The organism is Priestia filamentosa (genome assembly GCF_900177535.1).
GTDB classification, from domain to species: Bacteria; Bacillota; Bacilli; order Bacillales; family Bacillaceae_H; genus Bacillus_I; species Bacillus_I filamentosa.
In genome coordinates this window covers 168,249-283,591 of sequence record NZ_FXAJ01000005.1, presented here as the reverse complement: position 1 = coordinate 283,591, position 115,343 = coordinate 168,249, and the positions used below count along the sequence as shown (strand labels likewise).

109 protein-coding genes, 1 pseudogene and 1 riboswitch (2 of these 111 cut by a window edge) are annotated in these 115,343 nt (G+C 36.3%); of the genes and pseudogenes, 89 read left to right on the top strand and 21 right to left on the bottom strand.

Going from position 1 to position 115,343, the window contains the following annotated elements:
- The 23 genes from B9N79_RS19150 to B9N79_RS19040 all read left to right on the top strand — a co-directional run.
- Positions 1-1,041, top strand: partial view of a S8 family serine peptidase gene (locus B9N79_RS19150; RefSeq protein ID WP_040060325.1) — the 3' end only. It extends 1,173 nt beyond the left edge of the window; 1,041 of the gene's 2,214 nt are visible here — the last part of the coding sequence; its start codon lies beyond the left edge, outside the window; it ends in the stop codon at positions 1,039-1,041.
- Between the two features lie 364 nt (positions 1,042-1,405).
- Positions 1,406-1,627: an AtpZ/AtpI family protein gene (locus B9N79_RS19145; RefSeq protein ID WP_026009747.1), complete on the top strand. Its 222-nt coding sequence runs from the start codon at positions 1,406-1,408 to the stop codon at positions 1,625-1,627.
- Between the two features lie 5 nt (positions 1,628-1,632).
- Positions 1,633-2,004, top strand: coding sequence for an ATP synthase subunit I (locus tag B9N79_RS19140; protein WP_046218039.1), 372 nt, complete (start codon positions 1,633-1,635; stop codon positions 2,002-2,004).
- A gap of 21 nt (positions 2,005-2,025) precedes the next feature.
- A complete protein-coding gene (gene atpB / locus B9N79_RS19135) occupies positions 2,026-2,736 on the top strand; it encodes a F0F1 ATP synthase subunit A (RefSeq protein WP_040060323.1) in 711 nt (236 codons plus the stop codon).
- 52 nt (positions 2,737-2,788) lie between these two features.
- Positions 2,789-3,004: a F0F1 ATP synthase subunit C gene (gene atpE, locus B9N79_RS19130; protein WP_019394803.1), complete on the top strand. Its 216-nt coding sequence runs from the start codon at positions 2,789-2,791 to the stop codon at positions 3,002-3,004.
- 136 nt (positions 3,005-3,140) lie between these two features.
- Positions 3,141-3,668, top strand: a complete 528-nt coding sequence (gene atpF / locus B9N79_RS19125) for a F0F1 ATP synthase subunit B (protein WP_019394804.1) — start codon at positions 3,141-3,143, stop codon at positions 3,666-3,668.
- Entirely contained in the window at positions 3,668-4,210 is a 543-nt protein-coding gene (locus B9N79_RS19120) for a F0F1 ATP synthase subunit delta (protein WP_040060321.1), read from the top strand. Before atpF ends, B9N79_RS19120 begins: the two co-directional genes overlap by 1 nt.
- A gap of 15 nt (positions 4,211-4,225) precedes the next feature.
- On the top strand, positions 4,226-5,737 hold the full coding sequence (gene atpA, locus B9N79_RS19115; protein WP_019394806.1) for a F0F1 ATP synthase subunit alpha: 1,512 nt from the start codon (positions 4,226-4,228) through the stop codon (positions 5,735-5,737).
- Positions 5,738-5,807: 70 nt separating this feature from the next.
- Positions 5,808-6,674 (top strand): F0F1 ATP synthase subunit gamma, encoded by an 867-nt coding sequence (locus B9N79_RS19110; protein WP_019394807.1) that lies wholly within the window; start codon positions 5,808-5,810, stop codon positions 6,672-6,674.
- 77 nt (positions 6,675-6,751) lie between these two features.
- Positions 6,752-8,170, top strand: a complete 1,419-nt coding sequence (gene atpD, locus B9N79_RS19105; protein WP_019394808.1) for a F0F1 ATP synthase subunit beta — start codon at positions 6,752-6,754, stop codon at positions 8,168-8,170.
- Positions 8,171-8,195: 25 nt separating this feature from the next.
- The gene (locus tag B9N79_RS19100) at positions 8,196-8,600 is read left to right on the top strand and encodes a F0F1 ATP synthase subunit epsilon (protein ID WP_019394809.1); all 405 of its coding nucleotides are present in this window, start codon (positions 8,196-8,198) and stop codon (positions 8,598-8,600) included.
- A 110-nt stretch (positions 8,601-8,710) separates the two neighbouring features.
- Positions 8,711-8,947 (top strand): DUF1146 family protein, encoded by a 237-nt coding sequence (locus B9N79_RS19095; protein WP_019394810.1) that lies wholly within the window; start codon positions 8,711-8,713, stop codon positions 8,945-8,947.
- Positions 8,948-9,086: 139 nt separating this feature from the next.
- The gene (locus B9N79_RS19090; RefSeq protein ID WP_019394811.1) at positions 9,087-9,839 is read left to right on the top strand and encodes a YwmB family TATA-box binding protein; all 753 of its coding nucleotides are present in this window, start codon (positions 9,087-9,089) and stop codon (positions 9,837-9,839) included.
- A gap of 31 nt (positions 9,840-9,870) precedes the next feature.
- Positions 9,871-11,175, top strand: a complete 1,305-nt coding sequence (gene murA / locus B9N79_RS19085; RefSeq protein ID WP_019394812.1) for a UDP-N-acetylglucosamine 1-carboxyvinyltransferase — start codon at positions 9,871-9,873, stop codon at positions 11,173-11,175.
- Between the two features lie 127 nt (positions 11,176-11,302).
- Positions 11,303-12,337 carry a stage II sporulation protein D gene (gene spoIID, locus B9N79_RS19080; protein WP_040060316.1) on the top strand — a complete coding sequence of 345 codons (1,035 nt, stop codon included), beginning with the start codon at positions 11,303-11,305 and terminating at the stop codon, positions 12,335-12,337.
- A 142-nt stretch (positions 12,338-12,479) separates the two neighbouring features.
- Entirely contained in the window at positions 12,480-13,295 is an 816-nt protein-coding gene (gene spoIIQ, locus B9N79_RS19075; protein ID WP_019394814.1) for a stage II sporulation protein SpoIIQ, read from the top strand.
- Between the two features lie 362 nt (positions 13,296-13,657).
- Positions 13,658-13,927 carry a sporulation transcriptional regulator SpoIIID gene (gene spoIIID / locus B9N79_RS19070; protein WP_019394815.1) on the top strand — a complete coding sequence of 90 codons (270 nt, stop codon included), beginning with the start codon at positions 13,658-13,660 and terminating at the stop codon, positions 13,925-13,927.
- Positions 13,928-14,212: 285 nt separating this feature from the next.
- Complete coding sequence (gene mreB / locus B9N79_RS19065) at positions 14,213-15,214, top strand: rod shape-determining protein (protein WP_026009748.1); 1,002 nt, start codon at positions 14,213-14,215, stop codon at positions 15,212-15,214.
- Positions 15,215-15,304: 90 nt separating this feature from the next.
- Positions 15,305-16,126, top strand: a complete 822-nt coding sequence (locus B9N79_RS19060; RefSeq protein WP_046218037.1) for a flagellar hook-basal body protein — start codon at positions 15,305-15,307, stop codon at positions 16,124-16,126.
- Positions 16,127-16,141: 15 nt separating this feature from the next.
- Positions 16,142-16,966: a flagellar hook-basal body protein gene (locus tag B9N79_RS19055; RefSeq protein WP_046218036.1), complete on the top strand. Its 825-nt coding sequence runs from the start codon at positions 16,142-16,144 to the stop codon at positions 16,964-16,966.
- Between the two features lie 31 nt (positions 16,967-16,997).
- A complete protein-coding gene (locus B9N79_RS19050; RefSeq protein ID WP_019394819.1) occupies positions 16,998-17,267 on the top strand; it encodes a DNA-directed RNA polymerase subunit beta in 270 nt (89 codons plus the stop codon).
- A 14-nt stretch (positions 17,268-17,281) separates the two neighbouring features.
- Positions 17,282-17,719 (top strand): 3-hydroxyacyl-ACP dehydratase FabZ, encoded by a 438-nt coding sequence (gene fabZ, locus B9N79_RS19045; protein ID WP_019394820.1) that lies wholly within the window; start codon positions 17,282-17,284, stop codon positions 17,717-17,719.
- Between the two features lie 120 nt (positions 17,720-17,839).
- A complete protein-coding gene (locus B9N79_RS19040) occupies positions 17,840-18,217 on the top strand; it encodes a hypothetical protein (RefSeq protein WP_040060308.1) in 378 nt (125 codons plus the stop codon).
- 50 nt (positions 18,218-18,267) lie between these two features.
- On the opposite strand, the gene B9N79_RS19035 is transcribed toward B9N79_RS19040, so the two are convergent.
- Positions 18,268-18,669, bottom strand: a complete 402-nt coding sequence (locus tag B9N79_RS19035) for a helix-turn-helix domain-containing protein (RefSeq protein ID WP_019394822.1) — start codon at positions 18,667-18,669, stop codon at positions 18,268-18,270.
- A 496-nt stretch (positions 18,670-19,165) separates the two neighbouring features.
- The gene (locus tag B9N79_RS19030) at positions 19,166-19,582 is read right to left on the bottom strand and encodes a YwpF family protein (protein ID WP_019394824.1); all 417 of its coding nucleotides are present in this window, start codon (positions 19,580-19,582) and stop codon (positions 19,166-19,168) included.
- A 115-nt stretch (positions 19,583-19,697) separates the two neighbouring features.
- Here B9N79_RS19030 and ssb point away from each other — a divergent pair, with 115 nt between their 5' ends.
- On the top strand, positions 19,698-20,033 hold the full coding sequence (ssb, locus tag B9N79_RS19025) for a single-stranded DNA-binding protein (RefSeq protein ID WP_019394825.1): 336 nt from the start codon (positions 19,698-19,700) through the stop codon (positions 20,031-20,033).
- Between the two features lie 140 nt (positions 20,034-20,173).
- Here ssb and B9N79_RS19020 read toward each other — a convergent pair whose 3' ends face one another.
- A complete protein-coding gene (locus tag B9N79_RS19020; protein ID WP_040060307.1) occupies positions 20,174-21,214 on the bottom strand; it encodes a C40 family peptidase in 1,041 nt (346 codons plus the stop codon).
- 292 nt (positions 21,215-21,506) lie between these two features.
- On the opposite strand from B9N79_RS19020, the gene galU reads away from it, so the two are divergent.
- The 6 genes from galU (at position 21,507) to B9N79_RS18990 (ending at position 28,952) form a co-directional block, all read left to right on the top strand.
- Complete coding sequence (gene galU, locus B9N79_RS19015; RefSeq protein ID WP_040060306.1) at positions 21,507-22,388, top strand: UTP--glucose-1-phosphate uridylyltransferase GalU; 882 nt, start codon at positions 21,507-21,509, stop codon at positions 22,386-22,388.
- 122 nt (positions 22,389-22,510) lie between these two features.
- The gene (locus tag B9N79_RS19010) at positions 22,511-23,854 is read left to right on the top strand and encodes a UDP-glucose dehydrogenase family protein (protein ID WP_046218079.1); all 1,344 of its coding nucleotides are present in this window, start codon (positions 22,511-22,513) and stop codon (positions 23,852-23,854) included.
- Between the two features lie 138 nt (positions 23,855-23,992).
- The gene (locus B9N79_RS19005; RefSeq protein ID WP_019394829.1) at positions 23,993-25,276 is read left to right on the top strand and encodes a nucleotide sugar dehydrogenase; all 1,284 of its coding nucleotides are present in this window, start codon (positions 23,993-23,995) and stop codon (positions 25,274-25,276) included.
- An 88-nt stretch (positions 25,277-25,364) separates the two neighbouring features.
- Complete coding sequence (locus tag B9N79_RS19000) at positions 25,365-26,072, top strand: WecB/TagA/CpsF family glycosyltransferase (protein WP_040060305.1); 708 nt, start codon at positions 25,365-25,367, stop codon at positions 26,070-26,072.
- 10 nt (positions 26,073-26,082) lie between these two features.
- Entirely contained in the window at positions 26,083-27,612 is a 1,530-nt protein-coding gene (murJ, locus tag B9N79_RS18995; protein WP_046218035.1) for a murein biosynthesis integral membrane protein MurJ, read from the top strand.
- A gap of 32 nt (positions 27,613-27,644) precedes the next feature.
- Positions 27,645-28,952, top strand: a complete 1,308-nt coding sequence (locus B9N79_RS18990) for an oligosaccharide repeat unit polymerase (RefSeq protein WP_046218034.1) — start codon at positions 27,645-27,647, stop codon at positions 28,950-28,952.
- 243 nt (positions 28,953-29,195) lie between these two features.
- Here the strand turns inward: B9N79_RS18990 and B9N79_RS18985 are convergent, their stop codons facing one another.
- The 4 genes from B9N79_RS18985 to B9N79_RS18970 form a co-directional block, all read right to left on the bottom strand.
- A complete protein-coding gene (locus B9N79_RS18985) occupies positions 29,196-30,422 on the bottom strand; it encodes an S-layer homology domain-containing protein (protein ID WP_052264470.1) in 1,227 nt (408 codons plus the stop codon).
- A gap of 253 nt (positions 30,423-30,675) precedes the next feature.
- Positions 30,676-31,563, bottom strand: coding sequence for an accessory Sec system S-layer assembly protein (locus B9N79_RS18980; protein ID WP_046218033.1), 888 nt, complete (start codon positions 31,561-31,563; stop codon positions 30,676-30,678).
- Positions 31,564-31,628: 65 nt separating this feature from the next.
- Positions 31,629-33,989: an accessory Sec system translocase SecA2 gene (gene secA2 / locus B9N79_RS18975; protein ID WP_085118811.1), complete on the bottom strand. Its 2,361-nt coding sequence runs from the start codon at positions 33,987-33,989 to the stop codon at positions 31,629-31,631.
- Between the two features lie 148 nt (positions 33,990-34,137).
- Positions 34,138-35,388 (bottom strand): polysaccharide deacetylase family protein, encoded by a 1,251-nt coding sequence (locus B9N79_RS18970; protein ID WP_048896891.1) that lies wholly within the window; start codon positions 35,386-35,388, stop codon positions 34,138-34,140.
- A gap of 306 nt (positions 35,389-35,694) precedes the next feature.
- Here B9N79_RS18970 and B9N79_RS18965 point away from each other — a divergent pair, with 306 nt between their 5' ends.
- The 3 genes from B9N79_RS18965 (at position 35,695) to B9N79_RS18955 (ending at position 42,745) form a co-directional block, all read left to right on the top strand.
- A complete protein-coding gene (locus tag B9N79_RS18965; RefSeq protein WP_048896890.1) occupies positions 35,695-36,540 on the top strand; it encodes a polysaccharide deacetylase family protein in 846 nt (281 codons plus the stop codon).
- Positions 36,541-36,700: 160 nt separating this feature from the next.
- A complete protein-coding gene (locus B9N79_RS18960) occupies positions 36,701-40,219 on the top strand; it encodes a S8 family peptidase (RefSeq protein WP_085118803.1) in 3,519 nt (1,172 codons plus the stop codon).
- Between the two features lie 129 nt (positions 40,220-40,348).
- A complete protein-coding gene (locus B9N79_RS18955) occupies positions 40,349-42,745 on the top strand; it encodes an S-layer homology domain-containing protein (protein ID WP_167555136.1) in 2,397 nt (798 codons plus the stop codon).
- 49 nt (positions 42,746-42,794) lie between these two features.
- On the opposite strand, the gene B9N79_RS18950 is transcribed toward B9N79_RS18955, so the two are convergent.
- The gene (locus tag B9N79_RS18950) at positions 42,795-43,793 is read right to left on the bottom strand and encodes a C40 family peptidase (RefSeq protein WP_019394840.1); all 999 of its coding nucleotides are present in this window, start codon (positions 43,791-43,793) and stop codon (positions 42,795-42,797) included.
- Positions 43,794-44,482: 689 nt separating this feature from the next.
- Between B9N79_RS18950 and B9N79_RS18945 the strand changes: the two genes are divergently transcribed.
- The 6 genes from B9N79_RS18945 to B9N79_RS18920 all read left to right on the top strand — a co-directional run bounded on the left by B9N79_RS18945 (position 44,483) and on the right by B9N79_RS18920 (position 52,098).
- Positions 44,483-46,690 (top strand): S-layer homology domain-containing protein, encoded by a 2,208-nt coding sequence (locus B9N79_RS18945; protein ID WP_085118799.1) that lies wholly within the window; start codon positions 44,483-44,485, stop codon positions 46,688-46,690.
- 93 nt (positions 46,691-46,783) lie between these two features.
- The gene (locus tag B9N79_RS18940; protein ID WP_085118796.1) at positions 46,784-47,176 is read left to right on the top strand and encodes an Ig-like domain-containing protein; all 393 of its coding nucleotides are present in this window, start codon (positions 46,784-46,786) and stop codon (positions 47,174-47,176) included.
- A gap of 158 nt (positions 47,177-47,334) precedes the next feature.
- Positions 47,335-48,810 carry an ArnT family glycosyltransferase gene (locus tag B9N79_RS18935; protein ID WP_231573185.1) on the top strand — a complete coding sequence of 492 codons (1,476 nt, stop codon included), beginning with the start codon at positions 47,335-47,337 and terminating at the stop codon, positions 48,808-48,810.
- 177 nt (positions 48,811-48,987) lie between these two features.
- A complete protein-coding gene (locus B9N79_RS18930) occupies positions 48,988-49,965 on the top strand; it encodes a glycosyltransferase family 2 protein (protein WP_019394842.1) in 978 nt (325 codons plus the stop codon).
- Positions 49,966-49,967: 2 nt separating this feature from the next.
- Complete coding sequence (locus B9N79_RS18925; RefSeq protein WP_085118793.1) at positions 49,968-50,381, top strand: GtrA family protein; 414 nt, start codon at positions 49,968-49,970, stop codon at positions 50,379-50,381.
- Positions 50,382-50,604: 223 nt separating this feature from the next.
- Complete coding sequence (locus B9N79_RS18920; protein ID WP_040060295.1) at positions 50,605-52,098, top strand: ArnT family glycosyltransferase; 1,494 nt, start codon at positions 50,605-50,607, stop codon at positions 52,096-52,098.
- Positions 52,099-52,119: 21 nt separating this feature from the next.
- On the opposite strand, the gene B9N79_RS18915 is transcribed toward B9N79_RS18920, so the two are convergent.
- The 5 genes from B9N79_RS18915 to B9N79_RS18895 form a co-directional block, all read right to left on the bottom strand.
- Positions 52,120-53,415 (bottom strand): ArnT family glycosyltransferase, encoded by a 1,296-nt coding sequence (locus tag B9N79_RS18915; protein ID WP_040060293.1) that lies wholly within the window; start codon positions 53,413-53,415, stop codon positions 52,120-52,122.
- A 34-nt stretch (positions 53,416-53,449) separates the two neighbouring features.
- On the bottom strand, positions 53,450-53,791 hold the full coding sequence (locus B9N79_RS18910; protein WP_019394846.1) for an EamA family transporter: 342 nt from the start codon (positions 53,789-53,791) through the stop codon (positions 53,450-53,452).
- Positions 53,788-54,138, bottom strand: coding sequence for a DUF2304 domain-containing protein (locus B9N79_RS18905; protein ID WP_019394847.1), 351 nt, complete (start codon positions 54,136-54,138; stop codon positions 53,788-53,790). The genes B9N79_RS18910 and B9N79_RS18905 overlap by 4 nt, the downstream gene beginning before the upstream one ends.
- A gap of 4 nt (positions 54,139-54,142) precedes the next feature.
- Entirely contained in the window at positions 54,143-54,850 is a 708-nt protein-coding gene (locus B9N79_RS18900; RefSeq protein ID WP_085118790.1) for a glycosyltransferase family 2 protein, read from the bottom strand.
- A gap of 195 nt (positions 54,851-55,045) precedes the next feature.
- Entirely contained in the window at positions 55,046-57,265 is a 2,220-nt protein-coding gene (locus B9N79_RS18895; protein WP_040060291.1) for a S8 family peptidase, read from the bottom strand.
- Positions 57,266-57,903: 638 nt separating this feature from the next.
- Here B9N79_RS18895 and B9N79_RS18890 point away from each other — a divergent pair.
- From B9N79_RS18890 to B9N79_RS18830, 13 genes are all read left to right on the top strand, one after another.
- A complete protein-coding gene (locus tag B9N79_RS18890) occupies positions 57,904-59,079 on the top strand; it encodes a CAP domain-containing protein (protein ID WP_040060290.1) in 1,176 nt (391 codons plus the stop codon).
- A 142-nt stretch (positions 59,080-59,221) separates the two neighbouring features.
- Positions 59,222-60,115 (top strand): S-layer homology domain-containing protein, encoded by an 894-nt coding sequence (locus tag B9N79_RS18885; RefSeq protein WP_158512829.1) that lies wholly within the window; start codon positions 59,222-59,224, stop codon positions 60,113-60,115.
- Positions 60,116-60,286: 171 nt separating this feature from the next.
- Positions 60,287-60,568: a hypothetical protein gene (locus tag B9N79_RS18880; protein ID WP_040060286.1), complete on the top strand. Its 282-nt coding sequence runs from the start codon at positions 60,287-60,289 to the stop codon at positions 60,566-60,568.
- Between the two features lie 106 nt (positions 60,569-60,674).
- Positions 60,675-61,016, top strand: coding sequence for a YflT domain-containing protein (locus B9N79_RS18875; RefSeq protein WP_019394853.1), 342 nt, complete (start codon positions 60,675-60,677; stop codon positions 61,014-61,016).
- Between the two features lie 112 nt (positions 61,017-61,128).
- A complete protein-coding gene (locus B9N79_RS18870; RefSeq protein WP_019394854.1) occupies positions 61,129-61,707 on the top strand; it encodes a DedA family protein in 579 nt (192 codons plus the stop codon).
- 162 nt (positions 61,708-61,869) lie between these two features.
- Complete coding sequence (locus B9N79_RS18865; RefSeq protein WP_019394855.1) at positions 61,870-62,148, top strand: hypothetical protein; 279 nt, start codon at positions 61,870-61,872, stop codon at positions 62,146-62,148.
- Positions 62,149-62,727: 579 nt separating this feature from the next.
- Positions 62,728-64,194, top strand: coding sequence for an N-acetylmuramoyl-L-alanine amidase (locus B9N79_RS18860; RefSeq protein ID WP_052264467.1), 1,467 nt, complete (start codon positions 62,728-62,730; stop codon positions 64,192-64,194).
- A gap of 201 nt (positions 64,195-64,395) precedes the next feature.
- A complete protein-coding gene (locus B9N79_RS18855) occupies positions 64,396-65,526 on the top strand; it encodes a polysaccharide pyruvyl transferase family protein (protein WP_040060284.1) in 1,131 nt (376 codons plus the stop codon).
- 20 nt (positions 65,527-65,546) lie between these two features.
- Positions 65,547-66,641, top strand: a complete 1,095-nt coding sequence (locus B9N79_RS18850; RefSeq protein WP_193399795.1) for a glycosyltransferase — start codon at positions 65,547-65,549, stop codon at positions 66,639-66,641.
- 3 nt (positions 66,642-66,644) lie between these two features.
- The gene (pssD, locus tag B9N79_RS18845; RefSeq protein ID WP_019394859.1) at positions 66,645-67,130 is read left to right on the top strand and encodes a PssD/Cps14F family polysaccharide biosynthesis glycosyltransferase; all 486 of its coding nucleotides are present in this window, start codon (positions 66,645-66,647) and stop codon (positions 67,128-67,130) included.
- Positions 67,127-67,621, top strand: a complete 495-nt coding sequence (gene pssE / locus B9N79_RS18840; protein WP_019394860.1) for a PssE/Cps14G family polysaccharide biosynthesis glycosyltransferase — start codon at positions 67,127-67,129, stop codon at positions 67,619-67,621. The genes pssD and pssE overlap by 4 nt, the downstream gene beginning before the upstream one ends.
- 4 nt (positions 67,622-67,625) lie before the next feature.
- Entirely contained in the window at positions 67,626-69,149 is a 1,524-nt protein-coding gene (murJ, locus tag B9N79_RS18835; RefSeq protein WP_040060282.1) for a murein biosynthesis integral membrane protein MurJ, read from the top strand.
- A gap of 486 nt (positions 69,150-69,635) precedes the next feature.
- The gene (locus B9N79_RS18830) at positions 69,636-70,685 is read left to right on the top strand and encodes a glycosyltransferase family 4 protein (RefSeq protein WP_019394862.1); all 1,050 of its coding nucleotides are present in this window, start codon (positions 69,636-69,638) and stop codon (positions 70,683-70,685) included.
- Positions 70,686-70,758: 73 nt separating this feature from the next.
- On the opposite strand, the gene B9N79_RS18825 is transcribed toward B9N79_RS18830, so the two are convergent.
- Both B9N79_RS18825 and B9N79_RS18820 read right to left on the bottom strand, forming a co-directional pair.
- Positions 70,759-71,751 (bottom strand): LCP family protein, encoded by a 993-nt coding sequence (locus B9N79_RS18825; protein ID WP_019394863.1) that lies wholly within the window; start codon positions 71,749-71,751, stop codon positions 70,759-70,761.
- 170 nt (positions 71,752-71,921) lie between these two features.
- Positions 71,922-72,557, bottom strand: a complete 636-nt coding sequence (locus B9N79_RS18820; protein WP_046218028.1) for a YigZ family protein — start codon at positions 72,555-72,557, stop codon at positions 71,922-71,924.
- Positions 72,558-73,025: 468 nt separating this feature from the next.
- On the opposite strand from B9N79_RS18820, the gene B9N79_RS18815 reads away from it, so the two are divergent.
- The 15 genes from B9N79_RS18815 to tenA all read left to right on the top strand — a co-directional run bounded on the left by B9N79_RS18815 (position 73,026) and on the right by tenA (position 85,185).
- Positions 73,026-74,183 carry a sensor histidine kinase gene (locus tag B9N79_RS18815; protein WP_019394865.1) on the top strand — a complete coding sequence of 386 codons (1,158 nt, stop codon included), beginning with the start codon at positions 73,026-73,028 and terminating at the stop codon, positions 74,181-74,183.
- A gap of 35 nt (positions 74,184-74,218) precedes the next feature.
- Positions 74,219-74,905 (top strand): response regulator, encoded by a 687-nt coding sequence (locus tag B9N79_RS18810; RefSeq protein WP_019394866.1) that lies wholly within the window; start codon positions 74,219-74,221, stop codon positions 74,903-74,905.
- A gap of 130 nt (positions 74,906-75,035) precedes the next feature.
- Positions 75,036-75,878 (top strand): DegV family protein, encoded by an 843-nt coding sequence (locus B9N79_RS18805; RefSeq protein WP_085118787.1) that lies wholly within the window; start codon positions 75,036-75,038, stop codon positions 75,876-75,878.
- Between the two features lie 101 nt (positions 75,879-75,979).
- Positions 75,980-77,452, top strand: coding sequence for an ATP-dependent helicase ComFA (locus tag B9N79_RS18800; RefSeq protein ID WP_046218025.1), 1,473 nt, complete (start codon positions 75,980-75,982; stop codon positions 77,450-77,452).
- Entirely contained in the window at positions 77,449-78,150 is a 702-nt protein-coding gene (locus B9N79_RS18795; protein WP_046218024.1) for a ComF family protein, read from the top strand. The genes B9N79_RS18800 and B9N79_RS18795 overlap by 4 nt, the downstream gene beginning before the upstream one ends.
- A 94-nt stretch (positions 78,151-78,244) precedes the next feature.
- Positions 78,245-78,613: a hypothetical protein gene (locus tag B9N79_RS18790; RefSeq protein ID WP_040060276.1), complete on the top strand. Its 369-nt coding sequence runs from the start codon at positions 78,245-78,247 to the stop codon at positions 78,611-78,613.
- Between the two features lie 173 nt (positions 78,614-78,786).
- Positions 78,787-79,065: a flagellar biosynthesis anti-sigma factor FlgM gene (gene flgM, locus B9N79_RS18785; protein WP_040060274.1), complete on the top strand. Its 279-nt coding sequence runs from the start codon at positions 78,787-78,789 to the stop codon at positions 79,063-79,065.
- A 3-nt stretch (positions 79,066-79,068) separates the two neighbouring features.
- Positions 79,069-79,542: a flagellar export chaperone FlgN gene (flgN, locus tag B9N79_RS18780; RefSeq protein WP_019394873.1), complete on the top strand. Its 474-nt coding sequence runs from the start codon at positions 79,069-79,071 to the stop codon at positions 79,540-79,542.
- 20 nt (positions 79,543-79,562) lie between these two features.
- Complete coding sequence (gene flgK, locus B9N79_RS18775; protein WP_085118786.1) at positions 79,563-80,996, top strand: flagellar hook-associated protein FlgK; 1,434 nt, start codon at positions 79,563-79,565, stop codon at positions 80,994-80,996.
- A gap of 13 nt (positions 80,997-81,009) precedes the next feature.
- The gene (flgL, locus tag B9N79_RS18770) at positions 81,010-81,891 is read left to right on the top strand and encodes a flagellar hook-associated protein FlgL (RefSeq protein ID WP_040060272.1); all 882 of its coding nucleotides are present in this window, start codon (positions 81,010-81,012) and stop codon (positions 81,889-81,891) included.
- An 80-nt stretch (positions 81,892-81,971) separates the two neighbouring features.
- Positions 81,972-82,430, top strand: coding sequence for a flagellar assembly protein FliW (gene fliW, locus B9N79_RS18765; RefSeq protein ID WP_040060271.1), 459 nt, complete (start codon positions 81,972-81,974; stop codon positions 82,428-82,430).
- Positions 82,418-82,645: a carbon storage regulator CsrA gene (gene csrA / locus B9N79_RS18760; protein ID WP_019394877.1), complete on the top strand. Its 228-nt coding sequence runs from the start codon at positions 82,418-82,420 to the stop codon at positions 82,643-82,645. Before fliW ends, csrA begins: the two co-directional genes overlap by 13 nt.
- A gap of 97 nt (positions 82,646-82,742) precedes the next feature.
- Positions 82,743-83,000: a hypothetical protein gene (locus B9N79_RS18755; RefSeq protein ID WP_019394878.1), complete on the top strand. Its 258-nt coding sequence runs from the start codon at positions 82,743-82,745 to the stop codon at positions 82,998-83,000.
- 41 nt (positions 83,001-83,041) lie between these two features.
- Positions 83,042-83,143: riboswitch (TPP riboswitch) on the top strand.
- A gap of 85 nt (positions 83,144-83,228) precedes the next feature.
- Positions 83,229-84,521: an acetylornithine deacetylase gene (locus tag B9N79_RS18750; RefSeq protein WP_040060270.1), complete on the top strand. Its 1,293-nt coding sequence runs from the start codon at positions 83,229-83,231 to the stop codon at positions 84,519-84,521.
- Positions 84,508-85,185: a thiaminase II gene (tenA, locus tag B9N79_RS18745; protein WP_040060269.1), complete on the top strand. Its 678-nt coding sequence runs from the start codon at positions 84,508-84,510 to the stop codon at positions 85,183-85,185. The genes B9N79_RS18750 and tenA overlap by 14 nt, the downstream gene beginning before the upstream one ends.
- Positions 85,186-85,381: 196 nt before the next feature.
- Here tenA and B9N79_RS26235 read toward each other — a convergent pair whose 3' ends face one another.
- The gene (locus B9N79_RS26235; protein WP_019394881.1) at positions 85,382-85,549 is read right to left on the bottom strand and encodes a hypothetical protein; all 168 of its coding nucleotides are present in this window, start codon (positions 85,547-85,549) and stop codon (positions 85,382-85,384) included.
- A 353-nt stretch (positions 85,550-85,902) separates the two neighbouring features.
- On the opposite strand from B9N79_RS26235, the gene B9N79_RS18740 reads away from it, so the two are divergent.
- On the top strand, positions 85,903-86,157 hold the full coding sequence (locus B9N79_RS18740) for a GlsB/YeaQ/YmgE family stress response membrane protein (protein WP_019394882.1): 255 nt from the start codon (positions 85,903-85,905) through the stop codon (positions 86,155-86,157).
- 38 nt (positions 86,158-86,195) lie between these two features.
- On the opposite strand, the gene B9N79_RS18735 is transcribed toward B9N79_RS18740, so the two are convergent.
- On the bottom strand, positions 86,196-87,002 hold the full coding sequence (locus B9N79_RS18735; protein ID WP_040060268.1) for an MBL fold metallo-hydrolase: 807 nt from the start codon (positions 87,000-87,002) through the stop codon (positions 86,196-86,198).
- A gap of 627 nt (positions 87,003-87,629) precedes the next feature.
- On the opposite strand from B9N79_RS18735, the gene brnQ reads away from it, so the two are divergent.
- The 6 genes from brnQ to hpf all read left to right on the top strand — a co-directional run bounded on the left by brnQ (position 87,630) and on the right by hpf (position 94,373).
- Complete coding sequence (gene brnQ / locus B9N79_RS18730; protein ID WP_040060267.1) at positions 87,630-88,985, top strand: branched-chain amino acid transport system II carrier protein; 1,356 nt, start codon at positions 87,630-87,632, stop codon at positions 88,983-88,985.
- 409 nt (positions 88,986-89,394) lie between these two features.
- The gene (locus B9N79_RS18725) at positions 89,395-91,248 is read left to right on the top strand and encodes an acyltransferase family protein (RefSeq protein WP_085118783.1); all 1,854 of its coding nucleotides are present in this window, start codon (positions 89,395-89,397) and stop codon (positions 91,246-91,248) included.
- Positions 91,249-91,378: 130 nt separating this feature from the next.
- Positions 91,379-92,866 carry a flagellar hook-associated protein 2 gene (locus B9N79_RS18720; RefSeq protein WP_231573182.1) on the top strand — a complete coding sequence of 496 codons (1,488 nt, stop codon included), beginning with the start codon at positions 91,379-91,381 and terminating at the stop codon, positions 92,864-92,866.
- Positions 92,867-92,873: 7 nt separating this feature from the next.
- Positions 92,874-93,269: a flagellar export chaperone FliS gene (fliS, locus tag B9N79_RS18715; RefSeq protein ID WP_040060482.1), complete on the top strand. Its 396-nt coding sequence runs from the start codon at positions 92,874-92,876 to the stop codon at positions 93,267-93,269.
- On the top strand, positions 93,266-93,610 hold the full coding sequence (gene fliT, locus B9N79_RS18710) for a flagellar protein FliT (protein WP_040060264.1): 345 nt from the start codon (positions 93,266-93,268) through the stop codon (positions 93,608-93,610). The genes fliS and fliT overlap by 4 nt, the downstream gene beginning before the upstream one ends.
- Positions 93,611-93,809: 199 nt before the next feature.
- A complete protein-coding gene (gene hpf, locus B9N79_RS18705) occupies positions 93,810-94,373 on the top strand; it encodes a ribosome hibernation-promoting factor, HPF/YfiA family (RefSeq protein WP_019394889.1) in 564 nt (187 codons plus the stop codon).
- A 43-nt stretch (positions 94,374-94,416) separates the two neighbouring features.
- Here hpf and B9N79_RS18700 read toward each other — a convergent pair whose 3' ends face one another.
- Positions 94,417-95,286: a LysR family transcriptional regulator gene (locus B9N79_RS18700; protein ID WP_019394890.1), complete on the bottom strand. Its 870-nt coding sequence runs from the start codon at positions 95,284-95,286 to the stop codon at positions 94,417-94,419.
- A gap of 168 nt (positions 95,287-95,454) precedes the next feature.
- Here B9N79_RS18700 and B9N79_RS18695 point away from each other — a divergent pair, with 168 nt between their 5' ends.
- Positions 95,455-96,588, top strand: a complete 1,134-nt coding sequence (locus B9N79_RS18695; protein ID WP_040060262.1) for an AbrB family transcriptional regulator — start codon at positions 95,455-95,457, stop codon at positions 96,586-96,588.
- 31 nt (positions 96,589-96,619) lie between these two features.
- Here the strand turns inward: B9N79_RS18695 and B9N79_RS18690 are convergent, their stop codons facing one another.
- Positions 96,620-96,838, bottom strand: a complete 219-nt coding sequence (locus B9N79_RS18690) for a hypothetical protein (protein ID WP_040060260.1) — start codon at positions 96,836-96,838, stop codon at positions 96,620-96,622.
- A gap of 244 nt (positions 96,839-97,082) precedes the next feature.
- Between B9N79_RS18690 and B9N79_RS18685 the strand changes: the two genes are divergently transcribed.
- The 10 genes from B9N79_RS18685 (at position 97,083) to B9N79_RS18640 (ending at position 108,888) form a co-directional block, all read left to right on the top strand.
- Positions 97,083-97,649: a chromate transporter gene (locus B9N79_RS18685; RefSeq protein ID WP_040060258.1), complete on the top strand. Its 567-nt coding sequence runs from the start codon at positions 97,083-97,085 to the stop codon at positions 97,647-97,649.
- Positions 97,646-98,176 carry a chromate transporter gene (locus B9N79_RS18680; protein WP_040060257.1) on the top strand — a complete coding sequence of 177 codons (531 nt, stop codon included), beginning with the start codon at positions 97,646-97,648 and terminating at the stop codon, positions 98,174-98,176. The genes B9N79_RS18685 and B9N79_RS18680 overlap by 4 nt, the downstream gene beginning before the upstream one ends.
- Positions 98,177-98,374: 198 nt before the next feature.
- A complete protein-coding gene (gene secA / locus B9N79_RS18675) occupies positions 98,375-100,891 on the top strand; it encodes a preprotein translocase subunit SecA (RefSeq protein ID WP_046218021.1) in 2,517 nt (838 codons plus the stop codon).
- 71 nt (positions 100,892-100,962) lie between these two features.
- A protein-coding gene (prfB, locus tag B9N79_RS18670; protein WP_108745557.1) for a peptide chain release factor 2 occupies positions 100,963-102,064 on the top strand; the annotation gives its coding sequence in 2 pieces (ribosomal slippage) (positions 100,963-101,034 and positions 101,036-102,064; 1,101 coding nt in all).
- A gap of 272 nt (positions 102,065-102,336) precedes the next feature.
- Complete coding sequence (cccB, locus tag B9N79_RS18665) at positions 102,337-102,666, top strand: cytochrome c551 (RefSeq protein ID WP_040060254.1); 330 nt, start codon at positions 102,337-102,339, stop codon at positions 102,664-102,666.
- Positions 102,667-102,973: 307 nt separating this feature from the next.
- Entirely contained in the window at positions 102,974-103,660 is a 687-nt protein-coding gene (gene ftsE / locus B9N79_RS18660) for a cell division ATP-binding protein FtsE (protein WP_019394898.1), read from the top strand.
- On the top strand, positions 103,650-104,549 hold the full coding sequence (gene ftsX / locus B9N79_RS18655; protein ID WP_019394899.1) for a permease-like cell division protein FtsX: 900 nt from the start codon (positions 103,650-103,652) through the stop codon (positions 104,547-104,549). Before ftsE ends, ftsX begins: the two co-directional genes overlap by 11 nt.
- Before the next feature lie 136 nt (positions 104,550-104,685).
- Positions 104,686-105,957 (top strand): murein hydrolase activator EnvC family protein, encoded by a 1,272-nt coding sequence (locus B9N79_RS18650; protein WP_040060252.1) that lies wholly within the window; start codon positions 104,686-104,688, stop codon positions 105,955-105,957.
- Between the two features lie 188 nt (positions 105,958-106,145).
- Positions 106,146-107,564: a S41 family peptidase gene (locus B9N79_RS18645; RefSeq protein WP_040060481.1), complete on the top strand. Its 1,419-nt coding sequence runs from the start codon at positions 106,146-106,148 to the stop codon at positions 107,562-107,564.
- A gap of 148 nt (positions 107,565-107,712) precedes the next feature.
- Positions 107,713-108,888, top strand: coding sequence for a PDZ domain-containing protein (locus tag B9N79_RS18640; protein ID WP_040060251.1), 1,176 nt, complete (start codon positions 107,713-107,715; stop codon positions 108,886-108,888).
- Positions 108,889-108,919: 31 nt separating this feature from the next.
- Here B9N79_RS18640 and B9N79_RS18635 read toward each other — a convergent pair whose 3' ends face one another.
- Positions 108,920-109,798 carry a TetR/AcrR family transcriptional regulator gene (locus B9N79_RS18635; RefSeq protein WP_019394903.1) on the bottom strand — a complete coding sequence of 293 codons (879 nt, stop codon included), beginning with the start codon at positions 109,796-109,798 and terminating at the stop codon, positions 108,920-108,922.
- 257 nt (positions 109,799-110,055) lie between these two features.
- Between B9N79_RS18635 and B9N79_RS18630 the strand changes: the two genes are divergently transcribed.
- The 3 genes and pseudogenes from B9N79_RS18630 to B9N79_RS26910 all read left to right on the top strand — a co-directional run.
- Positions 110,056-113,130, top strand: coding sequence for an efflux RND transporter permease subunit (locus tag B9N79_RS18630; RefSeq protein ID WP_040060250.1), 3,075 nt, complete (start codon positions 110,056-110,058; stop codon positions 113,128-113,130).
- 151 nt (positions 113,131-113,281) lie between these two features.
- Positions 113,282-114,580: an MFS transporter gene (locus B9N79_RS18625; RefSeq protein ID WP_019394905.1), complete on the top strand. Its 1,299-nt coding sequence runs from the start codon at positions 113,282-113,284 to the stop codon at positions 114,578-114,580.
- A 103-nt stretch (positions 114,581-114,683) separates the two neighbouring features.
- Positions 114,684-114,878: pseudogene (locus tag B9N79_RS26910) on the top strand (four-helix bundle copper-binding protein); the annotation flags it as partial.
- 34 nt (positions 114,879-114,912) lie between these two features.
- Here B9N79_RS26910 and B9N79_RS18615 read toward each other — a convergent pair.
- Positions 114,913-115,098 carry a PspC domain-containing protein gene (locus B9N79_RS18615; RefSeq protein WP_019394906.1) on the bottom strand — a complete coding sequence of 62 codons (186 nt, stop codon included), beginning with the start codon at positions 115,096-115,098 and terminating at the stop codon, positions 114,913-114,915.
- A 225-nt stretch (positions 115,099-115,323) separates the two neighbouring features.
- Here B9N79_RS18615 and B9N79_RS18610 point away from each other — a divergent pair, with 225 nt between their 5' ends.
- A protein-coding gene (locus B9N79_RS18610) for a sensor histidine kinase (protein ID WP_040060249.1) crosses the window boundary here: on the top strand, positions 115,324-115,343 show its beginning. Its footprint extends 1,579 nt past the window's final position; 20 of the gene's 1,599 nt are visible here — the first part of the coding sequence; its start codon is at positions 115,324-115,326; its stop codon lies beyond the right edge, outside the window.

Genomic DNA, 115,343 nt, shown 5'->3' with positions numbered 1-115,343 from the left:
TCTGAGCTTAGAATACCCATCGCAGCAATTAGTTATAATGATGGAAAAGAGCTTCTTTCAAAGAAGAAAGATAACCGCCTTTATGGAGTAACTCAATATGAAGAGATTCAAGATAAGATAGCTCCATTTAGCTCTAGAGGACCTGTTACAACAACGTGGGAAATTAAGCCAGATGTATTAGCTCCAGGGATGGAGATTAATAGCACAGCATTGAAAGACTATATGTCTCTTCATGGTACAAGTATGGCTGCACCACATGTAGCGGGAGCGTGTGCTCTCATTTTACAAGCTCATCCAACCTGGTCTCCAAACCAAGTGAAAGCGGCTCTTATGAATACAGCAATATCTCTTCAAGATGATAAAAAAAGAAACTTACCTGCTTATGTTCAAGGAGCAGGGCGCATTGACTTAAAAAGAGCTATTGAACAAACATTGTTTGTTACTCCATCTTTATCACTTGGAATTGTTCATGAAACCAAAAAGGGTGAAATAACGAAAAAGGCTACTCTAACAGTTGAGAATATAAGTGAAGAACCTAAGAGACTTAGCTTACAGTTTCCAAAATATGAAGGAATTCGTTGGGAGGCACCTTTATTTATAGATGTTCTTCCGCATGAAAAAAAAGAAGTTATAGTAAAGGCTATTATTGAGAACGCAAGGCTTAAAAAAGGGCTTCATGATGGATTAGTTTCCATAAAAGACTCTACTCGTGAAGTTCATCTTCCATATCTCTTTATTGTAGGAGAACCTAATTATCCTAAAGTTATGGGATTTCAATTTTCACGAGTTAAAAGTGACGATCTCTATCAATATGAGCTTTTTTTACCTGAAGGAGCAGATAAGTTAGGGATAGCTCTTTATGAAAAAGATACATTAAGATTTGTTCAATATGTTGATGTTCGTGAAAATATTGGAAGAGGACGATTTACATCTGTTGTTGAACGTTCATTACTTCCTGTGAAAGGGGAGTATAAAGCAGTCATTTTTGTGTATAAAAATGCAAAACAACAAACTTTTGAAGGTGAAATAAAAATAGAATGAATAGTAAACAAACCTAAATGTTAAGCACGTTAACATCTAGGTTTGTTTGTGAGAAAATATGACGAAAATGTGTACAAAAGCGAAGTTTTGGATGAATAAAGATGATTTTCACTTTAAACACATTGACATGAATATAGTCGTATTGTATGCTAACAGGGGATATGAATGGTAAGGTTTTCACACCCTAAAAAAAGTTGTAGTATCAATGTTTTTCCTCATAAAATCAACCAATTTATAAAGCCTTGTTTTTTTACAATTAGTAACAAATTTTTCCTCTCACACCCAACTCTTAAACATCAAAATTTCAAGAAATTATTAAAAGAATTTTAAAAATATTAAAAAAATGGGGGAGGGAAACTAGGTGATGAAAGATGGACCTCATCAGTTGCTTAAAGCAATGTCTTTGATGACAACCATTGTTTCACAACTAGCAGGTTTTCCATTGATTGGTATGTTTGTTGGAGGCTTTCTTGATCGAAAGTTTGGGACAGATCCCCTTTGGCTTATAGTAGGTATACTACTTGGAATTGCCCTTGGGATTTATGTGATGCTTTACTCAATTAAGTACTTTTTCTCAGGAGACTAATGCCTATGTCAGACATTCAAAATCTATTTATAAGGTTAAGAGGGTACATGTTTTCCATTCTAGCTCTGTTTGCCATTGGCTGGGGAGTTACACCTTATAAAACTATCTTTCTCAGTTTGATTATGGGTGCAGCTTTTAGCTTTTATATGCTTTGGACAATGGTTAGAAGTCAGCAAAAGTTAGCTAAGGCGCTGAAAGAAGGAAAAAAGCTTAGATCACTTGGTACCTTTACGCGCTTTGCGATAGCATTACTTGCTGTCATTATCGCATTAGAGTATCCGGAGCTATTTGATCCCATTGTAGTATTGCTTGGCTTAATGACAGTTTATATTGTCATTGTCATAGATTATCTTATTCAAATTTTACGTAATAAATAATGGGAAGAGAGGTGAGCAAAATTGGATCATAAAGCGCCTATACATGAATTCTTTGGACTTTCTTTCAATTTGAGTAATATCTTAATGATTACAGTAGCTTCGATCATTGTATTCATCATTGCAGTTCTTGGTGCAAGAACATTGGCTATGAAACCTACAGGAATGCAGAACTTTGTAGAATGGATCATAGACTTTGTAAAAGGAATCATTGGCAGTAATATGGACTGGAAGACAGGAGGACGTTTTCTATTCCTAGGTGTGACCTTATTAATGTATATCTTTGTTTCTAATATGCTAGGATTACCGTTTGCTGTAGTTATAGATCATACTCTTTGGTGGAAATCACCAACAGCAGATCCAGGAGTTACCTTAACGTTAGCAGCAATGGTTGTTGTACTAACTCATTACTATGGCATCAAAATGAAGGGAGTAGCAGAGTACGGACGCGATTATATTCGTCCATTGCCATTCTTGTTACCATTAAAAATCATTGAAGAATTTGCCAATACGTTAACGTTAGGTCTTCGTCTTTACGGAAACATTTTTGCCGGGGAGATACTATTATCACTTTTAGTTGGTCTTACTGCACATGGATTCGTCGGAATTCTTGGCGGAGCAATTCCAATGCTTTTATGGCAAGGGTTTAGCTTATTCATTGGAACAATTCAAGCATTTATTTTCACTATGTTAACAATGGTTTACATGGCTCATAAAGTCACGAAAGACCATTAAAAGTTATATAAATTAACTACATTAATACATAAATTAAAGGAGGAGCTTTTAAATGAATTTAATAGCAGCTGCAATTGCAATTGGCTTAGGTGCACTTGGTGCAGGGATTGGTAACGGATTAATCGTTTCACGTACAGTAGAAGGTGTTGCTCGTCAACCAGAAGCACAAGGTAAACTACAAACAATCATGTTTATCGGGGTTGCCCTTGTTGAAGCATTACCGATTATCGCTGTAGTAATGGCATTCATTTTCCAAGGTCAAGGTTAATAACAAGAATCTTAACAAGGATGAACATGGCGAAGATCATTCTCTACGAACCTTCGCCTTTCCTTTATTCACAAACTATTTTTTCCTTATAATACATTAAAAAAACGGTAACCCTCTGAAAGGAGTGAGCATCGCGATGTCTGTTCTAAATCCAGATTCACTTATGTTAGGAGCGGCTGGTGGAGGCTTTCAAGTTGGGGATATGCTTTACCAACTTGTAATCTTTATTATTCTACTAGTGCTTTTAAAGATATTTGCATGGAAGCCTATTATGGGTATTATGAAAAAGCGTGAGCAATATATTGCGGATGAAATTGATCAAGCAGAACAAAGCAATGCTGAGGCTAGAAAACTAGCTGAAGAGCAACGCGAAATTCTAAAAAATTCTCGTCAAGAGATTCAAACAATGATGGAAGAAGCGCGTAAAACAGCAGATGAGAAAAAAGAAGAAATCATCGCTGCTGCAAGAAATGAAGCACAGCGTTTGAAAGAATCTGCGAAAAGAGAAATTGAGCTTGAAAAAGAGCAAGCAATGGATTCTGTACGCGAGCAAGTTGCCTCTCTATCTGTTTTAATTGCCTCTAAAGTTATTGAAAAAGAGCTTTCTGAAGATGATCAGGAGCAATTAATCAAACAATATATTAATGAAGTAGGGCGAGCGTAATGAGTAACGGAGTAGTTGCAAGACGTTACGGAGTGGCCTTGTTTCAATTAGCAAAAGAACAACATATTTTAGATGAGGCAAGCAAACAGCTTGAAATCATTAAAAATGTGTTTAATGAAAATCCGCAATTTCTTGAAATTTTAACACATCCTAAGATTAATAAGCAAAAAAAGAAGGCGTTGATGGAAGAAACGTTTTCTACATGTCTTCCACCAGTTCAACACGCACTTTTATTACTTTTAGATCGTCACCGGATTGTTATTGTGACTGAAGTGATTGATCATTTCCTTGCGCTATATGATGAGGAAAAGAGCGTGGCAAAAGCGCTGGTTTATTCTGCAAAAGCGCTAAGCGAAGATGAGAAATCATCGCTTTCCAATACTTTTTCTAAGAAAGTAAACAAGAAGTCTTTACATATTGAAAACATTGTTGACCCAAGTCTTATTGGTGGTGTAAAGCTTCGAATTGGCAATCGTATATATGATGGCAGTGTGAAAGGACGCCTAGACCGTGTCCGTAGCACGCTTACAAAGAGATCGTAGATAGGGGTGAAACACATGAGCATTAAAGCTGAAGAAATTAGTGCACTGATAAAAAAGCAAATTGAAAACTATCAGTCAGATGTTCAAGTTCATGACGTGGGAACAGTAATCCAGGTCGGAGATGGTATTGCTCGTGTTCATGGCTTAGATGGTGTTATGGCTGGAGAGCTTGTGGAATTCTCAAACGGTGTTATGGGATTAGCACAAAACTTAGAAACAAATAACGTAGGTATTGTTATTTTAGGACCTTATACAGACATCCGTGAAGGTGATGAAGTTCGCCGTACAGGAAGAATTATGGAAGTACCAGTTGGTGAAGAGCTAATTGGTCGTGTTGTAAACCCGCTTGGGCAACCAGTTGATGGAGCTGGTCCAATTGGAGCAACGAAAACTCGTCCAATTGAAAGCCAAGCACCAGGTGTTATGGATCGTAAATCAGTTCATGAACCATTGCAAACTGGAATTAAAGCAATCGATGCTCTTGTTCCAATCGGTCGTGGTCAGCGTGAGTTAATCATTGGTGACCGTCAAACAGGTAAAACATCTGTTGCAATTGATACAATCTTAAACCAGAAAGACGAAGATATGATTTGTATCTACGTTGCTATTGGACAGAAAGAATCTACAGTACGTAATGTAGTAGAAACTCTTCGTAAAAAAGGAGCTCTTGACTACACAATTGTTGTGACAGCATCTGCTTCACAGCCTGCGCCATTGCTGTTCTTAGCACCATATGCAGGCGTAACAATGGGTGAAGAGTTTATGTACAATGGAAAACACGTTCTAGTTGTATATGATGACTTAACAAAACAAGCATCAGCATATCGTGAACTTTCATTATTATTACGTCGTCCTCCAGGTCGTGAGGCATATCCTGGTGATGTATTCTACTTACACTCTCGTTTACTTGAGCGTGCAGCAAAGCTTTCAGATGCAAAAGGAGCAGGTTCTCTAACAGCTCTTCCATTCATCGAAACACAAGCTGGTGATGTGTCAGCATACATTCCAACAAACGTAATTTCGATTACAGATGGACAGATTTTCTTACAATCAGACTTGTTCTTCTCAGGCGTACGTCCAGCAATCAATGCGGGTCTTTCTGTATCTCGTGTTGGAGGATCTGCTCAAATTAAGGCGATGAAAAAGGTAGCCGGAACGCTTCGTCTTGACTTAGCTTCTTTCCGTGAACTAGAGTCATTTGCACAGTTTGGTTCAGACCTTGATAAAGCAACACAAGCAAAACTTAACCGTGGACAGCGAACTGTTGAAGTGTTGAAACAAGGATTAAATAAACCTTTAACAGTTGATAAGCAAGTTGCGATTCTTTATGCGTTAACTCGTGGTTTCCTTGATGATATTCCTGTAGGTGATATTCAACGCTTTGAAGAAGAATATCTTACATGGTTAGAAAAGAACAAGAGCGATATGATGAACGCTATCCGTTCGACAGGAAACTTACCTGAAGACGAAGAGTTCAAAGGTGCAATCGCAGAATTTAAAACGAAGTTCGTTGTATCAGAAGAATAAAAAGGGAAGTTTAAAGAGCTTTCCTCTTTAAACTTCAACGTGACTTTTTGAAAAAAAGGTGGTGAGACCTTTGGCATCTTTACGTGATATTCAGTCTCGAATCAATTCGACGAAGAAAACAAGCCAAATTACGAAAGCAATGGAGATGGTTTCAGCCTCCAAGCTAAATCGAGCTGAGACAAATGCAAAGTCTTTTAACCCGTATATGGATAAAATCCAAGATGTTGTTGCAAGTATTGCGAGCGGAAGCCGTAACGCTACACATCCTATGTTAAAGTCTCGTGAAGTTAAACGTACAGGCTACGTTGTCATTACATCTGATCGTGGTTTAGCAGGTGCTTATAACAGCAGCATTCTTCGTACGGTTTATAATAAAATTAAGCAAAATCATCAGTCTCCAAACGAATATGGTGTTATTGTCGTGGGACGCGTTGGTCGAGACTTTTTCAAAAAGCGTGAAGTTCCAATCATGCTTGAAGTTATTGGTCTATCTGATCAACCGAGTTTTTCAGATATTAAAGACCTTGCATCTCAGACAGTAAACATGTTTGGTGACGAGACATTTGATGAAATTCATTTATTCTATAACCATTTTGTAAGTGCTATTCAGCAAGAAGTAACAGAGAAGCAGCTTCTTCCTCTAACAGATATTGGAGCAGAGAGTAAGTCTCTTAACCTTACATCTTATGAGTTTGAACCTTCTCAAGAAGAAATTTTAGAAGTGTTACTTCCTCAATATGCAGAAAGCCTTATTTATGGAGCTTTATTAGATGGAAAAGCAAGTGAACATGCTGCACGTATGACAGCAATGAAAAATGCGACAGATAATGCAAAAGATCTTATTAGCTCGCTTACACTTGTTTATAACCGTGCTCGACAAGCAGCAATTACACAAGAAATTACTGAAATTGTCGGTGGAGCAGCGGCACTTGAATAGAAATTTACATTGAACAAAGGAATTTTACATACTATTCCTTGTTTTAGACTGATAAATGTACGTTAGGAGGGAACATGATGACAAAAGGACGCGTTACTCAAGTTCTGGGTCCAGTTGTAGACGTGAAATTTGAAAGTGGACACCTTCCAGAAATCTATAACGCGCTTCACATTGTTCGTGAAGCAAATAATGAAAATAATGTGAGTATTGATCTTACACTAGAAGTTGCTCTTCACTTAGGGGACGACACAGTTCGCGCTGTAGCAATGTCATCAACAGATGGTATTGTTCGTGGTATGGAAGTGGAAGATAAAGGAGCTCCAATCTCTGTTCCAGTAGGGGATGTTACATTAGGACGCGTATTTAACGTTCTAGGAGAGAAAATTGACCTTGATCCAGATCTTCCTGCAGATATTCAGCGTGATCCAATTCACCGTCAAGCACCAACATTTGAGAATTTATCAACTGAAGTTGAAATTCTTGAAACAGGTATTAAAGTTATCGACTTATTAGCACCGTACATTAAAGGTGGAAAAATTGGTTTGTTCGGAGGAGCGGGTGTTGGTAAAACCGTTCTAATTCAGGAGCTTATCAATAACATTGCTCAAGAGCACGGCGGTATCTCAGTATTCGCAGGTGTTGGAGAGCGTACACGTGAAGGTAATGACCTTTATTATGAAATGAAAGACTCTGGAGTTATCAATAAGACAGCTATGGTATTCGGTCAAATGAACGAACCACCTGGTGCTCGTCAACGTGTAGCACTAACAGGTCTTACAATGGCGGAGCATTTCCGTGATGAGCAAGGTCAAGACGTACTTCTTTTCATTGATAACATTTTCCGCTTTACACAAGCAGGTGGTGAGGTATCTGCCCTTCTAGGACGTATGCCTTCAGCCGTAGGTTATCAGCCGACTCTTGCAACAGAGATGGGTCAATTACAAGAGCGTATTACATCAACAAACGTTGGTTCTGTTACGTCAATCCAAGCAATCTACGTTCCTGCCGATGACTATACAGATCCGGCACCAGCAACAACATTTGCTCACTTAGATGCAACAACAAACCTTGAGCGTAAGTTATCAGAGATGGGTATCTATCCAGCGGTAGATCCGCTTGCTTCAACTTCTCGTGCACTTTCACCTGAATATGTAGGTGAAGAACATTACAATATTGCACGTCAAGTTCAGCAAACTCTACAGCGTTACAAAGAGCTTCAAGATATCATTGCAATCTTAGGAATGGATGAGCTTTCAGAAGAAGATAAATTAACAGTACACCGTGCACGTCGCATTCAATTCTTCTTGTCTCAAAACTTCCACGTTGCTGAACAGTTTACAGGTCAAAAAGGTTCATATGTTCCTGTAAAAGAAACTGTTAAAGGGTTTGGAGAACTTCTTGCTGGTAAGTATGATGATCTTCCGGAAGATGCTTTCCGTCTAGTTGGACGCATTGAAGAAGTAGTTGAAAAAGCAAAAGAAATGCAACAAGCATAATGATAGGGACCTAGGAGGGTGTTAGATGAAGACGATGAATGTCAGTGTGGTAACTCCTGATGGCCCGGTATATAGTGAAGATGTAGAAATGGTCATTGCCAAAACACAGGGCGGTGAGCTAGGTGTTTTGCCAGGTCATATTCCGATGGTCTCACCGTTGAAAATCGGAGCTGTAAAACTTAACACACCAAGTGGAACAGACTTTATCGCAGTAAGCGGCGGTTTTCTAGAAGTAAGATCGGATCAGGTGACAATTTTAGCACAGGCAGCAGAGACAGCAGGTGCCATCGATATCAAACGTGCGGAAGAGGCTAAGCAGCGTGCGGAAGAGCGGCTAGCTAACAAGCAAGCTGACCTTGATATTCAGCGTGCTGAACTTGCTCTAAGACGTGCTTTAAACCGTATTAAAGTAGGTAGCCGTAACGTTTAACATAAAAAACCTCTAGGGAACGAACGTAGAAGCCCTAGAGGTTTTTTTAGCTATATTTATTAACAATTCAAGCATGCAAAAACAATAGGATTTAAAAGGAATGATAAAATATGTTACAAGCAATTGGTCAACAAGCATTAGTTGGGATGTTTTCACATCTTATCTTTCTTGTTGTAACATGGTGGGCTCTTCAAGCTCTTTCCATTGATAAGATGATTAGAGCTAATCGTGTTGTGCAAGCGCGACTTTTATTAATGCTTCTTACAATTGCCATCGGCACAAGCGTTAGTAACTTTTTTCTGGACTTTTTGTCATGGTCCCAGTCGTTACCATCACTTTTCTTCTAATATTGTGCTGACAGAATGTTCCTTCTGTTTATAGTGACATATAGTTAGACAATCTCCTCTGAATTCTGTCGATTTTTTTCACGTATGAGACATTATCATTTGGAAAAAATGAGAGATAAGGAGAAGGGGGAGAAATTGGATGTTAAAATTTAAAAATAGTGTCTTTTTAGCTATTTTCATTCTAGCTATATTCCTATATCATGGTAATTACGTGAGTTTTGCTTTAGGGGAAAAATACCCAATTGAAGAGCTTGCTCACGGGGTGCATAAATCAGAAGGAACGGTTACAGAATGGTCAATTTATAATCGAGAGAAAATTGATGTAACAACAAAAGCGGCTTTTGAGAGCAAAGCGGCTTTATTAAAGAAGAAGTATGCCCATTTTCAGTGGTCGATTCAAAAGGATAAAGAGGTTTGGAAAGCTGTTGGGGTGGGGAAAGAGAAAAAGTATGGAATTAATGAAAAAATTCAGCTACTAATGACCCTCAAAAAAGAACATCATCAATCGTATATTATATATGATGTCAAAGGGAAGCAATGGAGTCAGGAAGTCTGGTCTTATTTTAATCCATATTTAACAAAGAGAAACAAAGAATTATTTACAGGGAATTTCGAAAGTTTTGCTTGTATTAGAGGGCACTTTAATGATAATATTAAAGGTGTTTTGTCTTTAGGCTCTCAGAAACTATTGAAATCATTTAAAGCAGATTCTGTCGAAGAGCTTAGTGAAGAAGCATTTGTTTCAGTAACAGCATATACTGAAATGTGGGAAGACGTTCTTCTGACACAAGATCAACAAAGAATGAACTTACAAATAGCAATAAGAAATCAAGGAATGGGCGAAAAGACGACCTTTGTCGTTGGCACACCCATTATTACGTCTGAATATTAATATATAGAAAATGGACGCGGAGGGGAATACCTTGGAAAAAATCATCGTCCGCGGCGGAAAACAGTTGAACGGCACAGTAAAAGTTGAAGGTGCAAAAAATGCTGTGTTGCCTGTTATCGCTGCAACTTTATTAGCTAGTGATGGAAAAACTATTCTGAATGATGTACCTGCTCTCTCCGATGTATTTACAATTAGCGAAGTTTTACGCTACTTGAACGCAAAAGTAGAGATTAACGGTAATGAAGTAGTTGTAGATGCATCACAAGAACTTAAAACAGATGCGCCTTTTGAATATGTACGTAAGATGCGTGCTTCTGTGCTTGTTATGGGTCCTTTATTGGCTCGTAATGGAAAAGCAAGTGTAGCTTTACCGGGAGGCTGTGCGATTGGTTCAAGACCAATTGATCAGCATCTTAAAGGCTTTGAAGCAATGGGTGCAAAAGTACAGGTAGGAAATGGCTTCATTGAAGCTCATGTTGACGGAAGACTAAAGGGAGCTAAAATTTATTTAGACTTCCCAAGCGTAGGTGCTACTGAAAATATTATGATGGCTGCAGCTCTTGCAGACGGTACAACAACGCTTGAAAATTGTGCTAAAGAACCTGAAATTGTTGACTTAGCTAACTTTATTAATGCTATGGGAGGCAAAATCAGAGGAGCTGGCACTGGTACAATGCGTATTGAGGGCGTTCCTACATTATATGGTGCTCAACATACGATTATTCCTGACCGTATTGAAGCAGGTACATTTATGGTAGCTGCAGCAATTACAGGAGGAAACGTCCTTGTAAGAGGAGCTGTTATGGAGCATTTAAGCTCTCTAGTAGCGAAGATGGAAGAAATGGGTGTAACCATTACTGAAGAAGGCGATGGCTTACGCATTATTGGTCCAGAAAAACTAACTCCAGTTGACATCAAGACAATGCCACATCCGGGCTTCCCAACGGATATGCAATCCCAAATGATGTCATTGCTTCTTCAAGCATCTGGCACAGGTATGATTACAGAAACAGTTTTTGAAAATCGTTTCATGCATGTGGAAGAGTTCCGTCGCATGAATGCTGATATTAAAATTGAGGGGCGTTCAGTTATTATTAACGGGCCTTCTAAATTGCAAGGAGCAGAAGTCGCTGCAACAGATTTACGTGCAGCAGCAGCTCTAATCCTTGCTGGTCTTGTAGCAGAAGGCTATACGCGTGTTACAGAGCTTAAGCATCTTGATCGTGGTTATGTGAATTTCCATGGCAAATTACTTGCCCTTGGAGCAGACATTGAGCGCGTGAACGATGAAGCTGTAAAACCAGAAGTTTCTAAAGTAACAGATATGAACGTTTAATTTATAAAAAGGTGGCTTTTAAAAGCCACCTTTTTTTTATGGTTTCTTCAGTCATAAAAGGTTGTCCACTTCCATAAAAATGAACATAGATGATTAAATTTTAAGAGAGTGGAGGCTATACGCGTTCATGAAACGTTATAAACCCCTTTTTATCACAGCAGCAGTTCTATTTACGGTCGTCTTAATCATTCCTGCTCTTCTAGTTGTTCCGTTTGGAGAAAAAGCTAGTGAAGAGAGTATGGAAAGTGTCCAACCTCCCAAAAAGGAAACAGAAAGTGCTAGTGCAAAAAAGAAACAGAACGCAACAGCTGTTGAAGTGGCGGTATACAGAACAGAAACTAAAGAAATCGAGAAGCTTCCGCTTGAAGAGTACGTAGTTGGTGTTGTTGCTGCAGAAATGCCTGCAGAATTTGAAGAAGAAGCTTTGAAAGCTCAAGCTCTGGCAGCTCGTACTTATATTGTAAAACATTTAACATCAGGCTCTTCTAACCTTCCAGGTAAAGCAAATGTTACGGATACTGTTCAAGATCAGGTTTATCACAATAGAAAAGAACTAAAGAAACTCTGGAAAGGTAGCTACGAAGAAAAAATTCAGAAGATTGAAGAAGCTGTTGAAGAGACAACAGGAGAAATCTTAACGTATAATGGTGATCCAATTGAGGCAACTTTCTTTTCAACAAGCAATGGTTATACGGATAATTCAGAAGAATATTGGACGAATTCAATTCCATACTTGAAAAGTGTTGAGAGCCCTTGGGATAAGAAATCACCGAAGTTTACGGCAAAGAAAGTCATATCAGTGGAGCAATTTGAAAAAAGTTTAGATGTTACTCTTGGTGATGGGGAACAGATAGGACAAATTATATCAACTACTCCTGGTAAACGAGTAGAAAAGGTGAAATTTGATAACAAAACACTATCTGGTAAAGACGTACGTACAAAATTAGAATTAGCTTCAACCGATTTCTCATTTGAAAGGCATGGGAACGAGATTACCATTAACACAAAAGGGAACGGTCACGGCATTGGAATGAGCCAATACGGAGCAAATGGAATGGCAGAGGAAGGAAAAGATTATCAAGATATTGTCCATCACTATTATCAAGATGTCTCTATTTCCTCATATGATCAAGAGTTGAATAGTTTAATGGCTAAGAAATAAAAGCTTAGAAAAGCATACTTTCTAAGCTTTTTTCTTATTTTCTGCATAATTTAACGGTTTTAACAAAAAATAAGTAGAAAAAATTCTTTTTGTGTATATAATGCCTTGTTTTTGTTCAGAATGGTTGCTGAGGTGATAACATATGAGAGACGAAGAAAAAAATCGCGTTTCACAACCATCAAAATTCAAGAAGTTTTTTAGAAAACGTTGGGTATATCCGGCTGTTTACTTATTTAGTGCAGCAATCATTCTTACAGCAGTTCTTTGGTTCCAAGGAAACAGCAATGATCAAGCTAATGACAAAAATAATGACCAAACTGTATATGACGGAAGTCAAGATGCTGTAGAAGTAAATTCAAGTGTTGAGGAAATTGCAAAACCTTTTGCAAATGAAGACAAAATGGTTGTAAAGACAGAGTTTTATGACCACAGTGCAAAACCAGAAGAACAAGAAGAAGCAATTGTTTTCTACAACAATCAGTACCATCAGAATACAGGTGTTGATTATGCACGTGAAGATGGAAAAAGTTTTAAAGTAACAGCAGCAGCAAGTGGTACGGTAACAAGAGCAGAGAAAGATCCTCTTTTAGGCTATGTTGTTGAAGTTGAGCATGCTGATGGGGTTGTAACACATTATCAATCACTACAAGATGTGAAAGTGGAAGCTGGAGACACTGTAAAGCAAGGACAGGCACTTGCAAAAGCAGGACAAAGTCTATTTAATAAAGAAGCTGAAACACATGTACATTTTGAAGTGCGCAAAGATAATAACGTTGTAAATCCAAATGAGTATTTTGGAAAAACAGTTGGTTCAGTAAAAGCAAGTGAAGAAGCTCCTGTAGAAGAAGAGCAAGCTGATGATCAGAAAGAAGATGAGAAGCAAGAAAACTCTTCAGATGAGCAAGACAATCAGGAAGAATCTTCTTCAGATCAAGCAAGTGCAAAATTAAATGCGTAACAAGTGAAAGAAAGGGCTAGACTTCTAGCTCTTTCTTTTTTTATGACAAAATTCTCGAATAATGAAAATTGACTCAATTTCTGTTGGAAAGTCCCTGACTCTGTCAAAAAGCTCATTCCCCAAAATAAAAAGTAGAAAAATATTCATAAATTGTTGTCCCTATTGCCTTTTTGTTGCATATATCTTCATCCAAGCTAATACACTGTTACAAACCTAACAAAGAGAATGTTTGAGGTGAGAAACTATATATCCTACCTTATCCTCTATTATCTTCTTTTTAAATCATGAACAAGCTGAAACAGAACTTTGTATACAAATCTCATCTTACGCTTCTCACATCCAATTTGGGGAGGGCGAGTGGTGTGCACGATTACATCAAAGAGCGAACAATCAAGATTGGCAAGTATATTGTGGAAACAAAGAAAACAGTTAGAGTGATTGCAAGAGAATTTGGAGTTTCCAAAAGTACAGTCCATAAAGATTTAACTGAGCGACTTCCAGAGATCAATCCTGATTTAGCTAACGAAGTGAAGGAGATTTTGGATTATCATAAATCAATTCGTCACTTACGAGGTGGAGAAGCCACTAAGTTAAAATACAGGAAAGAAGAACTTCAAGAACCTGTTAAATAATTTGTAGAGATGGTTGTTTTGTTAGGTCTAAGAAGATAAAAAACAGGCGATTACTCTAAGTTTTAAAAGGGTATCGTCTGTTTTTTAGAGCGCTTGCTTCTTAAGTTCTAAATCCCTACTTATAAGGATTTAGAAGTTCTAAAGTAGTAAAAAAATAACTCATATTGGTATATGGGGAAAATATTAAAATTAATCATACATATATCCTCTTTTGTGATAAAATACTATATTAGGACAAAAGAACGTGTTTTTAAGAGGAAGATTTTGAAGGAGGAAAAAGCAGTAATGTTAGCAAAAGATATTGGGATAGATTTAGGTACGGCAAATGTTTTGATTCATGTAAGAGGACGAGGAATTGTTTTGAATGAACCCTCTGTTGTAGCTATTGATAAAAATATAGGAAAAGTCCTTGCGGTCGGAGAGGAAGCTCGCCAAATGGTCGGAAGAACTCCATCAAATATCATTGCTATTCGCCCATTAAAAGACGGCGTTATTGCAGACTTTGATATAACAGAGGCTATGTTGAAATACTTTATGGATAAATTAAATGTAAAAGGTGTGTTATCAAAACCGCGTATCCTAATCTGTTGCCCAACGGACATTACGCTTGTTGAGAAGAAAGCAATTAGAGAAGCGGCTGAAAAAAGTGGCGGAAAGAAAGTGTATTTAGAAGAGGAACCGAAAGTAGCAGCTTTAGGAGCAGGAATGGAAATCTTCCAACCGAGCGGAAACATGGTCGTTGATATTGGCGGTGGAACAACAGATGTAGCCGTTTTATCAATGGGAGATATCGTAACTTCTGCATCCATTAAAATGGCTGGAGACAAGTTCGATCAGGAAATCCTTAACTACATTAAACGTCGCTATAAACTGCTTATCGGAGAGAGAACAGCAGAAGAGATTAAAATCAATATCGGAACGGTCTTTAATCAATATCGTCAAGAAGAAATGGACATTAGAGGACGAGATATGGTAAGTGGTTTACCGCGTGTTATTACTATTAAGTCTGAAGAGATTGAAGGAGCATTACGAGAATCTGTATCTGTTATTGTGCAAGCTTCGAAAAGCGTTCTAGAGCAAACACCCCCAGAGCTTTCTGCCGATATAATTGATAGAGGGATTATTTTAACTGGCGGTGGAGCACTTTTACACGGAATGGATCAACTATTAGCAGAGGAACTAAAAGTTCCTGTTTTCGTAGCTGAGAACCCAATGGACTGTGTGGCTATTGGAACGGGTATTATGCTTGAGAATATGGATAAACTGCCACGTCGTCAATTTATTTAAAAGAACTCTACTCTATATTGTTTCTATCATAAGGAAGGGAAGTTTCGGTAACATAGAAATTTCCCTTTATTTAGTAATGGAGGTCTATATATGTTCAAAGGCTTTTACTCAGCGGCAAGCGGTATGATGACGCAGCAGCGCAATGTTGAACGGCTGACAAACAATATGGCAAACGTTAATACAGTTGGATTTAAACAGGATGAGGCTTCGATTCGATCTTTTCCTGAGATCCTGCTTGATAGGGTGCAGCATGAAAAGGGAATCGATAATCATCAAATTCCGGTTCGTAAGAGAATAGGTTCACTGAACACAGGAGCTTATATGCAAGAATTAATCCCTAGTTTCACTCAAGGTGGACTTCAGAGTACAGACCGCTCTACAGATGTAGCCCTTGTTGATGGAAAGGTTCCAGAAGGTAAAGCAGGACAAAAAGGCTCGTTCTTTTTTATAGTAGAGCAAGGTGATGAGGTACGTTATACAAGGAACGGGAACTTTGCACTAAGCAATGATGGCTACTTAACAACAAACGACGGCTACTATGTTTTAGGGCAAAATGGGACAAGAATTTCGTTAACTGATAACAATTTTGAGATTAGTGAACAAGGTGTAGTCACTCAAAACGAAGAAGTGATCGGTACCATTGATATTGCTTTTTCAAATAATGTTGAAGATTTGAATCAAGAAGGAAACGGTCTTTATTCCGTTGAAACTCCTCTTCCCAGTGCTATTGGAAATGCAGCGGTTTCTTATAAGATAAATCAAGGTATGCTGGAAAATTCAAATGTTGATAGCTCACAAACAATGACAGAGATGATGTCTGCCTATCGTTCATTTGAAGCAAACCAGAAAGTTATGCAGGCTTATGATAAAAGTATGGAAAAAGCAGCAAATGAAGTAGGACGGATTAGCTAAGAGGGGGGATTTATTATGAACCGTTCGATGATCAATGCAGCAAATACGATGAATGGATTACAACAGCAGCTTGATCTTATCTCGCACAATGTTTCAAACAGCTCTACTGTAGGATATAAAAGGCAGGAAGTGAATTTTAACTCTCTTTTATATCAACAATTTGCTACCCCTGTTGATGATACTAGAGGGAACGAAGGCAGAAAAACTCCAAGCGGTATTAGAGAAGGAGTAGGAGCAATGCTTGTCCACACGAGTACAAATAATGAATTAGGTTCTCTTACAACTACTAAGCGAGATTTAGATGTGGCCCTCTCTAAAAAAGGTTATTTCTTTACTATTGCTACAAAAGATGGAATAAAGTATACAAGAGACGGAGCATTCAATCTTTCCCAGGTAGATGAAAACTCTGTTGTGCTTGTAACAGGAGAGGGTAATCCAGTTCTTGATGAAAATGGGGAAACCATTGTTATTCCTTCAAACTATCAAAAAATCTCCTTTACATCGCAAGGAGAACTGGCTGTTTATGGAGAAGATGAAACAGTACCTTTAAATGTATATGATCTTGGGATTGCTTATGCACAGAAACCTGCGCTTCTAATGAGGGATGGAGACAAACTCTTTTCTGCCCCAGCAGAACAAGGATTAGAGAACCCCATGCTTAACATTAGAGGGCAAGAGAGATCTCAAATTGGATTAGAACAAGGCGCGCTAGAACAATCAAACGTTAATATAGGTGATGAATTAACAAATATGTTGAATGCTCAGCGAGCTTATCAGTTCAATGCTAAGTCTATTACCCTTTCAGACCAAATGCTTGGTTTAATTAATACAATGAGATAAAACTATAAAAGAACGGGGGATGAGGAAGACAATGACAGCTCCAACAAGTGAGGTAAGACACCAGCATAAGAAAAAAGAAGGATTTCTAAAAGCGGCATGGAATGATTTACAGCAGGCAAGAAAAAATCGTGTTAAATTGTTTCCCCTTTGGTTACGTGTTATGATTGTCAGTGTTCTAATGACGGTTAGTGCTCTTATTGGGGTTGTCGTTGGCTATGCCTTTATTGGGGACGGCTCTGTTTTCGATGCTTTAAAACCGTCTACATGGAATCACATTATGGAATTTATTGTGAAAGAGTAAGGAGTGCAGAAAGTATGCTTGATATTGAACAAATTAAAGAAATTATTCCACATCGCTATCCATTTTTACTTGTTGATCGCGTTTTGGAAGTTGAAGAAGGAAAGAAAGCAATTGGTATTAAAAATGTATCTGCAAATGAAGATTTCTTCAACGGCCACTTTCCTACATACCCTGTAATGCCAGGAGTTTTAATTGTGGAAGCACTTGCACAAGTAGGAGCAGTAGCGATGCTAATGAAAGAAGAAAATCGTGGCCGTTTGGCTTTCTTTGCTGGCATTGATAACTGTCGCTTTAAACGTCAAGTTCGTCCTGGTGATCAGCTTCGTTTAGAAGTAGAAATGGTGCGTTTCCGCGGTGCTGTTGGTAAAGGAAAAGCGGTAGCAACTGTTGACGGAGAACTTGTATGTGAGACAGATATTATGTTCGCACTTGGGGACAAGCAAGAAGGATAAAAGCCGTTGCAGTAGCACGGCTTTTTTTCTTTGGGTATAATAGGGTAATATGCTAGAAGTTAACTGATTGTGTTATAATGAGTTAAAAGAAAGTTTACAGTTTGGAGGTACTTTCGTTAAATGTTAAAGGATTTGCCACAAGGAGTAAAAGTCAGTATTACGCATTCTATTACAAAAGCTTTTGAAGACTATATGAGTGAAATTAAGTGGAATGAAAGTCAATATAGTTCTAATGCATTTATCGATCAATGGAAGACCTATATTAGAAATAATGCTTCTTGGTTTAAAAAAATTGACGAGGCGATGAAAGAGAGTCCTGAATTTCATCAAGAACTCGCTGTTAAGATTAACGAGACAATTCAAAAAGTGGTGACAGAGCCGCCGACGGAAGAACAAGTGGCACAGTTAGAGCGCTTAACGAAAGAGCAAGGAAATATTAACGTAGATTACTCTTGCAAAGCTGAAGCAAGATTCTGGATTCGTAAATTCGTTAACTAATAAACTAAAATAAAAGACTGTTGATATAAAATCAACAGTCTTTTATTTTATTATTCTTCAATAATTGTTTTAAGGACCTTTGTAAGGAAATGAACACGACTTCTAGATCCATTATCATTTTTAAAAATAAAAGTATAGAGGTTCTCTTGAAGCTTAGGGTATTTTTTTAAGACTTTAACAAGCTGCTCAATTTCATTAGAATAATGGTTTTTATAGGTGTGCTGAAACTCTTTGAGGAAAGGTGTATTTTGTTCTGCTTTTCCATATAGCTTGCCCATGGAAACTTGGTAGACTTCACAGAGTTTAACGAAGTCTTGAAGGGAAGGGAAGAGCTGAGCGTTTTCCCATTTAGCAACGGTAGAACGTGAGATATCCATTTCTCCAGCAAGATCTGCTTGTGTCCAACCTCTTTGTTTACGATAGTGACGAATGTTCATACAGAGAGAATCCATAAATAAGCTCCTTTTAAATAGAATAATAAAACATAGTGCTATTTGAGAACATAGCCCTGTCGGTTCTTAAATAGATCATAAAAAGTAGAAAAGTTTTTGAAAAATTTTAATTGTATAAAGACCCAAATCTTTGAATAAGAAAAACTAGAAATCTTCTACTAAAAAGTATGTCTACTCTTGTTGTATAAAATATGTATAATTATGTCAACTTATCGAAGGGTTTTCCTTACATTTACAGTGAAAACCTTCTAAAAAAAGAAAGGAGGAGTAGATTAATAAGAAAAGGAGGTTGCAAAGGAGCGAGAATATATTATGATGACGATAGAAATGCGAAAGGAGGTATGAAAGAGATGAGAAAGTTCTATTTAAGTAAATCAAAATGGTGTAGTAGCATAGAGCGGGAGGAAAGAAGGCCGATAGTACTTGGGAAAGCCTATAAAAACAATTTTCTATCTCCTATATATGAAAATGATGTTATGGCATTTCCCGAAAAGCACTATCGTTGATATGATTTATTAACTTTTGTTTTGAATTCTTTCAACAGGGCTTCACCTTCAAGCCCCTCTTGCAGTAGTTGCGCAAGAATTCCTTCTGCGATATTTGGACGTGTGTTTTTCAAATAGCCGTTCATAAGCACGCTAAAATAGTTCTTCATCTCTGTTGTAGCAATTACTTTTGTTTGAAAAGTAGCTGGTAAATTATTTTTTTTAGAAATAGTTGCTTTTACAGTTAGCTTCTCTTCTGATCTGCAAAGCTCTTGGAAGTAGTCTAATTCAGTTTTGGGAAGCAATGCTTCAATTGTCCAAAGGTTTTGCTCATCTTCTTTATTAATGATTAATCCGTCCTTTAGTAAGAGATCCTTCCGTTTGTCCGGACTTACAATATCTAAGTGGACAAGTTTAAACGTTTTCAAGATAACATCCCTCCATCACAAAATTAGAAATTATTATTTAGTATAGCATACTTAAACCTTTTATAGCCTTAACTACTCTAATCCTCCCTAATAATGAGAAAGGAGGTTACACTAATTGTTTAATCAAGTTACGTTAGTTGGTCGTCTTGCAAGAGTACCGGACCTTCGTTACACAACAGACGGAGTTGCTTATACTCATTTAGTATTAGCGGTTCAGCGCTCTTTTCGCAACCAAAACGGAGAGTTTGACGCTGACTTTGTTTCTGTTACTGTATGGAGAAAAAATGCAGAAAATACAGTTCAGTACTGTGAAAAAGGAACTTTAATTGGAATCACAGGTCGAGTACAAACCCGTCAGTATGAACGTGATGGCGGTAAAAAGGTATTTTTAACGGAAATCATAGCTGACCGGATTCGCTTTTTGCAACGTAAAATAGGAGCACCATCTTAGATAGATCACAACCTGAAAGGGGGTGGTAAGTCGTTTTACATTACCTCATTTGTTATACATTCTAAAAAGACAATATAAACTTATCCTCTATTACCTCTCCAAAAATAAACCAGCTACAATATGTAGCTGGTCTTTTTTCATTAAAGAGCTCGAGCTCCTAAATAACGTTGATTCCAATATGAATTTGTAAGTGATGAAACGGTTACTCCATTTGAGGAACTAGCATGTACGAATTGATTGTTTCCCAAATAAATACCCATATGAGAAGGACCAGAACGGTATGTAGTGAAGAAAACTAAGTCTCCAGGCTGTGGAGAAGAGACCTTTGTTGTTGTGCTCCAATATCCTGCCGTTGTTAAGCGTTGTCCACCTGTTTGATCTTTTAATAAATAATAAATAAATCCGCTGCAATCAAATCCGCTTGTTGTTGTGCCTCCCCATTTATAAGGGATACCTTGAAGAGATAGGGCATCATTAATAAATTTTTGTTTATTAATCGAACCATTTGGTGTAGGTGTTTCAGGTGGTGCTGGTTTTGAGGTGTTATTGTCTGTTTTAGGAGAACCAGTTATTTTCAATACTTGATTTTCATATATTGTATTGGTTGTTAATCCATTTAGGCTCTGTAGTTGAGAAACGCTTATACCGTATTGAGAGGCAATTTTCCATAAGGAGTCCCCGCGTTTAACCGTATAAGAACCAGTGCTTTGTTCGTTTGGTCCCCCTGTTGGTGAAGAGCCAGTAGCTGGTGATGATGTACTTTCACCTGAAACTTTTAGCGTTTGGCCAACGTAAATTAAGGTGGAGCTAAGATTATTTAACGCTCTGAGCTCTGCTACAGATGTCCCTGTTTGGGATGAAATTTTGTAAAGAGTGTCCCCACTTTTCACTTGATATGTTGATGTATGATTACTTGTTGAAGTAGGTGGTTGGGCTTGTGAGCTTTGTTCATTTGCAGATTGTCCATTTGGTAATTGAAGAACTTGTCCAATACGTAAAAGGTCGCTGCTTAAGTTATTGACCTTCTTCAAATCAGAGACACTTGTATTAAATTGTTTTGAAAGTTTAAAAAGGGTATCGCCTTTCTTTACTTCGACACTTGCTGCATCTGCGGACGTTTGAAAAAGATAAGCACTGCCTAGAACTGCTAACGATGTTAAAAATGGTACTCGTTTCCTCACATATATTCCTCCTATATGTTATTTTTTAACAATCATACTTGTACTTATTATACTATGGTTTTTGAAACTTGAGCTAACATTTATCGTCTATTAGTATAAAAACACGTAATATGTCTCATATCGGATTAAGATGTAAAACTTTAACCTTTAATGAAAAAATTGGCGACATTTTTTTCGTTTTGGTATTATATGAATGTGATAAATTAAGGCTACTATATATTGGCAACAGTCTTTTGTTATTCTAAAACATAAATGAGCGATAAAAGCTACTTTCAAAGGGGTTGTGAAGAGTATGGGGAAAATTCGCAAAGCCATTATTCCAGCAGCAGGGCTTGGAACCCGCTTTTTACCTGCAACGAAAGCGCAGCCGAAAGAAATGCTTCCAATTGTAGATAAACCAACGATTCAATATATTGTGGAAGAAGCAGTAGCTTCAGGAATTGAAGATATTCTGATTGTTAGCGGTCGAGGGAAGCGAGCAATTGAAGATCATTTTGATAAATCGTATGAGCTTGAAGAAACGTTAGCAAAGCGGCAAAAATGGGATCCATTAGAAGAGATTCAACAAATTTCACGCCTTGCAAACATCCACTATATTCGTCAAAAGGAGCCAAGGGGACTGGGGGATGCTGTAAACTGTGCCCGTACCTTCATTGGAAATGAGCCTTTTGCCGTCATGCTTGGAGATGATCTTGTTCAATCTAAAGTACCTTGCCTACTGCAACTTATAAAAGCGTATGAAAAAGAAAATCATACAGTCATTGGCGTTCAAGAAGTAGAATGGAAAAATGTTTCAAAGTACGGGATTGTTGAACTTGGAGAGACACTAACAGAAGACTACTTTAGGGTAAAGTCTCTTGTAGAGAAACCAAGAAGAGAAGAAGCGCCTTCAAATTATGCGATTATGGGACGATATATATTAACACCTGAAATTTTTCACATTTTAGAGAGTTTGCCAGCAGGAGCTGGAAATGAAATTCAGCTTACAGATGCAATTAGTAGACTTAGCGCTTTTCAAAGCATAGGAGCGTACCATTTTGAAGGCTGTCGTTACGATGTGGGGGATAAGCTAGGATTTGTAAAAGCAACAATTGATTTCGCATTAGAGCGTCAAGCGCTAAAGCCTGCTCTTTTAGATTATATGAAAAAGAAGCTAAATGAACTTCAGCAATAAAAATCTGCGAAGAATAGCCTCTTAGCTTTATAGGAGGATATTCTTCCTCTTTTTATGTGAAAGACATCTTAGCAATTCAGAAATTATTTTACTATACAAGTAAAGATGGTGGAGGGAAGATTGTGAATATTTCCATTGCTGGAACAGGATATGTAGGATTAGTGACAGGTGTTTGTTTAGCTGAAGTGGGTTATAAAGTAACATGTTTTGATATTGATGAGAATAAAGTACAGCTTATGAAAGATGGATTCTCTCCTATTTATGAACCTGGTTTAAGTGAACTTATGAAAAAAAACAGCAAACAAAACCGCCTCTTTTTCACTCACGAGCCACAAGAAGCATATAAAGATGCAGACATCATTTTTATTGCAGTTGGGACTCCTGAGCAAAAAGATGGTTCAGCAAATCTTCAATATGTAGAAAGCGTTGCAAAAGCAATTGCTGAAAATGTTGTAAAAGATACAATCGTTGTCACAAAAAGTACAGTTCCTGTTGGGACAAACGACAAGCTTAAAGACATTATCGAAAAGCACAAGAAGCATGACGTGAAAATTCGTGTTGCCTCAAATCCAGAGTTCTTACGAGAAGGCACAGCTATTTATGATACATTTAATGGAGATCGAATTGTAATTGGGGCCGAAGATCCTTATGTAATTGAAACATTAGAAAAATTGTACGCACCGTTAAACATTCCTATTATCAGTACAAATATTAGAAGTGCAGAAATGATTAAATATGCAGCAAATGCATTTTTAGCTACAAAAATCAGCTTTATTAATGAAATTGCGAACATTTGTGAAAAGGTTGGAGCAGATGTCGGTGATGTAGCTAATGGAATTGGATCAGACCAACGAATTGGGCATCAATTTTTGCGTGCTGGAATTGGCTATGGGGGTTCTTGTTTTCCAAAGGATACAAAAGCCTTAGCTCAGCTTGCTAATCATATTAACTATGATTTTCATCTGTTAAAATCTGTGATTGAAGTGAACAATGATCAGCGAGTATTGCTGTATGAAAAAGCGAAGAAACTTTACGGCTCTTTAAAAGGAAAGAAGGTAGCAGTGCTAGGGCTTGCTTTTAAACCAAATACAGATGATATTCGTGAAGCGGCAAGTCTACTTTTAATCGATGCTCTCAAACAAGAAGAGGCACAGATTGCTGTATATGATCCAATTGCAACTAGACATATTCAACATATTTATGGAGATACTTTAAATTATATGGAAGTACCAGAAGATGCATTAGCACAAGCTGATATAGCATTCATTGTAACAGAATGGGAAGAAATTAAGGAGATTCCTTTTTCAACGTATAAACAGCTTATGAAAGAGCCAGTTATCCTAGATGGCCGTAACTGTCATGATATTGAAGAAGCTAAAAAAGAGGAAGTGACGTACCTGTCCATTGGCAGGGAACCTGTATATTATAAGGCAATTGAATCCTACAATGTAGAAAATGATTCTTAATAAACTGGCAAAAAATTATAAAAAACGAGAAAATCTTTTCATGTTTTTCGAATAATGCTATCATGAATTTGTATTTTTCGATATAATATCAGTTAGGTTTAAATTTCAAAGCAAGTCATGTAAAGGAGACCTTTTGAAATGTCAAAGAAGTTATGCGTAGTCGGCCTTGGATACATTGGATTGCCAACGGCTGTTATGTTTGCAAACCATGGACTAAAAGTGCATGGAGTAGATATTAATGAGAAAGCAGTACAATTAATTAATAATAAGCAACTTCATATAGAAGAAAACGGCTTACAAGATCGTCTTGTATCAGCGATTGAAAGCGGCCATTTTACCGCTTCAACAGAACCTGTAGAAGCAGACGTATTTATTATTGCTGTTCCTTCTCCAATTAAAGCTGATAAGACAGCAAATCTAGATTATGTACGTGAAGCAACAGAATCAATTGTCCCATTTTTAAAAGAAGGTAACTTGGTGATCCTTGAATCAACAGTGCCTCCTCGTACTGTTGAAGATGTGATGATGCCAGTACTTAAAACATCTCCATTAGAAATTGGTACACAGCTGTTCGTTTCTCATTCACCAGAGCGAGTAATTCCTGGTCGAGTTTTTGAAGAGCTTGTTGAAAATGATCGTATTGTTGGTGGAATTAATGAGAAATCAAGCCAGCTTACTGTTGATCTTTATAAAACATTTGTTAAAGGAAACATTCACGTAACAGATGCTACAACAGCAGAAATGGTAAAAGTAATTGAAAACACCTACCGTGACGTAAATATCGCTTTTGCAAATGAATTAGCTAAGGTTAGTGAGAAAATTGGTGTGAATGCATGGGAAGCGATTAAGTTGGCTAACTACCATCCTCGTGTAAATATCCATTTACCGGGACCTGGTGTTGGTGGACATTGTATCGCTGTTGATCCGTGGTTCCTTGTTGAACTTCAACCAGAACTAGCCAAAATCATTTCTCTTTCTCGTCAAACAAATGATTCTATGCCAGAATATACGGCATTAAAAGCAAAACAGATCATGGAAGAAAAGGGAATTAACAACGGACGTGTTGCAGTGCTTGGTCTAGCATTTAAAGGTAATATTGATGATATGAGAGAAAGTCCATCTGTTGAAGTTGTTGAACACTTAGAAAAACTAGGTGTAGACTACACAGCATATGACCCTCATATTAAACAAAATAACTTATCAAAACAAACACAGAGTTTAGAAGAAGCAGTTAATCATGCAGACTTAATTGTCATTTTAACCGATCATAATGAGTTTAAAACCCTTGATCCAACAGTAGTAGAGGGTAGTATGCGTACGAAGATGATCTTTGATACTAAGAACTGTATTGATCGTACGCTTTGGGAAGATAATCAGTTTGATGTTTTCTTACTAGGTGATTCTAAACATTCAGAAGTATGATGAACAATTAAAAGCGGCGCTTATTAAGAGTGCCGCTTGAAACATTATGTTTACGAAACTATTACTATTTTCTAAATTAGGTGATTAGATGAAGGAAAACATCTTAGGAGTAGATGTTTGCGACCAAACGTATGATCAGCTTGCGTCCCATTTATTAAGTGATATTGAGAACAAGCGTAAGTCGTTTATCGTAGCCATTAATCCAGAAAAGATTATGAAGGCACAGGAAGATGAATCTCTTAGGAACCTGTTAAATGCTGCTACATACCAAATTCCAGACGGCGTTGGTGTACTTATTGCTTCAAAGTTAAAAAAAGGAAATATCAAAGAACGAGTAACAGGAATTGATATGATGATGAAACTTTGTGAACAAGCTCATCTTCATGAGAAAAAAGTCTTCCTCTACGGAGCAAAACCTGGAATTGCAGATGAAGCTAAAGCAAAGCTTGAAGAAATGTATCCAGGAATTCACATCGTCGGTACATTGAATGGCTACGAAAAAGATGAGAAAGTCATTGAAGAAACTATCAATGGATCTGGTGCAGAAATCATCTTTGTAGCACTAGGTAGTCCAACTCAAGAAAATTGGATTATTAATCATAAGGAGAAATTAGCTCCATATGTTTATCAAGGAGTCGGTGGCTCATTTGATGTAATCTCTGGGCGATTAAATCGTGCCCCAGCTTTCTTCCAACGTCTTGGACTTGAATGGTTTTACCGCCTTATCAAAGAACCTTGGCGCTTTAAAAGACAGTTAATCTTACCAAAATTTTTGATCAAAGTACTCAAAGGATAGACGTGGTATAATGTCAAAACTTAAATTTGTTACACTGCTATTTTTCGTATCAACGTTTGTATTAAAGTTCTCTAGTATGCTTAGGGATGTAGCCATTACAAACTATTTTGGAAGTACTAGAATCACAGATGCATACACAGTTTCAATGGTCATTCCAAATGCTATTGTTTTATTTATGCTAACGGGAATGAAAGAAGCCTTTTTACCGAGTTATTATAAATATGATGCAAAAGGAAAAGGATTTTCTCACTTAACAAACGTTGTGAAGGGGACAACTGTTATTGCGACATTGATTGCTTTAATCGGAATGATGTTGTCACCTTTTATAGTGCCCCTCATTTATAATGATTTTCAAGGCGAAGCAAAAGATGTAGCAATTTGGACATCTGTCATTTATTTTGCTTCCATTCTTCTTGTTGGAGTCAACGCTGTTTTTGAAGGCTATTTTGACGCTCAAAGAAAATTTTCCTTCTCTGTATTTTCCCAAACTATTGTTGTTTTTTGTACAATTGGAGGAGCAGTTTTCTTCCATGCACAGCTTGGTATTTATTCAGTACCGCTTGGCTATTTAGTTGGGACGCTAATTTCATTTCTAATCAAACTCGTGTATCTTAAGCCAACCAATTTTATTGATTGGAAGCAAAAGTCGGATTGGAGCGAAATCAAAGCCTTCTACTATATTTTTGTTCCTGTAGGTTTAACAATTGCAGTTGGACAAGTTAACTTGCTTGTAAACTCTATTTTCTCAGCTCAGCTTGGGGACGGAGCGGCAACAAATTTAAATCTTGCCTTCAGGCTTATCAATATTCCGCAGGCTGTGTTTGGTGTAACGATTGCAACAATTATTTTTCCTATGCTTGCCCGTGCAAAATCACAAGATGATAAGGCGCTCTTTAAAAGAGGGATTGAAAAGGGGCTTTCGCTCATGTTTTTATTCCTAGCACCAACTCTTGCAGGGATGCTTATTCTTATGCCTGAGGTTGTAAAAGTAGTCTATGAACGTGGAAAATTTACGGCTGAAGCAACTGCTGCCACGAGCCATTATGCAATATTCTACGTTGGCTCAGCACTTTTCTACAGTATTCAAGCTGTTATTGCAAAAGGGTTTTATACGTTAGAAAAAGGACATTATATGTTACGGGTAGGAATTGTCTCTATCATATGTAACGTTATTCTAAATGCTATTCTTGTTAATACTCTAGGTGCATCAGGACTTGCTCTTTCATTTTCACTTGTTGCCTTAATATATTCTGCTATTACATTTACAACTTTGTATAAATTGATAAATGGTTTCTCTCTATCTTATGTTGGAATGGAATATGGAAAAGTACTTATCGCTACATGTGCAATGTTTGGATTGCTGATGTTGATGAAGGGGACTATAGAAACATACAGCCCGAATGAATATGTATATTTAATGGTTATGATTATTATAGGAGCTATTTCGTACTTTATTGTCCTGTTCCTAACAAGATCACGTTCAATGAAAGAACTTATGAACATTAAACAACTAAAACGAGAAGCATCTGAGGGGAGGTAAACGTTACTATATTTGTAGTAACAACCTTATTTATGTTTAAAAATAATCGACTTATTCAATTTATTAATAAAGGTGACGTTTTTTCACCTTATATCTTCTTTCCAGCGATCTTTGCTATTTACTTTTTTATGAGTTTGTTTGATTTTGGTCGCATTCAGTACTTTAAGGCCTATAACAATATTTTCCTACCGGTCATTGTTGGTCTTATTGCTTATTATATAGCGGTATTTTTAATCCAAAAACTTGGTTGGAAATTCCCGAAATTTGGACTTTCCTTCTTGAAGGGAAAAACAATTTATTTTGTTTATCTCCTAACTCTTGTAGGATTAGTGAGCTACTTAGCTATGCTTTTTACAGGTCAAATCGGAATTACGGATGAATCTGTACGTCGTAATCTAGATCCAAAACTTAATTTCCTAAGTTCCCTATTATGGTTTGGCGGTCTTCTTATTGTCTTCTACGGTGTAGTAGGAAGCGGTGGCCGTTTATCGAAGAAACAGAAGATCTCTTACGGTGTTATTATTGCCTTAATCCTTGTTGCGTTTATCCTTATGGGATATCGTACACCAATTGCTATTATGTTTTTTACATCACTCATTGCTTTCCACTACTTAGTAAAGAGAGTAAAAACATCGTGGATTATCTTAATGGTAGCGGTTATTGGTATTTCATTTTCTCTCTTTGGACTCTTCCGTGTATTAACAGAGGATACATCGAAAGAATTTAATACACGTCAAGGACCCCAAGTTGAAGAGGAACATCAGCAGGAAGAAGCAATCACAGAAAAGCAAGAAGCTATTCGTAAGGTAAATGAAACTCCAAAATGGGTTCGAGCTTTAACTGAAACAATGGTAACAGGACGTATTGTTATCAGTAAAATTGAAGATTATACAGAAGATCATGGTTACCTGAACGGAGAACTTCATAAAAGTATTCTTGGTACAGTGCTTCCAGGTGAGCAAAAATCACCACGTATGATTGTAACAGAAGCAGCTAACGATTATGCAGTAAAACAGGTTGGGGAGTATGTTACAAGACCTGGAAGAACAACAACGCCAACTGTTATTGGTCAGTTGTATATGGACGGAGGATACGTTGGAATCGTTATTGGAATGGGTATCTTCGGTATTATTCTATCTCTTCTTTACAACAGAATGAGACAAACAACAACAAAGTCATATCAAACAATTGCGTATGGTTTTGTTACAACGATTTTTATGATTTCCATTCATACAGGATTGCTTGATCTGATTTTCCTACTTATGATTGGTTTTGCCATTATTGCAACATCTATTGAGCAAGATAAACGCAGAGATGGTCAGTTTAATCGACTATCATAAATTGCCTAAAAACCTTCATAAAAGTAGAGAAAACAAATTGTCGATTTGTTGTATAGATGATAAAATAGAGGAATAGATAAATATTTCCTTCTTTTGAAATAATAACCTCGGTTGGTAGCCCAGTAAGAAAAGGCGCTGTATATATAGCGTCTTTTCTTATGCATAAAAACAAGTATGGCCTAGGCTAAAAGTTACATGTAATACCAAAAAAGCCTACTTCAGATGAAGTAGGCTTTTTTGGTATTACGAATTTGCTTGTTCATTAATCTTTTCAATTACTCTATAAATTATCATGATTCCTTGTGCACGTGTTGCATACTTTGTGGGACCAAATTCTATTTCAGAGAAACCATTAATAACGCCAGCTGCAGAAGATTTAGAAATAGCTTCATAAAACTCTGAAGAAGTGTTCACATCTTTAAATGCTTTTTCTTGTCCACTATATTGGTTATAGTCTAAAAGTTGCTCTGTTGCTCGGTAGACCATAGCTGCAATATGTTCACGTTTAATTTTTTCATAAGGCATGAATTTCCCATTGCTTCCTTTTACAATCCCTAAACTTGCGGCTGTCTCAAGATATATATAATCTTTATCATGAGGATTTACATCCGTAAATGCTGGAGCATCTCCGTCTTTCTTAAGGCCAAGAGCTTGAACAAGAATCTTTACAAATTGATATCTCGTGATATTATCATAAGGTTTTACGTAAACTTTTCCATCAATATCGTAGCCATCAATAACGTCGTTCTTTAAGAAAAATTGTACAGCTTCATATGCTTCATTGTTTTTAGAAACGTCTGAAGGAAATGGATTTGGATCTTTACTTGGAAGAGTAATAGAACCTTCATTTTCAACTGGTGGCTTCATTTTAGAAGCAAAGTCCTGCATTTCTCTATAAATCGAAAGAATATCATCCCCGTAGTTTCCTCTTGGTTGCATTGCCCATCGACCTTGCAAATCTGGCCAAGTTGGAGCAATTCCTTTTGTTACGTATTTGTATCGTGGATCAACAAGTGGAGTATTTAGAGGTTCTTTAGAAGCATATGCTTTTAGATGTTGAATTTGTGCGTAAACACCAGTAGTTGGGGCATCAAAGTAATGTCCTTTTACACCACCGCCAGTTGTCCCAATTCCAGCGTAATTATTTTGTTCTGGAACAACGTCACCGCCATATTTAAAATATCCAGTTTCCTTTAGAGCTTGTACAAAAGCTACATCTCCTCGTACTCCCTCATGTTTTCCAGCGATAAGAAAGAGTTGAGCAAGTTCCTCTACCGTAATGCCATAAAGGCGAATATTGCTTGGGTTTTTACTATGTACAAATGCTGCCATTTGTGAAGCTGTTAACACTGAATCGCCCATAATATTTTTGTTTACATTGCTACTAGCTTCTGCACGTTGTATAGAGAAGGGAGAAGCTAGCATAAAAACAGCAAATGAAATCGTCAAACACAAAGATAAACGTTTCAAACCAAAAGCTCCTTTCTGTACGATTATTAGATTGAGTTTGTTATAAATTAAAAGATATTAAGACCTATAAGGATATTAACTATAATAGTTCTAAAGTTTCATAACAAGTTAGATATTACCACATATAGATTATATTGTCCTATTATAATGGTATTTGTAACAAAAATGAAAAGTTTTTTACGAGAAATGCAGAAAGAAAAAACGATCAAAAGAACTAGCGTTTATGCTAGACTTTTGACCGTCTTTATCTTATTTATTGTTGATTTGGATATGCTCTCCATCGACTGAAATCAGCATTTTCTTTTTGAATTAAGCTTGCTGGATAAATAAATGTCCATGGTTTTGTTGTGTATGCCTTAATTAGTAGATCTTTTGTTTGGAAGACACCTTCTGCTACTTGATCTCCCATAGCATCTTCTACAATAAGAGGAATCTGTTCAAATGTTACGTCTTGATCTGTTCCATTTCTTAATAGTAGGGAAATATGCAGATTTCCACTCTTGGATTGATCTGCTTGTAGACTTTGAAAATTTACTTCTCCATCTTTAGGGGGAGTCATTTCTTTTTCAACAAGATTTTTTAGGCTCTCTTTTTCATTTTCTGATAAATTGTTTTCCCAAGTCTCATCTAAGTCTAATTTATGAGGAGGGGCTATTTGAAAAGCTAATGTCCAATTTTCCTTTGGAAGATCTTTTGTTTTTAAGCTTTCTTTTTCAAAAGTAAACTGCCAAGGTCTGCTTGAAGTAGGAGGAATCACGCCAAGCTCTTTAAAATGAAAAGATTTTTTAGCAATGATATTTTTCTCACTATCCATTAACACAAGTTTCATAACATCTAGCGTTAATGGGGTTGATAAGCTTGTGCGAACAAGAGCTGTTACAACAGCATTTCCATTTTCATCTTTTGTGAGATTTGCACCTGATAAAGAAACTTGATTAGGCTTCAGTGGGGTACAGCTATTATTCAAAAACTGATAAACATAGCGATCCTCTTCTGTTGTTTCCCAATCAGGGTGTAAGGAAAGTTTAGGGGAGATGCTAGCCTCTTGATTTTCCGTTGTTACTCTTTCTCCAGGTTCAATTGTACTATCAAGACCTTGTTTCTTAATATTCTGTTCTCCACGTTTAAAAAAGCGAAACAAATTTCTCATCCTTTCAATATAAAAGGGTGTCACTCAAAAATGAATGGAGCACCCTTATTTGTAGATTATTTTTCTGCTCTTAATGCTGCTGTTGCCTGACAAAGTGCTTCTGCCATATAGTATTCAATCTCTTGATATGAAGTTGAGAAAAGCTCAAGACCTTCACGTTGGTATTGACGCATAGGGTCTTCTTGGCTATAGCTTCGCATACCAATTCCTTCTTTTAAACGCTCCATATTTTCAATATGTTTAATCCACTCTTTGTCAGCAATTTGCAGCACAGTAGTTCTTAGGAAACTATCTAATGGTTTTTCCTCTTCCATGACTTCTTTAATTAAGTTCAAATAGTTTTGGGTAGCTTCTTCTACTTGCTCTTGCACATTCTGAATTTCTGCAATTCCTTTCATATCTAGTGAAATACTTTCCCCAATTACCTTAGTTAAATCAGTTGCTAGAGCATTCAGATCCCAGTCTTCTGGAAGAATTTCAGGTGAGCAGTATCCTTTTACATAATAATGAACAGTTGAGGAAATCATAGGTGTTAAGAGGGTAAGAATGCTTTCATCGGTTAAAATTCGATTTCTTAATTCATAAATAACGCCGCGCTGCTCATTAATAACGTTATCAAGTTTTAAATTATACTCTCTAATTCCATAATTGCTTCCTTCACAAATACGCTGAACCTTATCTACAAAATCAGCAATTTTCTTTGATTGAATAAGACCTGTGCTATCTTTATGAAGATTTTTACGCAGTTTAGTTACTTCTTCATGGGCGAAGCGTACAAACATATCATCTTCAAGAGAAATAAAAAACTGTGATCTTCCTTTATCACCTTGACGTCCAGCTCGTCCTTTCAACTGGTTATCAATCCGTCTTGATTCATGTCGTTCTGTTCCAAGAACAAACAAGCCCCCAAGGTTCTCAACGCCATCTCCAAGCTTAATATCTGTGCCGCGCCCTGCCATATTTGTGGCAATCGTAATCTGACCTTTTGTGCCTGCTTTGGAGATAAGTTCAATTTCTTGTTCAACACTCTTAGCATTTAAAAGCTGAAAAGAGAGGCCTGCATCTTGTAGAGATTGAGCAATTGTTTCGGATTGACGAATAGAAGTTGTGCCAATTAGAATAGGCTGTCCTGTTTGATGCACACGGATAACTTCTTTTGTTACTGCTTTATATTTTTCATCCACTGTTTCATAAATTTGATCACTTTCATCAATTCTTAGGATTGGACGATTTGTTGGGATTTGAATTACGTTCATTGCATACACTTGTTGAAACTCTTTTTCTTCCGTTTTAGCTGTTCCTGTCATTCCGCTAAGTGTTGGATACAGACGGAAGTAATTTTGGATTGTAATAGAAGCTTGTGTTTTATTTTCTTCTGTAATTGGTACAGATTCCTTAGCTTCAAGAGCTTGATGAAGACCATTGCTTAATGTACGATCTTCCATTGTGCGTCCTGTAAATGCATCAACAAGAACAATTTCATCATCTTTTACAATATAATCTACGTCTTTCTGAAACATAACATGGGCTCTAAGGGCTTGAATCATATAGTGATATAGAGTTTGATGTTCTACATCATATAAATTATCGATTCCAAAGCCTTTTTCAATCTTCTCAATCCCTTGTTCTGTAAATCCTGTTGCTTTCGTTTCTTCATCAAAGTGATAATCCTCATCCTTCACAAAGCCTTTTACAATTTGAGCACAAAGCTGATGAAGATTATAACTTACACCGGATTTGCCAGCAATGATGAGAGGGGTTTTTGCTTCATCAATCAAAACACTATCAATTTCATCGATAATAGCAAAATGGTATGGTCGCTGAACACGCTGAGCTAGATCAATAACTGTATTATCACGAAGGTGATCAAAGCCAAATTCCGTCCCAACTCCGTATGTAATATCGGCGTTATAAGCTTTCTTCTTTTTTTCATAATCTATGCCAGCTATGTTAAGTCCAATTGTTAGACCAAGAAAAGTGTGAACTGGACCAACAAGTTCACAGTCACGTTTTGCGAGATAGTCGTTTACTGTAATAACATGGACACCTTTTCCTTCAAGAGCTCGTAAATAACTTGGAAGCGATGCAACAAGTGTCTTTCCTTCTCCTGTTGGCATCTCAGCAATATTTCCTTCTGTCAAAACAAGCCCGCCAATCATCTGGACGTCGTAATGACGCATACCAAGCACCCGTCTCGATGCTTCTCGAACGGTTGCAAATGCTTCTGCTTGGATATCAAATATCGTTTTCCCTTCGGCTAAGGCTTCTTTAAATTGAACTGTTTTATGTTTTAACTCTTGATCTGACAACTGTGTAAATTGCCCCTCAAGACTGTTAATTTCTTCTATAATTTTATAGTACTTTTTTAACCCTTTTTCTTGCTTATCGCCCATTGCTTTCTTGATGTACGATAACACCATGCGACAACTCTCCTAGCGTATTAGACTTTCTACAAAACTAGTATAGCACTCTTTATTTACTGTTTCACCGTTATATGGTAAAGATTATATATAATTTCCTACCTAGAAATTTATATGAAAAAGGTGAGGGAAATTCCTCACCTTTTTAATTCGAAGTTGCAAAAATATTTTTGAAGTCCTCCATATTCATATTTGGATAAACCCCTCTACGATCTAGAATTAATGGATTATCTCCTGGAAAGACTCTCCCTTCCTGTGTTGTGAAAGCTAATTTAAATCCAGCATCCCTTACAGCTCTTATACCCGTTTCATTTAGGTTTCCATAAGGATAGGCAAAGTAAGGGGAAGGAGTAGAAAGTTTATTTCTATTTAATTTTAAATCTGCCACAACTTCAGCATATGGAAGCTGTGTTAATAATCCACTTGTATGAGCATCCTTGCGATCATGGAGAGCATGAGTGTGGGCTCCAAAAGAAAAAACATCCTTCATCCTCTCCATATCCTGCATACTTAAAGCTTGTGTAGTGAGCTGATCAGGGTCAAAAGGTTGACTTTGATCAGGTGTACGAGATGTAATAATGAAATTTTCAGCTTTAAAACCATATTTCTTAAGGATGGGGTAAGCATATTGACGAGTCGAGACAAACCCATCATCAAATGTAATCACAAATGATTTACCCGGTAATGCCTTTTTCTTTTCAACATATTTTTGTAAATCTTCGAGGGAAATAGTGTGATAACCGTTATCATGAAGCCATTTCATCTGGCTTTCAAAAAACTCTGGGGTAATCGTCACAAATGTACCTTTAAATTTATGGTTTTCCTCTTCTCTAAAAAGATTATGATACATTAAGACCGGAATGCCGTTATCAATCTGTAAATCTCCTTTTTGAATGTACCCTACAAGTCCTCCTAGATTAACCTTTGACCAATTCTCATTTTGATTTATCACTTCTATTTGAATGTGTGCATCAAACTGGCCCATTTTTTTAGAGGTTGTAGAAGTAGAGTTATAAACAGGGGTTTTTGCTTCTGTTAAAATAGCATCTCCATGAAAAGTAGAAGAAACCTTTTTAGGATAAGGTGCCTCAGTTTCCTCTATTTTAGCCTCTTTTTTAGAAACGTATCCAAATGAATTGCCAACAGGAATTCTCCACCAATCTTTATTAAACGAAATATAATTGATATAAGCATTTCCTTTCATCAAGTAACCTTTAACTTTAGTGCCTTTGCTATGTGAGGCTCTTTCGTAAATGGCTATTGATTTCTCTTGGGCAACTAGTGCTTGAGAGGCGTCTGCTCTAGTCATAGTTTTTTGGTATGGGACATAAATCCCAAATGCAATAACAAGGATGGATAAAAATAATAATAAGTACAGTAATTTCCTTTTATTCATGCTAAAACTCCTAGTTTTGATTTCCATAACCAAGTATATTAGAAGATTCAGGTAATTACAATAGAAGTTAATAATGTATAAATGAAAATATAAACGTAAAAAGAGAAGGAACAATCCTTATAACATGGAAATAATAGAGGTTTTGGAGGTATAAAGTAACGTTTAAAAACCAGTAAATATAAATTTAGGAGGTTGAAAGAGAGATAAGGACAATTAGCCTATGAAAAAATGTTCGTTAATTAGAAAAATAAGTTAAAAAAGTGTTATACTCATCAATGTCTAATCTTTTGAAAGGAATGACATGATGTGAAGAAAAAGATAACAATAGTCGTAGCTTTAGTCGTGCTACTTGCTGCAGCAGTTTCGTCCTTATTTATTGTAAGTTTTACCAAAAAGGCAGATATGATTCCTGTTTTAACATATCACCGCTTATTGTTAGAAGATGAAAACAAATTCTATAAAAACCAACCGGATGTTCTGTCAGTGGAAGCATTTGAGAAACAGATGAAATGGCTTCATGACAACGGCTACCATACAATGACAATCGATGAGTTAGATCAATTTCTAAATGAAAAAAGAGAGTTTCCAGCTAAAACTGTAATGATTCAGTTTGATGATGGACGAAGGGATGTGAAGCGTTACGCATATTCTATTTTAAAGAAGTATGATTTACACGCTATTGAAAATATTATTACAAGCCGTACAAATCGAAACGATGGTCCGTGGAATCCAGACAAGCATCAGTTTATGAAAATGAATGAAATTAAAGATACTTTAGGTGTATTTGAGTTAGGAGCACATACAGATAATTTACATAACCTAGGTAAAGATGGAAAAGGGGATATGCTTAAGAAATCGGATGAAGAAATTCTAAAGGACTTAAAGTTAAACAGAAATCTTCTTAATCAAACAGAACTATTTGTTTACCCATTTGGTCATTATATCCCCCATACAGCTGATCTTGTGAAAGAAGCTGGTTTTAAGTATGCCTTTACAACAAAAACAGGATATGTCAGCCCAAGTGATGATTCATACCAATTGGCAAGACAGGGAATTGGCCCTAAAGTAACAATAAAGGATTTTGAAAATATTTCAGAAGTAAATTCTCTTAAAAACAAAGCAAAGCGTTTTGTAAAACATATAACAAATTGATAGATAAAAAGCAGATGAAAGATTTCGCATCTGCTTTTTTATTTTAATTCTATTAAAACAATAAAAATTAAGAAAATTCTATTATTTTTGTAACCTATTTGATTTTGAATCGTCTAACTATACTGATGAAAATTTTTCTTAATTTGAAAGGAGATTTTACATGAAGAAAGGGATTCGTACTCTAACTGCACTAGTATTAGGATTAACCCTGTTAGTACCCTCCTTTGCCTCAGCTGCAGTAGAGAGTAATGCATCACAGGTAAAAGAGAAGAAAAGCAAAGTAATGGAGAAGTTTAATTTGTCTCAAAGTGAAAAGAGCAAAAAACTTTATCAACAGAAAAAAGCAGAGAAGGAAAACCTAAGTAATAATACAATCATTATAAAGTACAGCAAAAAACTTTCTTCTTCAGTACATAAGAAGCTAGGTGGAAAGGTTATCCGTTCATACCCAGAATTTCAATATGAAGTTGTCAGAATAGGTAAGGGTCAAAAAATTGAGACAGCTATTTCAAAATATGAGAAGGAAGCTGGTGTTAAAAGTGCATCACCAAGTGTGAAACTTAAAACATTTGCAACAGAAAGTAATTCAAAAATAAGCGATCCAAAAGCAAGCAGCATGTATCATTTAAAAACATTAAAAGTCGATGAAACCCTGAAAAAAGCAGGAAAAAACGAAGTGAATGTGGCTGTTATTGATACAGGCATAGATACAAACCACGAGGAGCTAAAAGGAAATTTGCTTGCTCCTTATAGCGTAACAGATCCAGCAAACCCTGGATATGCGGGAGACCATGGGACACATGTTGCAGGTATTATTGCAGGTAAGCAAGGGAATGGAATTGGTGGATATGGTATTAATCCAAACGCCAATATTATGCCTGTAAATATCTTTGACCAAGATGGTAGCTTTGATTATGTGCTTGCTGATGGCATTATGCATGCGGTTGACAATGGAGCTGACGTTATTAACATGAGTCTTGGAGCACCATTTGAAATTCCACTTGTTGAAGAAGCTATTAAAAAAGCTGTAGATAAGGGTGTTGTTGTAGTAGCTGCAGCAGGAAATGATGGAGATATGGTCTATAACTATCCAGGTTCATATGATGGGGTAATTACAGTTGGGGCAACAAATGATCAAAATAAAAAAGCTTACTTTACAACATATGGTCCCAACATTGATGTTGTAGCACCAGGTGAGGATATTTATAGTACTGTTTATACACCCGAATCAGGATCCTCATTTGTCAAAATGAGTGGAACATCAATGGCTTCACCGGCAGTAGCGGGAGTAGCATCCCTTATTAAATCAAAATATCCTAACTTGAACTCTTATCAAGTAGAATATATTTTAGAACAAACAGCCCAGGATTTGGGGAATAAAGGATTTGATATGGATTATGGATATGGACTTGTTGATCCATCAAAGGCACTCGATTTTGATATAAATAAACTTCCTTCCTTTAAAAAGCTAACAATGGATGAAATTGTGAAAAAAGCAACTGCCGTTAAGGTTGGAAAAGGAACTGTTAAGAAGGCAGGCTCATTAATTAAACCGGCTCAGCAAGATTGGTATAAAGTAAATGTAGAAGAAGGTGAATTTCTCCAAACTGTTCTAGATGCTTCTAAAAACTATGACTATAAGTTAGAACTTAAATTTAGAGGTGAAGATGGAACAGAACAAGAGGTAAATGTAGATAGTGTTACTCAAGGAAAAACAGAAGGTTACCTCTATAAAGCAGAACAAAAGGGAGAACTGTTAATCGGTGTTAAAGACCGAAATGAAAATTACAGTGCATCAGGAGCTTCCATATATACACTTCAGTTAACTAAAGGAAAGAATATTAATGATAGTAAAGCATCAAAGGAGAAACCGGCTGAAATTAAAAGCTTTCCTTATAGCAGTAAAAAATCAGAAGGGGATTTAACTCTTATTAATAGTGAAGAAGGAGCAGATAGCGATTATTTTCATATGTCCTTTAAAGAAGGCAAAAAGGTAAACCTAAATCTTTCAGCACTTCCAGGAGTAGATACAGAAATAAAAGTATACGATGCAGCAGCTTTTAAAGAAGAGCCTCCAGCAGATCTTCCTGAAGGAGAAGAATGGCCAATTGCAGAATATGCGGCAAATAATAATGGAATGAGTGAAGGGGAAGGACTTGCTTTTGAAGCATTGCCAGATACCTCTTATATTGTAGAGGTTACATCAAGTCCTGTAAGTTCATCACAAATGTTAGATATGATGATGGCGCTAATGATGGGAGGATCCTCCGACGGAGAAATACAAGAAGTTCTTGGTTCTTTAATTCCTTATGACTTGAAAGCAAATATAAAAAATCTACCAGAAGATGAAGATAGTCTACCACTTGCTATTGCTACCCCTGTAGAAGAGCCTGAGGAGGAAGAGGGCTTACCAGAGCCAACAACATATAAAGAAAAATATGATGCTCTTACTGACTTACTAACAGGCGAGTATATGGAATTTGATGAAGAAACAACAGAAGCTATTCTCAAAAGTGCTAGAAGTTATGAAATAGGTTCTGTTGGGACAGGCTATTTCCAACAGCTAGAGGATGAAGATTGGTTTAAAGTAAAAGTAAAGGAAGATGGTTTCTATAAACTATCAACTAATGGAACACATACACTTAAACCTATGATTGGTTTATTTCAATATGATAAAGAATCAGGTATGCTAAACCAACTAAGTGGTTCAGGAGATCCTTTAATGGACTTGTTAACAGGGGGAAGTGAAGGAACCTCTAAAACAACAATCATGCTTCAAAAAGGTCAAGAGTACTACATTCATCTTCAAAATGGCACACCACTATCACTAGATAAATATGAATTAACATCAGTAAAAGTAAAGGATGCCCCAGTTGATCAAAATGAGGCAAACGATGAGCCAATTGAAGCAACTGTTTTAAAACCAGATCAGCCTGTAAAAGGAAACTTCGCTCCATCAGGGGACATTGATACATTCTATTACAAGCATCGCAAAGAGGATGGATTGTATGGATTCTATGCAAATCCGCTACCTGTTAGTGAAAATCAAAAGAAAGGCCTCCCGCTTGAAATGGGATTGCCACTTGATCTTATGATAACCATTGTAGAAGATACAAATGGAAACATGGAAATAGATAATAATGAAGCTTCTAAGGTTATCCTTTTTGATAAAACTGATGGAGAAATTGAATCAGGATCGTTTAAAGCAAAAAAAGGAACGGGATACTTCATCGTTGCCGAAAACTACGGTGGCTCAAACATTGGTGAGTACGAGATGTTGCTAAACACCTTAACAAAGAAAGATGAGGATGAGGGCTCAACTGTTAAAAATAATGTGCCTTCAAAACCAATTCCTCTTAAATCAAAAGGCAAGAATGCATGGGAAACAGCAGGATACTTAAACGCTGGAATTGGTTTTGGTGATCGAGATTTCTATGCTCTTAACATTTCGGAAAAGGGCACATACAAGCTAAATATGGATACTCCAAAAGAGATTGACGGTGTAATTAATGTTTACAATGAAAAAGGTACACTCGTAAAACAGTTAAATAATTATTATATTGGTGACAATGAAGTTGGATTTGCAGATCTTAGCAAAGGAAAATATTTTGTGGAAATTAAAGATAAGCAAATGCGTTCTAGTGCCAAGCCTTACAAATTAACAGTTGCAAAACAATAGATAAGAACGATATAAGCTAGCTTTCTAGTATATAAGAAGGCTAGCTTTTCATTTTTTCCTAGGCTAGAATAATAAGGTAATAAGAGAATATTACTTGGAAAAAGGATGAATATGTAAGGAGAGTAAATGATGAAAAAACTGCTGTTACCTATGTTTTTTGTTGTCAGTTTGTTTTTTATTAGCCACCCTTTAAATGCTTCTGCACAAGTTGTGGATGAAACAAAACTAAAAACAGCTCAGTTTGATTATGAAGATTATTATCAAAATAAAGTAATAACATACAGGGGAGATTCCGGTATTACTTTTACAAGCTATAGTACAAAGTGGAATACGGTAGAAAAACTAAAAGCACTTGAAACAGAATTGTTGAAAAATAAGCATGGGGAAGAACTCAAGCTTTTATCAACCATTAATATTTTTCCAGACTATCCAGCTGGACAAGATGTGCTTGGACAATATTTTGCGGAATATACGTATGGGAGTAAATCAGTCTCGCTTTCCCCGAATCGAAAAATTTATCTTTACGGAGGTGATAAATATTCAACAGTAGAAAGTATTGCTTCAACTATGGCCCATGAGTATGGACATCATTTTACATTTTATCACCTTTTTAAAAAAGAGCATTTAGTTCCTAGCAAGTGGAAAGAATCCCAATATGCACAAATTCGCCATATGAAACAGTACGGTCCATTCAATCAAAACCCTGTTCCATACAAGTGGGATTTATCAGAGATATTAGCTGAAGACTATGTTGAGTTATTTGGCTCTAGCAAAGCTATTGCTAGCCATATGCCAATGAATAGTGTAATTCAGTCACCGTTTGAAAACAAGAGCATTCAGCAGTATTGGCCAGAGGCCATACAGGAAAAAGAATATAAGCCAGAAGAGACTATTCCGCTTTATCTTACGGATTATAAATCATCTAGTTTGCTTAGCCTACAACTAACAGCTTTAAACCTTGGAAAACTCGACACTTATCTAGTTGCCCAAGATGATGAAGATAAATATCTGCCAGTCCTTTTTGATACCTTTAAGGGTGCGATGCAAGTACGGAAATGGTATGAAGGGGAGAAGCTTGGAAGTAAATCAAGTTGGCTTTTCTCAAAAGACCAAAATAACGGCATAGTGTTTAAGCTTATTCAGCATAGCGAAGATGGTTTTAATAGGGGATCAGAACGGTTAAAAATCAATCTTCAAAATATAGAGGGGAGTGAGATAAGTAATGCTAAGCTTATTGAACACTTAACTCTGACTAAAGAGGAAATAGAAGAGAAGATGCTCCAGGAGGGAATTAGAGAGGGAGTTCCCTATGAATTGATTAAAGCAGTTGCAGCGGTAAGCTCTAATTACGAGCAGTTTCAAAATGAGCAGCCCAAAGTAGATGATAACGGTAGAATAGGTATTATGGGGGTAAAATTAACAGCTGAACAGGCTGCAGCTCAAAACATTGATTTCGAATCCTTAAAATATAGCCCACTTTACAATATTGAAATTGGAGTAAAATTATTAAAAGAGCATTTCAATGATAATACGCTTCCCTCTATGAGGAACAAAAATCAGCAGATGTTAGAACATTGGTATTTTGCACTTATGGCATACAGAGGTTTTACAGAGGATACAAATCCCCAAAAAACAGATAACTTTCAGCATTCTATATACAAATATATAGCGGATATAACAACAAGGGATTTACAAGAAATTCCATATATAGAAGCTAGCCAGTATAATGGGGTAGTTAAGTTAACAAAGAAAGTTTATCCCTTAGAAGGAGCAACAGAAGCAACAAGTTTATATACGAATAATCAAAAAGGATATATTTATACTGGTAAGGGAGTTTTATATAATCAACCGGGGGAAAAAGTGCTTACAAGTCTCCCGAAATATACTCCAGTTTTAATTAGAGAAAATGCCATGTTGAAAGATGGTCACCTATTTTATAAAGTTAATACATTTAACGGGCAGAATGGATATATACGAGCAGAACATATCAAAGGTGGGGATGTAACAATATTCAGTGATATTGTTCAAGATGAAGTTGTATCAGCGGTAGGCTATCTGCAATTAAGGGGAGTTATTGAAGGTTATGGAGATGGAACATTTCGACCGTATCAATCATTAAGCCGTGAACATGCGGCGAAAATGATTGTTCAGGAATTACAGTTAACAAAAGATCCTACATATAAAATGAAGTCAACTGATGTTAATAAAGATAATCTCTACTACACACAACTCGCTATTTTAGAACAATATGACATTATGGGGCGGGGAGGAAAACTTCGCCCGAAAGAACCGTTAACAAGAGAACAAATGGCAGCTGTTCTAGCGAGAGCTTACAGCAAAGTATATAAGGAAGCAGAACAAGAGAGAGTTTTTAAGGATGTAAAGAAAACTTCTTGGAGTTATAACGATATTAATATATTAGCAGAGAACAGGATTACGGTATTAAATGAGTATTATCGCCCTTATGAAAATGTAACAAGGGGTCAATTTGCTCTTTTTCTCCAGAGATCTGCATCATTGAAATAAAAAGAGCTCCCTTTCTTTTAGAGAGGGGAGCTCTTTTCTTTACAAACTATTACCGGTTTACAGCACGATTTACGAATGCTGCCATTTGAGCACGTGTAACAGGCTCATTCGGTTTAAATGTTCCATCATCATATCCCGTTGTAATACCTGCAGCAGCAAGAGCAGAAATATCTGCAGCAGCCCAATTGTTTTTAGGCACGTCCTTAAATGTATAAGAAGAGTTGGCTTTCAAATCAAATGCATCTGTTAATACAGATGCCATTTGGGCACGTGTTAAAGCTTTGTCAGGCATGAAGTAACCATTGTTGCCTTCAAAAATCCCAGCAGACTTTACGGCATTTACAGCTCCAACGGACCAAGATGATGATGTCACATCCTTAAATGGCTGTTTGCGGTTTGTCATTTTTAAGTCAAGTGTATTAGCAAGAATTGTTGCAGTTTGTGCACGAGAAATATTTTCGTTCGGACGGTAGTAGTTATTTGAATAACCTATTACGATGTCTTTATTTGCTAGTGCATTTACATCTTTAGCTATCCAGCTGTTTTGAGTATCGCGGAAGTTACCTTTTGCGCTTCCAGTTGAGAAAATACGTTTTGCTCCAACATAGCGGGAACCCCAATAGTATGGATCATTAACCTTTGCAATACTTACACCTTTTGAGCTTGCAGCATTGATGAATTCATTGTTTCCAACATAGATTCCAACATGTGAAACCCCTCTACCAGATGTGTTGAAGAAAACAAGATCACCAACACGTAGATTGCTTTTTGAAACAGCTGTACCTTGCCCATACATTTGAGCGGCCGTTCTGGGGAGGGAAATACCTACTTCACTGTACACTTGGCGTACATACCCAGAGCAATCAAATCCCGAGGCTGTTGTTCCCCCATAACGATAGGGAACACCCATATACTTATAGGCAACAGGCAATAACTTATCATAGTTTGTAAGATTAGCCGCTTTGGCTGATGAAGATGGTTCTAGCAGTAGACCTGATAATAGTAATGCAAAGCATGAAATCAACGTCAGTGTGACTCGTCTAATCATATGTATCCTCCAAATTCTCCTAAATTTTCTATGTTAAAATTTCATTATTCTACCTTTTTCAACAGATGATAACAGTTTATCATAGAAAAACAGACTTCTATTTTACAGTTATGTAACAAAAGAACTACAGTTTGTTATGATAAAGTTGGTAATTTTACAATAGTGGAAGAATTATAGGAATAAAGGTATACATTACTAGTGTAAAAATTTTGAATAATTAGAATAATGAATTCTATTTTTCCTGTTCAGACCTTTTATATTACAAAATTATTACAGATATTTAGAATTTGATAATCAATTTATGAAGTCCTGAAAAAGTTAATATCATCTTTATAATTAGTTTCTTTCTTATTCAAATATAGGTCTTTATTCACTTTGAAAAACAGGTTAAATTAGGTAATAAATACCTAAAAAATACAAAGTTATGTAAAAACTATTGAAACTTATAGGAAATATTGTAGAATTATAGGTAGGGTTTCCCCTGATATAGTTATTTTTGTTATTTTTCATAGATTATCCATATAAATATATATTTTACATTAATTAAAGATATTGACATAAAATCTATGAAAATCTATACTAATATCTGTAATCTTTTAGTAACTAATGTTAAGAGATATACATATATAATAAACTCTTGAGATTAGTCTTATTTTACTAGAACACAATTCTGAGGAGGAAATAACTCAATGGCTTACCAACCAAAATCTTATCGCAAATTCCTAGTAGGTACTGTTTCTGCTGCTGTAGTAGCAAGCGCAATCGTTCCTGCTGCAAGTGCTGCATCTTTCTCTGATGTAACAAAAGAAACAGTTAAAGATCACTATCAAAACATCGCAACTGCATCTGAAAAAGGGTATATCAAAGGTTATGGCGATGGAACTTTCAAACCTTATAACACAATCACTCGTGGACAAGTTGTTAAAATCCTTGCTCGTACACTAGGAGATGATGTAGACACTTCTAAAACTGAGAATTTCTCAGATGTACCAAGCAACTATTCTGATAAGGAGCTAGTAGAAGCATCTTTAAAAGTACGCGCAGCTGGTGTTTTCACTGGTAACGGTGGAAAACTTCTTCCGGATCAAAACATTACACGTCAACAAATGGCAAAAGTACTTGTTAATGGCTTAGGATTAGAAGCGCTTGTTGATAGTGATGATACTTCGAGAGTGAAAGATATTGACAAAGCATACAGTGAGTATCGTGAAGATATCCAAACTCTTTCTAAATTAGGTGTTACTGATGTTGAAACATTCAACCCAGAAACAAATCTAACTCGTGCTCAATTTGCTTCATTCATCGTTCGTGCTTACGACGTTAAAGAATCAAGAACTGCTAAACCAAGCGTTCAAGATGTAACGGCTGTTAATGGAAAAGTAACTGTTGAGTTTAACAAAGCACCTGAAACAGCTCCAACAGCTAACGATTTCACAATCACTAAATCTGTAAACGCTGGTACAGCAACTTCTGTAGCTCCAACAGATTTCAAATATGATGCTAGCTCTAAAACAGCTACGTTTAGCGTAGAAAAAGTAGAGGCAGCAACTGCTAAGCAAACTGTATCTTACTCTGTGGCCTACAAAGAAACTGACGCTAAATCTGGAAGCTTTACTATTGACGCCCTTCCAGCAGCTTCTATTCTTTCTGTAGGGGCAGCGGGTAACGAAGTAACAGTAATTTTCAACAGCCCTGTTGATACTGCAACAGCTCAAAATGTTATTAACTACACTTATGACAGAGATCGCAATGATTCAACAAATGTACCAGTTCACCCAACAAATGCCGAGGTGAATCCTAAAGCAGTGGGTCCTTATGAAGCTGGTCAGGTTGTGACATTAACTTTTGATGGTACAGATAATAATGGTAAAAATATTTTGGTGCCAAATGAGAAGGGTTCTTTGAACATCCAGAATATTAAGTCTAATAAAGGAACGATTATCGCTTCTAAAACAGTTAATGTAAATCCTGTAGCTGCTGGAGTTGAACCTTCTGTGACAGGAACATTAACTAACGGAGCTCAAACGTCTGAAGAAGTATCTGCTAATGCAGGAACTGAGGTGAAATTGAACGTTAAAGCAAAAGGAATTAACAGCGATATTATTTCCGCTCGTTACCGCATTCAACGTCCAGACAACACATTTACAAATTGGACTGACTTAAATGCAGAAGATGGAACTTTTGACGAAACTTCTGAAACAGCCGTAGGTTCAATTGATACAACTGGCTTTGCTGGTGGGGAATATAAAGTGTTTGTACAAACTGTAGATGCATCTGGTAAAACTAACGGAGATGGTGAACAGGTAGCTACTTTAGAAATTACCAAGAAAGACATTGTTGCACCAGCTGTTACAACTTCAGAAGCAACTTATAAGTCTGTAGATCGTGCTGTGGAAGTTAAAGGTTTAGCAAAAGATGCAGAGAGCGATATTAAAAACGTACAATATCGTGTATTAAAATATAATAGCTCAACAAATGCTTATTCAACTTCTACTGAATGGACAAATGCAACAGCTGTTGATGGTTCATTTAATGAGAAGAGTGAAAACTATGAGTTTGTTACACCAAAACTTGATAATTCAGCATCTTATCTACTACAAGTAAGAAGTGAAGATTCAGCAGGTAACACAAGTGATGCTCAAGCTGTTAAAGTTGGAAACTTAATCAGTACAGGTGGCACATCAGCTGCTAATACATTTACAACGCCATCAAGCTCTGGTGATTCAAAAGTAGACTCTTTGGCAGTAGATAAGGTTGAATCAATTACTAATAAACAAGATCTAAAACTTACTGGTACAGCCAAGGATTCAGCTGGAATCACTAAGGTTGAGTATGCTGTATATCGTGAGGCAGATGAAGAAGGACGTTACGAAGTGAAGGTTCAAGACTTTGGGTAAACTGGTGTAACTCCTAACGATGGAAGCTTCAACTCTAATGAAGAGAATTTCACTATCAACTATAAATTACCTTCAGTTGATGGGAATTATTTAGTGGTTGTTCGTGCTAACGATGGTTATGGCAATGTTGTAACTGATGAGACAGCCAAGGTGACTCTAGATACTAAAGTGCCTGCAGTGTCTGTAGCACGTGCAGATAAAGAAACAGATGCTACGGATGGTATCCCTAACAATACATTTGTTTTAACATTTGATGAACAAGTAACTGAAGATACGGCTGAAAACGTTAAAAACTATGTAGTTAAACAACAAGGCCAAGTTGTAGAGAGTGAGGCAACGGAAGTAGAACTAGATGATTCAACTGGTAAGAAAGTTATTCTTTCGTTTGCAAGTGCTCCAAAAGCTGAGCAAACAATTAATATTGCATCTGTACAAGATCTTGCTGGTAACGCAATTAAAGCAACTAGCGTAAACGTTCCTAAATAATAGGAGCTCATCGTAAAAGCCAATCACATCTGTGGTTGGCTTTTTTATATAAATAAGTGCGCACTTAGTTTTATGAAAATTCCAAAATAAGGTATAATCAACGTATATAAGATAAATATTCATAACAAAAGAACTAGTGGATGAAGGTGAAGGCAACATTGATTAATGAATTAAATAAGGGATTATATAAGCTTTTAATAATAATGACACTTTCTTTTTTGGGACTGATGTTTTATTTTTCGTGGAGAACAGAACAACAATATATTGAGGAGCGATTGGGATTTTCCAACTTAGGTGCCTTTTTTCTAGTATTGTTTCTTCTTATTATATTAGGAGCACTGTTATTTTCACTAAGCTACTATATTAGGAAGCTAAAAAGTCATACTTTTTTATTTTTGCTTATATGCGTATCTTTTTCAGTGCGTCTTGTTTGGATCTTAACTATCAATACACCACCTGCAACAGACTTTAGAGCTATGTATGATGGAGCAGTTGGAATTTTTTATAGGGATTGGGCACCAATTCAGCGAGAATACTTCTATTCTTGGCCATATCAACTTGGGTTTACGGTATATGAATCGTTTTTGCTTTCCTTATTTGGTGAAGGAACATTTAGTATCAAGTTTTTTAATGTGTTGTATGGAGTAGGCACAGTTTTCTTTACTTATAAGACTTCATCGCTTCTATTTAATGAACTTGCAGGGAGAATAGCAGGAATCTTTTATGCCTTTTACATCCCAGCTATTGTAATGACCTCTGTTTTAACAAATCAATACATCGCTATCTTTTTCTTTTATTGGGCTTTCTATCTTCTTATTAAGAACGGCATTAATCATAAATGGAACTGGATCTTTATTGGTGCTTTATTAGCTATAGGAGATATCATGAGGCCGCTCGGCGCATTTATTTTACTCGCTGTTTCTTGCTACGTGTTTTTAGCTTTCCTCAAGAAGGGTAGGATACATAAAGAAAGAGTAGTAAAAAAGTTTATAGGGATATTTGTGGTATTTTACTTTGTTCACTACCTTATAAGTGCTTCTTTCATTGCATGGGGAATTACAGAATACCCGCTTTCTAACCGCAATCCACTCTGGAAATTTGTTCTTGGATTTAATCACGAAACAGAAGGTCAATATTCAGTAGAGGATGCAGAATATGTTGCTCGTTATTCATTAGGTACAGAACGTAATGAAGTGGAAAAGGAGCTTATTAAAGAGCGCTTAGAAGATAAGAGTGAGGTGGCTGTTTTACTTTGGAAGAAGTTTAACAACATGTGGGGAATACGAGATGAATCTATTTTCTGGAGCATGGGACATCAAAAGGAATCTGCTCAAGTAATTCATAAAGTGCTCTATGCCTCAGAACGAATGATGTTTCTTCTTTTACTCTTTGGAGGGATAGCCTATTTACTCTTTTCTTTTCGAACAGAGATGGATAAAAGGAAAGCTTTTTTCCTTATTCTTATTCTTGGCTATGTTCTTGTTCATCTTCTCGTTGAAGTACAAACTAAGTATCGTTTTTTTATCAACCCAGCACTAGCTATTATCGCTTCCTTAGGATTCGTTACACTTTTTTATCATACTAAATTTTTAAGTGGGGGGAGAGGAAGGATAAGAAGCAATCTTAAGCTATGAATGACTTTCACTGTGTTACTAGTAGAAAAAAACGAGATAAGTTATAATTAAGTGGCAGAAATCGGGAATTTAGTTCACTTCCGCTCTATTTTTTAGACGTAAGTGAACTTTTTTGTTGGATGGACTATTTTGTATAGAGAGGCACTAAAATAGATTTAATAGAAAGGAGAAAAATCATTGAAGACTATTTCAATTATAATTCCAGCCTATAATGAAGAAGATGTGTTGGAGCAGCTATATGAGAAGTTGACGTTTGTGATTGAAGCTATTCCAAACTATGATTTTGAACTTTTGTTTATCAATGATGGAAGTAAAGATAGAACGTTAGAAATTATTAAAGAAATGCGTGAAACAGATCATCGCATTTCATATGTTGATTTATCGAGAAACTTTGGAAAAGAAATAGGTATGATGGCAGGATTTGATTATGCTAAAGGGGATGCGGTTATTATTATTGATGCTGACCTTCAAGACCCGCCAGAACTTATACCTGAGATGATTAAATATTGGGAGCAAGGTTATGATGATGTTTTTGCAAAACGAAGAAGCAGAGCAGGAGAGACATGGATGAAAAAGTGGACAGCTAAAACATTCTACCGCGTGCTTCAAAAAATCACGAAGATTCCTGTTCAAGAAAACACAGGAGATTTTCGTTTGCTTGATCGTCGTTGTATCGATGCTCTTCGTACACTACGTGAAACACAGCGTTATACAAAAGGGATGTTCAGCTGGATTGGTTATCATAAGAAGGAAATTTTATTTGACCGTAATCCAAGAGCGGCTGGTGAGACAAAATGGAATTATAAAAAGCTTATGGATTTAGCCATTGAAGGTATTACATCCTTTACAACAGCTCCGCTTCGCTTATCAACTTACTTTGGCTTTACTATTTCACTTTGTGCATTTATATACATGATTTTTATTATCGTAAAGACCTTGGTTGTTGGGGAAATGGTTCAAGGCTATCCGTCCTTGATGACAGTCATGTTATTCCTAGGAGGCATTCAGCTTATTTCCTTAGGGATTATTGGAGAGTATCTAGGAAAAATATTCACTGAGACGAAACGTCGTCCACTTTATTTTGTTGATGAATATAACAATGAGAAAGTGATGTTTGAGAAAAAAGAACGTCATTATGAATCTAAGGGGATTTAAAGATGAACAGCCGAACAAAAGAGATGATTAGCTATCTTGTTTTTGGAGTGCTCACAACAGTAGTGAACATTGTTTTATATATTTTACTTACAAAGGGCTTCTCAGTAGACTATAGGTGGGCCACAACGTTTGCTTGGATTATATCTGTTCTATTTGCTTTTGTCACAAACAAGCTTTATGTATTTAAGAGCAAAACTCTTACTACTAGCATTATATTTAGAGAACTTCTTTCATTTTTCTTTTTTAGGGGGCTTTCATACGTATTAGATCTTGCTATTATGATTATATGTGTTAGTTGGCTTTCAGTTGATGATATTATTGCTAAAATTTTAGCGAACATTGTTGTTATTCTTGTTAATTATATAGCAAGTAAGTACTTTATTTTTAAGAATAAAGAAGAGAGAGCAGTAGAGTAAAGGAAGAAGAAGCTGATGGAAAGAAGAGGGCTTTTTCTCCTGTAAAGTGTATGGAAGACTAAGCCTTTTCTATCTAGTTTTCAAAAACGGAATACAGTATAATTAAGCATATTGAAAAGTAGAATTAAAAAGTTCACTTAAGACAGTACAAGCGTTGAAAGTGAACTTTTTTATTTATGAAGTGTATAGCGTTTCAAGCAATTAAGTAAGGAGTATATACGATATGTCGAATTTCAATATGAATGCTGTTAGTGGTCTTTTTAACAAATTTCTCGTTCTACTTACTTTAGTTATTTTTGGAGCCATCTTTGTTTTTTCATGGGAAGCAACATCTCAATTTCTAAAAGTAGGACAGTTAAATCTTTCAAGTAATACAGCTAATCTAGTGATAGCAATGGGCGTTATTATCTATGGGTTGATTATCTTTTTAATTTCTTCCTATGTAAAAAAGTTAAGTCAGAAGACATTTTTAATTGTAATGTTAAGCGTTGCTTTTTTACTGCGCTTTATATGGATTCTTGTTGTAGATACACCAATTCAATCTGATTTTAATGTGTTGTATACAGCTGCTGTGGATGCGAGTAAGGGAGACTTCTCATTTAGTCAAACGCCATACTTCTTATCATGGGTGTACCAAATTGGTTTTACAATGTATCAAGCTCTTGTTTTATCTATTTTTGATGGAGGAGCATTTGTACTTAAACTTCTAAATGTCATATATGGAGTTGGAACTGTCTTTTTGGTTTATAAAATTGGTACGCATGTTTTTAATGAGGCTGCAGGTAGAGTTGCAGGTGTCTTTTATTCATTATACTTACCAAGTATCTTTATGACCTCTGTATTAACAAATCAATATATTGCAATTATCTTATTTTACGCCGGATTTTATTTACTTGTGAAAAATGGAGTAGACCACAAAAGCAGTTGGTTCTTTATTGGGATTCTTCTTTCACTTGGAGATATTATGCGTCCGCTTGGAGCATTTATTTTAGTTGCATTATTTTGCTATATGTTTTTACAGTTTATAAGCAGTAAGAAAGATCGAAAAAAGACAGTGGCTAAGAAATTTATTGGGATCGTTGCTGTTTTTTATCTTCTTCATTATGGGGTAAGTTTTGCCTTTATGACAGCTGACGTAACAGATTATCCATTATCAAACCGCAACCCAATGTGGAAGTTTGTGCTTGGATTTAACCATGAGACAGTTGGCCAGTATTCAACGGAAGACAGTAATTTTATGACTCAATATACGCTAGGAAAAGAGCGCACAGAAGCTGAAAAAGAGCTTATTAAAGAAAGATTAGAAGATAAAGATGCTGTCGTTGATTTGATGTGGAATAAATCCGAAAAAATGTGGGGAGATTTAGATGCGTCAATCAAGTGGAGTGTTGGCTATCAAGGGCAATCATTTATTCATAACATTTTTTATGTTGGTGAGCGAATTATGTACATGACAATTGCTATTGGTAGCATTCTTGGCTTATTATACAGTCTCATCCGAAAGAGTAATATGAATCAATCCCTCTTTTTATTGCTTATTATTGGATATATTTGTATTCATTTTCTTATTGAAATCCAAACACGTTACCGTTTCTTCATTATCCCATCGTTCATTATTATAGGAAGTTATGGATTTAGTTTGTTTGTTGAAAGTAAGAAAGTTAAAAGTCAAAAAGAAAAATTATCGCCTCCACAAGAGGTAGCAAAAAACGTGTAGAGAAGCTTCTCTACACGTTTTTTAATATTTAGCAGATGTTTCTTTCATTTTTACTTTTCGCTCTTTTAAACGTTTGATCACTTTTGTTCCAATATCTACGATTCCATATCCAGTTAGCATACAGAGGAAAGGATAAATAAGTAATCCATAGCGTGGAAGGGTAAGGAAGACATTAGAGAAACAAATATAAATAATAATAGAGAGAACTAAGCACAAGACAGGTTTTCTTTTACAATAAATGAGTGCAAAAAGAAAGCCGGCCGCAACTGTGAGCAAGTTTTGATATTTAGAAAGCTTTTCAATCCAGTTTGGTAAAAGGTGAGCATATGCACCAAGTCCATCAGGGTTCCCTGCTTGATCGACAAAAAGCCACGTTGTTTTTCCAATTGTAAGCCATGAGAAGTAAAGTGGGAAATTATCTTGTAGACCAGTTAGAATTTTATGTAAGGAAAATTCTTCAGTGCTCATTCCAAGCTCTTTTGCTTGCTGTACGTATAGGGAAAAATCATCAAGGTAAAAAGGATTAGTTCCAGCAATGAGCGGGTTTGAACCATGTGATGAAAAAAGAAACATATGATCAAACATTACATAGTTTCGAATCGCCCATGGAGCCATAACTAGAATAGGCCCAATACACCATATTAAACCAATCCTAACCCCTTTTTTAAATCCATTTCGATATACAACAATACCCCATGCGAGCCAAAGTAAGAGAGCTGGTGAAGCTCTAAACATCAGGAGAATAGAAGCCACAATTCCAAATAAAATATGATAGCGGTATTCTCCTTTTTGAAGGGCAATAATAAAGATAAAGGTTGTTAATAGGAATAAAAAGATTGTTGGTGTTTCTGTTAGTGCTGTTTGAAAGTAGTGAGTTGGTGCTGGATGTATTGCAAATAAGAAAGCCGCAATAAAGCTAACAACACGATGGTGAAAAAGTTTTTGAGCAATTACATAAATAAGGATTAAGGCACCAATGTTTAATATCATATTAGATAATCGGTAGAGCATAATATGATTTGTATTAAAAAGTTCTGCAACTTTAAAGATAGCTACAAGATAAAGAGGTTGCCCATATGTTACATAAGCATTTGAAACAGTTGCGTTGTATCCGTAAAATCCTTCATGAATAAGTTGCCAAGCCATTTTTGCATACAAGGAAGCATCTCGTGAACCGTACGTAGAAATCGGTTCTCCAAAAATATCAGGCCTGTTAAACACAAGGCCTGGATGTGTGAACAGAAGGAAAAGGTTAAAAACTAAATAGAGAAGAAGTAGTAGTAGAAAAGCGGTGTGAAATTTTACAAGTTTCATCATGTTAAATTTTCCTCCAAAGTTTCACTGAGTAATATTATCGGGCTATGAAATAAACACCTATAATAATGACAAAAATACCAAACCATTGTTGAGCTGTAACAGTTTCTTTGAAAATAAGAAAAGCAGCGATAGCTCCAAGTACATAGCTTATGCTTTGAAAGGGATAAGCTATGCTTAAAGGGAGCTTTGATAAGATAACAAGCCATAAGCCAGTAGCTAAAACGTAAAGAATCCCTCCACCAATAAAGAATGGAGAAAGAAGAACGGAAATAGCTTTTTGCAAAGTCCAAGCATCAACGTTAGCTACAGCTACTTTCCAGAGAATTTGTCCTGTTACGAGCATTAGAATATTTAAGAGTATTAGAATATAAATCACTGTTGGTGTTGTCCTTTTTCTTCATATTTTTGTTTTAAGATGGCATATTCTTGTGTTAATGTGACAAGCTGCTGATTCATTTTAGAAATCCGTCGGGTTAAGTCAAAGATTACAATAATAAGAAAAAGCATTCCAAACAAAAAAAGGATTGATGGAGCATAGTATACGTTAAGCACATCAGCAATTTTATTGATAAGGGAAGAGTTGGCACTCAAAATACCAATTCCTAAGCATGTTAAAATCCAAATGATTGAGTACTTTGTTTCAAGAATCCCTCTTCTTACAGACTCAATAACAAATATAAAAATTCCGATTACAATAATGAGAGAGATAATGGTGATTTTCATGATGTCACTCCTTTACAATTCGTTGAATAACAATAGATAGCGTTACTTTGAACATGTAATAAATAGATTTAAAAGGAGTAATAGAGGATTGTCCTCCTTGACGATTCGCCATATTAACCGTAATTTCTCGGATGCGAAGTCCTTTACGAGAGAGGTGGATTAATCCCTCTGGTTCTGGATAGTCTTTTGGATACGTATTAGCAAATATTTTGATGACTTTGTGGTTAATAGCCCGATACCCTGAAGTAGGGTCTGTGAATGTTTGTCCAGCTAGTGATCGAAGCAGCAACGTGAAGTAATAAATCCCAACTCTTCTTGAAAAAGCGCCTTTATAGTCCGTCTTTTTCAAAAATCTTGAGCCTACAACCATATCTGCTTCATCTTTTTGAAGGGGATGGATAAGTCTTTGAAGTGAATGTGCATCGTGTTGTCCATCTGCATCAAACTGAATCGCAATATCGTAGTTATGACGATATGCATACTGATAACCAGTTTGAACAGCTCCTCCAATTCCAAGATTGTAGGGAAGATCAATGAGTATAACGTCTTTGAAGCGTTTTACAATCGTTGAAGTTTGATCTTTGGAGCCGTCATTAATAACACAAATGTCTAAGCTAGGGTGTTCGTTCTTAAGGTGAAGTAATGAATAGAGTGTATTTGAAATTGCTTCTTCCTCGTTATAAGCGGGAACAATAATTAATACTTTATTCATCGGTGATCACACCTTTCATAAAGGGGGTATTAATCTTTAGAAGAATCTTAAAAAAATAAAATGAATATTCTCTTAATTCAATATATTAGCACAAAAAGACATATTTTTGGTAAAATCTTTCTATTTGCTATTAAAAAAATGAATGATATTACTAAAAAAATTAAAGTAAAAGAGAAGACGATGAAGCCTTCTCTTTTACAGTGTTGAAGCACGATATAACATAGCCGAAAATTGGGCACGTGTAATCGGTTCATATGGTCTAAATTTGTCTTGTTTCGTAATGATGTCAGCTTTTGTTAAACGGCTTACTGCATCAAAGCAAAAACTTGAAGAAGGGACATCTTCAAAAGTAAATGTGCTTTTCTCTGACAAAGAAAGCGCGCGATCTAGAATAAGGGCCATCTGGGCTCTTGTAAGGGTATTTTCCGGCTTAAATTTATGGCCATAACCTTCTACAACACCATGCTGATAGGCGCTTAGAACAGCGAGTCCTCCGCTTTGTTCTAGAACGACATCATTAAACGGAGTGTCGATTGATTTAGGTTCTAATGAAAGAAAACGAGAGATCATCATAACACCATGCCTTCTTGTGAGAGAATCATTTGGCTTGAAAAATCCATTATCATATCCTCTAATCCATCCTTGTTCAAGGCCTGTTTGAATTTCCTTTTTCGCCCATACTGCTTCATCTAAATCTTGTGGAATCATCTTTTTTTCTCGAGAAGTTAATGTTCGTTTATTTTTAGTTAAGATTGTCCCTTCTTCGTCTACTACAAATAACCCTAAGCTGTTAGGAAGTCCGTCATCTAAGAAGGGAAGAGTAACATCAGCAAGCTGCAACGTGATGTTTTGTTGCTTTATAATGTCTCCATTTTTCGTGATAAGAAATTTTTTGTTTATAAGATTAGAAGTAAAAGCTAGAGCGATACTTTTAGGTTCTGTTAGAGATTGTCCGTTCTTTATACTAAGAAATTCTGCTTTTGCTGACGAAGTTGGCATATTAATAGCCTTTTCAACATTTAGAAGTCCGTAGGTTGTTGAGAAATTATCTGCTGATGAGAGAAGCTTATCTCTTACTAAAAGCCAGTCTAGGTCTGGATTTACTGTTCTAATTAATGCAGCAGCACTGCTTACAAAGGGAGTTGCAACAGAAGTGCCACTGTATGATTTGTACTCGTTCAAGCTATATGTACTGTAAATATCCTCCCCTGGAGCACTTATATCAATTTCCCATCCTTTATTGCTGTTTACTAATGGTTCCCTAGTTTTTGTGATTCCTGTAACAGCAATTACCCCAGGATACGAAGCAGGGAAAATGGTACTAATATCTTTGTTTTGATTTCCAGCTGCAGCTACAACAGCAATATCATGAGAAAGGGCGTTCTGAATCGATTCGCGTAATATAGTAGTTTCCCCACTACCAGCAAGACTAAGGTTAATAACATCAACCTCTTTCTTTATAGCATCTTCAATGGCTTGGCTAATTTCGAAGTCACTTCCATTCCCGAAATCATCAAGAACTTTAAGTGGAATAATATCTACTGCTCCGTTTAATATGGTTCCATCTATTCCCTTGTTATTGTAAGCACAAGCTCCAATAATTCCTACAATATGAGTTCCGTGGCCAAGCTTATCTGAAGGCCAATCATGGGGAGAAATATAGTTCCTTCCTTGGCTTGTTAAGACATTATCGCAAAAGTCCTCGTGTTGATTTATACCAGAATCAATAACAGCAATTCTTGCATTGTTCACAGCTTTTATGTTCTCTATAGATGGGGTCTCATTCCAGCCTGCAAATGAGGAAAGCTCTACAACCATGTTTCTATATGTTGTCTTTCTCGGAAGAAGCACATCAGTTCTTTTTAGCGCTGTTTTCTGTTCACTAATCAGAGAGCCATCATTATATACTTTAACAGACCAATCTTTTTCAACATGATCAAGTGTGATGCTTAAGCGGGATAATTTTTGATTTTTCCATGCTATCTTTAGTTTCGTTTCTTTGTTAGCCGTCTTAAAGGTTTGTCCTGTATATTTTATAGATGTTCCTTCATCAACATCTCGGATTTCTTTGTCTAAAAGGAGATTATTGTTTTTCCGTAAGTTTGATGGTACATGAATAAGCTTTAGGCCCCATTGTTCATCAACAAGAGAAGGAGCTTCAGCACTTACTTCTTTCTTTTTTTCACTTTCGTAAAATAAGATAGTCCCTTGTTTTTTTAGCATTTGAATCTCTGATTTGGAGAGATCTGTTTTGACAACATGGTTACTTTGTTTTGCATCAGAATATTTAACAAGAAAAGCTTTAGCTTCCCTCTCAGTTTGAAAGTAGAGAAGAGATGAAGCATTAACAGTAGTAGAAAAAGAAAAAATAAGAGAAAACAATACAATTAGCGAACATATATATTTAGTTTTCATGTTGTTACTCCTTTAATATAGAGGTACTTCTTAATAATAGGAGAGGAATAAAATGAAGTAAATGAGATTATATGGATTTTTTGGACGTAAAAAAAGCCCATCTATACGAGTAGATGAGCAAAAATATGGTTTACCAACCAAAATCTTATCAATTTTTATTATACTCCATTTTTACCTATAATTCATTTCTTACATTTTAGAATTTATGTATAATTAAACCTTTAAAGTATTATAATGTAATATAACTAGGCACAAAGATTCTTTTTGTGCGCTTAAAGTTTTCGTTTGGAAATAAAATGATTACTTGGGTTTATATTACATGATTATAAAGGGTCTAATGGATTATCTTTATATATTTATGGTTTAAATTACTAGTTGATATCTTTTTCTTTTCATACTACTATTAAGTCTACCAATCGAGGTTTTCACAACCTAAAGCTACTGTTTCAGTAGTCACAAAAAGCTGCTAGATCTTTCTAGCAGCTTTTTTATATTGTATGACAGTAGAGAGACTGTTTTGTGATGGAATAAGGGGAATGTTTAATACAGTGTAACTTTTTGTATGGGTTGTACGTTAACACATAGAGAAGTTTTTTTAGAAATAGGGATTCCCCTTTAATAAAGGAAGTGTCTAGAGTATGAATAAATTATTTGGTGCGAGTGTTGCCCTTTTCTTTTTATTCAATATGACTCCTTTTTCAGAGAATGATCTTTCAAATATGAAGTTAACAGAGTATGCAGCAGCCGTTGACAATATAATTGGACCCCAAACAGAAGCAGCAACTACTAATAACAGAGTAGATGGTGTGGGAGAGGTTAACGAAAAGAAAGAAAATATTTTGAACGAAGATAAGGTAATAGATAAAGGGACAACAGAAGTACAGCAAGATAAAAATAAAATAGATAATGGGAAAGTAAATACAGTTTCTTCTAATAAAGACATGAAAGTAGAAAAGCAAGACAATAAGCCATTAGTGACAATTCATTCTATATTCATTGGAGAAAACAAAGAATCTGTTCTTCAAAAACTCGGAGACCCCATTAGAAAATCGTCAAATGATTATGGAATAGAGTGGAACACGTATCATCAAAATTACGGGCATTTCTTTATGGTTGGTTATCAAGATGAAAAAGTCGCTGCCCTTTATACAAACCAGGATGTATTCAAAACAACCAAAGGGATAAAGTTAGGCTCTACTGTTGATGAAGTGAGAGAGGCATATGGTTCTCCACTTGGAACTATCCAGAAAAATGGAAGTAACTATTCTGTTGAAGATGAAGAATATGATACGTATGAGCTAGATGGATATTATGTAACATTTTTCTATGATAATCTAGATGGACAAAAAGTAACAGCTGTTCAAGTCATTACAAAACGTGCTGAAGCAGAAAAGGAAGGCTACTATGGTAATCCATCTCAAATGTTAGAGGAAGGATTCAAATGGCAAATGTTCGATCTTATTAATGCTACAAGAGTAAAACATGGCCTTCTTCCTCTTGTATGGAATGACCAAATAGCAAAAACAGCTCAGCATCATAGTTTAGATATGGCTGACAATGATTATTTTAGTCATAAGAACCAAAATGGCAAAACACCTTTTGATCGAATTACAGAGGATGATATAGACTATTCTGTTGCAGGAGAGAATATAGCTATGGGACAGCAAAACAGCATTTTTGCCCATGAAGCATTAATGAATTCTAAAAGTCACCGTACTAATATTCTTGATCAACGTTGGTCATATTTAGGAGTTGGTGTTTCAATAAATAATGAAGGAGTCCCATATTTTACGGAAAATTACTTTACTCTCTAATAAAAGTCGCCTTTTGGCGACTTTTTGTTTTCTAGTTAGAAAAGGGGATGTAGCAAAGAAACAAATTATGATAGGATAAGAGAGAATATTCAATAATATGACAATTTTTTTAGAAAATAGAAAAAGAGATGGAGGTTTTTTAATGAGAAAGACTTCACGTAAAGTTCTGGTTGGCACTCTTTCAGCAGCTGTAGTAGCAAGCATTGTTGCTCCTGTTGCACATGCATTTTCATTTAAAGACGTTTCAGAAGATTCTGATCATGCTAAAGCCATTACTTCTTTAACAGAAAGAGGCATTATTAAAGGTTTTTCTGATGGAACATATCAACCATATCAAGAGATTACAAGAGGGCAAGTAGCGAAAATATTCTCTCGTCTTCTTAATGGGGAAGGTAAGAAAGAATCTGTATTCAGCGATGTCCCAGCTGACTACAAAGATCAAGAACTTGTTATAGCTGCAAGCGAGCTTTATCATAAAGGTATTATGACAGGATCTAACGGTAAAATGATGCCTAATAAGCCAATTACAAGACAGCAAATGGCGAAAGTATTAGTTGAAGCACTAAATTTACAACCGAGCACTGCGTACCCTAATAATCTTCAAGATCTCGACTATGTACCAAGCAATATGCGTAAATATGTACTAACACTTGTTCAAAATGGAGTAACGCGAGTTGATGACGGCTTGTATCGTCCAAGTGAAGCAGTTACACGAGCACAGTTTGCCTCTTTCGTATATCGAGCTCTTGAAGTAGGAGAGAGTAGGGAGGAAGATTTTGAAGTTAATGAAGCAATAGAAAATGAGGAACAAGTTTTATTAACTTTCTCAAAACCTGTTGAAGGAACATCCGTTGCAAAGGAAGATTTTTCTGTTGAAGGAAGTCATCCTGTAAAAGTAGAGGGCGAGGGAAATAAAGTAATTTTAACTCTGGATTCTTCTACAAATAATGAGAAGGCTGACACAGTAGATATTATAGGCCCTATTAGCAGTGATAGTGGTGAACTATTATCAAATGTCACTATAAAGGTAAAATAAAAGCACTGAAAAGGTGCTTTTATTTTATATTTGTAGGACATTTAATTTCTCTTCATTGCGTGAAATACTGCTAAAATTGGTTATTAAAGATACCTTATAAAAGGAATTAATTTACATTTACATAGCAACTTGTGTTAAAATGGTATTATTAACCTTTTTTGAGGAGGGAGTATGAAAATATTTACAAATGCTCTATTAGTCAGTGTTTCAGCATCTTTACTTTATATATTTATAATGTTTGTGGCACCAATGTTTTTAATGATGTCAGGAAGCTCGGCTTTTTCTTCTAGCCCAGAGCTGTTCGGACACGCGCTTTATGTACTAAATATTGCAGATCAAGAATTTTTGTCAAAAGCTACAAACCTAGGCCTAATCCTTTCATTCATGCTAGGAGGAGTTCTTTATTATGGAGGGCATACATTAAGAAACAAACGATTTCATCAAAGTCTCTAATATATAAGACTATTAAATTTCTCCTTTGAAATGTGCTCTTTATGTTTTAAATCTTTTTTTCTGTGGAATAGTATTTATACATTTCATAAAGGAGGAATTTAAGATTATGAAACCAGTAGTACGCGAGTATACAAATGATGAGTTATTAAAAGAAGATGTGAAGAAACTTCAAGTGCAAGGAGTAGACGCAAAAGACATTTACGTATTATCTCATGATGACGAACGAACAAACCGTGTTGCTAATAATGCAGATGCAAATACAATCGGCATTAAAGAAATGGGCTTAGGCACTGCTGCAAGCAACTTGTTTAACAAAAAAGGGGACGAGCTTCGTCATAAATTAAGCGAGGTTGGTCTTTCTAAAACTGAAGCGGAGATGTATGAAGAAAAGCTTGATCAAGGTAAAGTTTTAGTTATCGTTACAAACAATGAAACAGTACGCTTATAATTATGACCTAGCGCGTCTTCACGATGCGCTTTTTTCTTTTCCATTAATTAACTTGTTTAATAATCAATCATAAAGGCTATATTCTTTCCAAAAGGGGAAGGAGTCGGAAGGTATGATTGATTTTATTACAGAAACGCTTAAAGATTTTGGAATATGGGGTCTTTTAGCTGGCCTTGCTGTTGAGGCTTCTTCTCTACCGTTCCCAGGTGCTCTTATCACACTTATTTATGGTTATCTGTTAAACAGTTCTGTTCTCGATGCATTCTGGATCTCAACTATAGGAAGCATATGCTATACACTATTCAGCCTTATCCCTTATGGAATTGGCTATAAGCTAGAAGATAAGTTATCTCAAAAATGGAAAGATAAAAAAGTATTTAAGAAAAGTCAGCACTGGTTCCAAAAATGTGGTCAGTGGACAATCGCCCTTGCAAGACCAATTGGAGTTGGCAACTATGTTTCATATCTAGCTGGAATTTCAAAAATACGCATTCTTCCATTTTTGTTGCTAACATTCTTAGGTATCTTTCCATGGATACTAGCAATGATTCTAGTAGGGGGAGCAGGTAACCTAAAAATGGCTAATTCCATTATCTCACAGGCCCAGACATATATTTTTGTAATTGCAGGCATTGCTATTATTGGGTTTGTTATCTATAAAATGTACGCTCGCAAAAAGAGTGAATGCTAACGTTTACAAAATAAAAATAAGGGTATTTAATAAATAGAAAGATAAAACCTTATTCAACAATAAAAGTGTCTCTATGACAAAATAACCCGGTTTCAAAACCAGTATATATATGAAATAATAGAATTACAAAAATTAACTATTTAAATAAGGAGTGCAGTTAAAATGTCAAACATCGTTTCATTTAATCTAGCAGGAAGTCGGTTAACTCTTAAAGAAATGACGTATTTGTACAAGCTTACAAAAACACATGGATGCAAAATTTTCTTCTACAAAGATTTGGAGATTTGTAATGTTGCAGAATTAACAAAACTTGTTCCTTTTATATTAACAGCTAAGAAAACACAAGAAACTTACGTTGTTGTTGAAGGAGAAGACATTTCAGCTGTGGCAGATAAAGTATCAAAGCTATTAGAAAAACAAGAGCAGCTTGCAAGCATTTAAAATATCATAGGCTCACTTGTCAAAGGAATGAACATATGGACATATTAACGATAAAAGAAAAAAGGTGGAATGAATTTTTACATACCGTAAAATCAATTCATTCCACCTTTTAGTATGCGTCAAATCTCCCTTTTTCTCCAAAACTCCTCATAAATGGCTAGAAGAACTTCCTGAAAAATGCAAAAAGTTAGGTATAAGAGCAAATGGAAATTAAACCATAAAATGATAAAATAAAGATTGTCGAATATTGCAGAAATTTGTCTAGAGAGAGATATGCCTATTCTCCCTTTCGTTCCCTTATTATTCCTTAATTTAGGTATAAAGAAATAGGAAGGTAGAAGTGGTTTTTGGTTTGTAAAGAAAATAAAATATTTGGATGTTTAAATAGCTTAATCCCTTGCTAATCAAGGGATTATTAAGTTATCAATCTATTATCATACATTGAATTTACGACAAAATTTGATATAATTGGCAAATGAGTTACAACTTATAAAAATGAGTAAATATTAGTATTTTTGGGTGAGCGGGGCAACTATTGTTTTGCGCTGCTATACCGAAATTGAAAGGAGCTATTTTTTTATGTGGAAGAAAGTTGTTTCTTGTGCAGCAGCAGGTTTTTTACTAGCTTCTGCACCGCTTCCGTCTGCTCTTGGAGGCAACGCAAGAGAGGCACATGCAGCAGCAAATTTTAATGATGTCTCAAGTAGTTTTTGGGCAAGTAAGGAAATTAATTTCTTACATTCAAAAGGAATTATTGAAGGATATGACAATGGTTCGTTTTTACCAAATAACAAAGTTACAAGGGCTCAGGCAGCTAAAATGATTTTAAGTGCTTTAGGGGAAAAGGAACCAACTGTTTCAAGTGATGTATTTTCTGATGTTAAAAAAAATCACTGGGCAGCAGGATGGATTAGCCTAGCAAAACAAAAGGGAATTATCAGTGGATATGAGGATGGTACATTTAAGCCGGAGGAAACATTAACAAGAGCGCAAATGAGCAAACTGCTCGTTAGAACATTTGAGCAAGAATATGACCTCTCTGTTAAAGATGATACAGTTGAACCGTTTAGCGATGTATGGATTAATCAAGAATTTCATCCATATGTAAGTAAACTTTATCAACACGGAATTACAACGGGAACTGATAGTACCCACTATAGCCCGTATAACAGTGTGAACCGTGCTCAGTTTTCTGTATTCTTAAGTAGAACAATTGAACCGAGCTATCGCATTAGTAGTGCAGAGAGCGGTGACTCGTCCACAATTCCTCCAGCAACAACAAGTACATATGGGATTGTAAAAACGGATTCTCTTAATATGCGTAGTGGTCCATCTACAAGCAGTGGGGTTGTTGCTTCTTTAAAGAGAGGGACAAAAGTAGACTATCTTGGGGACCAACAGGGTTATTGGGTAAAAGTACGTTATAATGGACAAACTGGATATGTACATAAACTTTACTTAAAACTTAAAAATGAGCAAGGAAGCTCCGTAGCAAACCGAGTGATTGTGCTTGATGCAGGTCATGGCGGAAAAGATCCAGGTGCTAGTGGTAATGGAGTTGTTGAAAAAGAACTTGTGTTAGATGTGGCACAACGTGTTCAGACAAAGCTTGAAGCTGCTGGAGCAACAGTTATTATGACAAGAACTGATGCAGCAACATATCCAGAGCTTAAAGACCGCACAGATCTTGCGCAAAGCAAATATGCAGATATGTTTGTAAGTGTTCATGCAAACTCAGCGCCTTCAGCACCTTCTGCAAATGGTTCTGAAGTGTACTATGATACATCTCAAAATGTTAATGGGTCGGAAAGTTCAATTCTAGCAAAAGAAATTCAAGAACAGTTTGTTTCTTTAGTTGGAATGAATGATAGAGGAACAAAAGATAACGATTTTTATGTTGTGCGTAATACAGATATGCCGAGTGTTCTTGTTGAATTAGGTTTTCTTACAAATTCAGAAGATGCAGCTAAGTTTAAATCCGATTACTATCGCAATCTTTTTGCAGAAGCAATCTACTTAGGAATTAAGAATTACTACAACTTATAATAGAAAAAGAGAAGGAGAAATCCTTCTCTTTTTTCACATTTTAATAAGGCTATCTCATTGTCCGAGTTTCGACAAAAATTATGGTATCAAAGGTTTAATCCTTTTAGTAAGAGTAGTATAATAAAAAAGTTGACTAATTTCAGCTAAAAACAACATTTTATTATAAAAATAACAGAAAGTCGGATAATAGGTGTACACATGATGAGAGTAGGTATTATTGGAAATTACGGGCATGACAACAATGGAGATGAGGCCATTTTGTCAGGCATCTTAACACAGTTAAATACATTAGGTATTCGTAAAGGTGAAATTGTCATTTTTAGTAACAATCCAAGCAATACAGAGTCTCGTTACAACATCAAGGCAGTTCCTCTTTTACATAAAAAAGGTAACTTTATTCTCTCCGTCCTTCATACTGTAAAGCAAAGTTTTAAAATTATGAAAGACCTTGACTTACTTATTATTGGCGGCGGTGGTCTCTTAATGGATATGTATAAGAGAGATGCGCCTCTTTATAGTACGCTCGGTTTACTCGGATATTATGCTAAGTGCAGAATAGTGATTTACGGAGTAGGGGCTGGCCCTATTACAACAAAGGCAGGAAAGTTTTTTATTAAAACATTAGCAAATAAAGCAGACTCTATCTCAGTAAGAGATGTAAAGTCTAAAGAGTTATTAAAGGCCATTGGAATCCGAAAAGAGATTGACATTATCGGAGACCCTGCTTTTGCTATTGAACCTGTTCAAAAAAGAAGTAAAACAAATGAGCTTAAAAAAGTAGCTGTTACGGCAGTTCCTTACTTTAGTAAACAATATTGGCCACAGCGAGATGACAATAAATATGAAGCATATGTAAAAGGTATGGCTCGAAATCTAGATGAGCTTATTGAAAAAACGGGGGCTACTATCACATTTTTCTCAACAAAGTACCCTCAAGATGTTGAGGTTACAAGAGAGATTTATGATATGATGACATATAAACAGTCTGTTCGTCTTAAAGATGAAAACTTACACCCAGATGAAATTGTTAAGCTTTGTGCAGAGCAAGACTTAATTATTGGGACTAGACTCCATTCTTTAATTTTATCAGTTGTGGCGAGTACACCTGTGCTTGGCGTTGGTTATCATCATAAGGTGGAGCATTTTCTTCAAGCGCTTGGCAAACAAGAACATTTTGTAGAGATTGGAGCTTTACAAGAAAAAGATACTTTCCTGCAAAAAGTGCAAGCAATGACAAGCCAGTGGGATGAGACCCAGTGTGCTTATGAAGATCTTTCTGAAACTTTCGCACAGCGTGCTGCAAAAGGGTTAGAAAAGTTAGCAAGAAAATAATACAGTGCGGTGATACGAAAATGAAACCGAAAAAATTACTAGTATTAAGTAATATGTACCCAAGTAAAGAGGCTTTAACATTTGGCATTTTTGTTAAAAATCAAGTGAATGCATTAAGAGAGCAGGGACTAGAAGTAGACATAGTAGCAGTTCAAAACCCAAATATGGGAAAAGCAAATGTATTGAAGAAGTATGGAAAGTGGGCGCTCCAAACAGCAGGTAACTTGCTTACAAAAGGGCGTTCTTATGATGCGGTTCATGCTCATTACGTATTTCCAACAGGGATGTTAGCCCTTTTATATAAGAAATTATTTAAATGTAGAATGATTATAACAGCTCATGGTGGAGATATTGATAAAATGGCGAAAAAATCTCCGCGTATTCGTAAGTGGACGGCAAAGATATTAAGAGAAGCAGATCATGTTATTGCAGTTGGAAATGAGCTTTATGAAGAGATTCATGAAAGCTTTCATGTTCCAAAAGAAAAGCTCTCTATTATTAATATGGGCGTGAACCGAGAAGTGTTCAAACCTACAGACCAAGCAGCAGCTCGAGAGAAGTTAGATTTATCGCAGAATGAGCATATTTTCTTGTTTGTGGGTAATTTGATTAAGCAAAAGGGACTAATGGATCTTGTTCAAGCTTATGAGAAACTTCCAAAGGATAATAAACGTCTCATTTTAATGGGAGCAACAAAAGATGTTCGTTTTAGAGAAGAATTGGAAGCTTACATTAAAGATCATAATGTAGGGAATGTAGATATCTTGGAACCTCGCGCACAACAAGAGGTTGCATTATGGATGAGTGCTGCAGATGCTTTTGTATTGCCATCTCATATTGAAGGATTTGGTCTTGTTGCGTTAGAAGCAATGAGCTGTCATACGCCTGTTGTAGGCACAAATGTAGGTGGTCTGCGTTATTTATTAAATGAAGACAGCGGTATATTAGTAGAGCCGCAAAATGTTTCATCGCTTTTTGAAGGAATGAATAAAGTGTTGACTGATGTTTCTTCTAGAGAACAGTTGATTTCAAATGGCGAGAAAAGAGCACAAGAGAATGATCAACAAACGTTAATACGGAAAGTAATCAACGTTTATTCTCCTCTTGGAGGGTAGAAAATGAGAAGAAAGAAAAACAAACAAAAGAAAGTCTTATTTATTGCTTCTGTTGGTGGACATTTAACTCAGCTCTTACAGTTAAAACCACTGTTTCAAAAATATGATTATCATATTATTACAGAACGCTCTGTTATTACAGAAGCTCTTCAAAAGGAATATAAAATGTCCTTTCTTGTATATGGGGCTCGTAACTATTTGTTTCGCTACTTATTTAAGTTCACTTATAACTGCTTCAAATCGCTGTATCTATTCTTAAGAGAAAAGCCTGATGTTATCGTAACAACAGGAGCTCATACAGCTGTTCCAATGTGCTATATCGCAAAGCTGTTCGGAAAGAAAGTTATCTTTATAGAAAGCTTCGCAAAAACAACGACTCCAACAATATCAGGACGTCTTGTTTATCCGATTGCTGACTTGTTTATCGTGCAGTGGGAAACGATGAAAGTACATTATCCAAAAGCAGTGCATGGAGGTTCAATCTATTGATTTTAGTTGTCTTAGGAACTCATGAGCTCCCTTTCACAAGGCTTCTAGAAGCTGTTGAAGAAGCAATAGAAGCAGGGTTAATTCAAGAAGAGGTTATTGTTCAAGTCGGACATACACCATTTACTTCAAAACATATGAAGCTTATCAATTTTACAAGCTATGATGAGATGGATCGCTTGTACGATGAAGCAAGAGTCATTATTACTCATGGTGGCACAGGATCAATTACATCAGGTCTTAAAAAGGGAAAGACATTAATTGCAGCTCCTCGGCTTATTAAATATGGTGAGCATAATGATGATCATCAGCTTGAGATTGTTAATCAATTTTCAAGAACAGGTCACCTTATTCCTTGGACAGATGAAGATAATTTTGAAAAGGTGCTTCAAAGGGCTGCTCACTTTACACCACAGCCTTTTTATAGTGGGAAAAATAACATCCTCTCATTAATCGAATCATTTATAGATGAGAATGTGAAGGGAAAGAACTAAGGGTATGTCAAAAAAATCGCTTTTAGCTGTAATAGGCGTTGTGGCTTTACTCAATATTCTTTCCCGTTTTTTTGGATTTTTTAGGGAAGCAGTTATCGGATATCAATTTGGAACATCAGATAAGGCTGATTCTATTGTATTAGCCTACACGATTCCAATGTTCCTTTATACTGTGTTAGGAGGAGCTATTACAACGGCTTTTATTAGCATTTATAAAAAGATGACTAAAGAAGACGAAAAGCGTCAATTTCAAGAAGTACTGTTTACTTATACATGTATTGGTATGGCTTTTTTATCTCTTTTACTTGTTGTTTTTGCAGGCCCAATTGTACAGGTTCTTTTTCCAGGCCTTTCTGCAAAAACGGAAGAGACAACTGTTTACCTATTTAGATGGATGGCTCCGTCATCTCTTTTTCTTGTGTTGTCAATGTGGCTAACAGGAATTCTAAATATTTATAATCGGTTTTTTATGCCAGCATGTTCAACATTAGCTAACAATGCTGGTTTTGTTGTACTCGTACTTATTCTGTACCCTTTCCTTGGGATTGATGCGTACAATGTAGGAGCCCTTACAGGCGCAATTGTAATGTGTATTTTGTTAGCTATTGAAATTAAAAAGTATAATATCATGACATTCCGTTTTCGCTTAAATATGAAAGACGGGGCGTATGTCCAACGGTTTTTTAGAATGATGATTCCCATTTTGTTAGGAGGAGCAACACTACAGTTTTATTTTCTAATTCAGCGTATGTTTGCTTCTGATTTAAGCGAAGGGGTCATTGCAGCTTTAAACTATGCTTCAAAGCTTGTTCAGCTACCACAAGTAGTTCTAATGACAGCTGTTACAACCGTTATTTATCCAAAACTTGCAGGTGAAGCATCTAAAGGAAATAGTGAAGGTGTCAATCTAATGTATGAAAAAGGACTAAAAGCACTTCTTTTATGCATTGGAGGGGCTACAATTTTTGTTTATGTATATGCCCATGAAATTATTGAAGCTGTATTTCAATATGGTTCTTTCACAGAAGATTCTACAATGCTTACAGCAACGCTTTTGAAATGGTTTGTTATTGGAATGTTCGCACATGGAGCAAATGTTTATGTGACGCGCTTTTTCTATGCTTTAGAGCGTCCATTCTTCCCAGTAGTAAGTGGGGTTATCGCTGTTTTTGTAATCAACGTTAGCCTTATCTATCTGTTTATGGAAAGCATGGGAGCTAGCGGTGTTGCTTTAGCAACAACCATCAGTGCATTCGTTCAATTTATTGCTCTTATTATTGTTGGAAAAGGGAAACTAGGACTTAGTATACGCAGCTCTCTATTAAGTGGTTCTATTTGGAGTTTTCTTCTGTTGCTCACAGTTGTTACAGTTCTTATAGGGTGGGGATTACCTCTTGAAAACAGCATAGGTCGTCTCATTATAGGAGGAATCCTTTTTGTCATCACTGTGTTGTTAGCTGGTGCAGTTACTAAAATCCCTGAGATTTCTTCTTTGTTCAATAAACTGAAGCGCAAAGGGATAAAATAGCCGGAGATTTTCTTCGGTTATTTTTTATGAGAAAATGTCTTCGGCAAGAATAGCTGTAAAAATGATGATCTAAGTGAGCTTTATTATGCTTCTATTATTCAGAAAAAAAAGATAGAATTTTGACAGATTAAGAGAAAAAGATTATAGTTTTGTAGAGAGAATAAATTCCTATAAAAACAGCGGTAAGATCCAAAAGTCTAATTAAAAAGGATTTTAGTTACGTTAGTTTTATAATGTCATAGAATTTTTAAATTTTTAGAGCTAAAAATCTTATTTAAGTCATAGATTCTATGTGGTATAATCCTTTTGGTAACTGAAAATCTTCATTGTTAGACCTTTTTATTGGTCAAAAATGCTCTGTAGCTACAAAGAAGTTACAAAACCTGCATAAAAAGACAAAAAAGTGTCTTGTAATACTAACCAATTGAAGATGTTAAGTATTGATTAAGAATTGATTTGGTTAAGATAAGCCTGAGGAGGGTCTACATGTTGTACTTGACCTTGTTTATCTGTTTTATCTCTTCGATTTTACTAACACCTCTTGTAAAGAAGTTAGCTTTCGTCGTAGGGGCTACAGATAAACCAAATAAACGAAAAGTTCATCAGCGCATTATGCCTCGTTTGGGAGGATTAGCAATATTCTTTAGCTTTATCATCGGCTTTTTGATTATGCAACCAGATAATAAATTTGCTTGGCCGATTGTTTTAGGAAGTATCATCATCATTATCACAGGAGTTTTAGATGATATTATTGAGCTATCTGCAAAATATAAGTTAGCAGGTCAGCTTTTAGCAGCAGCTGTTGTTGTTATTTATGGAGATGTAAAAGTTGTATCCATAAACCTCCCGTTTGATGGAATGCTCCACTTTGGGTTTCTAAGTATTCCAATCACAATTTTATGGATTGTAGGAATTACAAACGCCATAAACTTGATTGACGGACTAGATGGGCTGGCTGCAGGTGTCTCATCTATTTGTTTAATTACTGTCTCTGGTGTGGCTATTATGATGAATGATCCATTTGTTGTAACAATGGGTGTTATTACCCTTGGAAGTACATTAGGCTTTTTACTGTACAATTTCCACCCAGCTAAGATTTTTATGGGAGATACAGGAGCCTTATTTTTAGGATATATTATTTCTGTTTTATCGCTTCTTGGTTTTAAAGGAGTAACGGTAATATCTTTTATCCTTCCAATTATTGTTCTCGGTGTACCAATTTCTGATACATTTTTCGCAATTGTGCGTCGTATTGTGAAAAAACAGCCGTTATCAGCACCGGACAAATCCCACCTTCATCACTGTTTAATAAGAGTAGGCTATAGCCATCGTCAAACAGTACTCATTATTTATGCAATGAGCGCCGTTTTTGGTCTGGCAGCCATTATCTTATCAAAAGTGGATATGTGGGCCTCTGTTCTTGTTATAGGAATTTTGCTTATTACGATTGAAATTATCGTTGAAAAAATTGGTCTTGTACATCAAAGTTACCGTCCAATTTTAAATATGGTACGCGGAATGCGAAAAAACGCGTAAAGAAAAAGCACTGACTAGATAGTCAGTGCTTTTTTGTATAAAAAAGAACGCCTTTTACAAGGCGTTCTTTTAATTAGTTGCTTGAAGAGTCAATCTCCAGATGCTTCTTCAACTTTTTAGATATCTTTTCAACAGAATCGTCGTTGAGTTTGTAATAGTACGTGCCTCCAGGTTGGTAATCTTCACCTTCAAGCGTTAATGTTTCAATATCAAGCTTTGTTCCTTTTGTTGCATAATCATAAAACGAAAGCATATCATTAAAAGTCAAGTTTGTTTTCATGTTGTCACCAATTGCTTTAATTACACCTTCATATTTGTTGATTGATCCAACAGAAGAAGCTTTATTAACAATGGCTTTCATCACTTCTTGCTGACGCTGTCCTCGGTAAATATCACTATCTTGCTTACGTGTTCTTGCAAAGGCTAATGCTTCTTCACCATTTAATGTTTGAACACCTTTTTCAAGATGGATAGCATTATGCTCATCTTTTGAATTTTTCTCATACATTTCATAAGGTACGTTTACCTTTACCCCATCAAGAGAATCCACAACTTCCATGAATGCTTTGAAGTTTAATTTCACATAATAATCTACAGGAACATCAAATAGTTCTTCAACAGTTTCCATTGTAGCTTTTGAACCACCAGAGGCATGAGCATGGTTAATCTTATTTTTCTTACCTTCTTCAGGAACGTACACGTAAGAGTCACGAGGGATACTCACAAGCTTGACAGACTTTTGTTTTTTATTAAATGTAGCAAGGATAAGACCATCTGTTCTTGTGTTATTTCCATAGTTTCTCTGTTCTGTTTCATCAATTCCCATAAATAAAATAGAGATGTTGTCATCGTCTGGATCAATTGCGCCTTCTCGTAGTGGAGAATGAGCACGATCAATCTTTTCAAATGATTCATCCATTGCAGTTTTTGCTTTAGCAAATAAGTTAAATCCATAAGCGGTGGCGCTTCCGACAACAAGTAAAATAGGTAAAACAAGGAAGATGAATAGTCGTCTTCTTCGCTTGCGCTTGTTTACTTTCTTTTGAAAACGTCTGTATTGAGACATCCTTTGACTCCTTTTAACAAAATTAATAAAATTTTAAGACAGAATAGTTTAGTGTTTTTCCACATGAAAAACATTAAATAGTTTTTTAGTTTGTTTTGAGAAAATCACTCTGTTCACTCAAAGCGTTAGATTTCATTTTACAATGTTTCTTCATATTCGTAAACAAGCCTTTAGAGAACGTCTTCTTCTAGGTAGGTATTTTCTCCTTCTTCAATTACTACCTGTGCATTTGTTAATTCTGTCATCCATTCGACAAAGGACTCAATACGAGGTTCTTCAACATAAACCTCGAATTCAACGTTTTCTGCATAGTTCATATTTTTAAGCTTATAAGTAGAAGTGCGTAGTTCATTTTCAAGTTTGCCAAGCCAAGTATAGTCTACTTTTATATGCATAACTTTCATTAGGGTTCGCTTAACAATTCCTACAGCGTTAAGACCTTCTGACGTCGACTTGCTGTACGCTCTTACTAAACCGCCAGCACCTAGTTTGATACCTCCAAAGTAGCGTGTAACAACAACAGCAGTATCTTTTAAACCGCGTTTTTTTAATACTTCAAGCATTGGTACACCTGCTGTTCCACTCGGTTCACCATCATCGTTAGCTTTTTGAAACTGATCGCGCTCTCCTACAAGATAAGCAGAGCAGTTATGGGTAGCATTCCAATGCGTCTTTTTTATGTCTTGGATAAAGTTTTGTGCTTCTTCTTCTGTTTTCACGCGCTGTACATGACAGATAAAGCGTGACTTTTGGATGATAATCTCATGTTCTCCTTGTCCTTTTGCTGTATAATATTCGGTAAGCACTGAGAAAAGTCCCTCCTTTAAAATCCTAGGTTAGCCTGAAATCTATACATATTCACCAAAACTATAGTCATGTTTTATGTATTATCGTTTTATTAAATCTATGTTACATTTTGATGTTTTTAAAAAAAAATAGGGAAAGATGTGTGAAAATAGTGTCGTATTTGAACAACTTCACTATGTTCACTTTCTCATTATAATGACAAAAATTGTACTCGGCAAATTAAAAGGAACACGAAATGTCATAAGCGTAGTGGTAAGAGGGCAGGACTTTGACAGGTGCCTATTAAGTTAGTAATAATTTTACTAATAAAGAAACTCTACAACTGACGGAATCCCCATTCCGTGTTATAACGTGAAGTTCACGTTGTGAAAAGTTTAGAAGGATAGAGGCGTGTTGCCTAACTATATGAAACAATGTGACATTCGCATGTTACATTTGTCCAAAAAAGCTTGTCTTGAGGTGAAAAGATGTCGAAACAGAAATTGACAAGCCGAGTATTAGATGAAATTTTTGAACGAATTATTTATACAGTTGACAACAGCAAAGGTGAGATTCACCGTATTGCTGAAGATTCTCGCAAAGAATTCGAGCAATTGCACCAAGAACTTGAACAGTTAAAAAGAAAGGTGCTTGAAACTATTGCAGAAGGTGATCGTCTTGAAATAAACGTGCGTGCTGCAAGAGCAAGACTCTCTGATGTGAGCCGCCATTTTAAAATTTATGACGAAGTGGAAGTAAAGGAAGCCTATGAGAAAGCACACAATTTCCAAACAAAGCTTATGGTCAATCGTCAGCTTGAAAATCAGCTTAAACAAAGACGTGATGAAGTTGAAAGACGGCTTCTTACGTTAACAGAGACGATTGAACGAGCTGAACATCTTGTGTCGCAAATCTCAGTAATTTTATCGTACTTAACAGACGATCTCCAACAAGTTGGAGAGATTGTTGAGGATGCCATTCAAAAAGAGTATTTTGGTTTCCGAATTATTGAGGCTCAAGAAGAAGAGAGGAAACGTTTGTCCCGCGAAATTCACGACGGTCCTGCTCAAATGCTTGCTAACGTTATGATGCGTTCAGAACTAATCGAGCGAGTCTATCGTGAAAGAAGCCCTGATGAGGCAATGAAGGAAATTAGAGACTTACGGAAGATGGTTCGCTCAGCTCTCTATGAAGTAAGGCGAATTATTTATGATTTAAGACCGATGGCACTAGATGATTTAGGGCTCATTCCCACTTTAAGAAAATATATTAGTACTGTTGAAGATTACAATGATGGTAAACCACAGATTTCATTCACGTCACTTGGATCTGATAAAAGGATGCCGCCAAAACTTGAGGTTGCTTTATTCCGTCTCGCTCAAGAATCGATTACAAATGCTATTAAACACGCCGATGCAAACTATGTGACTGTCAAAATTGAAGTGTGTGATAGCCAAGTCGCTCTTATTGTAAAAGACGATGGAAAAGGCTTTGAAGTAGCAGAGAAAAAAGAGCAATCATTCGGGATTATGGGGATGAAGGAACGAGTGGAAATTTTAGATGGAAAACTAGAAATCAATTCAGCTATTGGCAAAGGTACAAAAGTGATGATTATTGTTCCTCAGTCTCAGCTGTTCCAATCATAAAACGTAGGCACATAGATTTTAGGAGGTAAGAAGATATGGAAACGAAAATAGTAATTATAGATGACCATCAATTGTTCCGTGAAGGGGTAAAACGAATTTTAGACTTTGAGCAAGACTTTGAGGTTGTGGCAGAAGGCGATGATGGAGAAGAAGCTGTAAAGCTTGTTGAAGAGTATAATCCAGATGTTGTGATTATGGACATTAATATGCCTGGATTGAACGGTGTTGAAGCAACAAAACAGCTAATTGAAGAATATCCAGATACAAAAGTTATCATTTTATCTATTCATGATGATGAAACATATGTAACACATGCTTTGCAAACAGGTGCTCTTGGATATCTATTAAAAGAGATGGATGCAGATGCTCTTGTACAAGCTGTGCGCGTTGTAGCAGAAGGTGGTTCATATCTTCATCCAAAAGTAACAAACAGCCTTGTGAATGAGTATCGTCGTCTAGCTTCACAAGCTCAAAATGAACGTAAATATGCGGCAAGAGAAATTGAAATTCGCCGTCCGCTTCATCTTTTAACTCGTCGTGAGTGTGAAGTATTACAGCTTTTAGCTGATGGTAAAAGCAACCGAGGAATTGGTGAAACATTATATATTAGTGAAAAAACAGTTAAGAACCATGTAAGTAATATTCTACAAAAAATGAATGTTAATGATCGAACTCAAGCTGTTGTTGTAGCTATTAAAAATGGTTGGGTAAGCGTTTTGTAAAGGAAGAATAGTTAAAAGGGTGAGGCAAATTGTCTCACCTTTTCTTTCACATGGAGTAAAAATACATAATAATGGGTATTCTTTCTTTAGAAAGATTTTATACATAGGAAAAATCTGAGGAGGAGCATGAGTGAAAACGGCAATTATTGTTGATAGTACAGCATATATTCCAAAATCATTGAGAGAAGAAAAGAACATATATAGTATTCCATTAAGCATTATCTTCGATGACAAGCAATATAGAGAAGAAGAGAATATAACTGCAGAAGAGTTTTACGAGAAAGTAAAACAAGAAAAAATTTTTCCTACAACATCACAGCCACCAATTGGTGAGATTGTAGAGTTATTGAAAGAAATAGCGGTTAATTATGATGAAGCAGTATTTATTACGCTCTCAAGTGGTATTAGCGGTACTTATCAAACCGTTCAGTCTGCAGGGAGAATGGTAGAAGGACTGACTGTTTATCCGTATGATTCAGAAATAAGCTGCATGGTAGAAGGGTTTTATGCTCTAGAAGGAGCAGATATGGCTGCTCGTGGTAAAAGTGCAACGGAAATTGTTAAACGTTTCGATGAAATGAAACCGTTCATTAGGGCTTACTTTATTGTGGACGACTTATCACACCTTCAAAGAGGAGGGAGATTGAGTGCTGCACAAGCTCTAATTGGCAGTGTTCTTCAAGTCAAGCCAATCCTTCATTTTGAAGATACAAAAATTGTTCCATTTGAAAAAATTCGCACAAGAAAAAAAGCTTTAAAACGAGTGTTAGAACTTTTTCATGAAGATGCTTTTCAAGGGGTGCCAATTGAAGCAACAGTTATTCACGCTAATCGTCCTCAAGAGGCAGAAGAACTGTGTAAAGAGATTGAAAATAAATATCCTAATGTAAATGTTAATATTTCTTATTTCGGGCCTGTAATAGGTACACATTTAGGCGAAGGCGCTTTAGGGCTTGGATGGTACCGTAAATAAAGAGAACGAGTTTTTATGCTCGTTCTTTTTTTATTTTCCCTATGAAGACGTTGATAACAAGTTAGGAAAAGTTGATATAGTAAAAAGAAAAGGGGTGTTTTATGCTTTTTACTGTTGAAGATAATAAGCTTGTCTTCTCTCCACAAGAGGGTCAACCGATTTCCTATCAATCTACCTACACTTTTTATCCCATAAATGATACCTACCCTTTTTCAAAGAAGCTTCAGGAAGAGTTGTCACAACAAAAGTTGCTTCTTACCGAACTTTCAGTTCCATTTGACACACTTTATGCGCACTATAGAGAAGGATATGTTCAGATTATAAAAGGAATTAATAAAAAAAATGATAGATATCAATGTAATCGTTGTGGAAATACTGTCTTACAAAAGTTTGGAGCATTTCCTTGTTATACCTGTAAAGAGATGTGCTTCTATTGTCGTGTTTGCATTGGAATGGGGAGAATCAGCATGTGCACACCACTTTTTGTTTGGAGTGGCCCTATCTATAAGAAAAAGGAACGTTCAGCTTTCTTAACATGGAACGGTAAACTGTCCGAGATGCAGCAAAAAGGAGCAGAGGCCATTAAAGAGACAATACGAAGAAAAGGAGAACTCTTAGTTTGGGCCGTTTGCGGAGCAGGGAAAACAGAAATGCTTTTTGAAGGAATTAATTATGCTCTCTCACAAGGGGAGAATGTTCTTATTGCTACACCGAGAGCAGATGTTGTACGTGAATTAAAACCTCGTATAGCGCAAGCATTTCCTTACTCTTCTGTTATCGCTTTATATGGAGGCAGCGAAGACAAAGGAAAAAGTGGAACTATTACGATTTCTACAACTCATCAAATGCTTCGTTATGAAAAAGCATTTGATGTAGTAATTGTAGACGAGGTAGACGCTTTTCCATTCTCATATGACAAAATGCTCCAACAAGCGGTAGAAAATGTGAAAAAACAGAGTTGTGCAACAATCCTCCTCACTGCAACACCGAATCATCAGTGGCAGCGGGAAATAAGGAGAGGAAGGAGAGATGCCTTTGTTCTACCTGCGCGCTATCATCGAAGAGAGATACCTGTACCGCATATGGTTTGGTGTGGAAACTGGAAAAAACAGCTCTTAAAAAACGAGCTTCCATGGAATCTTAAAAGATGGTTGAAGGAAAGAAGAGAAAAACAAGTCTTTTTGTTTGTGCCATCGATTGAAGTAATTCCTAAAATTGTGGAAATTATAAAAAAAGAAGAAAAGCGAACAGAAGGAGTTCATGCAGAAGATCATGATCGGGAGAAAAAGGTGCTACGGTTCCGAAATGGGGAAACACGTATTTTAGTAACAACTACTATTCTAGAAAGGGGAGTAACAGTCCCTAATACAGATGTGGCTGTTTTAGGAGCGGAGGAGGATATTTTTACAGAAAGTGCGCTCGTGCAAATTGGAGGAAGAGTGGGGAGAAGTGCTAATTATCCGAATGGTGATGTTACCTTTTTCCACTTCGGCCGCACTCGAGAGATGGTTAGGGCAAGAAAACAGATTGTTTCTCTAAACGAGAAAGCGCGTAAGATGGGGCTTGTTGAATGAATGCCTGTCTATATTGTGAAGGAGTCCATACGTCCCAGTTTACATTCTCTCAATTTTTGAGAGGGGTGGAGAACGGCCTTTGTGAGCTTTGTCTTAAGAAGTGCTTATTTATTAAAGAACCATATTGTTTGTTATGCGGACGTAGCCTTCTTCGTCTTTCTTCACAGTTTATTGATCATGATATTTGTAAGGATTGTGCTATCTGGAAAACTTCTTCATATGAGGGAATGATGACAAAGAATCGCTCTTTACTTCACTATAATGATTTTATGAAAGAATGGATGAAACGTTTTAAGTTCCAAGGAGACTATGCGCTTTTGCCATCTTTTAAAAAGGAGTGGCGTTCCCTTTTCTACCAACACTTTAAGACTTGCTCCTTTATCATTCCTATCCCTCTCTCAGAAGAACGCCATTTTGAAAGAGGGTTCAATCAATCTGAAGCTTTAGCTTCTCTTTTACCTCGACAGATCGTCTCGCCCCTTTCCCGCATTCATACAGAAAAACAGTCCAAAAAGAATAAACAAGAGCGTCTACAAGAAGAGCTTTTTAGCTTCTCTTTCTCCCGGAAACTTAATAATGAAGAGGTTCTTCTCATTGACGATATTTATACAACAGGAGCAACTCTTTATAAAGCAAGTAAGGTATTAAAACAAAACGGAGCGGGTCTTATTTCAGCAATGACATTAGCAAGAAGCTAAGATAAACAATTGTAAGAACTATCCGATAAGAAAGGTAATGGGGCGCGACTGCCTTTTTAGGAGAAGAGCGGAATGAAGGAGCGAAAGGGTAAGAATGTCACTACTATTAAACTGTCCAACGTGTGGAAGTTTGTTTATTCAGAATAGCTTTATTAGTGTTTGTAACGATTGCTATAAGGAAGAGATTGCTCACTATGAAAGAATAGGAGAGTTTATCCGTAATAGAAACAATCGATTCTTAACGCTTGAAGAGATAACAGAAGCTACTGGGGTGCCTATACCGCTATTCTATAAGTTTGTTCGTAAAGGATGGCTTCAGCTTTCATACTTACCAAATGTATATTACCAATGCGAAGTTTGTCATCAAAAAACGCGTGAGGGAAGGATATGTAATTCTTGTCGCTATGATTTTAGAAAAGATTTAGAGATTTACGAACGAGAACAAACTTTGAAAAAGGGATAAAGTCCTAGTTCTTTTGTCGCTAAAAGACCAAATAAAATGTAGAAAAAAGAAGAAAAATATGTTATTATTACTATTTTTATCATTTGTCTTAAATTCCTTTAAATCCTCTGTTTTTTTACCGATAATAAAAGAAAGATAAGATATAGCGGTAATTATTTTGTGAGGTGAGGAAAATGAAGATTAATCCTTTTCATTCATCAGGAATGAATCCATATCAAAACCAAACTGAAAAACAGAGACAGGTGGAAAGAACTTCTGTTACAAGACGTGATGAAGTTCAGATATCAACTCAGGCAAAAGAACTTCAGAAAACAAATAATTTTCAAAGCGAACGGGCAGAGAAGATTGAACAATTAAAGAACCAGGTCAAGAATGGAACGTATAAGGTTGATGCGCATAAAGTAGCGTCTTCACTTGTTGACTATTATAAGAAACTTTCAAAAGGTGAATAAGTAATGAACATAGACCGGTTAGAGGCATTATTAGAAAAGCTTTTGTCACTTCATAAAAGTTTATTACATTTAGCTCAACAAAAAACAGAATGCTTGAAGGAAGAGAACGAAACAATGCTCTCAAAGCTAATGAATGAGGAGCAGTCTCATATAAAAGCTATAACAAAACTAGAAGAAGCTCGCCAGCGAGAAGTGTTATTAATATGGGAAGCACCCCTTACACTAGGTGAGATTATCGAGAAAATTTCGCTTTCTCAAAGAGCCAAATATGAGGTACTGAAGGAAGAGTTGAGTACTTGTCTTTTAGCATTAAAAGAGCGAAATGAACTAAACCAGCAGCTTCTGTATCATTCCCTACAAGTTGTGAATATGACTTTAGATATGTTCGGGAAGCAGCCTAAAAACTTGAATTATCATAGTTCGCAGAAAGAGCGTCCTTCAGCTCCTAGTCGTTCTATGTTTGATAGTAAAGCATAAAAGAAACGGAGGAAAGACTGATGCGTTCTACATTTCAAGGACTGGAAACATCACTGAGGGCTCTTCATGCTCAGCAAGCAGCACTTCAAACAACTGGACAGAATGTTGCGAATGCCAATACAGCTGGCTATACAAGGCAACGAGCAAATTTGCAAGCGACTTCCCCATATCCTTCTGGTGGAATGAACTCGCCGCAAATAGCAGGAACAATAGGAACAGGCGTAGAAGCAAGCTCAATTGAGCGAATACGTGATCAGTATCTTGATGCTCAATATCGCAGCGGAGAGGCACAAGTTGGTTATGCTGACATGGAAAGTAGTATCCTTAAGACTGTTGAAGCAATTATGAATGATCAAGAAGGTACAGGACTTTCCGGAGCGATGGATGAGTTTTGGAGCTCTCTTCAAGATCTTAGTATCAACCCAAATGATGAAGGAATTAAAACAGTTGTCCGTGAAAAAGCCGTTTCTTTAACAGATACATTCCATTATTTAAATAGTGCACTAACAACTGCACAAAAGGACCTTCAAGCAGTAGTAGATGGAGCAAAAGATGATATTAACTCTATTGCAGCTCAGATTGCAGACTTAAATCAGAAAATTGGTGAACTTGAGCCATCTGGTTACTTGCCAAATGATCTTTATGATCAACGTGATTTGCTTGTTGATAAGCTTTCAAGTTATATGGATATTAAAGTTGAGTGCACTTCATCAGGCAGCGGAGCTAACAGAGCCGCTGCAGGTATTTATACGATTAAGGTAGCTGGCAACAGTGAAGCACTCGTACAAGGGAATATAGCGAACAAGGTTGAGACAGTTTCTAATGGAAGTGAGCTAGAAATCCAGGTTAATGGTACAACTGTGTCTCCAACAGGAAGTTTTCAAAGTTTAATTCATAACTTTGGCACAGACCAAAGTATCTATAAAACAACGATTGATCAGCTTGATCAGCTTGCACTAACTCTTGCAACAGAATTTAATAATATCCATGGAAATGGCTACAAGCAAGATGGAGAAAAAGGGAGCGACTTTTTTATGTTTTCATCAGAAAATGCTTCAAGTACAATCACACTTTCAGATGACATTATGAAGAGTACGGATAATATAGCAGTTGGAGCTGACGGAAATAAGAAAAGTGATGGAGGAAATGCAGCTAAACTTGCTGAACTTTTAAATCCTAATGTTGGAAATGGAACAATTAGGTCTGCCTATAGTGAAATAATTGGGGAAATTGGTGTAAAAGTCCAGAATGCTAATAGACTAAAAGAAAATAGTGAAAATGTCAGAGATCTTCTTTCAACAAAGCGAGACAGTGTTAGCTCGGTTTCTTTGGATGAGGAAATGACAAATATGATTAAGTTTCAACATGCATATAATGCAGCAGCAAGGAGCATGACAGTCATGGATGAGATGCTTGACCGAATCATTAACAATATGGGCGTTGTTGGCCGCTAGTGGAGGGGAAATGATGAGAGTAACACAGTCCATGATTTCTCAACATACGTTGCGTAATATGAGCAGCAGCTATGAGAAACTAATGAATTTACAAGAACAAGCAACAAGTGGTAAGAAGTTGAACCGTCCATCTGATGATCCAATTAGTGCTGTTAAAAGCTTAAACTACCGAACAAATTTAAACGAGAATAACCAATATAAAGAGAATTTCACAGAAGCCTACAAGTGGCTTGATAACAGCGATGGTTCTCTGGAAGAAGCAAATAAAGTAATGCAACGAATTCGAGAACTTACAGTGAGTGCTTCAAATGGAACAAAACTTGAAGATGAGCGAGAAGCTATTAGACTCGAAGTGAGCGGACTAAAAGAACATCTTGTTTCAATTGCAAATAAAAACATTGAAGGGAAGTTTCTTTTTAATGGAATAAATACTGGACAAGCGCCAGTAGACAACAAGAGTGGAACAATTGTTGTAGGAGCTAGTGAGAAACCAATATCAATTGAACTTTCTAAAGGTCTTTCGATTGATGTTAGTACTGATGGAACGGACGTTTTTAGTCAAGCTTTCTTTGATAATCTCACAAAGCTTGAACAAAGTTTAGCAGAAGGTTCATCAGGAGAGGAAATTGGTGATCAGCTTTCTGCAATGGATGAAAATATTAACGCTATTATAAGTGCTAGAACTCTCATCGGAGCTCGTACAAATCGTCTAGAAATTATGGAAGCACGTTTAAACGAGCAAGGAGAACTTCTTGAAAAGAAACTTTCAGATGTAGAAGATATAGATTTTGAAAAAGCAATTATGGACCTACAAATGCAGGAGACTGTTCAGCGGGCAGCATTAGCTGTGGGAGCTAAAATTATGCAGCCGAGTTTAGTAGATTTTCTAGCATAATAGACAGCAAAAAGCTCGGCATTTGCCGAGCTCTCTGTTTAAAAAGGTTAAAAATAACAATACTATAAAGTGGTGAAAAGATGAAAATAGCAACGAAATATCATGGGGAAATAGAAGTGAATCGTGAAGAGGTGATTACTTTTTCGAAAGGTATTCCTGGTTTCTTGGAAGAAGAGAAATTTACTCTTTTACCTCTCAATGATGAGGACATCTTCTTTTTACTTCAGTCTTTAAAAACACCAGATTTAGCTTTTGTGATTACAGACCCGTTTGCTTTTTATAAAGAATATGACTTCAACCTAGCTTCCCACTATATGACAGAACTCGATATTACCTCAGAGAAAAATGTAATGGTCTATGCTTTTGTAACAATGATGGACCCATTTTTAGAGTCTACTATTAATTTACAAGCACCGCTTATTTTAAATCGTGAACAAAAAAGAGGAAGACAAATTATTTTAACAGACACGGATTATAAAACTAAACATCCACTCTTTCAGAAGAGGATGAAGCAGGGGGAATCTTTTTGCTTGTCTTAACACGGAAAGTTGGCGAAAGTATTCGAATTGGGGAAGATATTGAACTGAAAATTGTAGATATTGATGGAGAACAAATTAAGCTAGGAATCAATGCGCCCAAACATATTGAAGTTCATAGGCAAGAAGTGTACGAAGCAATCCAAACGGAAAATGAGCAAGCTGCAAGTCTTAAAGAAAATCTTATAAATATATTTAAGAATATGAACACACCTTAAGAGAGTCCTCCTAAAGGGCTTTTTTAATAAAACAAGGCGACGTTCCTATATCATCCTAAACCTCTTTTTGTTAGTATTTTTGTAAAGGAGGAACGCAATGTCTTATGGAAATTACGAACGAAATCTATCACTTTTCGTTATAGGTTTATTTTTTGCTTTCTTAACCGTTTTGTTTCCCCTTCTTGCGCTTATAACGTCGAGGGAACTTTTTTTAGACTTGATGGGTGCGACACTAGGAATTTCTTTTATCATTTGGGGGTTACATAAATTGAAAAGTTCAAAGGGAAAAGGACTTAGACGCATTTTAATTGGAGGAGCTATTTTTATCTTTCTTATGATTAAGCTGTTATCCTGAATGTTTGCAATAAAAAAAGTATTATGATAATAATAGAGAAGTAAGGCTACTAGGGGTGCTGTAAAAAGCTGAGAGAGACAAGTGTCTTAACCCTTACACCTGATCTAGGTAATGCTAGCGAAGGGAAGTGGTTGGCGAATTGTTTTATTTAGCATTCGTACATAATCACACCCTTTCACATCGTGAAGGGGTTTTTTCGTTTCCTTCGCTCTAATAAGGAGTGAAAGTATGGAACATATAGAAAAGATTTTAGGAGAAGTAGAGTTGAGGAAAGAAGAGCTAATCTCACTTATTGAGAAACTCGTAAAATTTAAAACACCTGCCCCTCCTGCCCGTAATACAAAGGAAGCACAAGAATTTGTGGCAAAAAAGCTTAAACAAAATAAATTCACAGTTGAAATGTGGGATGTTTATGAAAACGATCCAAATGTTGTGGGAGTTAAAAAGGGGAAGAATAGTGAGGAGTATAACAGCTTAATTATTAACGGCCATATAGATGTGGCTCAAGTGGATGAAAACGAGCAGTGGGAACGTGATCCATTCCTTCCTTTTGTACGAGATGGATATCTCTTCGGCAGGGGAACTTCCGATATGAAAGGTGGATTAGGTTGTGCTCTTTTTGCATTAGAATTGTTAGAAAATCATGGAGTAGAACTTCCCGGTGATGTAATTTTTCAATCTGTGATTGGGGAGGAAGTGGGAGAAGCAGGAACGAAACAGTGCTGTGAAAGAGGGTATAGTGCTGATTTTGCGCTTGTTGTGGATACAAGTGAAATGGTTATTCGTGGTCAGGGCGGTGTAATTACAGGATGGATTACGGTAAAAAGTGATCAAACGTTTCATGATGGAGCACGACGACATATGATTGCAGCGGGAGGGGAAGCGGTTGGAGCGAGTGCAATTGAGAAAATGATGAAAATTATTAACTGGCTCAATGAACTCGAAAGACATTGGATGGTCATAAAAACTTATGATGGTTTTCTCCCTGGAACAACAACAATTAATCCTGCTGTTATTGAAGGAGGAAGACACCCTGCTTTTGTAGCTGATGAGTGTCGTCTGTGGATTACAGTGCATTTCTATCCAAATGAAACTTACGAGAGTGTAACAAAAGAAATTGAAGATTATATTTTAAGAATGTCTCATGGTGACCTATGGTTAAGGGATCATCCTCCAAGCTTTAAGTGGGGGGGAGCATCGATGATCGAGGAAAGAGGAGAAATATTTCCTGCACTTGAAATTGATGAAACTTATGATGGAGTGAAAATGCTTCAGCATGTCCACAAAGAGATTTTGAAAAAACAAGTTGAAATAGAAATGTCTACCTCTGTCACAGACGGAGGATGGTTAGGGGAAGCAGGAATCCCAACCGTTATTTATGGACCGGGGGAAACAAAGTATGCACATGCCATAAATGAACGAGTATCAATTGAGAGTTTAGTAGATTTCACAAAAGTATTAATTGAATTTATTTATAACTGGTGTCATACCAAAAGGGGGGGAATAAATGACATTTTGTGAAGAACTTTATGCAAAAGCCAAACACATTTGGGACGCAAATCATAAGCATCCATTTGTTCAAGGAATTGGTCATGGCACTCTTCCAAAAGAAAGTTTTCGTCATTATATGATTCAGGACTATCTCTATCTCATTGACTACGCAAAACTTTTTGCACTTGGAAGTGTAAAAGCGACTGATGTTGAAACAATGGGTAAATTTGGAGAAATATTACATTCTACGTTGAATGTCGAAATGGATCTTCATCGACAATATGCGAAAAAATTTGCTATTTCAGAGGAAGAGCTTGAAAAGGCTCAGCCTGCTTCCTCAACACTTGCCTACACGCATTATATGCTGCAAGTTGCTCAAAATGGTACACTTGCCGAACTTGTAGCAGCCCTTCTTCCTTGCATGTGGAGCTATAGCGAAATTGGAAAGGAATTAGCTGAAATTCCAGGAGCTCTTGAACATGAGTTTTACGGAGAATGGGTAGAGATGTACAGTTCAAATGAATTTGGTGAACTTTCAAATTGGTTAAAAGACTTAATGAACAAATTAGCAATAGGAAAATCAAAGGAAGAAAGAAAGAAACTAGAGGAGATTTTTCTAAATACAAGTCGATTTGAATTTCTTTTTTGGGATATGGCTTATCGCGGAGAAACGTGGCCTGAAGATATTCAATAAAAAAAGCACCGTTCATTGAACGGTGCTAAACTTTGGCGTGAGCGAAATATATTATTAAGAGTAAATAGCGTTAATAATCTACTATCTCTACAATTCGTTTCAAAATTACATTTTTACATTTTTAAAAGTTTCAATTGATGGAACTCCATAAGGGTAATGTAAAGTTTATACCTTTAAAGGGGCCCATGTCCTAAAATTAAACAGCCGCCTTTTCAACGATGAATTCGTCATTATAATAAATAACTTGAGAGAGAATCTTGCAAGAGCAGTTCTCTAACTTTCCTAGCGCTTCCTTTGCCTCATGTTCATCGTCAAACTCGTACATTTTTACGTCTTGGTCTGCATAAACAGTAATTACCCACACGTTTTGTTTTCCTCCCTTTTTTGAATTTAAAAGATAAATTGTTTACCTTTTGATGCTATCATACGCCCTTTAGTAATTAATGTAAACCATAAAAACAATCTTTCTATAAAAGTTCATAAATTCATTTTGGTCATTATATTTATAGTAAAAAGAATGTCAAAGAGAGTCACGATGAATGTAAAGAAAGTTCTCATTACAAAGAAGTTTAAATAGAATTAAAGTTGAAGAAAAAGACAACTTTCAATTTTACTATAGGTTTAATTTCTATGTGCTCAATGATGTTTTTAAATTTTCCTTCTGGGTATACTTTAACTAAGCAACGAAAACAATCTTGATAAAGGAGGAGATAAGACATGTCGTGGTTATGGACAATTATCGTTGGTGGCATTATCGGTTGGCTTGCAGGAATTTTAACAGGTCGTGATGTCCCAGGTGGAATTATTGGAAATATTATTGCTGGTTTTATCGGAGCCTGGTTGGGTTCACTTATTTTTGGTAGCTTTGGCCCGACTGTTGGCGGTTTTGCCCTTATCCCTGCAATTATCGGCGCCGTCATCTTAGTTCTAATTGTTAGCTTTGTTATGAGAAAGATGCGACACGCATCATAATAAAAAAGAGTTTCCCTTTAAGGGAAACTCTTTTTTATTTATATATTTAATAGTGAGCCATCTAAAGCCTTAATGTAGCGCTCGGCTGATCGTTGTACAGCTCTATTGGCATCTTCCTTTACACTACGGTGGAAAGCATTGTAAAGTCGATCGAAATGTAAAGGCTTTAATTGTTCTACCATTTCACTCACTTTAGAAGCTGGGAGAGGGATTAGATTTGGATAACTATACATAAAGCTAACCCAGCGTTGATCTGCTACAACTTGAACAATATCCCCTGTAAGTAAGACACCATCTTCATTTTTCCAATGCAGTACAGCGCCTCCTTTAAAATGTCCTCCTAAGCGATAAAGCGTAATATCCTGACTAATCTTTAACATCGAACCTTCCCAAAAAACGATATGCTCGCTATCCCTCATAACCCACTGTTTGTCATCACGATGAATATAAAGGGGAACATTAAACGCCTCTGCCCACTCTACTTGAGTTGAATAATAATGAGGATGGGACAAGGCAATAGCATGAATTCCTCCTAGGCTCTTAACATGATCTATAGTTTCTTCATCAAGATAGGAAATACAGTCCCACAAAATATTCACTTCTTTTCCTTGAAGAAGATAAGCGGTTTGGCCAATGGCAAATGTGGGACTTGTTTTAATACTATAAAGGCCTTCTTCAGCTTGAGAGAAGATATTTCGGTATGAAGAGTCCTTTAGCTTTTCAAGTGTTGTCCATGATTGTCCATTAGGATTCACATACTGTCTTTCATCATTGCAGATTATACACTTTTTAGGTTGTTGAATATTGTCATATTGAACACCACATGTCGTACATATATATAACATAATGTGAATAACCTCCTTTTTTATTTATACTTTTATATTACATGAAGAGGAAGGGACAATTAAGAATAAAAAGGTAGAAAAGTAAAATTTACGTATATATAAGTCCCTTGCTTATTTTCGGTTCTTATTACATATTTCAAATTAGAATGGTTTTTTTGATGAACATCTTAGTACACGAAAAACAAAATATCTTTTAGAATGAAAGACGTTCCAAAACAAAGCATTTTATGAATCAGAAATTAATTGAAAAAATCATAAAAGTATTAATTTGTAGTTGAAAAAATAGGTTTTATCAAGAACTTTTTTACTAAATAAAGAATTATTGGGAATGATAAAATGAGGTAGAAAGGGAAAAGAAGCGAGCTTGTTTTAGTACAAGAGAGGTTCTTTTTCAGTAACTCTAAAAAAATATATGAAACATACTGGTTCTTTGGTCCTTTTGTTTGTTAGATTTAAAGCGCTTTCTTTTAAAAAAGGGAAAATAAAACTAAAATTATATATTGAAATACCGAATTTATACGTATATAATACGTTAATAGTTCTTAAAATTGTGTTCGATTATAATTTTCGGAAAATTTTAATTGTTTTCTACAATAGTTAATTTTAATTCTCACGGAGGTTTTGAATATGTCAACTAGAGTACCGACTTCCTTTGTTGTTGTTATCGGTCTTATGCTTTTTGCTCTCTTCTTTGGAGCAGGAAATTTAATATTCCCAGCCATGTTAGGTCAAACAGCGGGAGAACACATTTGGTCTGCAAATGCTGGATTCCTTGTAACAGGCGTCGGTTTGCCGTTACTTGGTGTACTTGCTCTTGGCTTTTCTGGTAAGGATGATTTGCAGTCACTAGCAAGTCGCGTAAACCCTGTTTTTGGACTTGTTTTTACGGTTGTTCTTTATTTAGCAATTGGGCCTCTATTTGCAATGCCAAGAGCAGGAACAGTGTCATATGAGATTGGAGTTCATCCATTTGTACTTCAATATTTAGGTGAAGATGCAGGGTTCTGGCCACTTCTTGTTTTTACGATTATTTTCTTTAGCATTGCGTGCTTTTTTTCACTAAATCCTGCGAAAATTGTCGATTTAGTGGGAAAAATATTGACTCCACTGAAGTTAACCTTTATTGGAATTTTGGTTCTTGTAGCTTTTATTAATCCTATTGGACCTTTCCAAGCGCCGCGTCCTGAATATATGACACATGCTTTTTCTAAAGGATTCCAAGAAGGGTACTTAACAATGGATACGTTAGCATCTTTTGTATTTGGGATCATTATTATTAACGCAATTAAACAAAAGGGAGCTAAAACAAAAGGGGAAATCATGAAAATTTGCGTGCAGGCAACTGTTATTGCAGCCGTGATTTTAGCCGTAATTTATACTGCGCTTTCTTATATGGGGGCATCAAGTGTTTCAGAGCTTGGTCATTTAGATAACGGTGGAACAGTTTTAGCACGTGTTTCAGATTACTATTTCGGTTCGTATGGAGCTATTCTTTTAGGACTTATGATTACTGTAGCTTGCTTAACAACAAGCGTTGGCTTAATTACAGCTTGTTCAGCTTTCTTCCATAAGTTATTTCCGTCTGTTTCATATAAAGCTATTGCAATTACTTTATCGGTATTTAGTGCAGTTATTGCTAATATTGGTCTTACTCAGCTTATTGCTATTTCAGTTCCAGTATTAACGATTATTTATCCACTAGCTATTGTGCTTATTTTCTTAACATTTTTACATCCTTTATTCAAAGGGAGAACAGAAATTTATCAAGGTAGTTTAATTTTAACATTTATTGTTAGTCTTTTTGATGGGCTAGGAGATGCGGGTGTTCATATTACATTTATCGACAATCTTTTCGGAAGTATTTTACCGTTATACTCAATTGGTTTAGGATGGATTGTTCCAGCAATTGTTGGAGGGATAATTGGATATATTGTAAGCCTGCTTGTATCTAAAAGTTACTATAAAGAAGAGACAAGCAATTAAGGTTCAGTAAGAGAGCAGCTAGAACATTTTCTAGTTGCTTTTTTTATGGAGAAAAAAGCCTTTTTGTTATGTGAATTGATTAGTGACAAATGTTTATTTTACCTATATTATGGTAAATAAGAGTGGGGCTTAAGACTTATTATTGAAAATGGGATGAAGTTTAATTACAGAAAATATATAATGGAAAAGGAGTCTTTTTGAGACCTCTTTTTTGTTGATATAGTTTGTAGAAGAAGGGTAAAAGGTATACATAATTGTCAGTCAGAATATATTTAAAAATCACATCAGACCTTATCTCCGTTCCTTAAAATAACGTACGCTAAAATAAAAATGCTTTTTTATTACACTAATGTGAACAATTTTTGTACACAACAGGGAGAAACAGAAAGGGTTACTGGAGGAATTTATATTGAGCAACAAAACGCATCATCGATATGTCTATGGACTAGATGGACTTCGAGCGTTTGCCGTGTTATCAGTTATTGCTTATCATCTGAATTTTAGTTGGGTCAAGGGAGGATTTCTCGGAGTTGATGTTTTCTTCGTGCTGTCCGGGTACTTGATCACTTCTATTATTTTACCTTCACATGGAAGCAGACTAACATTCGATTTTCGGGACTTTTGGATAAGACGAATTCGCCGATTACTTCCTGCAGCATATGTAATGATTATTGCAACCGTTGTATGGGTTGTCTTATTTAAGGAAGAACTGTTAGCAACTGTACGCGGAGATGCTGTATCATCTTTATTTTATACGAGCAACTGGTGGTTTATTTTCCATAAGCTTTCATACTTTGATAGCTTTGGATCTCCTTCACCATTAAAGAATTTATGGTCTTTAGCGATTGAAGAACAATTTTATTTACTATGGCCAATATTGTTAGCGGTTGGCTTCTATATTTTTAAAAGAAGAAGTGTAGTATCATGTGTTGTTCTCATTGGGATTCTGATTTCAGCAATGTCAATGGGAATGCTTTACGAACCAGGCATGGATCCTAGTCGTGTTTACTATGGTACAGATACACGTTCATTTGAGCTTTTGGTTGGCTGTTGGCTAGCGCTTGTTTGGCCATTAAAAAGGCTCTCAAAAAAAGAACTTCCTGTGAAAGTGAGAAAAATATTTAACGGAGTAAGTATTGTTTCTTTCCTTATTATTATACTGTGCTTCTTCTTTGTTAGTGAATATCAAACGTTTGTATATCAAGGTGGAATGCTACTGTTTTGTTTAAATACGGCCATTCTTGTTGCATGTATTTGCCATCCAAGCAACCTTCTTGGTAAATTGCTATCTTGGAAGCCATTAAGATGGATTGGCTCACGTTCATATGGAATCTATCTCTGGCATTATCCAGTTATTGTACTTACAACACCCGTAGAAGAGATTGGTACACAAAATTATTGGCGTATTGCTTTGCAGCTATTCGTAACTTTTGTTATAGCAGAGTGGTCATATCGAATGATTGAGATGCCGATTCGTAAAAACGGGTTTAGACAATTTTTCAAACGCTATATTCCAACAACAACACTAACATGGAAAAAGCTTTCTATTACTCGCAAACTATCAACAGTAGCTATTTTTCTCATTGTACTTGTATTTACAGCTGGTGTAACGGGTCTAGCTAAGGGAGAAGTAAGACATGAATCTTCAGAGAAAACGAGCGTTAAGGTTTCTCCAAATCACAATGAAGAGGAACACGCTGTAAAAGAGAAAGAAGAATCTCAGCAATCAAAAGACACAGATTCAAAAGAGGAGTCATCAGAATCCTCCAAGGCGGATGAACAAGAGAAGTCATCCAATCCCCCTGAGAAGATATTTGCAATTGGAGACTCCGTTATGCTTGATATTGCAGGGAATCTCCATGAAAACTACCCAAATATTACAATTGATGGGAAGGTTGGAAGACAGCTTTATGAGGCAATTGAAATAGCTCCTTCATATGCATCCTTTAATAATAAAGATGCCGTTGTTGTTATTGAGCTTGGAACAAATGGATATTTTACAGATGAACAGATTGATAAATTACTATCATATTTCGATGAAGCAAACGTTTATCTTGTAAATACGCGCGTTCCACGTTCGTGGGAAAATCAAGTTAATGAAACCCTAGCTAAAAAAGCCAAGGAGTATAAGAACGTAAAATTAATCAATTGGCATAAAGAATCCTTAGAGCACCCTGAATATTTTGGAGGAGATGGAGTTCATCTTACCAAAAAAGGATCAAAGGCATTAACTGAACTTATTCAGGATGCTGTGAATGAATGAAAACCAAGGCCATAAGAGTGGTCTTGGTTTTTTGTTTTTTGGGAAAATGCGGATTATAATTCAAACTAACTTCCTATTAAAAAGAAAAAAGAAAAGCCGATATAAATAAAAATACCTAGGCGGTGAGAAGATGACTGGAATGAGGATCAGTGGATTAGCAAGTGGGATTGATACGGAGAGCATGGTTGAGAAATTAATGACAGCTGAGCGTGTCCCACTTAATAAATTAACAGGGCAGAAGCAAACTTTAGAATGGCAACGTGATCAGTATAGGGAGATTAATACTTCATTAAATGAGTTAAGCAATTATACTTTTGATAATATGATCCTAAGTAGTACATTTAACAAGAAAATAGTTACTTCTTCTGAGGAAGGAAAGGTTACAGCAACAGCAGTAAACACTAGCCAAAATATCTCTACTCAAATAGACGTTAAACAGCTTGCGACTTCTAGTCGATTCAAATCAAGTGGTTTCACTTCTTCAGCAGCTGCCCAGGAATTAAAATTCACAGTGAAAGATCCAGAAAGTACAGAAGCCCGAGAGGTTTCATTTTCTATTAAAGCAGGAGCAACAGCTGATGATGTTGTAAAAGCAATTAATAGTTCAGGTTTGGGTGTAAGAGCCATGAATGAACGAATTCTCGATACAACAAGTGGTCAGTACGTTAAAACGCTTGTGTTTGTAAACAATAAGACAGGAACTGGCGGGGAAATTAGAGCTGAAGATAGTTCCACACGTTCATATATATCTGATAACCTGGGGATTCAACTAAATGGTACAGTACTTCAAGAAAGTGAGAAAGGTAAGGATGCGACCGTTATCATAGACGGGTTTGAAATGCAAAAAACAACAAATACTTTTGAAATAAATGGAATGAAGTATACTTTAACAGGAGTGACTAACACTCCTGTTACCATTTCCGCATCTACAGATGTTGGTGCTATTTTTGATAAAATTAAAGAATTTGTGACGAAGTACAATGAAACAATTACTAAGATTAATGAAAAAGTGGGAGAAACTCGTTATCGTGACTATGCACCACTTACAAGTGATCAAAAGAAAGAGATGTCTGATAAAGAGGTGGAATTGTGGGAAGAAAAAGCAAAAAGTGGACTTCTTCGTAGTGACAGTACATTGTCGAGTGCTTTAAATAGTATGAGGTTTGATTTTTATACATCAGTACAAGGTGGATCTTTTGGCATTGATCACTTATCTGAGATTGGAATCACAACAACAAAGCAGTATCGTCTTGGTGGTATCTTAGAAATTGATGAAGCAAAGCTGAAGAAACAAATTGAGGAGAACCCACAAGCCATTTCAGAGCTTTTCTCAAAAAATGGGGATACATATGATACACAAGGAATTGCAGTGCGTCTTCGTAATACAATAAAAGATACCATTACAACAATTGAAAAACGAGCGGGAAATACAGGACAGTCTGATACTCAATATACAATTGGGAAAGGCCTTAATGATCTTGATGAGCGTATTAATAATTTTAACGACCGTTTGAAAATGATTGAAACTCGTTATTGGAGTCAGTTTACAGCAATGGAGCAAGCTATCCAAAAAGCAAACTCTCAGTCTTCTTATTTATCACAATACTTCATGCAGTAAAGGAGAAATAACCATGAACAATGCTTATCAAGCTTATCAGCAAGGCTCTGTTAATACAGCAACTCCTGGAGAGTTGACACTTATGCTCTATAATGGTTGCTTAAAGTTTATTCGTAGAGCAAAGACAGCAATTGAAAATAGAGAAGTAGAGGAAAAAAATAAAAACTTAATTAAAGCTCAAAATATTATTACAGAACTGATGGTTACATTACGAACAGGAAGTGAATTATCAGATCAGATGAGAACGATGTATGATTATATAAATCAACGTCTAATGAAAGCCAATATTGAAAGCAGTGTAGACATTTTAGAAGAAGTTGAATCTTATGTTATGGAATTTAGAGATACATGGAAAGAAGTTATTCAAAAGACAAGATCATCAAAAGGATATGATCATGAATGAATGCTGTAAAAGAAGCATATAAGTTAACATTAAAACTGCAGCAAGAAGTTTCCCAAAAAGAGCATGATCGTGATAAGCATATTCAGAATATTGAACAGCTGTTAAACAATAGAGATATTGCTATCAAGCTTATTAAACCGCCGTTTTCAGAAGAAGAGAAGGAGCTTGGAAGAGCGATGGTCAAGCTTAATGACTCTATTGATGAAAAACTGCGTGAGATTCGCTTTAATATTTCAAAGAATATTAAAGCATTGAAAAACCGGGAACGTGGACAGACTCGCTATGTGAATCCATATGGCACAACAAGCCGTGATGGCACATTTTATGATAAGAGAAAATGAAGGGGTTTCTTTAAGGACCACTTTATTTTCCTTATGAATTTTTTGTGTCTCCCATTCATTTCTTTTGCAAAGGGAGAAGAGGTATGATAATCTATATAACAAGAAAATTAAATTTTCTAACTATTTTGTAGGTTTAAGAAACAATTTGTCGGGAAAAGAAATAGTAGAGGCATACCTTGGATCAAAAGGAGGAATTCCCATGATTTACAACGTTAGAGGGGAAAACATTGAAGTCACTCCAGCACTACGAGAATATGTGGAAAAGAAAATTAGCAAACTTGAGCGCTATTTTGAAGAAGTGCCAAATTCCGAAGCTAGTGTGAACTTAAAAGTTTACAGTGATGGCCAAAGAATAGAGGTTACTATTCCGCTTCATTCTCTTGTCTTAAGAGCCGAGGAAACAAATGATGATATGTATGCAGCTATCGATCTTGTTGTAAGTAAGCTTGAGCGTCAAATTCGCAAGCATAAAACAAGAGTGAATCGAAAATCACGAGAGAAGGGCGGAGCAAAATATGCTTTCGCTGAAATGGAAGGAACAACTTCCACAACGATTCTCGACGAACAAGAAGATGATGATGAATTCGAAGTTGTCCGCACAAAGAGTTTTGACCTTAAACCAATGGATAGTGAAGAAGCCATTTTACAAATGAATATGCTAGGACATAGTTTCTTCGTTTATACGAATGCTGAAACAGATGCGACAAATGTAGTTTATCGAAGAAAAGATGGAAGATATGGATTAATTGAGCCGCAAGCTTAAAATAAGAAAGGACATAGCCTACTAGGCTATGTCCTTTTTAAATTTATGAAGCTTTAAATGTCATTTTTTCTACAAAATTCACGAAAGCTTTAACCATATTAAGTTGCATAGACTCCTCATGATAAAACATCCACGTGTTTCTTAAGATAAGTTCTCCTTGTTTGTTTTGAAGAGGAATTTTATGAAGCATTGGAACATCGTTAAGCGTCATTGTAGGTAAAATTGCGTAACCAAGGCCATTTATAATCATTTTCTTTGCAGTGTCCGCCTTATCAACTTCAATGCTTACATTAGGAGGCTGAGGATAATTTTCAACCCACCAGTTTTCGACAAGTGTTCTTAATAACGGATCCGCTCTGTAATCAATCCGAGGCATTATTGGTAAATTTCCCAACTCCATTTTCTCTTTTGATGCAATACATACTTCTTCTTGAAATAAAAGATGTTTTCTATCATTCCAGCTATAATCCCCTTTAACAAATCCAACATGTACACTGCCATTATGAACAAGATGTGTTATAGAACTGCTTTGATCTGTTGTTACTTTAAATTCAATTTTAGGATATTGATCTTTGAACATTTTGAGTAAATCAGGAAGCAAATACTGTGCAAAAAGGTTTGAAACCCCAAGCTTAAGTGTTCCTGTGAAGTCATCTTCCATATTGAGCACATTTTCTTTTATGCTTTGAATTCGTAACAGCATGTCTTCACTGCAATGAGCTAAATACTCCCCTTGAGGCGTGAATTGGACGCCTCGTCTTCCTCTTATAACAACTTGAACTCCAAATTCTTTTTCAATTTGCTGGAGGCGATTTGTCAGGGCAGGCTGTGAAATGTATAAACTCTTAGCTGCTTTGGTAATATTTTTTTGGATGTAAAGCGTACGTAAAATAAGCCAATCTCTTTCATCCATGTCATCACCTCGGTATAAGCCATAAATATTAGTTATGGTTAAATATAAAAATATAATATTTTATTTATATCTCTTATTATACTATAGTTTGATATAACATCTCTTATTAAATGTACGGTGCTCTTGTAATTTATAAGGGGTAGTGATGTGTAGAAAGAAGGAGTAGCTATGAGAAATGAGAGATTCTTTTATAGCATAATATTTATTCTGATAAGTGGAGTAGGGGGACTGCTCCTTTCATTAACCGGTCTTTCTATCGGTTGGATGCTTGGTACACTTATTTTAGCAGCTGTACTTTCTCTCTTTCGACCGAAGTTCTTGAAATTACAAGAAGGGAAAGGGATTGCTCCATACTGGCTTAGAATTGGCCAATGTATTTTAGCTATTGAGCTTGGTCAAAAAATCAATTTATCCATCATTGAAATTTTCGCCGAGAATTGGTTCACTATTATTGTTGTGCTTGTTTTATCAATCTTCTTCGCTCTTCTTTCTGGATTTATATTATGGAAATGTAGCAGCACAGATATGTTAACAAGCTTTTTTGGGACGGCACCTGGTGGATTAAGTGCAATGCCTGGGATTGCGGAAGAAGTTGGAGCAAATACTGGCGTTGTAAGCATCATTCAAACAATGCGGGTTTTTCTTGTTGTCTTGACTATACCAATGATTGTTTCCTCTTGGTTTTCTTCTTATTCAGAGCCTGTTTCCCATTTAACCGAAACAGCTTCAGCCGGGGGAAGTTTTACACTTCCACATATCATTTGGGCTTTAGTGCTTATTTTAGCAGCGTGGGGAGGATACTACATCGGTAAAATTCTTAGATTTCCGGCTCCATGGCTCGTTGGTGGAATGGTAACGGTAGCTCTTGTTCAAGCTCTTTCCTCTATGTATGCTGGCTATGATCTTGTTGCTTATTGGCCGCATAGTATGATGATTTTGTCTCAACTCGCTATAGCAGGAAGTATTGGCTCTCGTTTTCATAAAAGAATGTTCCAAGGACTAAAAAGAACGATATTTGTTGCTTTTGTAAGCACTATTGGACTGATTGTAGCAATGCTTGTTTGTGCCTTTTTTGTTTCTGAACTAACAGGCATTTCCCTTGTGACTGCTGCACTTGCTTTTGCTCCAGGAGGAATTGCAGAAATGGCTACAACATCTGTTGTCCTCCATGCTGATTCTACTCTTGTTGTAGCTGTTCAAGTGTTTCGTATCATTATTGTTTGTATTATGTTGCCGCCTATCTTTAGACTTCTAAATCATTGGGATGCAAGAAAAGCAAAAAGTTCACATGCATCAGCCTAAAAAGCTAGGATTTCCCTAGCTTTTTTTGTTCTTAAAACCAAAATAGTCCGATAAGCGCGATAGCTCCTAATACAAGTCCGCCAATTTGTCCAACTAATGGAGATGAGGCGCGAGGAGTATTTGCAGGTCCTGAAGTTTGGAGAGTTTGAATTTCTTCATACAGTGTTTGGGTAACATTTTCTAGTTCTTTTACTTTTCCTCTAAGTTCTTCTAGTTCTGCTTGAACATCATCTTCTTTTTTTAAATTCATATTACATTCCTTCTTCCTGACAAATTGTTCTTTATTGTTATATACGAGAGCATAGAGGGAAAGTTCCTTCTTATTTTGTAAAAGTATTATAAAAAGAAGGGAAAAATAAAAAGAGTTTGAGAAAGTTGAGAGGATAGTGTATGTTCAAAGCGTTTCTTACTTTATAAAATGAAACAAGCAGCCTTCTAAGTTCGTTAATAAGCTGGGATAAATATAAAGTTTTAGCCAGAAAGGAGAGAGAACTATGAAGCAGCGAGATATTTTCATCGCTTTCTTTCGCTCAAGCATTTTAGGGTATGGTGGTGGACCATCATCAATTCCTCTTGTTCATGATGAAGTAGTAAAAAAATATAAATGGATGTCTGACGAAGAATTCTCGGATGTATTAGCACTTGGAAATGCACTTCCGGGGCCAATTAATACAAAGATGGCAGGATATATTGGATATCGAATTGGCGGCATATTTGGGATGATTAACGCAGTAATTGCTACTTCAGTCCCAACTGTTATTTTAATGATACTTTTTCTTAATCTTTTATATGCTTATAAAGATCAGCCATGGGTAAAAGGATTATCAAATGCGGTGCTTCCTGTTGTAGGAGTTATGATGTTAACTTTAACATGGAACTTTTGGAAAAAATCAAAAGAATCGCTTGGTTTATTAGGCGGTGGTTTTCTTATTATTGCAAGTTTTATTGCAACAGAACTTCTTCATATTCATCCGGCTATCGTTATTGTAATCCTACTAATAGCTGCTTTTACTAAGAAAGATAGTAAAAAAGAAGGTGAAGAGAAGGAGCGTTCAAGATGATTTATGTTAAGCTTTTTTTAGCTTTTTTTATTCCAGGTATTCTTGGTTATGGTGGTGGTCCTGCATCAATTCCTCTTATCCAAAATGAAGTTGTTGATCGCTATAAATGGGTTACGAATCAAGAGTTTAGTGAAGCACTAGCATTTGGAAATGCGCTTCCAGGACCAATTGCCACTAAAGTAGCAGGATATATTGGCTATGAAGTTGGAGGCGTTTTTGGATCTATTGTTGGTCTTTTTGCCACAGTTGCACCTTCCTTATTGCTTATGCTTATTCTTTTAAAGATTTTAATGAAATATAAGGAATCACCAAAAGTGAAACGTTTAACAAGTTATGTACGTCCTACAATTGCGGTTCTTCTTGGAGTGATGGCATACGACTTTTTCTTTTCTTCATATGAAGAAAATGGTTCATTTCAAACAATAGGTCTTGTAGTTGTAAGTTTCTTGCTTTTAGAAAAATTTAAAGTGAGTGCTCCTTATGTGATTATATTAGCTTTAGCGTATGGAGCTGTCTTTTTACGTTAATAAAGAGTAAAAACAATCTATTTGCGGTTCATTGGCACTTTTCAGTACTGAATGTTACAATTTGAGGTAGAATCGTTTATAATAATGAAGAAGTATGGGGCTTGTTTTCCTAGAATGGAAAGGACAAGCACGGTTTTATAATAGAAGAAATAAAACTTTTAACATTCGATTATATTTTAATATAGAGGAGCGTTTTACATGCTTGGACTGTTTAAAAAAGTATTTGATGGAAGTGGGCGCCAAGTTAGTAAGTTAGAAAAAATAGCGAATCAAGTAGAGCAGCTTGCAGACGAGATGGCTGCCTTAAGTGATGAAAAATTGCGAGCTAAAACAGCTGAATTCAGAACACGCTACAGCAAGGGAGAAACGCTTGATGATTTGCTTGTAGAAGCATTTGCTGTTGTTCGTGAAGCAGCTAAGCGTGTACTTGGTCTTTACCCTTATAAAGTACAAATTATGGGGGCAATCTCACTTCATGAGGGAAACATTTCGGAAATGAAGACAGGGGAAGGTAAAACATTAACAGCAACAATGCCTGTTTACCTTAACTCTCTTTCTGGAAAGGGTGTTCATGTTGTAACGGTCAATGAATACTTAGCAAGTCGTGATGCTGAGGAAATGGGTGAACTTTACCGATTCCTAGACTTAACCGTTGGTTTGAACGTAAATAGTCTTTCTCGTGAAGAGAAAATTGAAGCATACAATGCGGATATTACCTATAGTACAAATAATGAGCTTGGATTTGATTATTTGCGTGATAACATGGTGCTTTATCGCAATCAACGAGTACAGCGTCCACTTAACTATGCCATTATCGATGAAGTCGATTCCATTCTTGTTGATGAAGCACGTACCCCGCTTATCATCTCAGGGACGGCTCAAAAATCAACTTCTCTTTATGTACAAACAAACGCTTTTGTGCGTACGCTGGAACAAGAAAGAGATTATACGTATGATGTGAAAACAAAAGGAGTGCAGCTCACAGAAGAAGGAATGAGCAAAGCTGAGCGTGCTTTCCATATTGAAAACTTATTTGATATTCAACACGTAACATTAAATCACCATATTAATCAAGCATTAAAAGCCCATGTGGCGATGCAAAATGATGTGGATTATGTTGTAGATGACGGTAAAATTGTGATTGTTGACCAATTTACTGGACGTCTTATGAAAGGGCGCCGCTTCAGTGATGGTCTTCACCAAGCAATCGAAGCAAAAGAAGGCGTTGAAATTCAAAATGAAAGCATGACACTTGCAACGATTACGTTTCAAAACTATTTCCGTATGTATGAAAAACTTTCAGGTATGACAGGTACAGCGAAAACAGAGGAAGAAGAATTCCGCAATATTTATAACATGCAAGTAGTTGTGATTCCAACGAACAAACCGGTTGCTCGTGATGACCGTGCTGACTTGATTTATAAATCAATTGAAGGAAAATTCCGTGCTGTTGCAGATGATATTGCAGAGCGTTATAAAAAGAAACAGCCAGTTCTAGTCGGAACAGTTGCCATCGAAACATCTGAGCATTTAAGTCAGCTTCTAAAGAAACGAAATGTACCACATAGCGTCTTAAATGCAAAGCAGCATGAACGCGAAGCAGATATTATTAAACATGCTGGTGAACAGGGTGCTGTGACAATTGCAACAAACATGGCTGGACGTGGTACAGATATTAAACTTGGTGAAGGTGTACGAGAACTTGGTGGCCTTGCAGTAATTGGAACAGAGCGTCACGAGTCACGTCGTATTGATAACCAGCTGCGTGGTCGTTCTGGACGTCAAGGTGATCCGGGTGTAACTCAATTTTATCTTTCAATGGAAGATGAACTTATGCGTCGTTTCGGTTCTGAAGGAATGCGTAGTATGATGGATCGTCTTGGAATGGATGACTCACAGCCAATTCAAAGCAAAATGGTTACTCGAGCAGTTGAATCAGCTCAAAAACGAGTAGAAGGAAATAACTTTGACTCTCGTAAACAGCTTCTTCAATATGATGATGTTCTTCGTCAGCAACGTGAAGTTATTTATAAACAAAGAAACGAAGTGTTAGACTCTGAAAGTTTACGTGACATTGTAGAAGGTATGATTCGCTCTACAATCGAACGAGTTGTAGCAACACATACACCAAAAGCAGAACTTGAAGAAGATTGGGACTTAAAAGCAATTGTTGATTATATGAACAGCAATGTTTTATCAGAAGGTCAGCTTGATGTAAAAGAGCTGAAAATGAAAGATCCAGAAGAGATGATTGACCTTATCTTTGAAAAAGTAAAAATGCTTTACAATGAAAAAGAAGCACAGTTAGCGGAAGAACAAATGCGTGAGTTCGAGAAAGTTATCGTTCTTCGTGCAGTAGATTCTAAATGGATGGACCATATTGATGCGATGGATCAGCTTCGTCAAGGTATTCATCTACGTGCATATGGTCAAAATGATCCGCTTCGTGAGTATCAAATGGAAGGTTTCTCAATGTTTGAAAGCATGATTGCTGCAATTGAAGAAGATGTAACAAAATATATCATGAAAGCAGAAATCCGTAACAATCTTGAACGTCAAGAAGTAGCTCAAGGTCAAAGTGCTGTTCATCCAAAAGAGGAATCTGATGAGAAAGCTGTAAAGAAAAAACCAAAAACAAACGTTGTTGATATTGGTCGTAATGCACCTTGTCCGTGCGGAAGCGGTAAAAAGTATAAGCAATGTTGTGGAAGATAAAATAAACAGTGCTTGGTGGCTTCGTCACCAAGCACTCTTATGTAACAATATAAATGATGAGGTGTAGAATAATGGAATTAGTAGAAATGAAACAAGAGTTAGATAAAACAGCCAATCGCTTGGCGGACTTTAGGGGGTCTCTTTGACCTTGATCAAAAGGAAGCGCGCATTGCTGAGCTAGATGAAATCATGGCAGACCCAGGCTTTTGGAATGATCAGCAAAGTGCCCAAACGGTCATCAATGAAGCAAATTCATTAAAAGAGACAGTCACAACATTTAATAACTTAAATGAATCATATGAAAACTTACAAGTATCTTATGAACTGTTAAAAGAAGAGTTTGATGAAGATTTAGCAGGTGAAGTAGAACCAGAATTGAAAGAGTTGACAGATTCTCTAAACAAGTTTGAACTGCAGCTTCTTTTAAATGGACCTTACGACAAAAACAATGCTATCTTAGAACTTCATCCAGGTGCTGGAGGAACAGAGTCACAAGACTGGGGCTCAATGCTTCTTCGCATGTATACACGCTGGGCAGAAGCTAAAGGATTTAAAGTAGAAACACTAGACTATCTTCCAGGTGATGAAGCTGGGATTAAAAGCGTAACACTTTCAATTAAAGGTCATAACGCATATGGTTATTTAAGAGCAGAAAAAGGTGTACATCGTTTAGTACGTATTTCACCTTTCGACTCATCGGGTCGTCGCCATACCTCATTTGTATCATGCGAAATTATGCCAGAACTTAGTGATGATATTGAAATTGATATCCGCACTGAAGATTTAAAAGTAGATACGTATCGAGCAAGTGGAGCTGGTGGTCAGCACGTTAACACAACAGATTCGGCTATACGGATCACTCATATTCCAACAAATATTGTTGTTACATGTCAAACAGAGCGTTCTCAAATTAAAAACCGCGAGCGTGCTATGAAAATGCTGAAATCAAAACTTTTGCAGCGCAAAATCGAAGAACAGCAAGCAGAGTTAGATGAAATTCGCGGAGAGCAAAAAGACATTGGATGGGGAAGCCAAATTCGCTCATATGTGTTCCATCCATATTCAATGGTAAAAGATCATCGTACAAATACGGAAATTGGAAATGTCCAAGGCGTCATGGATGGAGATCTTGATCCATTTATTGATTCATATCTTCGTTCGCTTATGAATTAAAGAGGAAAATGCCCGCTTTCTTTTTTGAAGAATGCGGGCATTTTGTATAGAAACGTAAAGGAAAGGTGAAATATTACATAGGAATAACAACCCTGTAACAAAACGATTTTGTGTAAAAGGCTGAAGAAAGAACCATTTTATCTTCGAGGTTATTTTTGCTATTATGTGGAGAAGAAACAAGTTTCTGCATAAATCTGCATAAATATATGATTTAATAGCAAACAGAACGAGTATAATAGTAGAGAATATATAAAGGCGAAGAGGTGAAGACAGTGAAAAAAGCAGCATGGGCACTTATCATTGGAGCAACTCTTATTATGAGCGGATGTGGGGCCAGTGAAGAGAAATCTTCTTCAAAGGAAGAGAAGATTAACGTTGATGAAGCTGGGGAAGCAGGAAAGCTTTATAAGCAAAGTTGTCTTGGCTGTCATGGCGATAACCTTCAAGGAAACAATGGTCCGAACTTACAGCAGGTAGGGAAGAAATATTCTAAAGAGGAACTCAGTGAGATTATTGTGAATGGTAGAGGATCGATGCCAAAAGGGCTTCTTGAGAAAGAAGAGGCAAATAAAGTAGCCGAATGGCTTTCGACAATGAAATAAATATGCTTTCCAAACTATCTGATATGAATTCAGATAGTTTTTTTATGTCGAAATAAGAGTAATAAATTAGGTCTAAAGAATTGTTATAATTACTATTTTTTACATATTTTTATCGTACCTTTGACATATTTGAAAAGAAAATGTAATATTTTTGAGTCTTATCAGATGAATTTTTGGTGTTATAATGAGGGGGCACGTGTCTAGAGCGAATTTATGTGGAAATCCCTTGTATTTTGACAAAACTCCTCATATTTTGTAGATTTATATAGGCTTTCGACAAAATACGGAATGCAGGTGGTATAAATATATGATCGAAATGAAGGATGTATATAAAACATACCCTAATGGTGTTAAAGCTATTGATGGGTTAACAGTTAAGGTTAATAAAGGTGAATTTGTATACGTTGTCGGCCCAAGTGGTGCAGGAAAATCCACTTTTATTAAGATGATGTATAGAGAAGAAAAAGCATCATCAGGATACATTATGGTGAATGGACAAAACGTAGGAGAGCTAAAAAATAGGGAAGTTCCTGTTTTCAGACGTAATATCGGCGTTGTGTTCCAAGACTTTAAGCTTCTTCCCAAGCTAACAGCATTTGAAAACGTAGCATTTGCGTTAGAAGTAATTGAAGCAGAGAAAGATGTTATCAAACAACGTGTAAAAGAAGTACTTGAATTAGTAGGAATCCAAGGTCGCGAAGACGCTCTTCCAGCTGAGTTATCAGGAGGAGAACAACAGCGACTTTCAATTGCGCGCGCAATTATAAACAACCCAAAGGTCTTAATTGCGGATGAACCGACAGGAAATCTTGACCCTGAGACATCTTGGGGAATTATGGACGTTCTTGAGAAAATTAATAAGAACGGAACAACCATTGTCATGGCTACACATAATAGAGACATTGTAAACACTATGAAAAAACGAGTAATTGCAGTTGAAGACGGTAAGATTATTCGTGATGAAGTGCGGGGGGAATACGGTTATGAAGGGTAGGACACTTTCCCGTCATTTTCGTGAAGGATTCCGCAACATTGGGCGAAACGGGTGGATGACATTTGCATCTGTAAGTGCTGTAACGGTTACGTTACTGCTTGTTGGTGTGTTTTTAGTTGTAATGTTAAACCTTAACCATTTTGCGAAATCAGTCGAAAACGATGTGGAAATTAACGCATATATCGAACGTACAGCAACAGCAGATAACATTAAAGACCTAGAAAAACAGCTTAATAATGTGCCGAAGGTTGGTACTGTCGAATTTTCTTCTAAGGAAGAAGAGTTGCGAAAGCTTATTGATGGATTAGGAGAAGAAGGTAAAGTTTTCGAACCTTTTAAACAGCAAAACCCATTAAATGCCGCTTATATTATTAAGCCTAACTCGCCTAAAGATGTAGAATCTGTTGCCAAAAAAGTTGAAAAGTTAGATTACATTGAGAAAGTAGAATATGGACAAGAATACGTTGATAAATTATTTGATGTTGTGAGCGTAGCACGTAACATTGGAATTGTCCTAATTGTTGGGCTTGTATTTACAGCAATGTTCCTTATCTCAAATACAATTAAAATTACAATTATCGCTCGAAGATCTGAAATAGAGATTATGAGACTTGTAGGAGCTACTAACTCATTTATTCGATGGCCGTTCTTCTTAGAAGGATTGTTCCTTGGTGTACTTGGTTCTATTATCCCAATTGCTATTGTTGTAAGCACGTATGCTTTACTGTTTGATTCCGTACAGCCAGATTTGGCAAAAACATATAAAACGTTTGAATTGCTACCAGTATTCCCATTCACATTACAACTTTCCCTTCTGCTTGTCTTGATTGGGGCTTGTATTGGGGTTTGGGGAAGTATGATTTCAATGCGCAAGTTTCTTAAAAAATAGTTTTTCTCGTCCAAAGGGGCTTTTTCCTACGTCTCTTTGGATTTTTTTTAGAACAAAAGGGAAATAGACTGCTCGTAGAACCTGTTCCCTGTCTTACATAGGTTAAATGTTTAGGAGAATAGAGGAGGAAACGGAAGTGAAGAAAAAAGTACTATCATGGTCAACTGCTGCACTGCTTGGTGTATCCTTTATAGGGTTCTCTTTTCAACAAGGTACTGCAGAAGCCGAGAGTCTAGAAGAACGCATGGATACGGTTAAAGAAAAGCGTTCAGATGTCTCTAAGTCTCTTAGTGAAAGCAAGAAAGAGATTGAGAGCTTAGAAGCAGAGCAGAAGAAGATTGATGAAGAAATTAAACAATTGGATGAAGCAGTAACAAAAACAAGTGAGAAAATTCGTAATAAAAATGATGAGATTGACAAAACACGTCAGCAAATTGAGAATTTGAAAAAAGATATTAAGAAGCTAGATAAGCGTATTAAAAAGCGAAATGAGATTTTAAAAGAACGTGCTCGAGCGATGCAAACGAGTGGAGGTTCTGTTGATTATATCGAAGTTTTACTAGGGTCACAAGATTTTAGTGATCTATTAAATCGTGTCAATGCAGTAAGCACCATTTCAAGTGCTGACCGTGATATTTTAGAAGCACATGAAGAAGATAAAAGAGTTAAAAAAGAAAAAGAAGATAAAGTGAAAGAAGATTTAAGCTCCCTAGAAACGAGTTTAAAAGAATTAGAGACATTGAAAGCAGACCAAGAAAAGCAAGCAGCCGAGAAAGATGCGTTTATGGCAAAACTTAAAGAAAGTCAACAAACCGCAGAAGATAAATCTTCAAAATTAGAAAATGAAGATGAGCTTCTCTCAGAGCAGGAAAAAGCAATTCAAGAACAGATGAAAAAGCAAAAAGAAGAGGCCGAGAAGCAAGTGTCTTCAGCACAACCAGTGAAGTCTACGTCAACAAGTGGTGGAGATACATCAACAAGCGGGGGAGAGACACCTCCTGTAGCAAGCGGAACATTTACAAGACCAGCTGCGGGTCCTGTAACGTCTGAGTTCGGGATAAGAAGCTTAGGAGATCATAAAGGAATAGATATTGGAAAACGAGGTGCAAGTGTGCCGATTGTTGCAGCAGCTGATGGACAGGTTTTCCGCTCTTACTATTCTTCTACGTATGGGAATGCTATATTCATTACTCATAATGTAAACGGAAAAGTATATACCACAGTTTATGCTCATATGGAATCTCGAAACGTTAGTGGAAATGAAACGGTGAAAAAAGGACAAGTTATCGGCTATATGGGGAATACAGGACGTTCTTATGGAGCGCATCTACATTTTGAAATGCATGAAGGACCGTGGAATTTAGAGAAAACAAATGCTGTTGATCCACGTAAATATATTAATTTCTAAGAAGAAGTATAAAGCCTATTTTATTTTCATATACTTTTTAAAAGACATCACACGAATTGACGGTGTGATGTCTTTTCTTACATATGAAAAGGTACATAGTTTCCATAAAATATGGCATACTAAAAGAAGATGTATGTTTTGAGGAGGAATAAATTTTGAAAAACAATCGCATATTCATTGTCTTCCTAATGATTTTGTGTTTGATAGCAGGAGGAGCTGGTACTTATGCAGGCCTTCAGTTTTTCAATGATGGAAACAGTAGCTTATCAGTAGCTAGCATATCAGATAGTGGACAAGAATCAGCTTCAACAAAAGCAGAATTTGAAAAGATTGAGAAAGTGTACAACACGCTTTCTGAGAAGTATTATAAAGACGTTGATGAAGACAAGCTGCTTGAAGGGGCTATCGACGGTATGGTAAAGTCTCTTGATGATCCATATTCTACTTATATGGATAAAAAAACGGCAGAGCAGTTTACACAATCACTTGATTCGTCTTTCCAAGGAATTGGGGCAGAAGTGAGTATGGTAAACGAAAAAGTGACGATTGTTTCTCCATTTAAAGGCTCACCAGCTGAAAAGGCTGGGATTAAAGCAAACGATCAGATTTTGCAAATCAACGGAAAAAGCGTTGAGGGGCTTGATCTTTCACAAGCTGTTTTGAAAATTCGGGGCAAAAAAGGCTCAACAGTCAACATTCAAGTGCAGCGCCCAGGCGTGAAAGAGCCGCTAACATTCAAAGTAGTTCGTGACGATATTCCAATTGAAACAGTATATTCTTCATTGAAAGAAGAAAACGGAAAGAAAATTGGGTATTTGGAAATTACCTCATTCTCTGAAAATACAGCAGATGAATTTAATAGTAATCTAAAGAAACTTGAGAAAAAAGGAATTGAGGGGCTTGTAATTGATGTAAGAGGTAACCCTGGTGGTTACTTAGAAAGTGTCGAAAAGATTCTAGATGGACTTGTTACAAAAGATAAGCCATACGTTCAAATTGAACAACGGAATGGAGAAAAAGAAGGGGTCTACTCCAAAAATGGAGAGAAAAAAGATTATCCAATCTCCGTGCTTATTGATAGAGGAAGTGCTTCTGCTTCTGAAATTTTAGCAGGGGCTTTAAAAGAAGCTGGAGGATATCCACTTGTTGGTGAAAAGTCCTTTGGTAAAGGAACCGTTCAACAGGCATTGCCGCTTGAAGATGGAAGTAACTTAAAGATGACAACACACAAATGGCTCACACCAGATGGTAACTGGATTCATGAGAAAGGAATTCAGCCAACAATTAAAGTAGAGCAACCAGAGTATTATTATGCAAGTCCAATTCAAATTGAAGAAACGTTAAAAAAAGATTCTAACGGTTCTCAAGTGAAGAATACGCAAGTGATGTTGAAAGGACTTGGATTTGATCCTGGTCGTGAAGATGGTTACTTTAGTGAACAAACAGAGAAAGCAGTCAAAGAATTTCAAGGAAAAAATGATGTGAAACAAACAGGTGAAGTTGATGAAAACACAGCTTCCCTCATTCAAACAAGACTTCTTGAAAAGATTGATTCTCATCAGAGTGACAAACAGCTTCAAGCTGCCTTAAAAGAAGTAGCTGAATAAGAAAAACCCTCTGTTTTATAAAACAGAGGGTTTTTTTATTTTGTCACATAAAAAACGGCTCTTACTATGTCAGGAGAGTGGATTTTTGCTAAAATAAAAGAAAGTGTGCTAGTTAGTTGAAAAAGAGAAAGAAAAGGGGGGAAAGAACGTGGAAATACTTCAAGAGATTTTGCTTGGGCTTTGTCGTCTGTTTCTTCATCCACTTACATATATTGCGATTTTAGTAACATATTTTATTGGGTTGGCTCGTGTGAAAAGAGAACGGAAGCATTTTCGTATTCGGGTTTTTGATTTTATTTATGAACTGCGTTTCTTATTTTGGCCAGGGCTTGCACTCGGATTGCTTCTTTCTATTATTACAATAACAGTCGGTGTAGTCGTTCCTATTGGGATGATTGTACTTATCGGAGTGCTAACATTTATACTCAGCGGACCGTGGACGTTTAGATGGCTTACTCCTTCATCTATTATTGGACTAGCTGTTATCGTTTCTTTATTTTTACCAAAAGAAGCTGGGAATAATACGTTTACAAGATGGATGCGCGAAGCAGGAGAGACAAACCTTTCTTCTCTTGCAATCTTGCTTGCCCTTCTTGTGCTTGCAGAAGGTTATCTGATTTGGAGATATGGAAGTCGGGCAACGTCGCCTGAAATTTTTAAAAGCAAACGAGGTCTTCCAGTTGGGTCTCATATATCCCAGCGTCTTTGGCTTGTGCCTTTATTTTTGCTTATCCCTAGTGAAGGATTTAGTGCTCCATTTTCTTGGTGGCCGCTTCTTAACATTAACGGACAGGAATTCTACTTTTTCTTTGTTCCATTTAGCATTGGATTCTTCCAACGAATGAAAGCGATGCATCCAAAGCAATCAGTAGAGTTTACAGGAAAACGAGTACTAGGCTTAGGGATTGTGACAGCCGTCCTTGCTATTCCTGCTAGCTTCTTTCCAGTCTTCACTGTTTTCATTGTTCTCGTTGCTATTATTGGCCGAGAGTGGATTAGCATTTCTCAACGCTTGGAAGATGCACGTCTTCCGTTCTTTTTTACACAGCGGAAAAATGGAAGCATTGTTCTTGGTGTGCTACCAAAATCACCTGCAGACGCCATGGGAATTAAAGTTGGCGAGGTTATTATAAGGGTGAATGGAGAAGACATTGCAGGAGAACAAGACTTCTATCAAGCGTTGCAAAAAAATCGAGCGCTCTGTAAATTAGAAGTGCTTGATCTCAATAATGAAATACGCCTTGTTCAGCGAGCTTTGTATGATGGAGAGCATCATGAGCTAGGCATCCTGTTTGTTGAAGACCACGAAACATCTGTAGGATAAAAAAAGACCAATCTATTATGATTGGTCTTTTTTACATTAAAAGCTCAATATCAAGTTCTCTCGCAAGCTTCTCGCAGTAAGGGCGAAGGGAATCATAATCTGTGAAGTTTGCAAGCATTCCTTTGAAGATAACTCCTTTGATTTCATCATTTTTAGCTTCTTCAGTAAGGTAGTTCACAATCTCTAGTAGATGACTCTTAGTTTTAGGAGAGGCATCTAGTGCTTTGATTTCATGTTCAATTGCTGACAAAAGTGGAAAGATTCGTTCCTTTTTGCGAGCGCGGATACGATCAAACACTTGATGAAGAGTATCTTCCTCGATTAGTGGTTCGATGTTTTTCTCAATCATAGCTTGAACAATGTCATCAATTCTATCGAATATAAAGTTGGATAACCGGTCTGAGTCTATTGAAAAATCTTCAATGAAAATTAAGCGATAGTAGGAGCTTTGGATACCTTCTAGCAAGTAATAAATATCATAAACAAGAAGATGGATGCTCTCACCGTAAATCTCATATAAAAGGCTCTCCACCCAGTGAAAGAGGCGTGTTTTAAAAGAGTAAATACGGTCTTTCATATCCTCACCAAACATCATCAATTGATCAAATTGACCTATAATTAGTTGTTTGTTTTGATGGACAAACTCATATTGAAATTTAATTTGACTAATAAGCTTGTCCTTAGGGGGGAGGTCTCCTGATTCAAGAGATTCTAAAGACTGTTCTAACTGGTTTATATAGTAATCAATAAGAGAAGTAACAAGTTCTTCTTTTGATTGAAAATATAAATAAAAAGCACCTTTAGAGATTCCACTCTTCTCTGCAATTTCCTGGACAGAAGTTGAATGAAATCCTTTTTCCGCAAAAAGCATGCTTGCTTCTTGGATAATTTTTAGTTTTTTCTCGTTCATGTATACAACTCCCTGTTTTGACCAAAGAGTCAATGGCCAAGCAATTTTCCTTCCTATTATATTACGTTACGTTAATAGTGATGTAAAGAGGACAACATCATATTCTTGATAAGTAAGGTTTATGAATTAAGAAAGAGTTAAGAGGATTATAATTGACTCAAAGGTCAGTAAATTATATACTTTTGAAGGAATGACCATGTAGTCATTAGAGAGAGAATCATTTGTATAATGAAAAAGGGAAGGAATGAGCGCCTTAAATGAAGCACATTATTAACTTTTCGTTAAAAAATAAGTTTGCTTTATGGATTTTAACCATTCTTGTAACAATTGCAGGCTTATATGCAGGCACAAGTATGAAGCTTGAGACAATACCAAGTATTACAAATCCTGTGTTGTCTATTACAACTACATACCCAGGAGCCTCACCAGAAGAAGTTTCAAAGAAAGTAACAGATCCCGTTGAGCAAGCAGTATCAAATTTAACTGGGGTTGATACAGTAAGTTCTTCTTCAAGGGAAAACATGTCTATTATTCAAGTTCAATATGCATTTGATAAAGATATGGACAAAGCTCTTGATGAAGCGAAGGAAGCTGTTAACAACCTTGATCTTGACGAGAATATTGAAGAGCCATCAATTGCTCAGCAAAGTATTGATGACTTTCCAATTTTAAGTTTAAGTATTTCAGATGATAAGAAATCAGTAGAAGAGTTAACAACATTAACAGAAGAAGAGATTGTTCCTGTACTCGAAGGAGTTGAAGGAGTCTCCTCTATCGAAACTGCTGGAGAGCAGAAGCAAGAAGTTCAGTTTACTTACAAAGAAGATAAATTAAAGGAATATGGTTTAGATAAAGAAACTGTCGAAAACCTCATTAAAGGAGCCAAAGTCTCTTACCCATTAGGCACTTTCAATATGGAAGAGAAAGAAAAAACAATTGTACTAGACGGAAACATTGAGACTGTTGAGGATTTAAAAAACCTTGAGATTCCAGTTACTCCATCTCAATCAGCTCCTTCAGGTGAAATGACTGCTGGGTCAGTTACTTCAGGAATTCCAACAGTTAAGTTAAGCGATATCGCAGATATTAAAGTAGCTGAAATAACTGAATCACTATCTAAAACAAACGGTGAGCGTTCTATTGGTGTGCAAGTTGTAAAAACGTCTGAAGGAAACACAGTTGACGTAACAAATGCCGTAATGGATGCTTTAAAAGATATTAAGGAAGATAACAGCGGTTTGAAGATTGCAACAACCCTTGATCAATCTGTTGAGATTAATAAGTCTGTTTCAACAATGATTGAGAAAGCGTTATTTGGGGCCTTATTCGCTGTAATCATTATCTTACTGTTTTTACGTGATATTCGTTCAACAATTATTTCAATTATCTCTATTCCGCTGTCACTTTTAATGGCCATGATTTTCCTAAAACAGATGGATATTTCACTTAACATTATGACGCTTGGGGCTATGACTGTTGCTATCGGGCGTGTTGTGGATGATTCTATCGTTGTTATTGAAAATATCTACAGACGAATGGCTTTAAAAGAAGAGAAGTTAAGAGGAAAAGATTTAATTCGTGAAGCAACAAAAGAGATGTTTAAGCCAATTCTTTCTTCCACAATTGTTACAATTGCCGTTTTCTTACCATTAGGCACTGTAACAGGCCCTGTTGGAGAGCTATTTTTACCATTTGCTTTAACAATTGTATTCGCCCTTTTATCTTCACTAATTATTGCGATTACAATTGTTCCGATGCTTGCTCATTCTCTATTTAAAAAAGGAGTTAAAAGCAAAAATCATGAAGAAAATGCTGGACGCTTATCTTCATTCTATAAGAGCGTTCTTCAATGGTCTCTTAATCATAAATGGATCGTTTCAGGTCTTTCTATCATCATTCTTATTGCCAGCTTATTTTTAGCACCACTTGTTGGCACAAGCTTTTTGCCTGAGCAGGAAATTAAAACGGTTAACGTAACCTTTAACCCAAATCCAGGCGAGCTTGAAGAAGATGTGAAAGAAGAGGCAGCAGATGCTGAGAAATATTTCTTAGATAAAAAGAATGTTAAAACTGTTCAATACTCTATTGGCGGTGGAAATCCTTTTGATCCAGGTGCTCAAAATCAAGCACTTTTCTATGTGGAGTATAAAGAGGATACACCAAATTTCAATGATGAAAAAGAGCAGATTGTTAAAGACTTAAATAAAGGGCAGTCGATTGGTGAGTGGAATTCCCTTGATATTTCAGGGATGGGAAATAACTCAATTGAACTTCGTGTTTATGGAGACAACACAGAGGATTTACAAGCTGCCACAGAAAAAGTCCAAAATATTATGGATGATCGCAAAGATTTAGATAAAGTAGAATCAAGTCTTTCGGAACAGAACGACCAATATACGCTTGTAGCTAACCAAGAAGAACTAGCGAAACGCGGACTTAGCGCAGGTCAAATTGGAATGAAGCTTAGTCAGCTTGGGGAACGCCCAGTCTTAACAACCCTGAATAAGGACGGAAAAGATCTTAATGTTTATATTCAAACAGATAAACAAGACTATAGTTCAATAAATGAGCTTGAAGAAGAGACTATCACGTCTCCATTAGGTCAGGAAGTTCCACTAAGCGATGTTGTAGAAGTTGAAGAAGGCAAAGCGCCAGCAACTATTTCGAAGCTTGACGGAAAAATGTATGCAACAGTAAGCGGAGAGTTTAAAGGTCAGGATGTTGGAGCAGAGTCTACAGCTATCCAAAAAGAAGTTGATAAGTTAGATCTTCCGAAAAACGTAAGTGTTGAAATGGGTGGTGTTACTGAGCAAATTAACGATTCATTTACACAATTAGGGCTAGCTATGCTTGCTGCAATTGGGATTGTTTATTTTGTGCTCGTCTTAACATTTGGAGGAGGATTAGCGCCATTTGCTATTCTATTCTCTCTACCTTTCACTATTATTGGTGGTCTGCTTGGTCTCTTTATTGCAGGCGAAACAATTAGTGTATCAGCGATGATTGGAATGCTCATGCTAATTGGAATTGTTGTAACAAATGCAATTGTGTTAATTGACCGAGTTATTGAGAAAGAGAAAGAAGGCATTACAACAAGAGAAGCTCTTTTAGAAGCAGCTTCAACCCGCCTTCGTCCAATTTTAATGACGGCTATTGCCACAATTGGAGCTCTTATTCCAATGGCATTTGGAATGGAAAGCAGTGGTCTTATTTCAAAAGGATTAGCTGTTACAGTTATTGGAGGATTAACAAGTTCAACACTTATTACTCTTCTAATTGTTCCAATTGTTTATGAAGCATTAATGAAATTAACGAGAAGAAGAAGAAAATAAAATATAGCATTGAGAGCCTGTTCAAATTTTTTTGAACAGGCTTTTTTATGTTACACTCCTTTTTACAGATGAGTGAATGTTTTCACAAATATTTTAAAGAATCATGTGTTTTAAAAAAGAACATTCTAAGAAGAAGGAGGTGAACGTTAATATGGGAGTCGATAAGATTGAACGACCTGGTCGTACACGCTGGCTAATTTCTTCGCTTTTAAGCAGTTTAATTATTTTAAACTATTTTGATCGTGTAGCCATTTCTGTTGCAGCACCAGCTATTCAAGAGTCGTTCCATTTAAGCGCTACAGAGATTGGGCTTGTATTCTCTATTTATACGTATTCATATACTATGATGCAACTTCCAGTTGGAAGCCTTCTTGATCGGTTCGGTGTCTCTTGGGTGACAAGAATTGGTATGGTATTTTGGAGTTTGTTAACCATTACGATGGCTTTCTTGCAAGGGAAACTTTTATTGTATACAGTAAGATTTCTAATCGGATTAACAGGAGCCTCTGCTTTTCCAGCTGCCTCGAAAGCAACGGCAATGTGGTTTCCACCAAGTGAGCGAAGCTTAGCCAATTCCTTTTTTGACTCTGCTGCTAAGTTCGCCAATGTACTTGGAGCTCCTTTTGTAGCTTTTATGATTACAAGATTTGATTGGCGAATAACGTTTCTTACAATTGGAATTATTAACGTTTTATTTACCTTAGTTTTTTGGTGGTACTATGAGCAGCCTAATCGCCATAAACGAATCTCTTCGGAAGAACTTAACTATATTCAAAAGTACAATGCAATTACTGAAGATAAAATGCCCTATGGGACAAGGATGGTATTAGGTAAGCTGTTTCGTCATCGCAAAGTATGGGGGCTGATGATTGGCTTCACTGGATATGGTTATACGTTCAACTTGCTTTTAACATGGATGCCTACTTTTTTTAAAGAGGAGTTTAATTTAGATCTGATGTCTTCTGGGCTTTATACAGCGATTCCATGGCTAATTTCAACAATTTCAGGAATATTAGTAGGTGGATGGCTTGTGGATTACTTTGTAAAAAAAGGGTATGAACCAGCTAAAGTGTACCGTCGAATTATTTTGTGCGGGATGTTGCTTGGTTTTGTTTTTCTAGGCTCTATTTTTACAAGTAGTGCCATTGTTTCTATTGTGTGTATTTCAATTGGATTAGCAGGTATATCAGCTACAGCTCCTGTTGGCTGGTCCATTTCTGCTGAAATAGCTCCTCCAGGTACAACTGCACTGTTAAGTTCAATTGTCAACCTTGCGAACAACTTATTTGGTGGTATTATAGCAGCAGCTTTAACAGGTTATCTTTTTGACCTCACAGGCTCATTTGACTCCAGTTTTCTTGTAGCAGGTGCTATGTTGCTTATTGGGCTTCTTTTCTATCTCTTTGTGCTTGGTGATATTGAGAAAATTAATTTAACAGAAGAGAGATAAACATGGACCTTAAAGGTGTCGTAGAAAAACTCTCTATAAGTTAGGAGGGAATCAAATGACAAAGCAAGAATGCTTAAAAGCACTCAGGTAATGTTTAGCAGCGTGTAATACCTGTTATACAGAGTGTTTAAAAGAAGATATCCATCATATGCGAGAATGTATTGAAATAGACCGCCAATGTGCAATGGTTTGTAATCAATGTGCAAAAGAGTGTGAAAAACATGACCATCCTCATTGTAAGGAATGTACTCAAGCATGTAAGGTTTGTGCAGAAGCTTGCAGAGAACTGGTAGCCTAAAAAAAGCCCTCATTTTATATGAGGGCTTTTTTATTTACTGCTTCGGGAGAACAGCTCCTAACACACCGTATACAAGGGCAACAGGTAGAAAAGCTGTAACAAAACATAGAATGACAACTAAAATTCGGATGAGTGAAGCACTAATACCGAACTTTTCCGATAGTCCTCCACAAACACCAAGCAATACTTTTCTTCTTTTAGATCGATATAATGAATTCAAGTTTTTTCTCCTTTCGTATATAGCTATAATTAGTGAAAAGGAACGGTATTTATTCAGCTACTATATGTATACCCTTCTATTAACAATCGTAAAAGTTAAAAAGTGAACATTCTCCAACAAGCCATTAACTTTTCATTATTCTATAAATTCCAAACATTTAGTATTGAAAAATAGGTTTAATACGGCTAGATTAGAATATAAGTGGAAGTGAATGAGGAGTTAATAATGAAACAGAAATCGTTTAT

What these genes read in the sequence shown, in the direction of transcription:
- B9N79_RS19120 (WP_040060321.1), top strand. Translation starts at nt 3,668, where the DNA reads ATGAGTAACGGAGTAGTTGCAAGACGTTACGGAGTGGCCTTGTTTCAA.
- B9N79_RS18790 (WP_040060276.1), top strand. Translation starts at nt 78,245, where the DNA reads ATGTCACTACTATTAAACTGTCCAACGTGTGGAAGTTTGTTTATTCAG.
- B9N79_RS19055 (WP_046218036.1), top strand. Translation starts at nt 16,142, where the DNA reads ATGAACCGTTCGATGATCAATGCAGCAAATACGATGAATGGATTACAA.
- B9N79_RS18905 (WP_019394847.1), bottom strand. Translation starts at nt 54,138, where the DNA reads ATGAAAATCACCATTATCTCTCTCATTATTGTAATCGGAATTTTTATA.
- B9N79_RS18825 (WP_019394863.1), bottom strand. Translation starts at nt 71,751, where the DNA reads ATGTCTCAATACAGACGTTTTCAAAAGAAAGTAAACAAGCGCAAGCGA.
- B9N79_RS19035 (WP_019394822.1), bottom strand. Translation starts at nt 18,669, where the DNA reads ATGGATTCTCTCTGTATGAACATTCGTCACTATCGTAAACAAAGAGGT.
- B9N79_RS18680 (WP_040060257.1), top strand. Translation starts at nt 97,646, where the DNA reads ATGATTTATGTTAAGCTTTTTTTAGCTTTTTTTATTCCAGGTATTCTT.
- mreB (WP_026009748.1), top strand. Translation starts at nt 14,213, where the DNA reads ATGTTAGCAAAAGATATTGGGATAGATTTAGGTACGGCAAATGTTTTG.
- B9N79_RS18895 (WP_040060291.1), bottom strand. Translation starts at nt 57,265, where the DNA reads ATGAAAACTAAATATATATGTTCGCTAATTGTATTGTTTTCTCTTATT.
- flgN (WP_019394873.1), top strand. Translation starts at nt 79,069, where the DNA reads ATGAACATAGACCGGTTAGAGGCATTATTAGAAAAGCTTTTGTCACTT.
- B9N79_RS19060 (WP_046218037.1), top strand. Translation starts at nt 15,305, where the DNA reads ATGTTCAAAGGCTTTTACTCAGCGGCAAGCGGTATGATGACGCAGCAG.
- B9N79_RS19005 (WP_019394829.1), top strand. Translation starts at nt 23,993, where the DNA reads ATGTCAAAGAAGTTATGCGTAGTCGGCCTTGGATACATTGGATTGCCA.
- B9N79_RS18920 (WP_040060295.1), top strand. Translation starts at nt 50,605, where the DNA reads ATGTCGAATTTCAATATGAATGCTGTTAGTGGTCTTTTTAACAAATTT.
- murJ (WP_040060282.1), top strand. Translation starts at nt 67,626, where the DNA reads ATGTCAAAAAAATCGCTTTTAGCTGTAATAGGCGTTGTGGCTTTACTC.
- B9N79_RS18720 (WP_231573182.1), top strand. Translation starts at nt 91,379, where the DNA reads ATGACTGGAATGAGGATCAGTGGATTAGCAAGTGGGATTGATACGGAG.
- pssD (WP_019394859.1), top strand. Translation starts at nt 66,645, where the DNA reads ATGAGAAGAAAGAAAAACAAACAAAAGAAAGTCTTATTTATTGCTTCT.
- B9N79_RS18830 (WP_019394862.1), top strand. Translation starts at nt 69,636, where the DNA reads ATGTTGTACTTGACCTTGTTTATCTGTTTTATCTCTTCGATTTTACTA.
- B9N79_RS18990 (WP_046218034.1), top strand. Translation starts at nt 27,645, where the DNA reads ATGTTTAAAAATAATCGACTTATTCAATTTATTAATAAAGGTGACGTT.
- B9N79_RS18890 (WP_040060290.1), top strand. Translation starts at nt 57,904, where the DNA reads ATGAATAAATTATTTGGTGCGAGTGTTGCCCTTTTCTTTTTATTCAAT.
- B9N79_RS18860 (WP_052264467.1), top strand. Translation starts at nt 62,728, where the DNA reads ATGTGGAAGAAAGTTGTTTCTTGTGCAGCAGCAGGTTTTTTACTAGCT.
- spoIID (WP_040060316.1), top strand. Translation starts at nt 11,303, where the DNA reads ATGAAACGTTATAAACCCCTTTTTATCACAGCAGCAGTTCTATTTACG.
- B9N79_RS18850 (WP_193399795.1), top strand. Translation starts at nt 65,547, where the DNA reads ATGAAACCGAAAAAATTACTAGTATTAAGTAATATGTACCCAAGTAAA.
- B9N79_RS18900 (WP_085118790.1), bottom strand. Translation starts at nt 54,850, where the DNA reads ATGAATAAAGTATTAATTATTGTTCCCGCTTATAACGAGGAAGAAGCA.
- B9N79_RS19145 (WP_026009747.1), top strand. Translation starts at nt 1,406, where the DNA reads ATGAAAGATGGACCTCATCAGTTGCTTAAAGCAATGTCTTTGATGACA.
- flgM (WP_040060274.1), top strand. Translation starts at nt 78,787, where the DNA reads ATGAAGATTAATCCTTTTCATTCATCAGGAATGAATCCATATCAAAAC.
- atpD (WP_019394808.1), top strand. Translation starts at nt 6,752, where the DNA reads ATGACAAAAGGACGCGTTACTCAAGTTCTGGGTCCAGTTGTAGACGTG.
- B9N79_RS18885 (WP_158512829.1), top strand. Translation starts at nt 59,222, where the DNA reads ATGAGAAAGACTTCACGTAAAGTTCTGGTTGGCACTCTTTCAGCAGCT.
- B9N79_RS18960 (WP_085118803.1), top strand. Translation starts at nt 36,701, where the DNA reads ATGAAGAAAGGGATTCGTACTCTAACTGCACTAGTATTAGGATTAACC.
- B9N79_RS18950 (WP_019394840.1), bottom strand. Translation starts at nt 43,793, where the DNA reads ATGATTAGACGAGTCACACTGACGTTGATTTCATGCTTTGCATTACTA.
- B9N79_RS18690 (WP_040060260.1), bottom strand. Translation starts at nt 96,838, where the DNA reads ATGAATTTAAAAAAAGAAGATGATGTTCAAGCAGAACTAGAAGAACTT.
- B9N79_RS19050 (WP_019394819.1), top strand. Translation starts at nt 16,998, where the DNA reads ATGACAGCTCCAACAAGTGAGGTAAGACACCAGCATAAGAAAAAAGAA.
- ftsE (WP_019394898.1), top strand. Translation starts at nt 102,974, where the DNA reads ATGATCGAAATGAAGGATGTATATAAAACATACCCTAATGGTGTTAAA.
- B9N79_RS19090 (WP_019394811.1), top strand. Translation starts at nt 9,087, where the DNA reads ATGTTAAAATTTAAAAATAGTGTCTTTTTAGCTATTTTCATTCTAGCT.
- B9N79_RS18630 (WP_040060250.1), top strand. Translation starts at nt 110,056, where the DNA reads ATGAAGCACATTATTAACTTTTCGTTAAAAAATAAGTTTGCTTTATGG.
- B9N79_RS18795 (WP_046218024.1), top strand. Translation starts at nt 77,449, where the DNA reads ATGAATGCCTGTCTATATTGTGAAGGAGTCCATACGTCCCAGTTTACA.
- hpf (WP_019394889.1), top strand. Translation starts at nt 93,810, where the DNA reads ATGATTTACAACGTTAGAGGGGAAAACATTGAAGTCACTCCAGCACTA.
- spoIIQ (WP_019394814.1), top strand. Translation starts at nt 12,480, where the DNA reads ATGAGAGACGAAGAAAAAAATCGCGTTTCACAACCATCAAAATTCAAG.
- B9N79_RS18750 (WP_040060270.1), top strand. Translation starts at nt 83,229, where the DNA reads ATGGAACATATAGAAAAGATTTTAGGAGAAGTAGAGTTGAGGAAAGAA.
- B9N79_RS18915 (WP_040060293.1), bottom strand. Translation starts at nt 53,415, where the DNA reads ATGATGAAACTTGTAAAATTTCACACCGCTTTTCTACTACTACTTCTT.
- brnQ (WP_040060267.1), top strand. Translation starts at nt 87,630, where the DNA reads ATGTCAACTAGAGTACCGACTTCCTTTGTTGTTGTTATCGGTCTTATG.
- B9N79_RS18880 (WP_040060286.1), top strand. Translation starts at nt 60,287, where the DNA reads ATGAAAATATTTACAAATGCTCTATTAGTCAGTGTTTCAGCATCTTTA.
- B9N79_RS18925 (WP_085118793.1), top strand. Translation starts at nt 49,968, where the DNA reads ATGAACAGCCGAACAAAAGAGATGATTAGCTATCTTGTTTTTGGAGTG.
- ftsX (WP_019394899.1), top strand. Translation starts at nt 103,650, where the DNA reads ATGAAGGGTAGGACACTTTCCCGTCATTTTCGTGAAGGATTCCGCAAC.
- B9N79_RS18735 (WP_040060268.1), bottom strand. Translation starts at nt 87,002, where the DNA reads ATGTTATATATATGTACGACATGTGGTGTTCAATATGACAATATTCAA.
- B9N79_RS19095 (WP_019394810.1), top strand. Translation starts at nt 8,711, where the DNA reads ATGTTACAAGCAATTGGTCAACAAGCATTAGTTGGGATGTTTTCACAT.
- B9N79_RS18625 (WP_019394905.1), top strand. Translation starts at nt 113,282, where the DNA reads ATGGGAGTCGATAAGATTGAACGACCTGGTCGTACACGCTGGCTAATT.
- B9N79_RS18635 (WP_019394903.1), bottom strand. Translation starts at nt 109,798, where the DNA reads ATGAACGAGAAAAAACTAAAAATTATCCAAGAAGCAAGCATGCTTTTT.
- secA (WP_046218021.1), top strand. Translation starts at nt 98,375, where the DNA reads ATGCTTGGACTGTTTAAAAAAGTATTTGATGGAAGTGGGCGCCAAGTT.
- fabZ (WP_019394820.1), top strand. Translation starts at nt 17,282, where the DNA reads ATGCTTGATATTGAACAAATTAAAGAAATTATTCCACATCGCTATCCA.
- B9N79_RS19140 (WP_046218039.1), top strand. Translation starts at nt 1,633, where the DNA reads ATGTCAGACATTCAAAATCTATTTATAAGGTTAAGAGGGTACATGTTT.
- atpE (WP_019394803.1), top strand. Translation starts at nt 2,789, where the DNA reads ATGAATTTAATAGCAGCTGCAATTGCAATTGGCTTAGGTGCACTTGGT.
- galU (WP_040060306.1), top strand. Translation starts at nt 21,507, where the DNA reads ATGGGGAAAATTCGCAAAGCCATTATTCCAGCAGCAGGGCTTGGAACC.
- B9N79_RS18800 (WP_046218025.1), top strand. Translation starts at nt 75,980, where the DNA reads ATGCTTTTTACTGTTGAAGATAATAAGCTTGTCTTCTCTCCACAAGAG.
- flgK (WP_085118786.1), top strand. Translation starts at nt 79,563, where the DNA reads ATGCGTTCTACATTTCAAGGACTGGAAACATCACTGAGGGCTCTTCAT.
- B9N79_RS18855 (WP_040060284.1), top strand. Translation starts at nt 64,396, where the DNA reads ATGAGAGTAGGTATTATTGGAAATTACGGGCATGACAACAATGGAGAT.
- B9N79_RS18685 (WP_040060258.1), top strand. Translation starts at nt 97,083, where the DNA reads ATGAAGCAGCGAGATATTTTCATCGCTTTCTTTCGCTCAAGCATTTTA.
- fliW (WP_040060271.1), top strand. Translation starts at nt 81,972, where the DNA reads ATGAAAATAGCAACGAAATATCATGGGGAAATAGAAGTGAATCGTGAA.
- B9N79_RS18755 (WP_019394878.1), top strand. Translation starts at nt 82,743, where the DNA reads ATGTCTTATGGAAATTACGAACGAAATCTATCACTTTTCGTTATAGGT.
- B9N79_RS18810 (WP_019394866.1), top strand. Translation starts at nt 74,219, where the DNA reads ATGGAAACGAAAATAGTAATTATAGATGACCATCAATTGTTCCGTGAA.
- B9N79_RS18740 (WP_019394882.1), top strand. Translation starts at nt 85,903, where the DNA reads ATGTCGTGGTTATGGACAATTATCGTTGGTGGCATTATCGGTTGGCTT.
- B9N79_RS18970 (WP_048896891.1), bottom strand. Translation starts at nt 35,388, where the DNA reads ATGAATAAAAGGAAATTACTGTACTTATTATTATTTTTATCCATCCTT.
- B9N79_RS18865 (WP_019394855.1), top strand. Translation starts at nt 61,870, where the DNA reads ATGTCAAACATCGTTTCATTTAATCTAGCAGGAAGTCGGTTAACTCTT.
- B9N79_RS19100 (WP_019394809.1), top strand. Translation starts at nt 8,196, where the DNA reads ATGAAGACGATGAATGTCAGTGTGGTAACTCCTGATGGCCCGGTATAT.
- B9N79_RS18870 (WP_019394854.1), top strand. Translation starts at nt 61,129, where the DNA reads ATGATTGATTTTATTACAGAAACGCTTAAAGATTTTGGAATATGGGGT.
- B9N79_RS18945 (WP_085118799.1), top strand. Translation starts at nt 44,483, where the DNA reads ATGGCTTACCAACCAAAATCTTATCGCAAATTCCTAGTAGGTACTGTT.
- B9N79_RS18955 (WP_167555136.1), top strand. Translation starts at nt 40,349, where the DNA reads ATGAAAAAACTGCTGTTACCTATGTTTTTTGTTGTCAGTTTGTTTTTT.
- B9N79_RS18645 (WP_040060481.1), top strand. Translation starts at nt 106,146, where the DNA reads ATGATTTTGTGTTTGATAGCAGGAGGAGCTGGTACTTATGCAGGCCTT.
- fliT (WP_040060264.1), top strand. Translation starts at nt 93,266, where the DNA reads ATGAATGCTGTAAAAGAAGCATATAAGTTAACATTAAAACTGCAGCAA.
- tenA (WP_040060269.1), top strand. Translation starts at nt 84,508, where the DNA reads ATGACATTTTGTGAAGAACTTTATGCAAAAGCCAAACACATTTGGGAC.
- B9N79_RS19000 (WP_040060305.1), top strand. Translation starts at nt 25,365, where the DNA reads ATGAAGGAAAACATCTTAGGAGTAGATGTTTGCGACCAAACGTATGAT.
- B9N79_RS19040 (WP_040060308.1), top strand. Translation starts at nt 17,840, where the DNA reads ATGTTAAAGGATTTGCCACAAGGAGTAAAAGTCAGTATTACGCATTCT.
- B9N79_RS18815 (WP_019394865.1), top strand. Translation starts at nt 73,026, where the DNA reads ATGTCGAAACAGAAATTGACAAGCCGAGTATTAGATGAAATTTTTGAA.
- B9N79_RS18700 (WP_019394890.1), bottom strand. Translation starts at nt 95,286, where the DNA reads ATGGATGAAAGAGATTGGCTTATTTTACGTACGCTTTACATCCAAAAA.
- atpF (WP_019394804.1), top strand. Translation starts at nt 3,141, where the DNA reads ATGTCTGTTCTAAATCCAGATTCACTTATGTTAGGAGCGGCTGGTGGA.
- atpA (WP_019394806.1), top strand. Translation starts at nt 4,226, where the DNA reads ATGAGCATTAAAGCTGAAGAAATTAGTGCACTGATAAAAAAGCAAATT.
- murJ (WP_046218035.1), top strand. Translation starts at nt 26,083, where the DNA reads ATGTCAAAACTTAAATTTGTTACACTGCTATTTTTCGTATCAACGTTT.
- B9N79_RS18875 (WP_019394853.1), top strand. Translation starts at nt 60,675, where the DNA reads ATGAAACCAGTAGTACGCGAGTATACAAATGATGAGTTATTAAAAGAA.
- flgL (WP_040060272.1), top strand. Translation starts at nt 81,010, where the DNA reads ATGAGAGTAACACAGTCCATGATTTCTCAACATACGTTGCGTAATATG.
- B9N79_RS18695 (WP_040060262.1), top strand. Translation starts at nt 95,455, where the DNA reads ATGAGAAATGAGAGATTCTTTTATAGCATAATATTTATTCTGATAAGT.